Below are 115,343 nucleotides of genomic sequence, written 5' to 3' on the forward strand. Positions count from 1 at the left end.
TCCAATTATTCCTTGCAGGACAGGCACTTTCGCATATCTACACCCCGAAACTCACAACGTTTCACGAAAAATCCGGGCTAGAAACAGTTCGTTGTGCTCGCCGAGGTCCGGTGGCGGCTCGGCGACCGCAGCGTCGAACGAGGAGTAGCGGGCCGGGGTGCGGATCAGAGTGATTCGTTGACCCGTCTCGGGGTCGGGAGCGCCCACCTCCAACGCGAGCTCGTTCTCGGCGAATAGCGGCGTGTCGACGACTTCCTTCCAGGTGTGCGCCAGACACGCCATCAGCCCGCCTTCGTGCAGCAGTTCCACCCACTCGGCGGCGGTCTTGCTGGCCAGGGCCGCCTCCAGCTCCTCGGTCAGTTCCGGATAGTGCAGCGCCCGGGCGCGCTGATCGCTGAAGCGCTCGTCTTGCACAAGATCGGGGCGACCGATGATTTCACACAGCTTGGCCCAATGCTTGGGCACGTACGCACTGATCACCAGATAACCGTCGGCCGCCCGGAATGCGTCCGAGGGCTGGGTGGCGAACCCGACGCTCTTGCGTCGCTTCTCCTTGGGCGGGCCGGCGGGCTTTGGCTGGCTACTGCGCGGGCGATTGAGATGGATGGTCAGCTGATTGGCTTGCAGGCCCACCGCGACGTCGTACATGGCAACGCGGACGACGTCGGCCACGCCATGACGCTCGCGGTTGAGCAGCGCGGCCAGTACCGCCTGAGCCAGCACATGACCAGTGGCGTTGTCGACGAGCTGAAAGGGGATGATCTGCGGTTTGCCGTCCGGCGTGGGCATGCCGGTGCTCATTCCGGCCTCGGCGGCGACCATCAGATCTACGCCCGGTCGGCTGCCGTGCGGGCCGTTGCCGCCGTACGCCGACAGGCGTGCGTAGATCAGCTTGGGGTTGCGCGACTGCAAGGCGTCCGGCCCTAGGCCCAGTCGTTCCATGACGCCCGGGCGGAAGCCTTCCAGGACCACGTCGGCGGTCTCGGCCAGGCGCAGGATCTGCTGCTTGCCCTCGTCATTGGTCAGGTCCACCGACACAGATTTCTTGCCTCGGTTGTTCGGCAGAAAATAGGTGGCCAGCGGTGGGCGCCCGGGCAGCACCGAGGTGATGTGCCGGGCCGCCTCGCCGCTGGGGGCCTCGATCTTGATGACCTCGGCGCCCAGGTCGGCCAGCACCTGCCCAGCGAGCGGACCGGCCACGTTCTGGGTGAAGTCGAGGACGCGGAACCCGTCAAGTGGTTTGGCGGCGTTGCTGTTCGGCATCGACGAGCCTTTCGGAGTTAGTGCTGCGGTCCGCGATGACCGCAAACTGTTAGTCAGATTAACCAGAGGCGTTTGGCGAGGTTTTGGTCTGTCTTGCCTCTACCATCGTCGGGGTGGACATGCCGTCGCCCGTGGAGCTGTCGGCTGACACCTGTTGCCATGGACGCGGGCATGGACATGGACACGGCGACGAATGGCACCGGAACGTGCGGTGGGCGCGCCGGTTGGCCTGGATCAGCCTCACCATGCTCCTCGTCGAGGCGGTCTTGGGGCTGTGGCAAGGCCTGTCGGTCGGCTCCATCGCGTTGACCGGGTGGGCGCTGGGCGGCTTCGCCGAGGGGTTGGCCAGCGCCATGGTGTTGTGGCGATTCACCGGCGACCGCACGGTGTCGGCGACCGCCGAGCGGCACGCCCAACGCGGAGTCGCCGTGTCTTTCTGGCTGACCGCCCCGTACGTCGCCGCCGAATCGATCCATCATCTGGCCGACGCGCAGCGCGTCGAGACGTCGGTGGTCGGCATCCTGCTGACCTCCGTGGCGCTGGTCGCGATGCCGATGCTGGGCCGGGCCAATCACACGCTGGGCGCGCGACTGAGGTCGGGTGCAACCGAGGGCAGCGGCACCCAGAATTACCTTTGCGCGGCCCAGGCGGCGGGGGTATTGCTCACTCTCGCGCTCACTGCCGCCTGGCCCGGCGGTTGGTGGGTAGACCCCGCGATCGGGCTGGGCATCGCGTGTGTCGCGGTGTGGCAGGGCGTGCGAGCCTGGCGCGGCCAAGACTGCTGCTAGTTGTGGCTCCCGCGCCCTCTCTCGTGCCTGGTTGACTCTGCGCTGGGGGTGGTGGTTTCTCGTGTTTTGTCGCCCTGGGCGCAGTGTCAACGCCGGGCGCCCTCTGGCTCGTTTTGACTCTGCGCTGGGGGTGGTGGTTTCTCGTGTTTTGTCGCCCTGGGCGCAGTGTCAACGCCGGGCGCCCTCTGGTGCTCGTTTCCTGACCGCATACTCGGCGCGATCCACGCGGGCGATGTATCGTGAGCTCTTCGGTGACGTGGTCGTCGGATTGCAGCACCACGAGGGGCGCCGAGACTTCATGCCGAACAAGGTGCGTCGAGGAGCAACTTAGCGATGGATTTCGGGGGTTATCCGCCTGAGGTCAACTCGGCCCGAATGTACGCCGGTGCGGGGGCAGGGCCGATGTTGGCCGCGGCCGAGGCGTGGGCTGCGCTAGCCGCCGGACTGCAATCGGCGGCGAGTTCGTACCAATCGGCGGTAGCGGCATTGACCGCCGGTCCCTGGTTGGGGCCGTCGGCGGCGTCGATGAGCGCTGCGGCCGCGTCGTATGCGGCGTGGTTACGAGAAACCGCCGCACAAGCTGAAGAAACTGCCGCTCAGGCCAAGGCCGCGGCCGCCGCCTACCAAACCGCGTTTGCGGCGACGGTTCCGCCACCTGTCGTGGCGGCCAACCGCATTCAGCTGCAAACCCTGATCGCTACCAATGTGTTCGGAATAAACACCCAGGCGATCGCGGCCACGGAAGCACAGTACGCGGAGATGTGGGCCCAGGACGCGGCAGCGATGTATGGCTACGCAGCCTCCTCAGCCGCGGCGACGGCGCTGACGCCGTTCAACCAACCCCCGGTGACCACTGACCCGGGCGGCTTAGCAGAACAACAAGCCGCCACCGGTGAAGCCGGCATCGGCGGCGTCGCGCAAAGCACGGTCCAGCAGGCGTTCGCCGCGGTGCCCAATGCGCTACAGAGCGCGGCCGCGGCCCCGGCTGCAACAGCCCCGCTGGACGAATTGGAGTTGTTGGGCCTGCTGGCCGACCTGGCCACCCTCACGTTCGGCGTGACAGCGGGTATCGCCGCCCTCGGTGTGGGCATACCTTCCAACGTGGTCGGGTTGACCGCCTTTCCGATAGCCATCTACGGCACCCTGGTGGGTCTGCACACCGACGAGATCCTCAGCGGCTGGAACGGTGAGGAACCCTTTCCAGGCACGGGGTCGGTGCCGGTCAAGCCGTTCCCGGCGCCGCTGCTCAATTTGCCGCCGGGCACGCTGCCGCCGTCGAGGCCGTTGGCCAACATGGGTGAGGCGAACACCGTCGGGGCGTTGTCCGTGCCTCCGACGTGGACCATCGCAACCCCGGCGGTCCGCCCCGTCTCGTACACGCTGCCGGCGTTGAGTGAAGCCGCGGTGAAGGCCACCGCCGCTCCAGCGGCGGGAGCCAGCTCGGGCACCCTCAGTCAGATGGCACTGGCGGGCATGGCCGGAGGCGCCATGAGCGGATTCCTGGGCACCGGCGTGGGCCGCGGCGGCGGCAAGGCCAACAAAGCAGACGCGGCTGCTCGCGCCAGAACGGCCGCGGCAGCCGGTGGCAATGCGGTGGCAGGGAAAGACGGCGAGGCGCCCAGCGACAAGCCCGACAAGCCTCGGGCTGTGGTCACCGGAGTCGCAGCCGAGCTACGCGAATTCGCCAAGCTCCGCGACGAGGGAATCTTGACCGACGAGGAATACGCCGAGCAGAAGAACCGCCTGCTCGGTCGCTGAACCCTTGTCCGACGAAAGCAGCGGCAGATAAGAACATTAACAAGAGGTATGTGCAGCAGTGGATTTCGGGATCTATCCGCCGGAGGTCAACTCCGGTCGGATGTACACCGGTCCGGGAGCGGGGCCGATGCTGGCCGCTGCGCAGGCCTGGGACAGCTTGGCCGACGAGCTGCGTGTAACCATCGCCGGATATCAGTCGACAGTGTTCGAACTTACCGAAGGGGCTTGGTCGGGTCCGTCGTCCGCCGCGATGGGCGCGGCTGCCGGGTCATATGTGGAATGGCTGAGTGCCACCGCCGCGCGGGCCGAGCAGACGGCCGCCCAAGCATGGGCGGCGGTCGCCGCTTACGAGGCGGCGTTTGCGGCCACGGTGCCACCACCGGAGATCGCCGCCAACCGCAGCCTGCTGGCTGCGCTGGTGGCAACTAATTTTCTGGGACAGAACACACCGGCGATCGCGGCCACCGAGGCGCTTTACGCCGAGATGTGGGCGCAGGACAGCCTGGCGATGTACAACTACGCAGCTTCGTCCGCAGCCGCGGCCGTGCTGACTCCGTTTGCCTCTCCGCACCAGAACACCGACCCGGCCGCGACGGCCGGCCAAGCCGAAGCGATCAGCCAGATCGGCAACTTGGCCGGCACTGTGCACGATGTCATATCGATTGTGCCGCAAGCGTTGTCCGCAATGGCGGTACCGGCCGAGGCCGACTTGCTCAATATTGAACTGCTGGCCAGTATCGCCGCAATCGTCATCGTTCTTCCGACCGACATCGGGGCCACTTTCGGGCTCTTACCGGCAGAAATCATTTCCAATTTCGGGGATTTTCCTCTCGCCGCTTTCACCACTGTGTCGGGTGCCGGTGACGATCGCATGTTCAGCGCCTGGGACGGGATAGAGCCCTGGCCGGGTACCGGACCGGAACCCGTGGAGCCGTTTGTGGCGCCCCTGCTGGGGTTGCCTGCCGGCGGGCTGCCGGTGGCGACGATGTCAGCGGGCCTCGGCGCGGCGAACACGGTCGGAAGATTGACGGTGCCACCGACCTGGACCCAAGTCGCTGATGACGAGTCCGAGGTTCGCCCGACCGCGTTGACCACACCGCTGCCGAGCGCGGACGCGGCAGCCGCGCCGGCAGCCGAACTGGGCGCGGAGAATGCAAACACGTTGAACGAGACGGCAACCGCCGCAATGGCCACACAGGCGATGGCAGGCCCGCCTGCCGCGAACGTCGAGGCGAACGCCAGGCCGGCCTGGTTCACCCCTCGCGCCGAGGATGCACCGGCCGACGACGTCGAGGCCGTACCCGCGCCGCGGACCGTCATGACCGGCGTCGCCGCCGCGATCCGCGAACTCGCCGAACAGCGCGCCGCTGGGCTGCTGAGCGAACAGGACTACACCGAGCAGAAGAAAATGCTGCTCGAAATCGCGTTCGGCGCGTAGATCAGTCGGCAATTCTCACCGACTCATGCGCCGCGCTTGCGATCGCCACAGCTGATGGTGGCGACCCGCTTCGCCCGGCTGCGCCGCGCTTGCGATCGCCACAGCTGATGGTGGCGACCCGCTTCGCCCGGCTGCGCCGCGCTTGCGATCGCCACAGCTGATGGTGGCGACCCGCTTCGCCCGGCTGCGCCGCGCTTGCGATCGCCACAGCTGATGGTGGCGACCCGCTTCGCCCGGCTGCGCCGCGCTTGCGATCGCCACTAGTCGAGGCGGTACCGGATCAGCCGAGAACTGTTGGCTACCACGGCAACTGAGGATGCATTGTGCAGGATCGCGGCCAGCACCGGCGACAGCGCGCCGCCCGCTCCGATCAGTAGCCCGGCCGCATTGACGGCGATCGACATGCCGTAGTTCTCCCGGATGACGTCGACAGCCCGGGCGCCCAAATCGCGCACATCCAGCAGACGGTTCAGGTTGTCGTTGGCCAGCGCGACATCAGCGGTTTCGACGGCGACGTCCGTGCCGGCCAGGCCCATGGCGATCCCGATATCGGCGGCGGCCAGCGCCGGAGCGTCATTGATGCCATCGCCAACCATCCCGACGACGTAGCCGTCGTTCTGCAACTCCCGCACCACCTCGAGCTTGTCCTCGGGCATCACCTCGGCGCGCCATTCGTCGATCCCCAGCTCTTCGGCGACCACCTTGGCGATGTCGGGATGGTCGCCGGTGAGCATGATGATCCGGCGAACACCGTTGGCCCGCAGCTTCTTCAGCACCTCGGCGGCCTCGGGTCGCACCTCGTCGCGCAGGCTGATCAACCCCACCAGTTTGCCGTCCACCGTCAACAGCAGCGGCGTCTCGGCCTGGGCGCGCAGTTTGTCGACCCACTCCGACGCCCTCTTGGACACCCGAACCTTCTCGGCCCGCAACAGTCCGGGACTGCCCAGCAGCAGGGTCCGGCCGTCGGCCCAGGTCCGCATGCCCAGGCCCACCAACACCTCGCACTCCTCGTGCGGAGGGATGGTGATGTGGCGTTCCTCGGTCGAGCGGATGACGGCTTCGGCCAGCGGGTGACGAGAGTGGATCTCGGAACTGGCGGCATAGGCCAGCACCTGTTCGGGCTCCCAATCCTTGTGCAAGGAAACGATATTGGTGACCACGGGACGCCCGACGGTCAGCGTGCCGGTCTTGTCGAACACGATCGCGTCCACCCGGCCGGCCTGCTCGAGATGGGAACCGCCCTTGATCAGGATGCCGCGGCGCGCGCCGTTGCCGATCGCGGCGCTGATGGCCGTCGGCGTGGACAGCCCGACAGCGCACGGGCAGGCGATCAACAGCATGGTCATCGCGCGCCGGACGTCGCCGGTCACCAGCAAGGTCAGGCCCGACAGGATGAACGAGGTGGGCACGAAGCGGCGGGAGAAGGTCTCGCCGACCGTCTGGATCGGCGCCCGGTCGTGCTGCGCCTCCTCGACCCGAGCGATGATGCGCCCGATGGTGGTCTGCTTGCCGACCGCTTCGGCGCGCACCACCAGACGGCCCCGCTCCACCACCGAACCGGCATGTACGTGCTGGCCCACGGTGATGCTGACCGGCAGCGTCTCACCGGTGATCGCGGACTGGTTGACCACCGCCTCGCCCTCGACCACTTCGCCGTCGACCGGGATCGCGACGTGGTCGTGGACGACCACCTCGTCGCCGATCTGAACGGAGTCGGTGGCGATCTGGACCTCGGTGCCCGCGTCGTGGCCCTCGATCAGCCGGATCCACGTGGTGTCTTGGTTGCCGCGCAGCAACTCCGAAATCGCCCGGCGGGTCCGCCGCAGCGTCAGATCCTGCAGGTATTCGCCGATGTTGAGTAGCCACAGCACGGTGAGAGCGACGACGTTCTCCCGCAGGATCAGGCTGGCTATCGTCGCCGCCGAGACCAGTGCGTCAGTGCCGAGCTTCCGCGAGCCAACCGAGCGCAACGCGCCACGCAGGAAGGGGTAGCCGGTGAAGATCGTGACGCCGGTGGCCACCATGCGACCGCTGGGTCCGAGCAGCGGAGGTCGGGCGAACACGTAACGACGGACGCCCAACAGCGCCAGCGCCGCGCCCCCGATCACCATACGCAGCACGTCCGAGTTGCGGATCTCCGACGAATGCGGGGCGCGCGCCGGAATCAGCTCGGCGGCAACGTGGGCGGCGCGGCCGATGGCGGCCAGCACCGCCGCGCGGTCACAGCGCTTGGGCGAATACCAGACCACCACCGACCCGGTGCGCGGGTAGGCATGCACGACGCGCACACCGTTCTCCTTGGCGACGGCCTCCTCGACCGCCACCGCGCGCCGCGAGTCCGAGCGCACCCACGGCACCCGGACGCGCATCCGCCCGGCCGCGTCGGAAACCACCTCCAAGGTCGGATCGTCAGGATCGGCGACCTGGGGGACTAGCGCGAGGGACATATCAGTGATCGTGCTCGTGCACGCCGACGGCTGGGGTGGGCGCCTCCTCGCCGATGCGCTCGCGGGCCTCGGCCATCACGTCGGCGATCTTGAGCCGGGCCGACTCCGCGGCTTCCTCCGCCTTGCGGGTTCCGCGCAGACCCAGCTCCGCCGCCGTTACCGCGGTCTGGTGCAGCGGCGCCTTGGCCAGGCCCTTCTTCAATGCTTCGTACGCGGTCACCCCGACCAGGCCGGTGACCACCGTCGCTGCCGCCTTCCCTAACAGCGCCTGAAATGCCATCGCGCGAAACCTTCCTGCTGAGACCGAATTAACCCGACGCTAACATCGAAATATTGCGATATCAACATGGATCTCCCAGATTGGGCCGTCGGTAGCGGCCCGACGGGCGACCTCACAGGACGCGGGTGACCTTCTCGGTCTCGATCCGCCGCGGCAGCGCAGCCTGGTCCGGGTTGGCGACCTGCACCAGCGACCCGCCGACGGCCATGATCGCCAACAGCCCAGCCACCAAATCCTCGGGCGTGTCCCACGACGCGGTGGACAGGACGCGATCGCTCGCACCCAAACCCTGTGCCGTCGCGGATTCCCGAAGGTCGGCCAGCACCCGTTCCACCGTGCGGCCGGCCAGGGCCGGGCCCGGGTTGCTTTCGGGAACGATCTGGTCACCATGCACCCGCACGGCGGTCGCGTAGTCGGTGACGCCGATCGGCACGTCGGGCGCCGGCCGGCCGAACGGGTCCAGCGACAACACCGCGACCTCGCCGCCCGCCACCGCCTCGTCGGCTTCGTCCAGTCGCTCGGCGGTGCACAGCGCCAGATCCGCCGGTCCGGAAAGGACGACCTCGGCGCCGATCCACCACACGCCGAACAGCGCCGCGGCGGTCTGCCAATGTGCCGGCAACAGCACGGCGACCCTGCTGCCGGCCCCGGCGGCGAGTTCGTCGCGCAGCAGATTGCCCGTCTTGGCGGCCCAGTTGGCCAGCGTCACCGCGGACAACTCGATGCGCTCGCCCGTCCCATCGTCGTAGTAGGTGATGCGGGGACCGACGGGATCGGCGCGCAGCATCGGATCCAGGATCGCCGCGCTCAGGGTTGTGGCCGCGCTCAGTTGATGCACTCCGGGCTATCCGAGCCCGCGGTCAGGATCCGCGAGGCGGGGGGAGTGGCGCCGTCGGAAGACCCCTGGTTCGAGGCGCGGACGGGGGTCACGGTCCCGGTCCCGCTGAGTCCCGAACCCGGCCCGGTGTAGTCGTTGGACAGCACCACGCGCACCGACCCGGGCGGGATGGACGCGTCGGCGACGACGGGCAACCCGCCCAACTCCTTGGCCACCTGTTGGGCCCCCTTGTCGTCGGTCTTGGCGGCCCGGACTTGGCTGCCCTTCACGTGGGCGCCTTCGTTGTTGCCGACGTTCCCGGCGCCAAATCCCTTGGCGCTCAACACCCCTGACACTGCCGACGCGAGTCCGTTGATGTCGGTGTCGTTGAGCACGTCGGCGGTGGTCTTGTCGGGTGAGTAGGCGAGTTCCTCGGTCTTGCCCTCGTCCTGCTCGTGCAGCAGTCCGCCGACCCATTCCTGGACCTGACGCGCATCCACCCGCACCACGCTCTGCATGCCGTCGTCGCTCCAACCCGCGCCGTCGACCACCGGGATGGTGGCAAAGGCGACGTTGCCGCCGGCCAGCTTCTGGAGTTGGCCGATGAAGTCCATGATGTCCCACCCCGAGGACAGCACCACCGATCGCTGTACCGCCTGCTCGAGCCGGTGCAAAGTGGCGGGGCTGGACAGTGTCTGACCGGAGATGACCCGATGCGCCAAGGACGCCATCACCACCTGCTGACGAACCACCCGGTCCAGGTCGCCGCGCGGCAGGTCGTGGCGCTGGCGGACGAAGCTCAGTGCTTGCGGTCCGTCGAGTCGTTGCCGGCCGGCCGGGAAGTCTGCCCCGGACAGCGGCTCGAACACAGGCTCCTTGAGGCAGACGTCGACGCCGCCGAGGGCGTCGGTGATCAAGGCAAACCCGAGCAATCCGATCTCGGCATAGTGGTCGACGGTGACTCCGGTGAGCGCGGCCACCGTCTTGATCAGGGCCTCGCGGCCGGCTTCGGTCCCGGCGGCCGCGGCTTCCTCGGGCGATGCACCGGCCTGCACGAGCTTGACCCGCTTGGTCTCTCGCGTCTGGCCGTAGACGCCGTTGATCTTGGTCTTGCCCAGGCCCGGCGCCTGGACGTAGGAGTCGCGCGGTATCGAGATCGCCGTCGCAGACCGCCCGTTGTTCGGTATCCGGACCAGGATGATGGTGTCGGTGTTGGTGGCTTCCTCGTCGCCGGCCCGCAGCGTCGCCAGTTCTTCCGCGGTCAACGGATTTCCGTGTGCGTCGGTCCGGCTGTCCAGGCCCACCAGCAAGATATCGATGGCACCGTCCTGGGCGCCGCGTCCCAGCGACGGCGAAGACATGTGAAAGATGCCGTCCTCAAAGGACCGGACGCTGGTCCAGGCGACCCCGGTGCCAAGGACGATTACGACGGCCAGCGCGGTCGCGATCGCACGAGCCACACGTTGCACATGCATCACTGTAGGCTACTTGTGTCACAGCCAGATTCCGGTTAGCCGAGCCCGGCGTGCCAGACTCGACCCCATGACAGGCGGGTCGAGCAGGCTGGTGATCACCGGGGCCGGTGGGCAGCTGGGTAGCCATCTGAGGGCGCTGGCCGCCCGCGCCGGCCGCGCCTACACGGCCTTCACCTCGGCGGAGTGGGACATCACCGACCCCGACGCGGCCGCGCGCAACATTCAAGCTGGCGATGTGGTGGCCAATTGCGCGGCATACACCGACGTCGACGGCGCGGAAAGCGACGAAGCCGGTGCCTACGCGGTCAACGCGACGGGTCCGGAACACCTCGCGCGGGCCTGCGCCCGTGTCGGCGCACAGCTGATCCACGTCTCCACCGACTACGTGTTCAACGGTGACTTCGGCGGCGGCGAGCCACGCCCCTACGAGCCCGACGACCCAACCGGACCGCAGGGTGTCTATGCCGCGAGCAAGCTCGCCGGTGAGCAAGCCGTGTTGCAAGCGTTGCCGGACGCCGTGGTGGTGCGCACCGCCTGGGTCTACACCGGCGGGTCCGGCAAGGACTTCATCGCCGTGATGCGACGGTTGGCGGCCGGTGACGGCCCGATCAAGGTCGTCGACGACCAGACCGGAACGCCGACGTACGTCGCCGACCTGGCCGCCGGATTGTTGGAGCTGGCCGACTCCTGGCAAGAGAAAGACATCCGCGGACGGATCCTGCACGCCGCCAACGAGGGAGTGGTGTCCCGGTTCGAACAGGCCCGCGCGGTGTTCGAAGAATGCGGCGCAGATCCGCAGCGAGTGAACCCGTGCAGCACCGCGGAATTTCCTCGCCCGGCGGTGCGGCCGAGCTACTCCGCGCTGTCGAGCCGGTCCTGGGTTGCTGCGGGCCTGACGCCGTTACGGCCTTGGCGCAGCGCACTTGTCGCGGCGTTGCAGGCGGCTGGCAACGAGGCTTCGGCGGAACGAGCGATACCCTCGACGCGTGACTGACGTCCTGCCGGTTGTAGCGGTGACCTATTCGCCGGGCCCTCATCTGGAGCGGTTCCTGGCGTCGTTGTCGCTGGCCACCGAGCGTCCGGTCAGCGTGATCTTGGCCGACAACGGCTCCACCGACGGGACTCCGGAGGCCGCGGTGGAGCGCTACCCCAACGTGCAACTGCTGCGGACCGGGGCCAACCTCGGGTACGGGACCGCGGTGAATCGCACGATCGACCAACTCGCTCAGCTCACCCCGGCTGGGACCGGCCAGCAAGCCGAGTCCTGGGTCGACGACTTTGTGATCGTGGCCAACCCCGACGTGCAGTGGGGCCCGGGCAGCATCGACGCCCTGCTGGACGCCGCAGCGCGCTGGCCGCGCGCCGGGGCGCTGGGACCGCTGGTCCGTGACCCCGACGGGTCGGTGTACCCGTCGGCTCGTCACCTGCCCAGCCTGGTCCGCGGCAGCATGCACGCGGTCCTCGGGCCGTTCTGGCCGCGCAACCCCTGGACGGTGGCCTACCGTCAGGAACGGCTCGAACCCAGCGAACGGCCGGTGGGTTGGCTGTCCGGGGCGTGCCTGCTGGTGCGCCGCTCGGCGTTCGCCGAAATCGGCGGATTCGACGAGCGGTACTTCATGTACATGGAGGACGTCGACCTCGGCGACCGACTGGGCAGGGCCGGTTGGCTCAGCGTCTACGTGCCGTCGGCCGAAGTCCTGCACCACAAGGGGCACTCGACGGGCCGCGACCCGGCCACCCATCTGGCCGCGCATCACAAGAGCACCTACCTCTTCCTTGCCGACCGGCATCCGGGTTGGTGGCGCGCCCCATTGCGTTGGGCACTGCGCGGTACGCTCGCCGCGCGTTCTCGCCTGATGGTGCACAGCGCGCGTCGGGCACTGAAGCGGGATTCGCGAAGAGAACTGAAACTGGCGGAAGGGCGGCGCTGAGGTGGCTGACTCGTTGGATCCCTCCGAAGTCGACGCGGTGGTCCTGGTCGGCGGCAAAGGCACCAGGCTGCGCCCGTTGACCCTGTCGGCTCCCAAGCCAATGCTGCCCACCGCCGGGCTGCCGTTCCTCACCCATCTGCTGTCGAGGATCGCCGCGGCGGGCATCGAGCACGTGATCCTGGGCACCTCGTATCGGGCCGCGGTGTTCGAAGCCGAGTTCGGCGACGGCTCCAAGCTGGGCCTGCAAATCGACTACGTGACCGAAGAGAACCCGCTGGGGACCGGCGGCGGCATCGCCAATGTGGCGGGCAAGCTGCGCCACGACACCGTGCTGGTGTTCAACGGCGACGTGCTGTCGGGTGCCGACCTGGGCCAGTTGTTGCGGTTCCACAAAACGAACAAGGCCGACGTCACGCTGCACCTGGTGCGGGTCAGCGATCCGCGTGCGTTCGGTTGTGTACCCACCGACGATGAGGGCCGTGTCGTCGCCTTCCTGGAAAAGACCCAGGATCCGCCGACCGACCAGATCAACGCCGGCTGCTACGTCTTCGAGCGCAAGATCATCGACCGGATACCGCGGGGGCGCGAGGTTTCGGTGGAACGCGAGGTGTTCCCGGCGCTGCTGTCCGACCCTGAGGTCAAGGTGTGCGGCTACGTCGACGCCACCTATTGGCGGGACATGGGCACACCCGAGGACTTCGTGCGCGGTTCGTCGGACCTGGTGCGTGGGATCGCCCCGTCGCCGGCGCTGCAGGGCCAGCGCGGCGAGAAGCTGGTGCACGACGGGGCGGCGGTGGCCCCCGGCGCGGTGCTGATCGGCGGCACGGTGGTCGGGCGGGGCGCCGAGATCGGCCCCGGCGTCCGGCTCGACGGCGCGGTCATATTCGACGGCGTGAAGGTGGAGGCGGGCAGCGTGATCGAGCGCTCGATCATCGGCTTCGGTGCCCGCATCGGCCCACGGGCGCTGATCCGCGACGGGGTTATCGGCGACGGAGCTGACATCGGCGCGCGCTGCGAGTTGTTGCGCGGAGCCCGAGTGTGGCCGGGTGTGTCGATTCCCGACGGCGGCATCCGCTACTCATCCGACGTGTGAGCACCCGCTTGCCGGGCGCCCCAACCCGTTCGCCGAGCGTCACGCTGGCTCGGCGCTCGACGTCGGCCGTCGCGCTAACGTGACGCTCGGCGGGTGGCGTAGGCGACCAGACTCCTCAGCGCGTGATCGGCGCCGTCCGGCAGGGCGTCGGCCGGCCACCACTGCAGGTCATCGGACTCGTCGCTGATCGCGATTTGTGCGCCCGCCGGCGCATGCGCGACGAACTGCAGGTCGAGGTGGCGGGTCGGCACGCCCAACGAGCAGGTGACCGGGTGGACGTGCACGGCGGCCAGTTCGGGGTCGATGCGCAACCCGTCGATGCCGGATTCTTCGATGGCCTCGCGCAGTGCGGCGGCGACGATGTCGGTGTCCTCGTCGTCGCAGTGCCCGCCGAGCTGGACCCAGCGGCCCACCCGCGGATGCAGGGTGAGCAGCACGTTCCCGCCGGTGTGATCGAGCACGATCGTCGAGGCGGTGACGTGGCCGGGTACGCACTCGCGCTGGCAGGAGTCCTCGCGGGCGAGCACGAAGCTGAGCACCGCGTGCCGCAGCGAGTCCTGGCCCGGGTCTGGGGCCTGCCACCGGGTCAGGGTCGTGATCACCGACTGTCGGACGCTCACCGCGATCGACGCCTGGTCCGCCGATCGCGCAGCGTGCTCCACGCGTCCCGGCTCCTGCGCACGACTTCGGGCGCCAGGCCGAGCCCGTCGATCAGGACCCGGCGATCGACCACGTCCAGCGCCTTCTCGTTCTCGTTGGCCTTGAGCAGCAGATCGACATCGCGCGCGAGTTCGGCGTCGGCATATGTCGGTGCCGGAATGGGCAACTCCTCGGCCTCGCGGGGTTCCAGCTCCAAGATCCCACCCCCGTAACTGCGGCCCATGATCTCGGCGAATGCGAACGTCACGCTGTTGTGGAACACCGCGGCCAGCGCTGCCCCGTCGACCCCCGGAGCGAGCCGGACCCGGTGCACGGTGTCGGTGCTCGTCGCCGCGGTGGCGTTGACCACCAGCCTTGGCGCCAGGTGGATCTGGCGCAGCATGAACAGGTCGGGGACCCACAGCGACGGCGTCGTCCACCACGGCTTACGGATCGAGCACTTGTAGCCGGTGTGGACACCGGCCCGTTCGCCGGCTTCGATGTGTGCGACGACGGCCGGATCGACCGGGTCGCGCGGGGCGTCGAGCAGCCAGGTGCGGTGTCCGGAGGCGAGATCGCTTGCGCGGCAGTCAATGTCGTAGACCAGGCCGGACAGTTGCGCGCTGCGGGAGACGAGCGGGACGCAGTGCGCGGCCAGTCCGAGTTCGCGGGCTTGAGAATCGGTGAAGGTGAAGAAGCTGTTGCGGCCCGTCACGATGCCGACGTCCACGGCGGCAAGGCAGCTCAGCCGGGTCAGGCTGGTCGACCGCTTCAGCGATCGCAGCAGTTCGATCTGTCCGGGGTCCAGGAAATACTTGGTCCATTTCTCTTTGTCGTGCAGCAGCGCGGGTGCGGACCCCACGCGAAGATCCGCGGCCGCCAGCGCGTCGGCATCGGTGAGACGCACCGTGCGGATCTGCGCCGGACCCGCACCGACGACACCGCAGAACAGCACGACTTCTTGCAGGACGCCGTCGAATACCAACCGCTCGAACGTCAAAAGCGTGATCTCGCGGTAACGGCTCACGAGATACTCCCGCAGCTGCGCGGCGTAGCTGACCTGGAGCAACTCGGCGGGCAGCACCAGGCCGACACGCCCGCCGTCGCGTACCAGTGTCGTGCTTGCCACCACGAACGGGACCCACGCGTTGGTGAGCTTCGTGGCTTTCAAGCCTTCGCGCCGCATCAGCGCCAGGGCCGGTTCCCGCTGCGCCGGTGCCCAGTTTCCGAAGCGGATGTACGGGGGATTGCCGGCCACCCCGTCCCAGTCGCCGGCCCCGGCTTTGTCCAGCCAGGTGAATAGGCTGTCGGCGGCGACGGGGGCGAAGCGGCGCGACTTGTCCGCCTCCTCGGCGACGAACTCCACGCCGTGGGCCTGGCCGGTGAGCAGGGCCAGTTCGCGCAGGATCCGGCCATCACCGCAGGCGGGTTCCAGCAGCCTGGTGCCCGCCTCGCGGATCCACCGGGCCAGGAACCGGGCAACGGAAGGCGGGGTGTAATAGCCTCCGCGCACCTTGTCGGCCGATGCCGGTGCCTTGCCGGAGAACACGTCGACCAGTATTGACCGAACTTCGAGGAAATTCGGGAACCGGGCGCCTATCCGTGGCTAGGGCGCCCCGTTCGCCCCCGCCTTGCCGGTCATGCTGGCGAGGCCACCGAGGCCGCCCTTGCCGCCACCGGAACCACTGCCGCCGCTTCCGCCGTTGCCGGCAATCGATGGGGTGTAGCTGCCGTTCACAAACGTCCCGGCATTGCCGCCGTTACCGCCATCTGCGGGGCCGGTGCCCGCCCCGGCATTGCCGCCGGCTCCACCGTTACCCAGGAAGCCGAGGCCGTCGCCACCGTCGCCGCCGTCGCCGCCGGTGTGGAGGCCGGTACCTCCGCCGCCACCGGCACCGCCGGTGGCGAGGAACCCGAGGCCCGTGCCGCCCTTGCCGCCGGAGCCTCCGATGCCGAGGACGCCGGCACCGTCACCGCCGGCGCCACCCGCGCCACCAATTGCCTGCCCCCAGAACACGTTGGCCTGACCGGCGTGGCCGCCGGCGCCGCCGTCGCCATTAATCGTGGCGTAGCCGCCAACGCCGCCGTTGCCGCCATGGGCGTAGCCGAGGCCGACGAGGTTGATTGCGCCGGCGAGGCCGCCGCCGCCGCCGGCACCACCCGTGCCCGACGACGTGGAGCCGCCGAGACCGCCGACGCCGGCCTCGGCGTAACCGAACCCGACGAGGTGGACCGTCTCGGCGGCACCGCCGTTCCCGCCGTTGCCGCCGCTGACCTCGGCGCCTGAGCCCCCGCCGCCACCGTTACCGCCGATGGCTATGCCGAGCCCGGCGAGGCCGGAGACGACACCGCTTCCGGCGTTGCCGCCAGTGGCGCCCGCGGCACTGCCCGAACCACCCATACCACCGTCCCCGCCCTCGCCGCGGCCGAACAAGCCGAGGTAGCTGTCGGCGATGCCATCCCCCCCGGCCCCGCCGGCGCCTCCGATAATGCCGCTGCCCCCGGCGCCACCCTTACCGCCAACGCCTAGGAAGGCGGCGTTCCCGACACCCCCGTTGCCGCCGGCACCGCCGAAGCCGCTGATACCGTCACCGCCGTCGCCACCGTGACCGCCGTAGGCGACCAGTGAGGCGATCGTGGGACCGATGTGGCCTCCGCCGTTGCCGCCGACCCCGCCGCGGGGACCATCGCCGCCGGCGCCGCCGTTGCCCCCGACGCTGTAGACCAGGCCACCGTTGCCGCCGTTGCCACCGGCTCCGCCGTCTCCGGTCCAACCACTGCCCCCATTCCCGCCGTGACCGCCCATGCCGAACAGGGTGGCGCTGCCGCCGGCGCCGCCCGCCCCGCCATCGAGGAGGAGACCGGTGCCCCTGCCGCCGTGGCCGCCGTTGCCGCCATTACCCCACAACCAACCACCGTTGCCGCCGGCACCGCCCGCCCCGCCGTTGCCGCCGTTACCACCGTTTCCGCCATGGCCCAGCAGCCCCGCGGCCCCACCGGCACCGCCGGGTGCCTTGAGGACGCTGGCGCTACCGTTGCCGCCGTTGCCGCCGTTGCCGTAAAGCCACCCACCGGGTTTCCCAGGTGTACCAACCCCTTGCTCGTTGGTGATGCCGTCGGCGCCGTTGCCGATCAGCGGGCGTCCGGTCAGCGCCTCGAAGAATTGGTTGACCGGGTCGGTTGCCTGCGCCGCCGGTGCCGCCGACGGGTTGAGCAGGGAGTTCAGGGTGTGCTGGGCGTTGGCAACCTCGGCGTTGGCATAGGCGAACGCGCCCGACTGGAGGGTCTGCACGAACTGACTGTGAAATGCCACCGCTTGGCTGCTCAGTTCCTGATAAGCGGTGCCGTACTGAGCGAAGAGCGACGCAATCACCGCCGACACCTCGTCGGCACCCGCGGCCAGCAATGCGGTCGTGGGAGCGGCCGCCGCCGCGTTGGCGGAGCTGAGGGTCGAGCCGATGCTCGCAAGTTCGGACGCCGCCGCCGAAACTAACTCCGGCGCGGTGAACATAAATGACATGAAAACCTCCGTGAGTTCCATGGACGGCGGGAAGATAATTCGCCCGGGGCCTTGTCGTCGCGATCGTCGAACTGGTCTGGGGTTCGCGAGGATGCAGGATCCATTTACAGCAGAACTATCCCCTTTCAGCCCAATGCTGGGGTCTAGATTTCAGGGCGTGTGTCAACGTGGCTTGCATATCCGACGCATTTGACCGATCGAAGATTGAACGTGTGTTTCGATGGGGTCGGCGCTGGCGTCATTGGTCTTGGGTGTCGGACTAGGCGAGCTGGATGACGCCGCTAACGGTGCCCGGCGAGCTTTCAAGAATTATGTGAAGACCATGAAATGCGCTGGGCCTGCCGGTTGAGAGCACTCTGCTACCGAGAGCCAGACATGCTGCTTTCGCTGCGATTTGCAGAGAGGGTTCCGCTGGGATGACGGTCGATTTCAGCCTGCTCGGCGAGATCGAGGCTCGAGTCAACGGGCAGCGCCTGGAAATAGGCCATGCCCGTCAGCGGTGCGTCCTGGCCGCATTTCTGATTGACGTCAACCGCCCTATATCGGTCGACCAGCTGATCGATCGAGTGTGGTCCGACAAGCCGCCGCATAACGCAAGGAATTCGCTCGCGGGATATGTCTCCCGGCTGCGGAATTTGCTTGCCGACACCAATGACGCGGCAATTGCGCGGGAGCCGGGGGCATACGTCCTCAACACGGATCCGCTATCGGTGGTCGACGCAGTGGACCGCGCCCCGCTCGTGACCTTGACGGGCGTAGGCGGCGTTGGCAAAACGAGGCTCGCGCTCGAGGTCGCGAGGAACGAGCAGAAGCGCTTCGGCGACGGTGTGTGGATCTGCGAACTGGCACCACTGGAACACGGTGACGCCGTGGTGCACACCGTTGCGGCCAGTGTGTGGTTGCGGCAGCAGCCGGGCATGGACATCGAGGCGAGCGTCATCGAGTACCTGCGGGAGCGCGAGGTCTTGTTGGTGTTCGACAATTGCGAGCACGTGCTCGAGGCGGCTGCACGGTTGATCGACCGAATAGTGCGTCATTGCCCGCGGGTGTCGGTGCTGGCAACCAGCCGACAGCCGCTGGGTATCGACGGCGAGCGGATCATCGGCGTCCCGCCTCTCCAGGAAGAGGACGCGACCCGTCTGTTCGTCGAACGTGCCCGGGCCAGCCAACCGGACTTTGCTCTAGAGGACCAGCCGATGGCTGCGGTGATCGAGATCTGCCGCCGGGTTGATCGGCTGCCGCTGGGCGTCGAATTGGCGGCGGCACGAATGCGGGTGATTTCCGGCCCACTTCATAGCAAGCCGTAGCGTTCGTCGACGTCTGGCACCTGCTTATCTGCGAATGAGCAAGTCCTCGACGGATACAGGGTCGCGCGGACCAGAGGGCTCGGCGGCGTAACCAATTGCGATGGCGCCCAACGGCTCCCAGTCACCTGGCAACTCGAGTTCGGCGCGGACGAGGTCGGCGGCGAAGATCGTCGACCCGATCCAACAGCTGCCCAACCCCCGAACGGCCAGCGCCACCAGCAGAGCCTGCACCGCCGCTCCTACTGCGACGGTGAACATGGTGTGTTCGGCGTCGGTGCGGGCGGCGTCGGGGTAGCTGTGCGCGCCGTCGGGAACCAGGAAGGGAATGACGACTTCCGGTGCGTCGTAAAGGATTTGACCGCGCGCCACCCGCCGCTCCACCGAGTCGGCGGGCCGGCCGTCACCGGCGAGGTCGGCACGCCACTTGTCCTTCATCCGGTCCAGCAGCCGGACGCGGGTGGCGTTGGTCCGCAGCCACACAAAGCGCACCGGCCGGGTGTGATGGGGCGCGGGCGCGGTGAGCGCCTCGGCGACGGCCGCCTCGACGAGCTCCGCCGGCACCGGGTCGGCGCTGAACCTGCGTACCGACCGGCGTAACAGCTGGGCTTGTTGTCGACCGAGTTCGACGGCTTCGGCGGTGCCGAGCCAGAACAGGTCTTCCTCGCCGGGTCGCAGCAGTTGCCGAGCCGTCGAGCCGTCATCTGTGACCACTCGTTCCGAAAGCCCTCGCACGATCGCCACCGGCATCGCGGTCAGCTTGCCCTTGACCAGATCCGCTGCGGCGGCAACCTCGTCGGCGACCGCGATCTCGGTGACGATCAACTCGTTGCCGTGCGCGTCGACCGAGCCAGAGTAGTTGTGCAGAACGGAAATTCCAGCGGAGCCGATAGCGGCGTCGGTTTGGCCGTTGCGCCAGGCGCGGCCCATCGTGTCGGTGATGATCACTGCAACGGTGACACCGAGTCGCTCCCGCAACCGATTTCGCAACTCTGCGGCACTGGTGTCGGGATTGACTGGCAACAAGGCGATTTCGCCTCGGTCAACGTTGGAACCGTCCACCCCGGCGGCGGCCTGAACCAGGCCCAGTCGGTTCTCGGTGATCAAGGTCCGGCCCTTGCGCGCCAGCACGCGCACTGCCTCCTCCTCGACCAGCTTGCGGCGCAGCTGATCTCGCGCCTCCTCATCCGCCGGCGCTGGCACCAGTCGGCCCTCGCACTTGGAAACCACCTTGCTGGTGACCACCACAACGTCACCGTCGCGCAGCCACGGCGCGGCGGCGGCGACCGCGGCGCTCAGGTCGTCGCCGGGACGGAATTCGGGAAGGCCGGGGACGGGCAGGATCTCGACCGCCGCGGCGGTGCCGTGTTCAGTCACGCGGTCACGCCCGCCAAATCAAGCCCCGCGCGGACCATCTCTGCGGTCGCCGGCGGGTCGGTCATGAGCAGGGGGACATCCCGCACGGCGACACCGTCGATGTCCGCGGTGAACCCGGCCAAGTCGCCCTCGTGCACCAGCCAGCAATCCAGTACCCCGGTACCGCTACGCGCACCATAGTGTCGGCCGACGGCCTCCGCGGTGGAGTCCACCCCGATCACGGTGAGGCAGGCATCGGCCATGCCGCGCAACGGCTTTCCTCCGATGATCGGGGAGTAGCCAACGATGGGCGCCGTGGTCGAGCGCAGCGCGCCTCGAATACCCGGCACCGCCAGGATGGCGCCGATGCTGACCACCGGGTTGGACGGTGCCAGCATGACGACGTCGGCCTCGGCGATGGCCTCGACCGCTTCGGTTGCGGCGCTCGCCTTTTCGGCGCCGATGAAGGCGAAGCTGTGGGTGGGTACCTGGGCGCGGTAGCGCACCCACCACTCCTGGAAATGGATCGCACGCTGGGTGTTGTCAGCGGGATCGGTGATCACCACGTGGGTTTCACAACGGTCGTCGGTGGTGGGCACCAACCGCGCGCCAGGCTGCCAACGGTCGCACAACGCCGTCGTGATCTGCGACAGGGGATAGCCGGCGTTGAGCATCTGGGTGCGCACCAGATGGGTGGCTATGTCGCGGTCGCCGAGTTCGAACCAATCGGGTTGTACGCCGTAGCGTGCCAGTTCCTCCATGGCATGCCACGTTTCGTCACGGTGACCCCAGCCGCGCTGCGGGTCTACACCTCCACCCAAGGTGTACATGCAGGTGTCCAGGTCTGGGCAGACGCGCAGGCCGTGGATCCAGGCGTCGTCGCCGATATTGACCACCGCGGTTAGCTGGTGGTCGTTTTTTGCTCCCGGTGCGCCAAACTGCCCGAGGCCGAGCAACTGCTGCACGCCAAGCAGAAATCGGGCGCCCCCGACCCCACCGACCAAAACGGTGACCTTCACAGCGCACGACAGTACCGCGCGACAACTACGGGGCCGACGGGCTATGGTCAGTGACTGGAGTGGTCAATGTGACAGGGGGGACGGACATTTGACCACAAGTGTGACTAGTAGCACTCGACACGCCGCCGACCAAGCGTGACAGATGAGCAGAAATTTGGTCACGAGCTGATATGGAAATGCGGCCTAGCGCTTGACCGGAAAGGCCATCCCGTGTCTAATCACATCAGTGTCATTTCCCGGTTGGCCGGCCGGTTGCGGTGTCGCAGACCGAGATTCGATCACTTGTTCGAAGTATTGCTACACCAAAAAAGTGGTCAAGAATCACTCTCGACAAAAACGAGGAGGCGGAGGCATGTCCTATGAACACCTTCGGGGAGTAATGGGAAGCGCCGCGCACATAAGCACCGGTCCGGCGCAGACGCCAACTGCCCGACCGCATTTGAGTCTGGTACCCGTCGTTTCGGAGCCGTCCGCCGCGCTTGAGCCGGAGCCCTTGCCGGCCGTTGCCGACCAGTGGCAGGACCGCGCTCTGTGTGCCCAAACGGACCCGGAGGCGTTCTTCCCGGAGAAGGGCGGCTCCACCCGCGAGGCCAAGAAGATCTGCCTCGGGTGCGAGGTCCGCCACGAGTGCTTGGAATACGCGTTGGCTCACGACGAGCGCTTCGGCATCTGGGGAGGATTGTCGGAGCGGGAGCGTCGCCGCCTCAAGCGCGGCATCGTCTGACCTCACCTCAACGCGGCCGCAACCGTGGCCTCAGTCGTCGTCGATCGTCGGGTCGATGACCGAGGGTTCCACGTCCAGGTAGATGGCCACCTGGGCCACCAAGATTTCATGCAGTAATTCCGCGAGTTCGACGGTGTCTTTGGCACGTCGCTCAATTGGCTTGCGAAACAGCACAATTCGCGCCCGCGTGGCGTTGCCGCGGACGTCGACACCGGCCGGAATCAGGCGCGCCAGGGCGATCGGGCCGTCGGCGATGACTTCCGGTGGCCACTGCACGCTGTCCGGGTCCTTGGCAGAGATGCGGGGTATTTCGTCGACCGCGACATCAAGTTCGGACACGCGGTCGTGCCACCGCCGCTCGATGGGTTCATAGGCCTCGAGTACGGCCATGTCGAATCGTTCGGCGCGGCTGCGCCAACCCGGCACCGTCGGAGGCAGGAGTGGGCCGCGCAGATCGCGGCCCCGGCGGGTCGCCCGGCGAGACCGCGACCGCCGCGATGGCCGACCCCTTCCCGGGTAGCTGCGGAAATCGCCGCTGGAATGGCCCACAAGCGCCGATGGTAACGGTGATGGTAACGGTTGCGAATCGGCCCCGGATCGGATGCGCGTGTCCGGCGCTTGCGCGACCTTTCCGCACGATAGCCTTTCGAGCGTGAACGTACCCCGTCGCTGCTGCCGGCCCGGGTGTCCGCACTATGCGGTGGCAACGTTGACGTTCGTGTACTCGGACTCGACGGCGGTCGTCGGTCCGCTCGCTACCGCGCGGGAACCGCACTCCTGGGATCTGTGTGTCGGCCATGCCGGACGCATCACCGCTCCACGCGGGTGGGAACTCATGCGCCATGCCGGCCCCCTGCCGACTTATCCGCATCCGGAAGAGGACGACCTCGTCGCCCTCGCTGACGCCGTGCGTGAGGGCGGCCCAGCGTCGCGCTCGGCCGACGCCCCTTATGCCGGTTTCACGGGCGCTCACGGCGGCACGAACGGAATGCCGCTCAATGGCTTTTCGCCCCGGACCAACGCCGCACCTGGCGACCTCCGCCCGGGCGGAGCCCAGGCGACCGCGCCCAACGGCAGTGTGATCGCACCCCCCGAGCACCGGACCGGGCGTCGGCGCGGACACCTGCGAGTGTTGCCTGATCCTTCGGACTAGTCGCACTAGCGCTCAACGGCCCGCGAAAGGTCGATAGGCTGGCGGCCAAGAAGCGAAGAACGTCTAGGTCGTCAGGAGAGCGCGCATGCCGTGGCCCGCCGAGGCTGTCCACCGTGTCATCAAGGCGTATGACGTGCGTGGGTTGGTCGGCGAAGAGATCACCGACGAATTCGTCGCCGATGTCGGCGCCGCATTCGCGCGGTTGATGCGCGCCGAGGGTGCCGCGCAGGTTGTGATCGGTCACGACATGCGCGACAGTTCTCCCTCGTTGGCAGCTGCCTTCGCGACCGGAGTCACCGGGCAGGGGCTCGACGTGGTGCGCATCGGCCTGGCGTCGACCGATCAGCTGTACTTCGCCTCGGGATTGTTGAACTGCCCGGGTGCCATGTTCACCGCCAGCCACAACCCGGCGGCGTACAACGGCATCAAGTTGTGCCGGGCGGCCGCCCTGCCGGTCGGCGCGGACACCGGCCTCAACGCCATTCGCAACGACCTGATCGGCGACCCCGCCGGCCCCGCTGGTCAGCACGCCTACGACGGGCCCCCCGGCACCATCTCCGACCGCGACGTGCTGAGCGACTACGGGGCCTTCCTACGGTCACTGGTCGACACCTCCGAGTTGCGCCCGCTGCGGGTGGCAGTGGATGCCGGCAACGGCATGGCCGGGCACACCGCGCCCGCCGTGCTCGGCGCGATCGACTCGATTACCCTGCTGCCCTTGTACTTTGAGCTCGATGGGTCATTCCCCAACCATGAGGCCAACCCGCTCGACCCGGCGAACCTGCGGGATCTGCAGGCATTCGTCCAACAGACCGGCGCCGATATCGGCCTGGCCTTCGACGGAGACGCCGACCGCTGTTTCGTGGTCGACGAACGCGGTCTGCCCGTGTCGCCGTCGGCGGTGACAGCTCTGGTGGCCGCGCGCGAACTCGGCCGCGAGATCGGCGCCACGGTGATCCACAACGTCATAACGTCGCGCGCGGTGCCCGAGCTGGTGCTCGAGCGCGGCGGCACACCGCTGCGCTCGCGCGTCGGCCACTCCTACATCAAGGCGATGATGGCCGAGACCGGCGCGATCTTCGGCGGAGAGCATTCGGCGCACTATTATTTCCGCGACTTCTTTGGCGCCGACTCGGGGATGTTGGCCGCGTTGTATGTGCTGGCGGCCCTCGGCGAGCAGGACAACCGGCCGCTGTCCGAGCTGGCCTCCGACTACCAGCGCTACGAGTCTTCCGGTGAGATCAACTTCACCGTGGCCGACGCGGACGCCGCCGTGGACGGGGTGCTGAAGTCCTTCGGCGGCCGGATCCAGTCCATCGATCACCTGGATGGGGTCACGGTGGACCTGGGCGACGACAGCTGGTTCAACCTGCGTAGCTCCAACACCGAGCCGCTGCTGCGGCTCAACGTGGAGGGCCGTAGCGCTGAGGATGTCGACGCGGTGGTCAGTCAGGTCAGTGCGCAGATCGCTGCCGTCACTGCGGGCAAGGCGGGGGAGAAGGCAGAGTCGAAAACATGAGCGCCACCCAAGTGGTCGACCTCGAAGACACCGAGGGATTGCTGGCCGCCGACCGCGACGCGTTGCTGCGCGGGGCGTCGATGGCGGGTGCGCAGGTGCGGGCCGTTGCCGCGGCGGCCGCCGAAGGCGAACTGGACGCGCTGCGCGACTCGGTCGTGCGCAGCGTGATCTGGGTGTCCGGCCGGGGAACCGCCGCGACCGCCGGTGTCCTGCTGACCTCCACCCTCGGCGCCGTTGCGGCCCAGCCGATCGTGTTGGCCACCGAGGCGCCGCCCTGGATCGGGCCGCTCGACGTGTTGGTCGTCGCCGGCGACGACCCCGGTGATCCTGCGTTGGTCGGGGCGGCCGCGGTCGGAGTGCGCCGGGGAGCGCGGGTGGTCGTGGTCGCGCCGTACGAAGGTCCGCTGCGCGACTCCACGGCCGGCCGGGCCGCGGTGTTGCCGCCGCGCCTGTTGGTGCCCGACGAGTTCGGGTTGTGTCGTTACCTGGCCGCGGGTGTGGCCGTCTTGCAGGCCGTGGACTCTAAGCTGCGCATTGATCTCGCCGCGCTCGCCGACGAACTGGACGCCGAGACGCTGCGCAACAGCGCCGCCCGCGAGGTTTTCACCAACCCGGCCAAGAGTCTGGCCGCGCGGGTGTCCGACTACCGTGTCGCGCTGGCCGGGGACAGTGCGGCGACGGTGGCACTGGCTCGCCACGGCAGCTCGATGATGTTGCGGATCGCCAACGAGGTGGTCGGCGCGGCCGGGTTGGCGGACGCGGTGGTCGCGCTGCGTACCGGTTCGTCGGGTATTTCCGCCGAGCAAGCCCTGTTCCACGACGAAGAGCTCGACGGCCCGTTGCCGGAGCGGCTGCGCGTGCTGGTCTTGACGCTGGCCGGCGAGCGAACGGTGGTGGCAGCGCGGGTGGCCGGCCTGGACGCCGTGGATCTGATCACCGCGGAAGACGTGCCGGAGGTTCCCGACACACCGGGCGGACTGACAGCATCGTCCGGGTTCCCGACGCAGGGTGGTGCTGGGGGAGCGGAGCAGCAGCTGGCAGTATTGGCCGTTCGGTTGGAGATGGCGGCGGTTTACTTGCGATTGGTTCGGGGATAGATAGACAGTGGAATTACTACGCGGCGCGCTACGTACGTACGCCTGGGGATCGCGTACCGCTATCGCAGAGTTCACCGGACGGCCGGTGCCGGCCATTCATCCCGAAGCCGAACTCTGGTTCGGTGCGCACCCGGGTGACCCAGCCTGGTTGGAGACGCCCGAGGGGGAAACCTCGCTGCTGGACGCGCTTGTCGCCGACCCGGAGGGCCAACTCGGTACCACGGCCCGGGCCCGCTTCGGCGATGTGCTTCCGTTCTTGGTGAAGGTGCTGGCTGCCGACGAACCGCTGTCGCTGCAGGCCCATCCGAGCGCCGAGCAGGCGGTCGAGGGTTACCTGCGTGAGGAGCGTCTGGGTATTCCGGTGAACTCGCCTGTGCGCAACTACCGCGACACCAGCCACAAGCCGGAGTTGTTGGTGGCGCTGGAGCCGTTCGAAGCGTTGGCCGGCTTCCGTCAGGCCGCGCGCACCCGAGAGCTGTTGCAGGCGCTGGCCGTTTCCGATCTCGACCCGTTCATCGACCTGCTCACCGACGGCTCCGACGCCGACGGTCTGCGTGCGCTGTTCACCACCTGGATCACCGCTCCGCAGCCGGACATCGACGTGCTGATTCCGGCCGTGTTGGACGGCGCGATTCAGTACGTCAGCTCAGGCGCAACGGAATTCGCGGCCGAGGCCAAGACGGTGCTCGAGCTCGGTGAGCGGTATCCAGGTGACGCCGGCGTACTGGCCGCGCTGCTGCTCAACCGCATCACGCTGGCCCCCGGTGAGGCGATCTTCCTGCCGGCCGGCAACTTGCACACCTATCTGCGCGGGTTTGCAATCGAGGTAATGGCCAACTCCGACAACGTGTTACGCGGCGGACTCACCCCCAAGCACGTCGATGTGCCGGAGTTGTTGCGGGTGCTCGATTTCGCCCCTACCCCCGAGTCGGCGCTCCGGCCACCGGTGCACCGCGAGGGGCTGGCGCTGATCTACGAGACCCCGACCGACGAATTCGCGGTCGCCCTGCTGGAACTCGACGGCGAATCCCTCGGCCACCAGGTCGACGCGTCGGCACGCCACGAGGGGCCGCAGATTCTGTTGTGCGTCGAGGGTTCCACGATCGTGCATGCGAAGTCCGGCTCGCTCACGCTGGAACGCGGTGCGGCGGCGTGGGTGGCGGCCGATGACGGACCCATCCGGTTGACCGCGCACGAACCGGCCAAGTTGTTCAGGGCGACTGTAGGGCTCTGACGCCTCTGGCGGCTCCGCCGCCCCTGCGATGTTCGCGTTGCTCTTGCAACCAAAGCCGCATGTTGTGGACCACCGTGCGTCCGAATATCCGGGCGGGCGGCACCATGTACAGGCTGTCGAGCAGGCTGAACCGACGCAGAAACCATTCGGCGAGAACGGGATCCGCTTCGGCGGCCCCGAGGAACTGATCGAACAGGCTGCCCACAGATCGCCACCAGCGTGGCTCGGGATCGGCCTTGGCGTGGTGGAAGGTGACGTCGCCGATGGCGTTCATCATCCACACCGGGAAAGTGGTTTTGGCGGTGGTTCGGTTGAATTCGCGCGAAAGCTGAGCATCCGAACCCGCAGCCGCGGTGGATTCCAACGCCCGGCGCAAATGACCCGCTTGCAGCGACGTCATCGTCATGCCCTGCCCGAAGGTGGGATTGAAGCTCACGACCGCGTCGCCGAACGGGATGATCCCGGCTGGGAAGCGCTCAAGCTTGTGGTAGCGACGCCACTTGCTGGCCGGGAACGCGTGGAATGCGGGTCCGCCGATCGGTTCGGCGTGGCGGAGGGCCTTGCCGAAGTGGTCCGGCAGCAGCTCGTCGACGAGGGCGAGCATCTCCGGAAACGTCTGCGGCGGTTTGATATTCGCCACACCAAAGGTGGTCAGCAGCCAGGTGCCATCCTCGTAGGACAGCATGCCGATGCCGAGCGACTGGTCATGGGACGCTCCGTTCACCACGACCTTCTCTTGGATCAGCCCGTCGGGCATGCGAAACGCCTGGGAGGCGTACTTGACGCCGATACCCACCGTCGCCTCCTCGGCGGGCTGGTATCCCCATTCCTTGAGCCAGACCGGCAACCGGGTGCCGCGCCCCGCCGCGTCGACCACCAGATCGGCGGCGACGACGTCGGGATCCGCACCGGGTTCGGTCGGATCGATCAGCACGCCGGTCACGCGCTGCCTGGTCGGCTCGTAACGGGGCTCGAAGACCGAGCGCCGCACGATCTCGACGTTGTCGATGTCGAGGACGCGCCGCCGCAGTTGCCACTCCAGATGCGGCCGACTCGGCACATATGCGGTGAACTCGTCGCGCAGGGTGTGCCCGGTGCCCAACACGTGGCCCGCGGCACCCAGGTAGATGCAGTCCGGCCTGTTCTCCAGCTTCGCAACGCCCGCGGCCACCATGTCGTCGAGCAGACCGGGGAAGAGGTTCTCGAACTCTATTGCCCCGCGGGCCATCAGCATGTGCACATGCCGGCCCTGTGGAACTGCGGCGCGATGGCTCGGTTCGTTGGGCAGGTCGTCGCGCTCGAATACCGTCACCCGTGCATAGAAGTCCGACAGCACCCGGGCTGCGGACAATCCCGCAATGCTGGCGCCGATGACCACGGCATGGTCATGCTTGTCCTGTAAGTCCCCCACCATTTCCGGAGGGTACCCAGTAACCTGCGGTTCACAGCGTGGGAAAGACGAATAGGGGTGGGCACATGGCCGGTCGTTTGCGCATGAAGTCCGTTGAGCAATCGATCGCCGACACCGACGAACCTGGCACTCGCCTCCGGAAAGACCTCACCTGGTGGGACCTGGTGGTCTTCGGCGTCTCGGTGGTGATCGGCGCCGGCATCTTCACCGTCACCGCATCGACCACCGGGGATATCACCGGCCCCGCTATCTGGGTCTCGTTCCTCATCGCGGCGGCGACCTGTGCGCTGGCGGCCCTGTGCTACGCCGAATTCGCCTCGACCCTGCCGGTGGCGGGCAGCGCCTACACCTTCTCGTATGCCACCTTCGGCGAGTTCCTGGCCTGGGTGATCGGCTGGAATCTGGTGCTGGAGTTGGCCATCGGCGCCGCCGTCGTCGCCAAGGGGTGGTCGAGCTACCTGGGCACGGTATTCGGATTCGCCGGTGCCACTGCGCATTTCAAATCGTTCAACTTCGCGTGGAACCTCGACTGGGGTGCGCTGTTGATCATCACTCTGGTTGCGGTGCTGCTGGCGTTGGGCACCAAGTTGTCGTCGCGGTTTTCCGCGGTGGTCACCACCATCAAGGTGGCGGTGGTCATCCTGGTCGTGGTCGTGGGCGCGTTCTACATCAAGGCGTCAAACTACCGACCGTTCATTCCCGAACCCGAGTTCGGCGGCAGCGAGGGTGGCGGCCTCGACCAGTCGGTGTTGTCGATGCTGACCGGCGCCGGAAGCAGCCATTACGGCTGGTACGGCGTGTTGGCGGGCGCATCGATCGTGTTCTTCGCGTTCATCGGCTTCGACATCGTGGCCACCATGGCGGAGGAGACCAAAGACCCACAGCGCAACGTGCCCCGCGGCATCCTCGCCTCACTCGGCGTGGTCACCGTGCTGTACGTGGCGGTGTCGGTCGTGCTGTCCGGGATGGTGTCCTACACCCAACTCAAGACCGTCAACGGTCATTCGACCAACCTGGCCACCGCGTTCAAGGCGAACGGCATCGACTGGGCCAGCAACATCATCTCGATCGGCGCGCTGGCCGGGCTGACCACCGTGGTGATGGTGCTGATGCTGGGTCAGTGCCGGGTGCTGTTCGCCATGTCGCGCGACGGTTTGTTGCCGCGCTGGCTGGCCAAGACCGGCAAGCGGGGCACGCCGGTGCGCATCACCGTGCTGGTTGCGGTGGTAATCGCGGCGACGGCGTCGGTGTTCCCCATCGACAAGCTCGAGGAGATGGTCAACGTCGGCACGCTGTTCGCCTTCGTGCTGGTGTCGGCCGGCGTGATCGTGCTGCGCCGGACGAGGCCGGACCTGGAGCGCGGGTTCAAGGCGCCGTGGGTGCCGCTGCTGCCCATCGCCTCGGTGGCCGCCTGCCTGTGGCTGATGCTCAACCTGACCGCTCTGACCTGGGTCCGGTTCGCCATCTGGCTGGTGTTGGGAACCGCGATCTACGCGGGTTACGGGCGCCGGCACTCGGTGCTGGGGCGCCGGAATGCCGCCGCGGGCTCGACAACTTCGACAAAGGTGGACTCGGAGGACACTTCGTAGACACCGAATGAAAATTTGGCTACTTCGTGTACAAAATGCCTTTCCGTGTCTAGACAGGAGACGGGATAGTCGATATTGTCAACCTCCGAGAGTGGTGTGACTCACAAGGAGGTTTGGCATATGACCACACAGTTCAGATCGGACCCGTCGGAATTGCCGGCGGCAGAGTGGCGTGACAAGAAGCGCTACCTATGGCTGATGGGCCTGATCGCCCCCACGGCGTTGTTCGTGATGCTGCCCGTCGTCTGGGGTATCAATCAGCTCGAGTGGCATACCGCGGCGCAGTTGCCGCTGTGGATCGGGCCGTTCCTGGTCTACATCCTGTTGCCGCTGCTTGACCTGCGTTTCGGTCCCGACGGGCAGAACCCGCCCGACGAGGTGATGGAGCGCCTGGAGAACGACAAGTACTACCGCTACTGCACCTACATCTACATCCCGTTCCAGTACGCCAGCGTGATCCTGGGCGCATACCTGTTCACCGCGCCGAACCTCAGCTGGCTGGGCTTTGAGGGCGGTCTGGGCTGGCTGGGCAAGGTCGGTCTGGCGCTCTCGGTCGGCGTGCTCGGTGGCGTCGGCATCAACACCGCCCACGAGATGGGCCACAAGAAGGAGTCGCTGGAGCGCTGGCTGTCCAAGATCACCCTGGCGCAGACCTGCTACGGCCACTTCTACGTCGAGCACAACCGCGGCCACCACGTGCGCGTCTCCACCCCGGAGGACCCCGCGTCAGCCCGTTTCGGCGAGACGTTCTGGGAGTTCCTGCCCCGTACCGTGATCGGCAGCGCGCGGTCCGCGTTCCATCTCGAGGCACAGCGCATCCGTCGGTCTGGCCGCAGCCCGTGGGACCCGCGCACCTACCTGGGCAATGACGTGATCAACGCCCTCGCCATGTCGGTGGTGCTGTGGGGTGTGCTGATCGCCGTGTTCGGCGTCGGCCTGATCCCGTTCATCGTCATCCAGGCGATCTTCGGTTTCTGCCTGCTGGAAGCGGTCAACTACCTCGAGCACTACGGGCTGTTGCGGCAGAAGAACGCCAACGGCCGCTACGAGCGCTGCGCCCCGGTGCACAGCTGGAACTCCGACCACATCGTCACCAACCTGTTCCTGTACCACCTGCAGCGGCACAGCGACCACCACGCCAACCCCACCCGGCGTTACCAGACGCTGCGCAGCATGGAGGGCGCCCCCAACCTGCCCAGTGGGTACGCATCGATGATCTCGCTGACCTACTTCCCGCCGTTGTGGCGCAAGGTGATGGACCACCGGGTGCTCGAGCACTACGACGGCGACATCACCAAGGTCAATGTGCACCCCCGGTTGCGCAAGAAACTGCTGGCCAAGTACGGCGGGCAGGAAGGCGGCCAGGAGGCTGCCGCGTGACCCAGCAGACGAGCAATGCCTATCGGTGCCCCGTCTGCGACTACACCTACGACGAGGCCAAAGGCGATCCGAGAGAAGGTTTTCCAGCCGGCACGGGCTGGGAGGAGATTCCCGAAGACTGGACCTGTCCGGACTGCGCCGTCCGCGAAAAGCCAGATTTCGAAAGGATAGGAGGAAACAAGTGAGTGACTACAAACTCTTCCAATGCGTCCAGTGCGGCTTTGAATACGACGAGGCGCTGGGCTGGCCTGAGGACGGCATACCTCCCGGGACGCGTTGGGCCGACATCCCCGACGACTGGAGCTGCCCGGACTGCGGCGCGGGAAAAGCCGACTTCGTGATGGTGGAGGTGGCACGGAGTTGACCACTATTGTCGCGCCTGTGAAGCGCATTCCCTACGCCGAAGCGTCACGTGCCCTCCTGCGTGACTCGGTCTTGGACGCGATGCGAGATCTGCTTCTCACCCGGGACTGGTCCGCGATCACCTTGTCGGATGTTGCCCGGGCCGCGGGCATCAGCCGGCAGACCATCTACAACGAATTCGGCTCCCGCCAGGGTCTGGCGCAGGGCTACGCCTTGCGCCTGGCCGACCGACTGGTCGACGCGGTCCACGCCTCGCTGGAGGCCAACGTCGGGAACATCTACCAATCGTTCCTGCAGGGTTTCCGCACCTTCTTCACAGAGACGGCGGCGGATCCACTGGTGGTCTCGTTGCTGACCGGCGTCGCCAAGCCCGATCTGCTGCAACTGATCACGACCGACAGCGCGCCGATCATCAACCGCGCTTCGGAGCGGCTTGCGACGGCATTCACCCAAACCTGGGTCGCTACCAGCGACGACGACGCCAACGTGCTGTCGCGGGCGATCGTCCGGATCTCCCTGAGCTATGTGTCGATGCCACCGGAAGCCGACCACGACGTGGCGGCGGACCTGGCCCGTCTGCTCACTCCGTTTGCCGAGCGGCACGGGGTGAACATAGTTCAATAGAAATCGGGACAGTCCCCTGACCAGGGGGCCTACGGCCGGGCGGCTACAGTGGGCGGAGGACCAGACCTCGGCTAAAGTAGCCGCCCGGCCTTTTCATGAGCCCGGAGTGAGCCCCCTTGAGTAAGGAAAACACGCTATGACCACGCTCGAAAATTCGCTGACCGCAGATGTTCGGAATGGCATCGATTTCAAGATTGCCGATCTGTCGTTGGCGGACTTCGGTCGTAAGGAACTGCGGATCGCCGAGCACGAGATGCCGGGGCTGATGTCGCTGCGGCGCGAGTACGCCGACGTGCAGCCGCTGAAGGGCGCCAGGATCTCGGGTTCGCTGCACATGACCGTGCAGACCGCGGTGCTGATCGAGACCCTCGTCGCGCTCGGTGCTGAAGTCAGATGGGCGTCCTGCAACATCTTCTCCACCCAGGACCACGCGGCCGCGGCCGTCGTCGTCGGGCCGTACGGCACCCCCGAGGAGCCCACGGGCGTCCCGGTGTTCGCGTGGAAGGGCGAGACGCTCGAGGAGTACTGGTGGTGCGCCGAGCAGGCGCTCACCTGGCCGGACCCGGACAAGCCGGCCAACATGATCCTGGACGACGGCGGTGACGCCACCATGCTGGTGCTGCGCGGCATGCAGTACGAGAAGGCCGGCGTGGTGCCGCCCGCCGAGGACGACGACCCGGCCGAATGGAAGGTCTTCCTGAACCTGCTGCGCAAGCGCTTCGAGACCGACAAGGGCAAGTGGACCAAGATCGCCGGATCCGTCAAGGGCGTCACCGAGGAGACCACCACCGGCGTGCTGCGGTTGTACCAGTTCGCCGCCGCGGGTGACCTGGCCTTCCCGGCGATCAACGTCAACGACTCGGTCACCAAGTCCAAGTTCGACAACAAGTACGGCACCCGGCACTCGCTGATCGACGGCATCAACCGCGGCACCGACGCGCTGATCGGCGGCAAGAACGTCCTGATCTGCGGTTACGGTGACGTCGGCAAGGGCTGCGCGGAGGCCGCGAAGGGCCAGGGCGCGCGCGTGAGCGTCACCGAGATCGACCCGATCAACGCGTTGCAGGCCCTGATGGAGGGCTTCGACGTGGTGACGGTCGAGGACGCCATCGCCGATGCGGACATCGTGGTGACCGCCACCGGCAACAAGGACATCATCACGCTGGACCACATGAAGGCGATGAAGGACCACGCCATCCTGGGCAACATCGGTCACTTCGACAACGAGATCGACATCGCCGCGCTGGAGCGTTCCGGAGCTACCCGCACCAACATCAAGCCGCAGGTCGACCTGTGGACCTTCTCCGACACCGGCCGTTCGATCATCGTGCTGTCCGAGGGCCGGCTGCTGAATCTGGGCAACGCCACGGGACACCCGTCGTTCGTGATGAGCAACAGCTTCGCCAACCAGACGATCGCGCAGATCGAGTTGTGGACGAAGAACGACGAGTACGACAACGAGGTGTACCGGCTGCCCAAGCACCTCGACGAGAAGGTGGCCCGCATCCACGTCGAGGCGCTCGGCGGCAAGCTGACCAAGCTGACCAAGGACCAGGCCGAATACCTCGGTGTCGACGTCGAGGGTCCGTACAAGCCGGATCACTACCGCTACTGAGCCGGCCTTGCCGCCGAGCGTCACGCCAGCGCGGCGATCGGCGTCGAGTGTCACGCCAGCACGACGCTCGAACCCCTCGATAGGCTCGCCCGGTGCTGATCGCCATCGAAGGAGTCGACGGCTCGGGTAAGCGGACGTTGACCGAGGGGTTGAAGGCCGCCTTCGAGGCGGTCGGCAAGTCGGTTACGACGCTCGCGTTCCCGCGCTACGGCAGGTCCGTGACGGCTGACGTCGCCGCGGAGGCGCTGCATGGTGAGCACGGTGACCTCGCCTCGTCGGTGTATGCGATGGCGATGCTGTTCGCCCTGGACCGGGCCGGCGCGGTCGAAGAGATCGAGCGGCTACAGGGCGACTACGACGTGGTGATCCTGGACCGCTACGTCGCTTCCAACGCCGCCTACAGCGCCGCCCGTCTGCATCAGGACGCGGCCGGGGAGGCGGTGTCGTGGGTGCAGCGGATGGAATATCAACGGCTGGGTCTGCCCGCGCCGGACTGGCAGGTGCTGCTCGCGGTTCCGGTCGAGTTGGCCAAGCAACGCGCGCGCAGCCGCGCCGAAAGCGACCCGGGTCGGGCGCGCGACAGCTATGAGCGCGACGACGGACTGCAACTGCGCACCGGGGAGGTGTACCTGGAACTTGCCGACGCAGGGTGGGGCGGACGGTGGCTGGTGGTCGACGCGGACGTAGATCCGAAGGGTCTGGCGGCCCGATTGGCGGACGATTCGGGCGGTTAGATGCAAATTTGTTATGGATTTGCCCTTATCAACGAAGAAACGCCCACGGGATAGCCCAGGTTTGTCCCGAACTGATGACACCATGGACAGCATGAGGCAAAGGATTTTGGTCGTCGATGACGACGCTTCGCTCGCCGAGATGCTCACCATCGTGCTTCGTGGGGAGGGTTTCGACACTGCGGTCATCGGTGACGGTACCCAGGCCCTGACCGCGGTGCGCGAGTTGCGCCCCGATCTGGTGCTGTTGGATCTGATGTTGCCCGGCATGAACGGCATCGACGTGTGCCGAGTCCTGCGCGCCGATTCCGGTGTGCCCATCGTGATGCTGACCGCCAAGACCGACACCGTGGATGTGGTGCTGGGCCTGGAGTCGGGCGCGGACGACTACATCATGAAGCCGTTCAAGCCGAAGGAGCTGGTTGCCCGGATCCGGGCCCGGCTGCGCCGCAACGACGACGAACCGGCCGAGATGCTGTCGATCGCCGACGTCGACATCGACGTGCCGGCACACAAGGTCACCCGTAATGGCGAGCAGATCTCGCTGACGCCACTCGAGTTCGACCTGCTCGTCGCGTTGGCGCGCAAACCGCGCCAGGTGTTTACTCGTGATGTGCTGCTCGAACAGGTGTGGGGATACCGGCACCCGGCGGACACCCGCCTGGTGAACGTGCACGTCCAGCGTCTGCGGGCCAAGGTCGAGAAAGACCCCGAGAACCCGACTGTGGTTCTGACCGTTCGAGGAGTGGGATACAAGGCCGGACCTCCGTGATCTCCGCGGTTTCCGGCGTTAGTGCAGAAAGGCGCCGGTGATCTGGGGCTCGCGGCGACGAACACGCAGTCGTTGGGGGCGTTCCGGGCCCATGACGCGGGGTCTGGGTGCGTTAAGTCGCATCGTTAGTGTCGCGTGGCGCCGCTCGCTGCAATTGCGAGTCGTGGCGTTAACCCTCGGGATGTCGTTGGCGGTCATCCTTGCCCTCGGCTTCGTGCTGACCAGCCAGGTCACCAACCGGGTGCTCGACGTGAAAGTGCGGGCCGCGATCGACCAGATCGAGCGGGCGCGCAACACCGTCAGCGGCATCGTCAACGGTGAAGAAACCCGCTCGCTGGACAGCAGCCTGCAGCTCGCGCGCAACACCCTGACGTCCAAAACCGATCCCGCCTCCGGTGCCGGCTTGGCCGGTGCGTTCGACGCGGTGCTGATGGTGCCGGGTGACGGACCTCGCGCGGCGTCCAGCGCCGGGCCGGTCGACCAGGTCCCCAATGCGCTGCGCGGGTTCGTCAAGGCCGGGCAGGCCGCCTATCAGTACGCGACGGTGGAAACCGAGGGCTTCTCCGGGCCCGCGCTGATCGTCGGCAGCCCGACGTCGTCGCAGGTGGCCAACCTGGAGCTGTACCTGATCTTCCCGCTGGCCAACGAACAGGCCACCATCACGCTGGTGCGCGGCACGATGGCCACCGGCGGTCTGGTGTTGCTGGTGCTGCTGGCCGGTATCGCGCTGCTGGTGTCGCGTCAGGTGGTGAACCCGGTGCGCTCGGCGTCGCGGATCGCCGAGCGGTTCGCCGAGGGGCATCTGTCCGAGCGCATGCCGGTGCGCGGTGAAGACGACATGGCACGCCTCGCGGTGTCGTTCAACGACATGGCCGAGAGCCTGTCGCGGCAGATCACCCAGCTCGAGGAGTTCGGTAACCTGCAGCGCCGCTTCACCTCCGACGTCAGCCACGAACTGCGCACGCCGTTGACCACGGTGCGCATGGCAGCCGACCTGATCTATGACCACAGCGCCGACCTGGACCCGGCGCTACGTCGCTCCACCGAGTTGATGGTCAACGAGCTCGACCGGTTTGAGACGCTGCTCAACGACCTGCTGGAGATCTCCCGGCACGACGCCGGTGTGGCCGAATTGTCGGTCGAGGCAGTCGATTTGCGCACCACCGTCAAGAGCGCGCTGGGCAATGTGGGCCACCTGGCCGAGGACGCCAAGATCGAGTTGCAGGTCTTCATGCCCGAGGAAGAGGTGATCGCAGAGGTCGATCCGCGGCGGGTCGAGCGCATTCTGCGCAACCTGATCGCTAATGCCATCGACCATGCCGAGCACAAGCCGGTGCAGATCCGGATGGCTTACGACGAGGACACCGTCGCCGTCACCGTGCGCGACTTCGGCGTCGGGCTGCGGCCCGGCGAGGAAAAACTGGTATTCAGCCGATTCTGGCGTTCGGACCCGTCGCGGGTGCGTCGCTCCGGGGGCACCGGGCTGGGCCTGGCGATCAGTGTCGAGGACGCGCGGTTGCACCAGGGCCGGCTGGAGGCCTGGGGCGAGCCCGGCGAGGGCGCCTGCTTCCGGCTCACGCTGCCCCTGGTGCGCGGCCACAAGGTGACCACCAGCCCGTTGCCCATGAAACCGGTCCCAACACCCCCGCCGTCGGGTCCCCAGCAGGTGGTCTCGCCGTCGTCGCAACCCAGCGTGCAGGACCATGCGGAGCGTCAACGCCAGCGCGAGCACGCCGACTGGAGAGGATGATGACACGGCTACGGGCCATCTTGGCGTTGATGTCGACGGTGCTGCTGCTCGCCGGTTGTGCCAGCGTGCCCAGCGCGTCGGCCCCGCAAGCCATTGGCACCGTGGAGCGGCCCGCGCCGTCAAACCTGCCCAAGCCGACCCCCGGCATGGATCCCGATGTGCTGCTGCGCGAGTTCCTCAAAGCCACCGCCGACCCGGCCAACCGCCACCTCGCGGCACGCCAGTTCCTCACCCAGAAGGCCTCCAATTCCTGGGACGACGGCGGTAGCGCACTGCTGATCGACCACGTCGTGTTCGTCGAAACCCGTGGCGCGGAAAAGGTTACGGCGAACATGCGGGCGGACATCCTGGGCTCGCTGTCCGACATGGGGGTGTTCGAGACGGCCGAAGGTCAATTGCCGGACCCGGGACCGATCGAGTTGGTCAAGACCTCGGGCGGCTGGCGCATCGACCGCCTGCCCAACGGCGTCTTCCTGGACTGGCAGCAGTTCCAGGCCACCTACAAGCGCAACACCCTGTACTTCGCCGATCCCACCGGCAAGACCGTGGTGCCCGATCCGCGCTACGTCGCGGTGTCCGATCACGACCAGCTGGCCACCGAACTCGTCTCCAAATTGCTGGCCGGGCAACGTCCCGAGATGGCGCACACGGTGCGCAATCTGTTGTCGCCGCCGCTGCGGCTGCGGGGTCCGGTGACTCGGGCCGACGGGGGTAAGAGTGGCATTGGCAAGGGGTACGGCGGCGCGCGCATCGAACTCGAGAAGCTGACCACCACCGACCCCCACAGCAGGCAACTCCTTGCCGCACAGATCATTTGGACGTTGGCCCGGGCCGATATCAGGGGACCGTACGTCATCAACGCCGACGGCGCCCCGCTTGACGACAGGTTCGCACAGGGATGGAACACGTCCGACGTCGCGGCCACCGACCCCGGCGTTGCGGACGGCGCGGGAGCCGGGGTGCACGCGCTGGTCGGCGGGTCGCTGGTCGGCCTGGACGGGCAGCACATCGCCCCCGTGCCGGGAGCGTTTGGGCACATGGGAGACCAGACCGCCGCGGCACTGTCACGCAGCGGGCGGCAGGTGGCGTCGGTGGTGACGCTGCGCCGCGGCGCCCCGGACATGGCGGCGTCGTTGTGGATCGGCGACCTGGGCGGCGAGGCGGTGCAATCCGCCGACGGACACAATCTGTCGCGGCCCAGTTGGTCACTGGACGACGCGGTGTGGGTTGTCGTCGACACGAACAACGTGCTGCGCGCGATCCAGGAACCCGCATCGGGACAGCCCGCCCGGATCCCGGTGGATTCCACCGCGGTGACGGCCCGTTTCCCGGGAGCGATCAGCGAGCTGCAGCTGTCGCGCGACGGGACGCGTGCTGCGATGGTGATCGAGGGCCAGGTGATCCTCGCGGGGGTGGAGCAGACTCAGGCCGGCCAGTTCGCCTTGACCTATCCGCGCCGGCTGGGATTCGGGCTGGGAACATCGGTGGTGTCGCTGTACTGGCGGACCGGCGACGACATCGTGGTGACGCGAAACGATGCCACCCATCCGGTGTCCTACGTCAACCTCGACGGGGTCAATTCCGACGCTCCGTCGCGTAATCTGCAGATTCCGTTGTTCGCGATCGCGGCCAATCCGTCGACGGTGTATGTCGCGGGACCCCAAGGCGTGCTGATGTATTCGGCGTCGGCGGCCGAGGGCCAGCAGGGCTGGTTGGAGGTACCCGGGCTCATGGTGCCCGGAGCCGCGCCCGTGTTGCCGGGATAGCGCGGCGGGGTCACGCAGCGGATCACCGAACTTCCTGTTGCGAGCCGGCAGCGCCGGGCTACCCTCGCATTAAGGAGGCGCTTGGCATGTCGCCGAAGGTTCCCCGGCTGCGGTGGGATGACCCGTTGCGCGCGTTGGAATTTCTCGGGTCCTTGTGGTCGTCGAGCGGTTTGCAGTCGGTGAGCGACGGCGCCGCGCAGGCCGCCAAGGTTCCTTACCGCACGCTGTTCGTCACGCTGCAGCAGTTGCTCATCGGCACCGAAGTCACGGTCCGAATGGGCGACCGCGACGTGCAGCTGACGGTAACGGAGTTGACCTCGGAGCTGGACCCACAAGGTTTGGCCGTCGGTCAGCTCGGCGAGGTGCGAGTGGCGGCGTGCAACATCAGATGGGACAACCACCATCTGCAGCGTGCCGTCGCGGTGTTGCACAACGTCCACATTCGCCCGGGCATGCCACCGGTGGTGGTCGCGGCGCCGGTGGAACTGTCGTCGGCGGTGCCTGCCGCTACCTTCGAAGGAGCACTGCGGGTCGCGGCGCCGCATTTGCGGGGGGAGTTACGCGAGGACGGAACCGCACGCCTGCGCTGGGCCCGTCAACCCCGTTGGGGCGGCGTGGAAGTGGACGTCGACGTGGTGGGGAACAACTTGTGGTTGCGGCCGGTGGCGGTGGTCGTCGGGAAGCGGAACTGGACGTTGCCGGCCCGGTTGCCGGCCTACCAGGTGCCACTGCCTGAACTACCGCACGGCCTACTGATCACCGACGTCAGCCTCGGGTTGGACACCTTGCAGGTTTCCGGCGTTCTGCCGGAGTGGCGAACCGAGTTTCCGCTCAAGCACCTGGAAAACCTCATCACCCGGTTGAGCCAGGGCGCGCTCAGCTTCACTTGGCCGTCGTCACTCTGGGGCTAGTGGCGTTCTGGGGCTTGGGCGCGGGCGTTGGCGCGGGTTTTGAGTCTGCGTCCTGGGCGGGGAAGTGCGAGTAGCCCCCGCCCTGAGCGCAGTGTGAACGTTCGCGGGGGTCCGTTGGGTTTTGAGTCTGCGTCCTGGGCGGGGAAGTGCGAGTGGCCCCCGCCCTGAGCGCAGTGTCAACGTTCGCGGCGGTCGGCAGGGCACCGCAAGGGGCCAGAAAGCCCGTCAAGTCACCGTTCGACAACTCTGCAGTCACGACGTGGCAGGCACACAGTATCGGTTCTGCAACCAATTTCCGCTGGTCTAGAAAGGGATTCGGGTGCAGCGATACCGTTCCGCTTAACGAATGAATCGCGAAGGCGAGTGGATGAAGGAGCGGGCGTTGAAGATCTCGGATCGACGCAGCATTGGGTTGATAGTGGGCACTGGGTTGTGCGGCGCTGTGATGGCATGCGCTCCGTTGGCGACAGCTGCTCCGATGCCAACCGGTGGTCCGACGTGTGCATACGGCGCCGTAGGCCCGGCCATGGGGGCCGCGGGCCCACTCGGCGCTGCCGCAGCACCAGTGGTGCTGCCCGGGCCGGTGCCGGTGGTGCCTGTTGCGCCTGTACCGCCTGTGCCGGTCGTGCCGCCGGTGCCTGTTGTACCGGTCGCGCCGGCGGGCGCTGGGGCCGCTGGGGCCGGGGCCGCACCTGTTGGCGCGCCGATCACGGCTGCGGGTGGCAGTGGCAAGGGTGCGCCGACTAGTGGGCCGTCACTAGCCAGCGACCCGGTCGTGCTGCCAGGCCCGCCGCCCGAGGCGACGCCGCCCATTCCGGCCGTCTTGGCAGGAGCTTCGGGGGCGATGCCGGGCTGCGTCGGTGCCCCCGCGCCGCTGGCGCCGCACTAAGCAGCAAGGCACTAAGCAGCGAGGCGCTAAGCAACGGGGTCGGCTTTCTTGACTGGGTCCGCTTCCTTGATCGACTGATCGGTGGGAACTCCTTCCTTGACGATGATCGGGTCGCCGATGTTGACGGTGTCGAAATACCACTCGGCATCGGCGATGCCCAGGCTGATGCAGCCGTGGCTGACGTTCTCCGAACCCAGTGATCGGACTGCCCAAGGAGCCGAGTGCACGTAGAGCCCGCCATTGCTGAAACGGACCGCGTAGTCGACGTTGATTCGATAACCGTCAGGGTCGTTGACGGGGATGCCGACGGTGCTCGAATCCATGACCACCGAACGGTCCTTGGCCAGCACCCGGTACGTGCCCACCGGGGTCGGGAATTCCGGCCTCCCCATGGACGCCGGCATCACCCCGGACTCGCCGAAGTGCGGACGATGGTGTGGTGCCGGCAGGGGAGGAGGTGGTTGAGAGTCGTCTCCGTCGATGGTGACGGTGAACGTGTGATTTGAGATGTCTGCGACGCCAACGACTTTCGGGCCCGTCTTGAAGTCGGTGCGCATCCCGCCGACCGACAGTGCCACCGCACGGTGCGCTGGCCAGTAGCGGTTGGGCACCCACTGCACTACGTTGTTGTCGAGCCACTCGTAGCTGCCGGTCATCGCCGGGACGGAGTGGATGGCCAGTGAGCGCTCGGCCGCCTGGCGATTGGCGACGGAGCCGGAAAAGGTCACGATGACGGGATGGGCGACACCCACTACCGCGCCGCGCGCGGGTGCAACCGTGGCGATGGCCGGGTAGTCAGTCGCTGTACGAGACGCCGCCAGCACGACGTCGGCCCGGTCTGCGATCAGTGCTGACGCGACGCCGACCACGACTACTAGAGATCGAATCGTCGCCCGCATGACTTCCTCAACACCCTTTCAGTTCGTGATTTGACCGCGTCGATGGTTGAGCGTACGGGGGGTATCACGAATGAATGTCCAAGCGGGCCTTGGCATGTCGGTCAAGTTTTGGTCACGAGTCGGTCGCTGTTGATTGCGGTCAGGTGTCAGCCCGGCACACCAGAATGGCCATGTGCTCGATCTGATCCTGCCTTTGGAGTGCGGCGGCTGCGGCCTGCCGGGAACGCAATGGTGTGCGGCATGCGCCGCTGAACTCGTCGTCAGACCCGATCAGCCGCATCTGGTGAGCCCGCGAGCCGATCCGCAGGTGCCGGTGTTCGCGCTCGGCCGCTACGTGGGTGCCCGACGCCAGGCCCTGCTGGCGATGAAGGATCACGGGCGCGGTGACCTCGTGGCGCCGATGGCGCGTGCGCTGGCCGTCGGTGTGCACCGGCTGTTGTGCTGGGGCATGGTCGAGACCCCACTCACAATGGTCCCGGCACCGACTCGGCGATCGGCGGCCCGGCGGCGTGGCGGTGATCCCGTCACCAGGATGGCCGAGGCCGCCGTGGCCGGCTGCCCGGACATCGCCGTGGTCCGGGCATTGCGGATGAAGGCATTCGCGCGCGACTCCGTCGGGCTTGGCACCTCGGATCGCGAACGCAATATCGCGAACCGGGTTGTGCTGCGCACGAAACAGCGACCGCGCGACGAGGTCGTACTCGTCGACGACATCGTCACCACCGGCGCCACCGCGCGCGAATCAGTTCGGGTTCTGCTCAACGCCGGCGTGCGCGTCGCGGCGGTGCTGACCATCGCGGCGGCATGAAAGACATGAGTACGTGAAGAACCAGAAACACGTTGCCGATTTTGGTGGCACGGTCGGGCAAACTAGGGCTAACGTCGTGGAAAAGTGGCACCCGCAGCAGGAGGTGAGAATTCGACATCTTTGCTCCGGCGGGCAGCCTGCGGCGGTGGCCATCTTCAAACCGCAATCCGCTACACCCTCGTCGGAGCGTTTAACGAATTGCCCCGCACGCAGGGCGCGTGCGCACGAGAAAAGAAACGAGTTGTCACGTATGTCAAGATCTACCGCGGACTCCACTGAGGTTCTGGACACGGCTGACGAAGAAGCTCAACCGTTGTCACAGGCCGAGATCGTCTTCAAGGGCCGCAACGTCGAGATCCCCGACCACTTCCGCATCTACGTTTCGCAAAAGCTCGCCCGCTGCGAGCGATTTGACAAGACCATTTACTTGTTCGACGTCGAGCTCAACCACGAACGCAACCGTCGCCAACGCAAGTCGTGCCAGCGTGTGGAGATCACCGCTCGCGGGCGTGGGCCCGTCGTCCGGGGTGAGGCCTGCGCCGACAGCTTCTACGCCGCCCTCGAGGCGGCGGTCGACAAACTAGAGAATCGACTGCGCCGCGGCAAAGACCGCCGCAAAGTGCACTACGGCGACAAGACCCCGGTGTCGGTGGCCGAGGCCACCGCCTCGATACCCCCAGAGGTGGCGGAGAAGGCTTTCAACGGCACAGTCACCGAGACACACGAGCACGCAACCGAGGAATTCGTCGACGACCACGAGCCCGGCCGGATCGTTCGGGTCAAGGAGCACCCCGCCAAGGCGATGTCGGTCGACGACGCGCTATACGAGATGGAGCTCGTTGGTCACGACTTCTTTCTGTTCCTGGACAAGGAAACCGAGCGGGCGACCGTCGTCTACCGACGACACGGCTACGACTACGGCTTAATCCGACTGGCCTGATCCGCTCCGTCCTGACGATCAGGGGCCTTCGCCGCTTCGTCGCCTACGACAGAGGGCGCGACCCGCTGCGCCCGGCTTCGCCGCGCTGGCGATCGCGCCTACGATGGGGGTCGCTCACTAAAGAAGAAGACTCCTACCCATAAGGGATTTAGCTGTGCTGTCGAAGTTGCTGCGCCTTGGTGAAGGTCGCATGGTCAAGCGCCTCAGGAAGGTGGCCGACTACGTCAACACGTTGTCTGACGATGTCGAAAAGCTCACCGACGCTGAGCTGAGGGCCAAGACCGACGAGTTCAAGAAGCGCCTAGCCGACGGCGAGGAGCTTGAAGACCTGCTGCCGGAGGCGTTCGCGGTCGCCCGTGAGGCCGCCTGGCGGGTGCTTGACCAGCGGCCTTTCGATGTGCAGGTGATGGGTGCGGCGGCGCTGCACCTGGGCAATGTCGCCGAGATGAAGACCGGCGAGGGTAAGACACTGACCTGTGTGCTGCCCGCCTACCTCAATGCGCTGGCCGGCAAGGGCGTGCACGTCGTCACGGTCAACGACTACCTGGCCAAACGTGACAGCGAGTGGATGGGCCGCGTGCACCGCTTCCTCGGCCTGGAAGTGGGCGTCATCCTGGCACAGATGACGCCTGACCAGCGTCGCATCGCTTACAACGCCGACATCACCTATGGCACCAACAACGAGTTCGGCTTCGACTACCTGCGCGACAACATGGCGCATTCGCTAGACGACCTGGTGCAGCGCGGGCACAACTACGCGATCGTCGACGAGGTCGACTCGATCCTGATCGACGAAGCGCGGACCCCGCTGATCATCTCCGGCCCCGCCGACGGGGCATCGAACTGGTACACCGAGTTCGCCCGGATCGCGCCGCTGATGGAGAAGGACGTCCATTACGAGGTTGACCTGCGCAAACGCACGGTCGGCGTGCACGAGAAGGGCGTGGAGTTCGTCGAAGACCAGCTCGGCATCGACAACCTCTACGAGGCGGCCAACTCGCCGCTGGTCAGTTACCTCAACAACGCGCTGAAGGCCAAGGAGCTGTTCCACCGCGACAAGGACTACATCGTCCGCGATGGCGAGGTCCTCATCGTCGACGAGTTCACCGGTCGCGTGCTGATCGGTCGCCGCTACAACGAAGGCATGCACCAGGCCATCGAGGCCAAGGAACACGTCGAGATCAAGGCCGAGAACCAGACACTGGCCACCATCACGCTGCAGAACTACTTCCGCCTCTACGACAAGCTGGCCGGCATGACCGGTACGGCCCAGACCGAGGCGGCCGAGCTGCACGAGATCTACAAGCTGGGCGTGGTCAGCATCCCGACCAACAAGCCGATGATCCGCACCGACCACTCCGACCTGATCTACAAGACCGAGGAAGCCAAGTACATCGCGGTGGTCGACGACGTCGCCGAGCGCTACGAGAAGGGCCAGCCGGTCCTGATCGGCACCACCAGCGTGGACCGCTCGGAGTACCTGTCGCGCCAGTTCACCAAGCGGCGCATCCCGCACAACGTGCTCAACGCCAAGTACCACGAGCAAGAGGCCGGCATCATCGCCGTGGCGGGCCGCCGCGGCGCCGTCACTGTTGCGACCAACATGGCGGGCCGCGGCACCGACATCGTGCTGGGCGGCAACATCGACTTCCTTACCGACAAGCGGCTGCGCGAGCGCGGCCTGGATCCGGTGGAGACGCCCGAAGAATACGAACAGGCCTGGCACGAGGAGTTGCCGAAGGTCAAAGAGGAAGCCAGCAATGAGGCCGAGGAGGTCATCGAGGCCGGCGGTCTGTATGTGCTGGGTACCGAGCGGCACGAGTCGCGGCGCATCGACAACCAGCTGCGCGGTCGTTCCGGCCGGCAAGGTGACCCGGGGGAGTCGCGCTTCTACCTGTCGCTGGGCGACGAGCTCATGCGCCGCTTCAATGGCGCCGCGCTCGAGTCGCTGCTGACCCGGTTGAACCTGCCCGATGACGTGCCGATCGAAGCCAAGATGGTCACTCGGGCGATCAAGAGCGCCCAGACCCAGGTCGAGCAGCAGAACTTCGAGGTCAGAAAGAACGTCCTCAAGTACGACGAGGTGATGAACCAGCAGCGCAAGGTTGTCTACGCCGAGCGTCGCCGGATCCTGGAGGGCGAGAACCTCAAGGAACAGGCGCTCGACATGGTTCGCGACGTCATCACGGCGTATGTCGACGGGGCGACGGCCGAGGGGTATGCCGAGGATTGGGATCTGGAAGCGCTGTGGACGGCGCTCAAGACGCTGTATCCGGTCGGGATTTCCCATGAGGAACTGACCCACCGCGACGCCGACTCCGATCGCGACGACCTCACCCGGGATGAGTTGCTCGCGGCGCTGATCAAGGACGCCGAACGCGCGTACGCCGCGCGAGAAGCCGAACTCGAGGAGATCGCCGGCGAGGGTGCGATGCGCCAGCTGGAGCGCAACGTGCTGCTCAACGTGATCGACCGCAAGTGGCGTGAGCACCTCTACGAGATGGACTACCTCAAGGAGGGCATCGGGCTGCGGGCGATGGCGCAGCGCGACCCGTTGGTCGAGTACCAGCGCGAGGGCTACGACATGTTCATGGCGATGCTCGAGGGGATGAAGGAGGAATCCGTCGGCTTCCTGTTCAACGTCACGGTGGAAGCGGTTCCGCCCCCACAGGTGGAGGTCGCTCCCGTCGAGACTCCCGAAGGCCTTGCTGAATTGGCCGGGGAGGGTGCTCCCAAGGAGGAGACACCGCCGCGCGAAGAGGCTAAGACGTTGCGCGCCAAAGGAATTGACGATACCGAATCACCGGCTCTCACTTATTCCGGCCCGTCCGAGGACGGCTCGGCGCAGGTGCAGCGCAACGGCGGGGGAGCCGCCTCACGTGCCGGTGCACCGGCCGGGGGCAGTCGCCGCGAGCGGCGGGCGGCCGCACGGCAGCAGGGCCGTGGCCCCAAGCCACCGAAATCGGCGAAGAAGCGCTAAGTTGCGGCCGTTGACCGCTCAAATAGCTGAGTGTTTACGTCCACGGAGTTGGATGCCGGTCTCCGGTTGGTGAGAACGCTGCGGACGCCTATCAGAAAGCGCTTGGCGTACAGGACAACGTCGTTGTCGAGGCCCGCGCCTGCAGAGTGCCCAACGTGAGCGTTGGTCCTCCTTATCGCGATCCCGATTGGGCGACTCGCGACGCCGAGCGGTAGCGAAAGCGATGCTCGTAGTTGTCAGACCGTGATCGCTTGTGACCGTGCTGATTTGGGCCTGGTCTCCCCCAACCGTCATGTATTCTCAGTTCCCTGCCTCATTTGATGGGCAAGATCGTGTATGTAACGGCCGGTCTGTAGAAGCTTTGTTGACATTCCTTTGGCCACTCGGCTACCGGTGGAGCCGTCACAATGCCGTCGATCAGCATGTCCCGCTTCTCGTCGTCTTTGGTGTTCTCGGCCGTCAGGGCAAGCAGCGCTTGAAACGCAGCGTCAATGGGCTCAACAACATCATCGGATTCCACAGAGCGACACCCTAGACACGGGTACCGACATTCGCGGCGACGGCGTTGAGGGGTGCCCGGCTAGGTGTCTGCCGGGCTGGGCTGCAGGACAGTGTTGTTGGGCGTCATACGAGCTCTCGAGGGTTGGGCGGATTAGTCGGCCAATAGGGATAGCAGACGCAAGGACGCTCTTGATGATGACAATCCATTGCGCGGTTCATGACGGCCTGATCTACGCGGTGAATGGTACGGGCGCTGGCAAAGTCGTTCTGTCTGGTCACAAGTGCTGAGCGAAGTGAACGTAGACGCGAGATCGATGCCACACGCCTGGTCTCTTCGCGACGCTAGCCCCGTACACAGCTTCAACCGTCCATCGATCCATCACAGGAAAGGCCTCAGGAACCAGACAACACGATGTTGCGAAAGTCGCTCGATGTAGCAGTCGTACCCACGTCGGTGACGCTACTCAACCCAAACGACAGCTGAGGGCGATCCGCCCGCACAACATCTTGTCCCAAAAACAGAGGCTTTGGCTTAGGGTTACTCAATCAATCTCTGCCGGAAGGGATGACGTGGAAGGGACGCCATTCGGGCAGCATAAGTTAGCCGGTTCCCCCTCGTCCCGTGTTAGACGCGAAGTTTGGCGTCGATAACCGGATGCAAAACAGCCTCGCCGCGATCGATCGTGGCCTCATTTGAGGCAACCGCCCCATGCCGGCGGCTCCCGCGTTGACCCATGATCTGCGCCATGACCATGCGATTAGATGCCATCGACGTGAGCCAGCGGGCCGGCGCACGACAGATCCTGCAGAAGCTGTCACTGTCCATCGAGCCCGGCGAACTGGTCGCCATCGCAGGCGGCAGCGGTGCGGGCAAAACCACGCTGTTGAAAATCCTTGCGGGATTGCAGCCTCCGTCGGGCGGCGAGGTTTCACACCACCTGGCCGGCCGACGCGGCATCGGCTACGTGCCCCAGGACGACATCATTCACCTCGAAATGCCGCTGCGCCGCACGCTGCGCTACGCGGCTCGGCTTCGCCTGCCGGAAGGCACCTCGGTAGCTGAGGCGGACCGGGTCGTCGAGGAGACGATGAAAGATTTGGACCTGGCCGACCGAGCCGAGGTGCCGGTTCGTTCGCTGTCCGGCGGCCAGCGCAAGCGGGCCAGCATCGCCGTCGAATTGCTCACCCGTCCAAGCCTTTTCTTCCTCGACGAACCGACGTCCGGGCTCGATCCCGCTACTGCGGCCGACGTGATGCGATTGCTGCGGGGCCTGAGCGAGCGCGGCGTGACGGTCGTGCTCACGACGCATGAGCCGGCCGGCATCGACCGGTGCGACCGGGTGATCTTCCTGGCTCGCGACGGTCGACTCGCATTCAGCGGCAGCCCGGTCGATGCGCGGCGCTATTTTGGGGTGAACGACCTGACCGAGGTCTACGACATACTTGCCGACAGCCATCCTCCTGCGACGTGGGCGCCGCGCCTCCCGGCCCGGCCCGGGCCTGTTCCGACACCTGCGCCAGATATCAAGGGACCGAACCTTTTTCGGCAGTGGTGGCTGTTGACGCGCCGCAATGTCGATGTGCTGGGTCGCAACCGGCTGACACTGGCGGTGCTGCTCGGTTCACCGGTCCTGGTCACGGCGATGATGGCGACGCTGTTTCGCCGCGGCGCCTTCGAAGCGGGTGGCGGCGACGTGGGCCCGGCCCAGATCGTCTTCTGGATCGCGTTCGACGGCTTCTTCTTCGGCCTGACCTACGGGTTGCTGCAAATAGTCGGGGAGATCGAAGTGTTCCGGCGAGAACGCGTCGCCGGGCTCAGCGTGGGCGCCTATGTTGCCTCGAAGGTCGCCGCCCTGCTTCCGGTGCTGGCCGTGGTGAGTGCGGTGCTGCTGCTAGTGCTGCGGGGTCTGGGCCGGCTGCCTGCCGTCGGTTGGCACGTCTACGCGTGGATGTTTCTGACGATGCTCGTCGAGGCGACCTCAGCGCTGGCCCTGGGTCTGCTGGCTTCCGCCGCTGTGCACAACGCGGCTCAGGCCGCCCTGGCGCTGCCAATGCTGTGCTTCCCGCAGGTGTTGTTCGGCGGCGCCATTGTGCCCGTTGACAAGATGGCGGCTCCGGGACGGTTGCTGAGTCTCGGCCTGTCCAACCGGCACGCATTCCAAGCGCTGGGGCGTGATCTGCACCTCGCCCGCTTCACGAACACGCTGCCGGCGATGTCGGCCTACCGTGAGACGTTCAGCGGTGGCACCGGTGGGAGTCTCATCGCGCTCGGTTCGTTTGCCGTTGCGCTCACCCTGGCCACCGCGTGGGTGCTGGACCGGCGGTCCGCCGTCATGTCGCCCGGCTGAGCCGCCCCCGGCCGTCCGTTTCCAGCGCTGCAGTGCCGCGGAGCTGTTTGAACTAGGGTGCTTCCGAGGAGACGACACCGCCGGGGGAAGAGGTTCTGATGTTGCGCACCAGGGGAATTGACGACGACGAATCGCCTGCCCTCACCTATTCCGGCCCGTCCGAAGACGGTTGGGCGCAGGTGCAGCGCAACGGCGGGACGGCCACGAAGACTCCGGTCGGTGTGCCCGCCGGGGGCAGTCGCCGCGAGCGGCGGGCGGCCGCCGGCAGCAAGGCCGTGGCCCCAAGCCACCGAAGTCGGTGAAGAAGCGCTAGAAACGCCAGTATCGCGCCGGGAGAAATGCCGGGAAAAATGCCGGGGGAGATGAGGCAGCCGCCTCATGCGGCCGACCACCTGCCCAACGCACCATTTCCCCCATGAACACACCGGCAACCCCCCTCGAGGCCGTCACGGCCGTCCTGCAAAACCCCACCCTGCCCGCGGGTGATGACGAGCGGTTCGTCGGCTACGGCGTCATGGGCTTGCCGTTCGCCAACGGGCACTACCTCGCACTGCGGCACTTTCCGAAGGCCTCCTTCGCGCCCGCGTACAAGTCGGTCTGGCACCGCAGTCCAGACGGCATCTGGACGTTCTACGCCACCACGCCGGGTGCGCAAAGCTGCGCGCGCTACTTCAGTTCGGCGACGCCAAAAGACGCGGTCCAGTGCGACATCGAGGTCGAGTGGGTCAGTCCATGGTTGGTCTTCGTCAGGGTCGAAGGGCTGCTCGATTGGCAGATCGATATCCGGTCGACCTTGTCGACGCGCCTGATGACGGCGGTGGGTGGCCGGTTGCCCGCCGGAACCTGGACCAATCGTGTGGCTCTCGGTCTGTTGAGCGGCGCGGCCGGCCTGACGTTGCACGCCGGGCAACTGCGGCTCGCCGGCACCGCGCCCAACGGCCAGCGATTCATGATCGCTCCCCGACAGATGTGGGAGGTGGCCCACTCCCGCGCAATTGTGCGCGGCCGGGATCTCGGTCCGGTAGGTCCGCTGCCCAACCAAGCCAAACTCGCGAGCTTCAGGCCCCCACAACGCGGCCTGTTCGTGGTGGGGTCAGGGCATTTCGAGAACTTCGACGCGGATCGTCACGATGCCGTCGGTCGCACGATCGCAATCGACTGAACTAAACCGCCATGACTGTGCACAATATTTGCATGCCGTCCCGCGAGGAGACTGCCGCCGAGTTACCTACGCGAGCCGAGGTGCTCGCCGCGTTGTCCGTCGCCATCGACCTTGGTCTGGGTCAACCAGCCGAACACATGCTGCGCGCCGCCATGATCGCGACCAGGCTCGCCGATCGACTCGGATTGAGCAAGGAGCAGCGAGGCGACGCGTACTACACCACGCTGATCATGTGGATCGGGTGCCATGCCGACTCACACGAGCTCTCGCAGTGGTTCGGTGACGATATCGCCGTGCGCCACGACTCGTACATGGTCGACTTCACTGGGCTGCCCTATACGTGGTTCCTGTTGAGCAACATGGGTCGTGGACAGTCGTGGCTGCAACGGCTGAGCCTCATGGCGACGGTGATGACCAACGCGCGTGGTCAGCTGGCTCGAATGATCCACTCGCACTGCACATCTGCGGGTCTGCTGGCCGACCGACTCGGTCTGGGCCCGGGTGTGCGGACGGCGCTGAGGTTCGCGTTCGAACGATATGACGGCGACGGGCTGCCCACCCGGGCGCGCGGTGACGCGATCCCGATCCAGATGTACGTCGCTCAAGTCGCCGAACTGGCCGAGGTGCACCACCGCATGTACGGCGTCGAGGGTGCCAAGGCGATGGTGCGTGCCCGCCGAGGCGGACAGTTCGATCCCCACGTCGCCGACGCGTTTGTCGACCACGCCGAAGAGTTGCTGTCCGTACCTCCCATCGGCGACGTGTGGGCGGCGGCGTTGCAGGAGGCGCCGGATCGCCATGAGCGCCTCGATGATCAGATGTTGGACACGCTGCTCGTTGCGCTGGGCGACTTCGTCGACCTCAAGTGCCCGTTCACTCTGGGACACTCGCGGGCGGTTGCGCGGCTCGCAGCCGAGGCGGCGTCGGTCGCCGGTTTGGATGCCGATGCGGTGGCGCTGACCCGGCGCGCGGGCCATGTTCACGATCTGGGCCGCATCGGGGTATCGAATCAAGTCTGGTCGAAATCGGGTTCGTTGACCTCTGCCGAATTCGAGCGGGTTCGGCTGCACCCGTATTTCACGGTGCGGATCCTCAAGCAGGTGCCGGCGCTTCGGCAGCTGGCGGACGTGGCCGGCAATCACCACGAATGCGTGGACGGCTCGGGCTACCCACGCGGCCTGGACGGCACCGCGCTGGGCCTGCCGGACCGGATCCTGGCGGCCGCGGTCAGCTACCAATCCGCTTGTGAGCCAAGGCCATACCGCAAAGAGATGACCCCCGAGTCGGCCGCACGTCGGCTAAAAGGCCGGGTGCAGACCGGGGAGCTGGACCCGGCGGCCGTCGAGGCGGTGCTGCACGCGGCCGGACACCGTGCGCAGCGGCCGCAGGTCCGTCCCGACGGGCTCACCCCGCGAGAGGTCGAGGTGCTGTGCCTGGTCGCGCGCGGCGCGTCCAACAAAGAGATCGCCGCTGAGTTGGTGATCAGCGAGAAGACGGCCCGCAATCACGTGGAGCGGACCTACGCCAAGATCGGGGTGTCGAATCGCATCGGCGCCAGCATGTATGCGTTGCGGCACGGTCTGGCGAACGCCTGATCAACCCGCCAGAAGTAGTGACCTTGAGGCAAACGCCTCATGTGCCCGGCGGGCCGACGGCGAACACTGAAAGCATGAAGCGATATTTGATATTTGGATACGGCGCAATCAGTTACGCGGTCTTCCTCGTGGCCTTCCTCTATGCGATCGGCTTCGTCGGTGGCATCCTGGTACCGCGCGATGTGGACCATGGGCTCACCGCTTCGCTAGGTGAGGCAGTCGTGGTGAATGTGTTGCTACTCACCGCGTTTGCGCTACAACACAGTGTTATGGCCCGGCCCGGGTTCAAACGGTGGTGGACCCGGTTCGTCCCTCCGTCCATCGAGCGCAGCACCTATGTGTGGCTGGCCAGCGCAGTGCTGCTGTTGCTGTACTGGCAGTGGCGAACGATGACGGCGATCATCTGGGATGTCCACCAGCCGGTTGCCCGCTTCGTGATGTGGGCGATGTTCTGGCTGGGCTGGGCCATGGTCTTCAGCGCGACCTTCATGATCAACCATTTCGAGCTTTTCGGCCTGCAGCAGGTGTATCGGGCCTGGCGCGGAAAGCCCAACCCCGACCAAGGCTTTCGCACGGTGCTGCTCTATCGGCTGGTGCGCCACCCGCTCATGCTTGGCTTCATCATCGCGTTTTGGGCCACGCCGACGATGACCGCGGGGCACCTGCTGTTCGCGGTCGCCACCACCGGATACATCCTGATTGCCTTGCAGTTGGAGGAGCATGATCTGGAGGAGGCATTGGGAGATACGTACCGCGACTATCGCCGCAATGTGCCGAAGCTGGTTCCGGTGCCGCACCGTCGCCACCACGCCAAGCTCACCTAACTCGCCGAACAGGCGCAAAAGCCCAGAGACACAAGCGGTTTCGGGAGCCTTTGCGTCTGCTCGGCCTGTCTGTTCGGTCTGGGCCTAGCTCTCCACCAACTTGGCGATGCGCTCCAAGGTGGCCCGCATGCCATCCGCGGTCTGCTGAGGTATCGAACCGCGGGTGATCAACCACGGCTGTTTGTCCTCCGACACATCCCAGGTCTCGCGGACCAGCGTGCTCTCCTGGTCGTCGCCCACCGGGCTCAGTTCGTAGCGCCAGATGCGACCGCCGATCAGACCAGCCGCCCCGGTCGTCTTCCAGGCGATGCGTCGATTCGGTTCGAACTCAACCACCGTGTTGGTCGTGCGGTACGGGACGAACAACGTCTCAGGGCGACCCCGCATCGCCATGCCGAACTTCGACCCTCTGGACAGCGGCACCGACTCGGCGGTGGAGTGGTTCACCGACTCCGAGCCGTCGAACGTGGAGTGCTTTCCCGCGTCCGCCAGCAACGCAAAGATTTTCTCCGGGGACGCGTTGATGACGCGCTCGACGCTTACCGTTTTGCCTTCCATGGACCAACACTACCGCCGGTCCGCGTGCCGTCGACGTCGGCGAAGGGCAGTCGACCGGCAGGCCAGCTGGACAGGTCGACTCGCTAGGAACGGACTGTTCTACATCCGACGAACCTGGCAAACTCGATGAGCGGTCGCCGGCCTCGCCGGCCTCGCCGGCTGGAAAGTGCAGGTGAAGTGAGCGGGCCCAAGGTCATCGACTACCGGGCATTGGAACGCGAGCGTGTCGAGGCGTCGCGGCGACGCTGGCGCTCGCTGTGCGGCTGGTCTTCTGCATTGGAGCGCCGCGCCGCGTCGGCGGGTCATCTCGACTGCGTGGTCGACGTGGTCGCCGTCACCGGGCTGGCCGAGCCGACCGGGGGATCCGAGGCGATGAAAAGCCAGTGCGACAAGCTGGAGCAGGCACTCGCTCGGGCGGCGAGCGAACTGGAACGGCGTCAACTCGCCGAACGCGCTCAGCAGGTGATGGCCGGCATGCGGGACATCCTGGCCGACGTCGAGCGGCGCGAGCGCGCGGCGACCGAGGCGGCTGCGGCCCGGCGGGCAGCCCACCCGGCCGCGCCCCTCGAACACTCCACCCCCCGGGTCGACTACGCAGACAAGGTTGCCGCAAAACTGGCGTCGCTCAAGGTCCCGTCCGCGGAGCTGGAACGTGCCGCCCGCGAAGTACTGGCCACTGTCGATCAGGCCCGCGCCCGGGTGCTCTACGCCGACTTGGCGGCGCGCATCGAGGAAGCCAACCGACGGGCCGAGCGGATCGAGGCCCAGCGCACCGAGATCGCCGAGCTGCGTGCCCATCTCAACGACCTACCCGATCCGGATCCGGTGAGCGTGCTGCTCGACCAGGCGGCCATCGGCGCGGACCGGGGCGACGACGTGCACATGCTGCTGACCCAGGCCCGCGGCGCAATCACACACCAACTGGACCGCGTTGCTGCGCAAGCGAATCGCGAGTTCGTCCGGCAAGCGGTGGTCGAATCGCTCACCGAGCTTGGCTATGACGTCCTGGACGTGGCGGTGCAGACCCCGCAGACCCTGGTGGTGCGGCAAAGCGGTACCCACGGAGTGCGGGCTGAGATCGGCGACGGTGAGATCGGTCTGCGCGCGGTGCGGTTCGGTCCGGCGGATGCGGTCGCAGACCGTGACGCCGAGGAAGAGTTCTGCCGCAGGGTACCTGGCCTTCTAGGAGCGATGTCGCGTCGCGGGCTGTCGACGGGCATCAGGGAACAAAAGCTGCCCGGGCTGTTCGCACCGGAAGCGATCAGCTTGCGCAAGAAGGCAACTCAATCGAGCTCCCGGCTGGACGAGCAGCACACGACACACCAGAGAGGCACGCGTTGACCCTCGAACACCCAACCTGGCTGCGCGAACTCGACATTGCCTTGCCGGCGAACCCACAGGTCCTGGTCACCGGAAACCTGCGCGACATTGTCTTGATCCCGCGCGGGGGCGCCGCGGCACCCCGACAGGCCTCGGTGGTCGACGCGATCCTGCTGGAACTCGAGGCGGCCGGACACCGCAACATCATCGTTTACGACCCCGTCGACGGCGCGGACGCGGCGCGAGACGACGGTGAGGTGGCCTCGGGGCTCATCGCCACCGTCACGCGGGGTTACGCCGACGACGCAACTGGCCCTGAGTTGTTGTCTGCGCTGATGCGCGCGGTGGTGACTTCCGAGCGGCCGTGTGTACTGATCCTGGCCAATGCTTCCCGGCTGGCGCCCGCGGGCAACTTTTCCGGTGACGGCATACATGCCCTGCTTGCCACCGCCGAGAAGTTGATGCTGACCGCGCAGGCGCATCCGGTGCCCGGCCGGCATCGCGCACCGCTCTACAACACGGTGGTCTGGCTGCTGGACCGGGAGGGCGATCTGCCGTACTGGCTGGCGTCCTCGGAACTGGCCCGGGTGATCTCGGTTCCGCAGCCCACAATGGAGCACCGGGTCGCGCTGGCCCGCTCGCTGGTGCTCTCACTGCCGCAGCCGCCCGAGCCGAGCAGCCCCGAACTGGCCGACATTGTTGACCGCTTCGCCGCCCAGACCGACGGCCTTACGTTGCGCTCGATGACGGAGATCAGCCGTCTCGCGCAGGACCGGCAGATCCCGGCCGACGACATCGGCGACGCGGTCCGCACCTTCCGACACGGGGTGCCCGACAACCCGTGGCAGTCCGCTGATTTGCGACGACGGATCCGCGACGGCGCGACATCATTGGGGACGAAGGTGCTCGGTCAACCGGCGGCTATCCGCAAGGCCGTCGACATCCTGATCCGCTCTTGCATGGGCTTGACCGGCGCCGAGTCGAGAAGCTCCACCACCCGACCGCAGGGCGTTCTGTTCTTCGCCGGACCGACCGGCGTCGGCAAGACCGAGTTGGCCAAGTCGATCGCCGAATTGGTGTTCGGCCAAAAGGATTCCTTCGTCCGGTTCGACATGAGCGAGTTCCGCGCCGACCACAACGAGGCCCGCCTCATCGGTGCCCCGCCGGGCTACGAGGGGTTCAGTGGCGGCGGTGAGCTGACCAATGCCATTCGGCAGCAGCCGTTCCGGCTGATCCTCTTCGACGAGATCGAGAAGGCGCATCCGCGAATTCTGGACAAGTTCCTGCAGATCCTCGACGACGGCCGACTCACCGACGGCACCGGCGCCACGGTCTTTTTCAGCGAGGCGCTGATCGTGTTCACCTCCAATCTCGGTGTCTACGAACACGACGACGCCGGCAATCGCATACCGGTCGTCGATCCGGGTGCCCCGTACGAAGAGGTGGAACGCAAGATCCGGACGGCGGTGCAGGAGCACTTCAAAACCGAGATAGGTCGGCCCGAAATCCTCAACCGGATCGGTGACAACATCGTCGTATTCGACTTCATCTCGCCCGATGTCGCCGGACAGTTGGTTCCGATGTTCACCGGCAACGTGGTCGATAGGATCCGTGACGACCTCGGTATCGACGTGACGGTGAGTGACGACGTGCGACGCACCCTGGTCGATGAGGCGTTGGTCCAGCTTGAGTTCGGCGGCCGCGGTGTGCGCAACGCGGTCGAGTCGACGTTCACGAACCCGTTGGCGCGAGCGTTGTTCGAGCAGGGTTCCGGCACGACGGCGACGACAGTGACCCGGCTGAAGCGCTCCGGGGACGGCTGGACCGCGGTGCTGGCGTGACTGCCATGTTGTTGTCTCGACTGCATCATCCGGTGCGCAACCTGGGATTCGGCGTGCGCGCGGGCATCTGGTTCCAGGGCTGCACCCTGTACTGCCGGGGCTGCGTCTCACGTGACACCTGGGCGTTCGACGGGTCCCGGCGCTGCGACGTCGAGGCCGTCCTTGCGTGGTTGGACGGGCTGGGCGCGCTGGACGGGATCACCATCTCCGGTGGCGAACCCACCGACCAGCCCGCAGCACTACGGACCTTGTTGGAGGCCTTGAAGGATCGCGACGACGACACCGACGTGCTGATGTTCTCCGGCCGTACTTATGAACGCCTGCGGGTGGACGTTCCGTGGTTGTGGGACGGTCTGGTGGACCTCCTCATCAGCGATCCTTTCGAGCAGGATCGGGTCGACGACGTCGCGCTGCGCGGCTCGACCAATCAGCGGGTGCATCGCTTGACGGACCTGGGGCAGCGGCGGTACCCGGAGGAGGATTTCGAGCAACGGTACTCCGCTCAGCGACAACAGATCTCGGTCAACGTCGATGAGCAGTCCGTGTGGATGGTGGGAATTCCCAAGCCAGGGGACCTGGCCCGGGTCCGTGATTCGCTGGAGGCACGCGGGGTAAGCGTGGGGAGAACGTCGTGGCTGAGTTGACCGACCCCGTCACCTGCAAGTGCGGCCGCGACTGGGACCGTGCGCTGTATTCGCAATGTGCCGATTGCACACGGAATCTGTGGGACGACGCCAACCTTGTTGGCTCGCAGTCGGCCCACGCGGACCCGCCGGACCCTGCGCGTGCGGCCGCCCCGGGCACCGTGCTGGAGATCGCCCGGCCGAGCCCGGGGATCGACCTGTTGGTCTGCGGTCGGCGGCTCACCGTCGAGTCGGGCCGCACGCTGCTGTTGGGCCGCGACGACGACCTCGAGACGGAGAGTGTGTTCCGCACGGCCATGAACGTGTCGCGTCGTCATGCTCTGCTGCGGTATCAAGGCGGTCGGCTGTACGTCACCGACACCGATTCCAGCAATGGGACTTTCGTCAATGACCAGAGGTTGCCGGCCGAAACCGAGTACGAACTGCGTCCGGGTCAGACCTTGCGGCTGGGCTCCAGCGTCCAGGTAGAGATCAGGTGGCCGGTGAGCGCGATCAGGGATGAGCCCGGTGGCTGACGAGACGTTCATCGAGGGTGTTAGGTCGCAGCGGGCCCCGGCGACGCACATCGAGGGTGACCAGGCCGGGCGGGCCGAATATCAACCACTGCCACCCTCGTTGGCCGCCCAGGGGCACCGCGTCATACGTGAACTCGGCGCCGGTTCGGAAGCGCGAGTTTGGTTGTGTACCAACGGCAACGGCGTCGAAGTAGCCGTCAAGGTGTACTTCCGGGCGCCGGACTACAAGTTCGAATTGAACTCGAGCAAGTACCGGCGACACTTCTCTCGGGAGTGGGCCGTCGAGGTGTTGCAGCGCGGCAGCGACCCGGTGGCCGGTGCCGAGATGCACTACGAGGTCATGGAGTACTGCGCGGACGGCACCCTCGAGGAGTTCGTCGCCGCCCGAGGCAATTCCGACCAGATCGCGACTCAGATACTGGCCCGGTTGGCCTTCTGCCTCAAGGGCTTACAGGGACCCAATGCACAGGTCGTGCACGGCGACCTCAAACCCCGCAACGTGCTGGTTCGCAACGTGGCCGCCGTTGACCTGGTGCTCAGCGACTTCGGGTTGACCTTCGACCTCGACCAGCGCTCCCATCTGAGCAACTTTGGGCATGGCACCACCGCCTACAACGCTCCGGAGGTCATGCGGGTCAAGGGCGCTCCCGCTGACTGGTGGAGCCTGGGCATGGTGATGTACACGGTGCTGGTCGGGCGAGGGTACTACCAGCTGGACGACGGACGTTGGCTCAATCAGCGGGCGATCGAAACGGACCTGCTCGCGCGTGAGGTCTCCTTGAACGCGATCGACGGTCTGGCGATGTCCGCCGAGCGTCGCCAGCGCTGGAAGCTGTTGCTGGCGGGCCTGCTGACGCGGGACTTCGACCTGCGCTGGGGGGCCGCGCAGGTTGAAGCCTGGCTCGCGGGACAAAGTCCCGCGGTGCATCGTCCGCTGGACGGGTCACTGCCCGAGTCCGGCCATTCGCGGCCCGTGCAGCCATTCCCGTTCGCGAACGTGGGAGAGTTCACCTCACCGGCGGCACTTGGGGCGGCGATGGCGGAACGCCCTGAGGAGGCCGCCCGGATGCTCAGCGGCAAGGGCATCAACAGGCTGCTCGCCTGGCTCACCAAAGAGGTGTGCACCGGCGACGACTATTCCGAACTGGCCCAACACAACTGGGACGCCGAGGCGAAAGTCGTCTACTTCGTCGCACGCCTGGCGCCGACGGCGCCCCTGACGTTTCGGGGACATGCGGTGACGGCCCCCAGCGACCTGGTGCGGTTGGCGCAGAGCGGCGACACCGAGGTCGTCGGCGCGCTGTTCGACGCCCGGTTGCTGGGCGGCATCGCCGACGATGGGGCCCGTTCCGGTTATCGGATGATCGACGTGAACTGGCACGACGTAGTCGGCCGGGCGCGCGACGCCGCGGCCCTGCGAGGAGTCCCGTTCACCCGGCAGGTGCGTCGGCAGGTCCGCCAAGTCGCGTTGTCGATCACCGCAATCGCCGATTTCGGAAGCGTGCATCGCTACGTCGCCGACGTCATGGCGCGGGTCAGTGCGCCGCAGTTCGCCGCGGCCCGGGAGGTGGACTGGTTCGTCCGGTTGTGCTCCGACGCCGAGGCCGTGCCAGGCTCGTCCAACGACGCACTGGCGCTGGCCCTGTTGATCGACGCGACTGCGGACATCGCAGGTGAGCGGGGTCAACACGGCCGCGACGATCAGGCTGAAGAGGCACGTCGTCAGACGTCGACCGCCGCGTCACGGCTCGGGCTGGACCTCAAGGCGACCATCGCGGCGGTGGCTTTGGCCGCGACGGTTCGGGTGCCGGTCCTGATCGGGCAATTCGTCATGACCAAGACGTTCGTCCTCAAGCCGGATCCCAATGTCTACGAGGCGTCCGCCCGCGGCATCCGCGATCACTATCTCGCGTTCTACCTTGCCGGCCTGATCCCGATCGCGCTGATGTTGGGGGTCTTCTTGGTTGCCCGTCGGGCGTGGGCGGGCCGGCGCGTGGCGGTCGCCGGCGGCATCGCCTTATTGATCGGGACCCTGGTGATCCTGCTGCCCGCGGCGATGTCGAAATGGCATGAGGCCGAGGGTAAGGCGGTCGCCAAGCTGCGTCAGACGCCGTTTCCGTTCGCGCAAGAGCATTACAGCTGCGCGAGTTGGACGTTCGACGCCGAGAACGGCACCCACGACGCCGAACTGTGGCAGGTCCACCTGGGACAGTTCGCGGACAGCCCCGGCCAGGGGTGTAATCGGGCCAACGTCTACCGCGGCTGGCAGTTCGTCGGCGCCTACGACCTGCCCGACGGCGACACCTTCACCGGCGAGATCGTCGTCGACACTCCCGACTGGACTGAACCAGAGCGTGCCACCTCCTCGACGAGCTTCGCGTCGCACCACAGCCCGACCGACCGGCGAGCCCGGATGAATCCCATCGACACATATGTCAACCTGCCGACGACGAATGGCCGCGTGCTCGACTTCAGCCTCGATGGTGCCGGCCAGAACGGGTTTCACCTGCGCTAGTTCGGACCGACAGCGGGCGCCCGTCGCAAGCATCGGGACCCAGCAGCCGTCAGCCAATGTGCAGGGCGACCACCAGCCACCGCCCTGAGCCCGAACTGGTGGCCGCCACCCGTTCCACCCGGCAGGCGATCGCGTGAACCCGGTCTCCGCGGCTGAAAGTGCCGAAAACCTCGGCGGCGTTTTCCGGGCCGCCCGGGCCGCCCGGCCGGCCCCAACCTTCACACGTCGCCGGTTGTAGCCGCATCCGGCGCAGCACCGCCGTACCCTCCTGGCCTGCCGCGGCAGCGGCCACCGCGCGGCTGAGCGACAGCACCGAGTCGACCAGGCTGGCTGTCAGCAGCGGGCGCAACTGAGACACCGGGCGGCGCCGGTCCAGCACTTCCAGTACCCGCCGCAGGGCTGCGTCGGAGAAGGCCGCCGCCTGCCGCATCGCGGGCGACAGGGGCACGGCCGCCGCAGGCGAGATAGGCGCTGCCACCGATCGCGTCCCGTTGCCCTGGCTCCCGACCGTTCGGTGAGTGATATGCGGAGTGGTCGGGCGCACCGGCGCATGCGATGATTGCCGGCACCGCGGGACATCTCGCGTCGGGGGTTCGTAGTCGACGACGGGCATGACCGCGAAGGCAGCACGACGGGGTGGGCCGGCGATGGGAATCAGGCTCAATGGGCACTCTCCAACTCGCTTCACACGAATGACAGGAGCCTGCTGGAGAGTGGGCAGACGACAATCTGCCGGCCATCATCGCACAAAGGGAGCTGGCGCGTACTCACACCGCTGTGCCATGACACGGGGGACATAGGGGGGCGAATTGACAAGGAGGACAACGCCGTAATGGTGACCCGGCTGTCCGACGCGGACGCGTCCTTCTACCGCCTGGAAAACACCGCCACACCGATGTATGTCGGATCTCTGTCTATCCTGCGCAAACCGCGCTCCGGCCTCAGCTACGACACCTTGCTGGCCACCATCGAGCAGCGGCTGCCCCAGATTCCGCGCTACCGACAAAAGGTGCGGGAGGTCAACGCCGTCCCGTTCGCCCGGCCGGTGTGGGTAGACGATCCGGAATTCGACATCACCTACCACGTCAGGCGGTCGGCGCTGCCTTCGCCGGGCAGCGACGAGCAATTGCATGAATTGATCGCCCGACTGGCCGCACGACCGTTGGACAAGTCGCGCCCGCTATGGGAGATGTACCTCGTCGAGGGACTGGCGAACAACCGCATCGCCCTCTACACCAAGTCGCATCAGGCGCTGATCAACGGCATGAGTGCGCTCGAGATCGGGCACGTCATCGCCGACCGAACCCGCAAGCCGCCGCCGTTTCCCGAAGACATTTGGATACCGGGGCGCGACCCGGGCAACACCCGCCTGATCCTGGGGGCCATCGGCGACTGGATCGTGGGCCCGGGTGCGCAGTTGCAGGCCGTCGGGTCCGCGCTCGCCGGGTTGGCAACCAGCTACAGCGAACTCGTCGACACCGGCCGGCGCTTCTTCGACGTGGTCCGCACGGTCGCGCGCGGCACGGCACCGAGCAGCCCGCTCAACGCCACCGTGTCGCGCAATCGGCGGTTCACCGTCGCGAAGGGAAAACTCGACGACTATCGAGCGGTGCGGGCCCGCTACGACTGCGATGTCAACGACGTGGTGCTGGCGGTGATCGCCGGCGCGCTGAGTAACTGGCTGATGTCTCGCGGCGAAACCGTGGCTCAGACGACGACGGTACGGGCGATGGCGCCGCTGTCGGTGTACGAAGACCAACTCGACTCGACCGGTCCAGGCCAGCCGATCAGCCAGGTGACGCCGTTCCTGGTCGACCTACCGGTGGGCGAGGGCAACGCGGTGGTGCGGCTTTCCCAGATCGCCCACGCCACCGAGTCGAATCCGACGGCGTCCAGCCTGGTCGATGCGCGGACCATCGTGACGCTGTCCGGGTTTGCGCCACCTACCTTGCACGCCATGGGAATTCGCGTTGCCACCACCTTTTCGGCGCGGCTGTTCAACCTGCTGATCACCAATGCCCCCGGCGCCCAATCGCAGATGTATATCGCCGGCACCAAGCTGCTGGAGACCTACGCCGTCCCGCCGCTGCTGCACAACCAGGCGCTGGCCATCAGCGTGACGTCCTACAACGGCATGCTGTACTACGGCATCAACGCCGACCGCGATGCGATGAGCGACGTCGACATGTTGCCCGGCCTGTTGAACCAGGCGTTGGAAGAGCTTTTGGAAGCTTCTCGGTAACATCCGTGGGTGTGAGCACCGAGGGCAACGGCGCATCGGCGAAGTCGAAGAAGAAAAAGAAGATCGCCGACGACGTCTACGAAGCCGAATTGTTCCGGCTGCAAACGGAATTCGTGAAGCTGCAGGAGTGGGTGCGGCACACCGGCGCGCGGTTGGTCGTCTTGTTCGAAGGACGCGACGCGGCGGGCAAGGGCGGAGCGATCAAACGGATCACCGAGTACCTCAGCCCGCGGGTCGCCCACATCGCCGCGTTGCCGGTGCCGACGGATCGCGAGCGCGGCCAGTGGTACTACCAGCGTTACATCGCGCACCTGCCCGCCAAGGGCGAAATCGTGCTCTTCGACCGGTCTTGGTACAACCGGGCCGGGATCGAAAAGGTCATGGGTTTTTGCACCCCGCAGGAGTACGTGTTGTTCCTGCGGCAGACGCCGATCTTCGAGCAGATGCTGATCGATGACGGAATCATCTTGCGAAAGTATTGGTTTTCGGTCTCCGAGGCCGAGCAGTTGCGTAGGTTCAAGGCCCGGCAAAACGACCCTGTCCGACAATGGAAGCTCAGCCCGATGGACCTCGAGTCGGTGTATCGGTGGGACGACTATTCACGTGCGAAGGACGAAATGATGGTGCATACCGACACGCCCAACAGTCCTTGGTACATAGTGGAATCCGATATCAAGAAGCACGCGCGCCTGAACATGATGGCCCATCTGCTCTCCACCATCGACTATCACGAGGTGGAAAAGCCGCAGGTCCACTTGCCCGATCGGCCGGTTGGAAGCACCGAATACCGGCGACCACCCCGCGAGTTGTCCACCTATGTCGACGACTACGCGGCCACCTTGATCAAGCCCCGGGCATGACGCAGGTCTACATCCCAGCCACGCTGGCCATGCTGCAAAAGCTCGTCGCCGACGGTTCGTTGTGGCCCGTCAACGGCACCGCTTTCGCGGTGACGCCGAGCTTGCGCGAGTCCTATGCCCAGGGCGACGACGATGAGCTCGCCGAGGTCGCGCTGCGCGAGGCGGCGCTGGCGTCCTTGCGCCTGCTTGCCGTCGAGCCCAGCGACTCTACGCTGCCGCCCCGGCGGGCCGTGCTCGCCGCGGACGTCGACGACGTCAAGCACCGGCCGGACCTGGACGACGCCGCGGTCCGACTCTCCGCGCCGGTGTCCATTGCGCAGGTGATCGCGGCGTACGTCGACAATGCCGCCGCCGAGCCCGCCGTCACCGCTGCGATCGCCGTCATTGATGACGCCGACCTTGGGGACGAGGACGCCGAGCTGATCGTCGGCGACGCCGAGGACCACGATTTGGCCTGGTACGCGACGCAGGAACTGCCTTTTCTGCTTGATCTGCTCTGAACTGGGTATGCCGGACTTGCCGGACCACCCTAGCGATCTAACCGTAACTTACGGTACCGTAGCCTCGACTGGATCGGCTGCATCGGAGCAGGAGCTACTTGTTGAGTAAGAAATTTGCTTCGGTTACCGCCAACGTCGTCGAAACCACGCGGCCGACTGTCGCTGGGGCCGACAAGCACCCCGGCTGGCACGCGCTGCGCAAAATCGCTGCGCGCATCACCACGCCGCTGTTGCCCGACGACTATCTGCACCTGGCCAATCCGCTGTGGTCCGCGCGGGAATTGCGGGGCCGGGTCGTCGCGGTTCACCGGGAGACCGAGGACTCGGCCACGCTGGTCATCAAACCGGGCTGGGGCTTCAGTTTCGACTACCAGCCCGGGCAGTACATCGGCATCGGGCTGTTGGTCGACGGGCGCTGGCGCTGGCGCTCGTATTCATTGACGTCACCCGCTGCGGAGTCATCGGGCTCGTCCCGCGCCCGGGGTGGTCGTCCGCGCACGGTGACCATCACGGTGAAGGCCATGCCCGAGGGTTTTCTGTCCACGCATCTGGTGGCCGGGGTTGCGCCCGGCACCATCGTGCGGCTGGCCGCGCCGCAGGGCAATTTCGTGTTGCCCGACCCGGCGCCCGATTCGATCCTGTTCCTCACCGCCGGCTCCGGGATCACCCCGGTGATGTCGATGCTGCGAACGTTGGTGCGCCGCAAGCAAATTACCGACATTGCCCATGTGCATTCGGCGCCGACCCAAGCCGACGTGATGTTCGGCGCCGAACTGGCCGAGCTGGCCCAGGACCACCCGGGTTACCGCTTGACCGTGCGCGAGACGCGCACGGCGGGCCGACTTGACCTGTCCCGCCTCGGTGACGAGGTGCCGGACTGGCGCGAACGTCAGACCTGGGCCTGCGGGCCGGAAGGCATGCTCAACCAAGCCGAAAAGCTTTGGAACGCGGCCGGAATCGGTGATCGGTTGCACTTGGAGCGGTTCGCCGTGGCCAAGGCCGCACCCGCCGGCGTGGGTGGGACGGTGACGTTCGCGCGTAGCGGCAAGACGGTAACCGCCGACGCCGCGACGTCGGTGATGGACGCCGGCGAGTCCGCCGGTGTGCAGATGCCCTTCGGTTGTCGAATGGGTATTTGTCAATCGTGTGTGGTCGGTCTGGTCGAGGGTCACGTGCGTGACCTGCGGACGGGCGTGGAACACGAACCGGGGACCCGAATTCAGACCTGCATATCGGCCGCTTCCGGCGACTGCGTGGTCGACATTTAGGGTTACCCATAGGTAACCTACGAGGACGTAGGTTACGATAGCGTAGGTCGTCGCACGACAACCGCGGGCGCAGGGAGATAAACACGATGGCGATCACAGACGTCGACGTATTCGCCCATCTGACGGATGCCGATATCGAAAGCCTGGCCTTTGAATTGGACGCTATCCGCCAGGACGTCGAAGACTCTCTTGGCGAACGCGACGCCCGCTACATCCGCCGCACCATTGCCGCACAGCGCGCCTTGGACGTATGTGGACGGTTGCTGCTGACCGCCAGTTCGCGACGTTCGGCCTGGTGGGCAGGCACGGTGACGCTGGGCGTGGCCAAGATCATCGAGAACATGGAGATCGGCCACAACGTCATGCACGGCCAGTGGGACTGGATGAATGACCCCGAGATCCATTCGTCGACGTGGGAATGGGACATGAGTGGGTCGGCCAAGCACTGGCGATACACCCACAACTTCGTGCACCACAAGTACACCAACATCCTGGGCATGGACGACGACGTCGGCTACGGCCTGCTGCGCGTCACCCGCGATCAGCCTTGGAAGCGCTTCAACCTTTTCAATCTGGTCTATAACACGTTGTTGGCCTTGCTCTTTGAGTGGGGCGTGGGCCTGCAGCACGTGGAGATCGGCAAGATCGTCAAGAAGCGGATGGACCACGAGGACGCCCGGCAACGCATCGACGAATTCCTTGCCAAGGCGGGCCGCCAGGTGGTGAAGGACTATGTCGCGTTCCCGGCGTTGACCTCGTTGTCGCCCGGCGCGACCTACCGGTCCACGTTGACAGCCAATGCGACGGCCAATGTGATCCGCAACGTCTGGTCCAACGCCGTCATCTTTTGCGGCCATTTTCCCGACGGTGCCGAGAAATTCACCAAGACAGACATGATCGGCGAGACCAAGGGCCAGTGGTACCTGCGCCAGATGCTCGGCAGTGCCAACTTCGAAGCCGGCCCGGCGCTGCGGTTCATGAGCGGCAACCTGTGTCACCAAATCGAGCATCACCTGTATCCCGACCTGCCGAGCAACCGGCTGCACGAGATCTCGGTGCGGGTCCGCCAGGTTTGCGACAAGTACGACTTGCCTTACACCACAGGCAATTTCCTGCTGCAGTACGCGAAGACGTGGCGCACGCTGGCCAAACTGTCGTTGCCCAACAAGTACCTGCGCGACAACGCCGACGATGCGCCTGAGACTCGCAGCGAGCGGATGTTCGCCCAACTAGAAGCCGATTTCGCCGGTCCCGACCCGGCCACCGGTCGTCGGCGTGGCCTCAAGACGGCGATCGCCACCGTGCGTGGCTGGCGGCGTGACAAGAAGGCCGCGAAGCGGCGCCGCGCGGGTTCAGACGACGACTTGGCGGCCTAGTTCTTCGGCGGCTCGGCGACCTTCGCGGCGACCTTGGCGAATATTCAACCCTGAGAACACCTTCGCGCGGGGATGCATACTGAAACGTGTGCAGGTATTCGCTGGGCAGCAGGTGTCCCACTGGGACTTCCCCAGGAATACCGGCAGCGTCGCACTGATGATGGAATTCGGCCGCCAGCATGGGCTGACGGTCGCGGACGTGCTCGAGGGATCCGGCCTGTCCGAGGCCGACCTGCACGATCCCGACCGGATGATCTTCGGGCGTCAGGAGCTGGCGGTCGCGACCAACCTGGTCAACCTGCTCGGTGACCAGTTCGGGCCGGCTGACCTGGGCGTCCGGGTGGGTCGCAGTTATCACGTCGGTTCGTTCGGCATCTTCGGTTTCGCCTGCCTGACCAGTTCGACCCTGGGCGACGCCGTCCGGTTCGCTGCGCGGTTCTATGAACTGAGCTACGGCTTCTGCCTGCCAACGGTCACGCTGGAAGACTCGGTCGCGGCGTTGCGTCTCGACCTGCCCGACCTGACCGGTCCCGTCGCCGATTTCCTGGTGCGACGGGACATGGCGGCGATCGCCCAGGTCATGGCGGAGCTGGTGGGCCACCCCGTTACTTTCGCCCGCATCGAATTTGCAAGTCCCGCACCGGTTTCCGGCGACAGCGAGGCTCACGAGATGTTTGGCGTGACACCGCGTTACGACGCGCCCGCCAACGTGGCCGGATTGCCCGCCGACCTGCTGGGCGACCGGCTACCGCAAGCCAGCGAGCTGAGTGTGGCCATCTGCGAGCAGCAGTGCCAGGCCCTGCTGGAACGGCGGCGGCAGCGCACCGGCGTGGCCCGCCAAGTCCGGGATCGGCTGGCGTCGATCGACGGCAAGCCCCACACGATCACCAGCGTCGCCCGGCAGCTGGCGATGAGCGAACGCACGCTGCGGCGTCGGCTGGCCGAGGAGAACACCAGCTTCCGGGACTTGGTCGAGGAGGTGCACCGCGTGCTCGCGGAGGAGCTGCTGGCCACCGGCGCGCTATCGGTGGAGGACGTCGCGCTGCGGTTGGGGTACGCCGAGGCGACGAGTTTCATCGCCGCCTTCAGACGGTGGACGGGCACGACCCCGGCTCGCTATCAGCGTTCGGTGGCGCCGCGCGCCCGCTCGCTCGCTGTCTGAGCGGCCGCCCTGCCATCGTGGCCGAAATTATGGATTTGGCGTCCGTAATGTGCTGTGGCTGCCGCGTTACCCCTCATAACTTGGGGTTATGAGCTCGAATACTCGTCCCCGCGTACTGGTGATCGGTGCCGGCTTCGGTGGGCTGGCCGCCGCCTACGAGCTGTCGAAGGACGGCCTGGCCGACGTGACGGTGCTGGAGAAGGCCGACGACATCGGCGGCGTGTGGCGGGACAACACCTACCCCGGTGCCGCTTGCGATGTTCCGTCGAACCTGTACTCCTACTCGTTCGCCCGAAAGAACGACTGGAAGCGCAGGTACGCCGAGCAGCCCGACATCCTGAGCTACATCAACGACACGGCCGACCGGTTCGGCCTGCGGGGCTTAATCCGTACCGGGGTGGAGGTCACCTCCGCGGAGTACGACGACAGCACCGTCACGTGGCGGGTGACCACTTCGAACGGCGACACCTACGAGGCCGACGTTCTGATACCCGCGGTGGGGCAGCTGTCGCGGCCGGCATTCCCTGGGATTCCGGGGCTGGACTCGTTCTCGGGGCCGTCCTTCCATTCGGCTGAGTGGCGCCACGACGTCGACCTCACCGGCAAGTGCATCGCGGTGATCGGCACCGGGGCATCGGCGATCCAATTCGTCCCCCGCATCCGGGAGACGGCCGGCCACGTGACCGTCTTCCAGCGATCCGCGCCGTATGTGATCCCGAAGCCGGACCGTGCCTACACCCCGGCACACCACGGCGCATTCCAGCGTGTGCCCGGATTCGCGGCCGCCATGCGCGGCGTGATCTGGGAGCTCAGCGAGTTCATGGGCTTAGCCCTGGTCAAGGCCGCCCCGCTGGCCCGGGTGCTGAAGGGCCTTGCGGCGGCAAATCTTAAGCACCACATCAAGGATCCGGTGCTGCGGGCCAAGCTCACACCCGACTACCCCATCGGCTGCAAACGCGTGCTGTTCAGCAACGACTGGTACCCGGCGTTGGCGTGCGACAACGTCGACGTCGAGACCGAACACATCGTCGAGGTGACGCCGACCGGCGTGCGCACCGCCGACGGCCGGCTGCACGAAGTGGACGTGATCATCTACGGCACCGGGTTCAAGGCCACCGAGTTCCTCGCCCCGATGACGGTCACCGGCCGCAACGGACTGGACCTGCAGGCCGAATGGGCCGATGGTGCGCGCGCCCATCTCGGCATCGCGGTACCCGGGTTCCCGAACATGTTCCTGATCTACGGCCCGAACACGAATCTCGGCAGTAGCTCGATCATCTTGATGATGGAGCAGCAGGCTGGCTACATCCGCCAGATCGTCGAGGAGTTGGCCCGCCGCGGCACCGGCCGGGCATTCGAGGTGTGGCGCTCCGTGGCGGAGATGTACGACGCGGAGATCCAGTCCCGCTTGGAGCGCGGGGTCTGGAGCCAGTGCAGCTCTTGGTACCGGACCGCTTCGGGTCGGGTAACCACGAACTGGCCCGGCTTGGTCCACGAGTATCAGCGCCGCACCCGCGCGGCTATCCTTGACGACTACCTGGAGGTTCTGCCGAAATTTCAGCCGGAAGAGGTTGGTGCGTGAACTCTGATGGCCGGTTCGATTACGACGTGCTCGTCATCGGATCCGGTTTCGGCGGCAGCGTCACCGCGCTGCGTCTCAGCGAAAAGGGTTATCGCGTAGGCGTTCTCGAGGCGGGCCGACGGTTCCGCGATCAGGACTTCGCCAAGAACAACTGGCACATCCGCGACTACCTCTTCAAGCCCTCCATCGGCTGTTACGGCATCCAGCGCATCGACCTGCTCTCCGACGCCGTCGTGCTCAGCGGCGCGGGTGTGGGCGGCGGCTCGCTGGTTTATGCGAACACGCTCTACCAACCCGGCGACTCCTTCTACGCCGACCCGCGCTGGAGCGGGATCACCGATTGGAAGGACGAACTCGCACCCTGGTACGACCAGGCCACTCGGATGCTCGGCGTCGAAACCTACCCGCGCACAACGCCTTCGGACAAGGTGATGTTGCAGATCGCCACCGATCTCGGCGTCGCGGACTCGTTCCACGCCACCCGCGTCGGCGTGTGTTTCAGCGATGTGGACGGAAACCTGGCCAAACCGGGCGCGCCGGTGGGCGACCCGTACTTCGGTGGTGCCGGACCGGACCGCAACGCTTGCCGGCACTGCGGCGAGTGCATGACGGGATGTCGGCACAACGCCAAGAACACGCTGGTCAAGAACTACCTGTACCTCGCCGAGCGACTCGGCGCGGAGGTTCATCCGCTGACCACCGTCGTCGACGTCCAGCCACGTGCCAACGGTGGGTACGACGTCGTCACCCGTCGTACCGGCGGCAAATTCCGTCGGCGTCGGCGCACGTTCACCGCCGAACAGGTGGTCTTCTCGGCGGCCGCGCTCGGCACCCAGCGGTTGCTGCACAAGCTGCGCGACCGGGGCAGCCTGCCACACATTTCGCCCAAGCTCGGCGAACTTTCGCGGACCAACTCAGAGGCCATCCTCGCCGTGCGGGCTCGCGGCGACGAGGTCGACTATTCCGAGGGCGTGGCCATCACCTCGTCGATCCACCCGGACGGCCACACCCATGTGGAGCCGTGCCGGTACGGTCACGACTCCAATCTGATGGGGTTGCTGGGGACGGTTCTGGTCGACGGCGTGGCGGGCGCCGGAAAACGACGCGGCCGATGGCGGGCCGGAGTGAAAGAGCTTGTGCGACAACGACGAGACCTGCCCCGTTTGCTGAACCCCAGGCACTGGTCGGAGCAGACCATCCCGTTGCTGGTGATGCAGACCCACGACAACTCGCTCACCACCTTCACCCGGCGCTGGCTGTTCGGCCGGCGCATGGTGACACGCCAAGGCGTCGGCGAGCCGAACCCGACGTGGATTCCGGTCGGCCACAAGGTCGCCCGTCTCGCGGCCGATCACCTGGACGGGATCGCCGGCGGCGCCTGGGCAGACCTGGCTGACATCCCCATGACGGGACACTTCATCGGTGGCTGCGTGATCGGCGAAACCGCGGACGACGGCGTGGTCGACGCGTATCACCGGATGCACGGATACCCCGGTCTGCACGTGATCGACGGCTCCACCATCACCGCGAACCTGGGCGTGAACCCGTCGCTCACCATCACCGCCTTGGCCGAGCGCGCCACGTCGCTGTGGCCCAACAAGGGTGAGCCGGACCCGCGCCCCCCGCTCGGCTCCGGCTATGTCCGCATCCCTCCAGTGCCTCCCCGGAACCCCGCGGTGCCGGCGAGCGCGCCCGGCGCCCTGCGCGGCGACCGGGACTACGCTCTATGACGTGCTCGCAGCTTTTGGTTTCGAATCCCTCGGTGTTGTCGTCGGCGACATGTTCTTCGTCGACCCCTCCCCGATGACCGGCCAGGAAACACCGGAACGGGGAGTCAGACTCGAACTCCGCCTCGTCGACCGGGACGAGCCCCAGGGGTCGATCTACGCGGGAATCCCCATCGGCTTCGGACGCCCGGTGTGGCGGGTGGATCTCTTCGAATCCACCGAAAGCCCACCCGGGACCCTGGACCGCGCGCATCACCACCCCCGGTTCGACGGTTGGGAGCCCGGGCGCCGGCATTTCGTCCCGGAGCTGTCCGCGGACCCGGTCTCCTGGTTGGCCAACGAGTTGGCCGACCCGGCCGCGGTGCTGGCTCGGGCCGGTGTCGACCCCGACGGGGTTCCCGCGGCCGACCTGACGGGGCTTGCCGCGGCGGCACCGGAGATCGTCGCGACCGTGAAACGGATGCTGGACGGCGTGTGGAATGGTGAATTGGCGCCGATGCCCGCCGAGCCGGTCGCCGCCGCCCGCACCGGTTGGCTCTGAGTCCTCCCGCATGACTCCTGTCGTCATCGAATGCGCCATCAACGGTTTGACCTCGAAGGCGACCAATCCCCATGTGCCGGTTGAACCTTCGGAGATCAGCGCGGATGCGCTGGCCTGCATGGCGGCGGGCGCGGCGATCATCCACAATCACATCGACCTGCCCGGCGCCAGCGTGCAGCAGGCCGCCGAGCGCTACCTCGAAGCCTGGCGACCGATCCTCGCCGCCCGGCCGGACGCCCTGCTGTACCCCACGATCCACTTCGACGAGAGTTATTCAATCTCGTACGAACACCTCATCCCGCTCGCCGCGGCCGGGATGCGCGTAGGCCTCACCGATCCCGGGTCGGTAAACCTCGGCGGCTCCGGCACCGACGGCGTGCCGGTGGGAGATTTCGTCTACCGCAACTCGTTTCAAACGATTGACCGGGCCTTCGACATCTGCCGTCAGGCGAAGCTGGGCCCCAGTCTGGCGATCTATGAGCCCGGTTTCCTGCGTGCCACGCTGGCCTGGTGGCGGGCCGGCAAGTTACCGCAGGGGGCGATGGTCAAGTTGTACTTCTCCACCGAGAACGGGTATTTGGGCGCGCCGTTCGGTCTGCCCCCAACGGAACGCGCTCTCGATGCCTACCTGGAATTGCTTGACGGATGTGACATTCCGTGGGCCGTCTCCGTCGTCGGCGGGGACCTCTGCGCCAGTCCGATGGCCCGGCTGGCGCTCGAACGCGGCGGACACCTGCACTTGGGACTGGAGTTCTATCGCGGCAACCGCACGCCGACCAATGTTGAGTTGGTGGCCGAGGCTGTCAGTCTCTGTCAGAGCATGGGCCGCGAGGTGGCGACGCCCGAGCAGGCGGCGCAGATCCTCGGGCTGCCTTAACTCTCGGTCACCTTGGCGGCCAGCGCCGCCAGCTTTGCGTCGAGTTTTTCTGCGGCGGCGAGCAATTCGGGGTTGTCTTCGACCACCATCAGCGACGAGGGTTTGACGTAGGTGAGGCTGCTGCCGGTGGGCTCGTCGAGGACCAAGAGTTCGACAGGGGCGAACAGGCCCGCGGTGACGTCGTTGCGGAGCATCGTTATCGCGATCAGCGGGTTGCCGAGCATGACGCGCAGCACCTTGCGGTCGATACCGGCCTTGGTGATCCACGCGCCGTGGTCGATCAGGGCGAACAGCATGAATCCGCTTGGTCCGACGTAGGTTTGGAGCTGCTGCTCAAGGGACTCCCAGCTGAGCGCCGGTTGTTGGACCTTGTCGAACGGCACTGGGCGTTCGCCGATGTCGGCAAGCAACGCGGCCACGAGTTCGTCGTAGCTCTGGGTGCTCTCGTAACGCACTCGCACGCCCTGGAATCGGGTTTCAGACGTGGACATAGTCGGCCTCCTGGATTTCGACGTGGATCTGTGCGGCGGGCGTGCGGTCGACCCGCAGGCTCAGCAGTTCAGGACGGCTGTAGTGGCCGGCGGCATCCATCAGCACCTTGCGGGTATCGATCAAAGACAGGTCGAGGTCGGCGATCACCGCGCCCTCGCCTGAGCGCAGTGGCTCACCAAGAAGCTCGCCTTGGGGGGTGATGATCGCGGTGAAATGGCCACCCGAGATGGGTCCGACCGGACTGCCGGTATCGGCCATGATCTGTGCCTGTTGGTCGGCGTCGAGCCATGCCGTGGCGTTGACGACGAAGGCGCCCGCCTCCAAGGCATGGTTGCGCACGCTGATCTCGGTTTGTTGGGCGAACAGGTCACCGCCGAACGAGCCTGGCCACATCGCCGAGTGAATCTGCTCGCCGTCACCGATCAGGGCGTAACGGGCCAGCGGGTTGAAGTGTTCGAAGCACGCCAACTGCCCAATCCGGCCGACCGCGCTGTCGACCGCCCGCAATCCGCTGCCGTCGCCCTGCCCCCAGATCGCCTTTTCGTGGTAGGTCGGTGTGATCTTGCGACGGCGCTGAACCAATGTGCCGTCGGCGTCGAACAACAACTGCGTGTTGTACAGCGAACCGCCGTCGCGTTCGGTAACGCCGATGGAAACCACCATGTTGGCGGCTCTGGCTGCGGCGCCGATTGCATCGACCTCCGGCGACGGCATCGTCACCGCCTGATCCATCAATCGCAGATGCTGCGAGCGCATTTCGAAGGGACGCTGGACGAAGGAAAAGTACGGGTAGTAGGGGATCACCGTCTCGGGGAAGGTGGCGAACTGGACTCCTTGTTCGCCCAGGTCTGCGATCTTGGCGACCACCTTTGCCACGGTGCCTTCCCGGCTGTACAGCACCGGACTCAGTTGTACTGCGGCAGCTCGAACAGTAGTCACAGCAATGCCTTTCGCGCGTCATAGAACATGGATCGGTTTTCGTTGATGAAGTCTTCTACCGTGGCCAGTGGGCGTTGAATGATCGTCGGGGCCGCATCGCTTACCCCGGCCAGGCGCCCCTCTCGCTGGTCGATCGTCACCGCCTCGAAGTGCCGCAGCTTGGCCGTGTCGTCCGGGATTCCGAGCAGATCGAGAAACGTTGTGGCGGTGACACGTTCGTACGGAAGATTCCTGGCGAGCACGCGGGAGACCTCGGCGGCGAGTTCCTGGTGGCTGTACTCGACCGGCCCGGTCAACGTGTAAGTGTGCCCGCCGTGCTGCTCGGGATCGGAAAGGATGGTCGCGGCGGTGAGGGCGATGTCTCGTGCGGCGATCGGGGCGAAGCGGCTGTCGGCGTCGTAGGGCAAGACGTAGCGGCCGCATCGGATCAACCCGGCGATGTAGGTCAGCCATTCCATGAAGAACGTGACCCGCAAAGTGGTTGTCGGCACTGCTGACCAGTCGAAGATCTGCTCGGCGAGCCAATGGTTTTGCGTCGCCTTGCTGTGCGCCTGTGGTCGCGACTGAATGTGCGACATGTTGACGATCAGTTCCAGGTTGTGCTCCCTGGCTGCCTGGGCGAACATGACCGCGGCTTCGACGAGTCCCTCGCCGACCGGGAAATTGAAGTAGGCGCGCTGTACGCCGTCCAGGGCCGCGCGGACATCGCGAAGATTGAGCAGATCGCCGAACACGACTTCGGCACCGCTATCGCGAAGGCGTTGGGCGCGAGCGTCGTCCCGGCGGACCATCGCCCTGACCTGAAGCCCGCGCTCGAGTAGGTATTCGACCATGGGGCGTCCGGTATCGCCGTTGGCGGTCGTCACCAGAATCCGTGTCATCGCATGCCTCTCCGTCCTGCGTTGGGCCGGGAACTGGGCGCCGCGGGGGCGCCCAGTCTCGATCGTCGTCAGCCGAGGCGCTCGATGATGGTGGCGTTGGCCATGCCGCCGCCCTCGCACATGGTCTGCAGGCCGTACCGCCCGCCGCGTTGCTCGAGCGCGTTGACCAATGTGGTCATGATGCGCGCGCCACTCGCTCCCAACGGGTGCCCGATCGCGATGGCCCCGCCGTTGACATTGGTCTTGGCCAGGTCAGCACCGACGTCGTGTGCCCACGCCAGGACAACCGGGGCGAAGGCCTCGTTCACCTCGAACAGGTCGATGTCGGCCAGGGTGAGCCCGGCGCGTTGCAGCACCTTCTCGGTGGCCGGAATGACGCCGGTCAGCATGTAGAGCGGGTCGGATCCGACCGCGGTCGCGGTGTGGATGCGGGCCAGCGGGCGCAGGCCGTGCTGCCTGGCGTACTCGCTGCTGGTGATCATCACCGCGGCGCTGCCGTCGGACAACGGTGACGAGTTGCCCGGCGTGATGTGCCAGTTGATCTGGGGGAAGCGCGCCGCGGCTGCCTCGCTGTAGAACGCCGGCTTGAGATTGGCCAGCGTTTCGACCGTCGTGCCCGGCCGGACGATCTCGTCGGTGGTCAAGCCGGCGATGGGGATCAGCTCGTTGTCGAACAGCCCTTCCTTGGTGGCCCGGGCCGCCTTCTCGTGGCTGGCGGCGGAGAACTCGTCGAGCTGGGCGCGCGAGAAGCCCCACTTGGCCGCGATCAGTTCGGCGCTGATCCCCTGCGGTACCAGGCCGTCCGGGTAGCGCCGGGCCATGTCCGCACCGAACGGGTTGCTGCCCGGCAGCACCGAGCTACCCATCGGGACTCGGCTCATCGATTCCACGCCACCGGCGATGACCACGTCGTAGGCGCCGGCGATCACGCCTTGGGTGGCGAAGCTGATGGCCTGCTGGCTGCTGCCGCACTGCCGGTCCACGGTGGTTCCGGGGACCGACTCCGGGAAACCCGCCCCCAACAGGGCGTTTCGGGCGATGTTCACCGCCTGGTCGCCGACCTGGGTCACGGCGCCGGCGATGACGTCGTCGATCTGTACCGGGTCAACGCCGGTGCGGGCCACCACTTCGCGCAGGCTGTGCGCCAGCAGGTCGGCGGGCAGCACGTCGTGCAGCGCGCCGTTGGCCTTGCCTTTGCCGATGGGGGTGCGGACAGCGCCGACGATCACGGCGTCACGGGACATAACTCCTCCTTGAGTCGCAAGCTGAGTATTCAGCTCTATACCTAGGTAAACACCTGGGTATACTAAAAACAACCCAGATCGGAGGTGATCTACGTGACAATGCTGCAGGGGCGGCTGGCGGACCGGGATGCGTGGTCGGCGGTGGGGGAGTGTGCGATCGAGAAGACGATGACGGTGGTCGGCACCAAATCCGCCATGCTCATCATGCGCGAGGCCTACTACGGCACCACCCGGTTCGACGACTTCGCTCGCCGCGTGGGCATCACCAAGGCGGCGACGTCGGCGCGGCTGGCCGAACTCGTCGACCTGGGCCTGTTGACCCGTCGGCCCTATCAGGAGCCGGGGCAGCGCAGCCGCGACGAGTATGTGCTCACCGAGGCCGGCATCGACTTCATGCCGGTGGTCTGGTCGATGTTCCAGTGGGGGCAGCGCCATCTGCCGGGCCGCCATCGGCTGCGGCTCACCCATCTGGGTTGCGGTTCCGATGCCGAAGTTGAAATGCGGTGTACCGAAGGGCATTTAGTGCCGCCGGGGGAGCTCGGCATGCGACTGGTCAAGGCTTGACCGCCCAGCGCCCAGCGCCCAGCGTCCAGCGTCCAGCGTCCAGCGCGACCGTGCGCAAAATGCCGGCCGCGACGGCGTGTCGCTGTACCGACACGCACGCTCGCCGGGGGGTTAAGCCTCTCTGAGGGTGGCGAGCAGTCGGCGGGCTGCGGCGACGCGGCGCTGCGCGGTGCCGGTGAGCGTGTCCAGCGCGCACTCGGGGTCGGCCGGCGGCCCCATATGCCCGCAGCCGCGCGGGCAGTCCTCGACCGCCTCAGCCAGGTCGGAGAACGCCATCAGCACGTCGTCGGGCTCGATGTGCGCCAAACCGAAGGAACGGATGCCCGGGGTGTCGATCACCCAGCCGCCCCCTTCCAGGGGCAGAGCGACCGACTGCGTGGAGGTATGTCGCCCCCGCCCGATCTCGGTGACCTCACCGACCGCGCGATCGGCCGCGGGGACAAGGCGATTCACCAGTGTCGACTTGCCAACCCCGGAATGGCCGAGCAACACGGTGATCTTGTTACGCAGCAGATCCGCCACCGAGAGCAGCGGATCTTCGACACCGGCCGTGACCACGTTCAGGTCCAGATCGACGAATTGCTTGGCGAACGGCTCGGGCGGGGCGAGGTCTGTCTTGGTCAGGCACAGGATCGGCCTCAGGCCACCCGCGTAGGCGGCTATCAGCGCGCGGTCCACCAATCCGGTCCGAGGCGGCGGATCCGCCAACGCCACCACGATCAGCAGTTGATCGGCGTTGGCGACGACCACTCGTTCGGTGGGATCGGTGTCATCGGCGGTGCGCCGCAACACCGTTCGCCGTTCGCCGCGTCGCACGATGCGGGCCAGGGTGTCGGGCCGCCCGGACAGATCGCCGACGAGGTCGACCTCGTCGCCGACGACGATCGGGGTCCGGCCGAGTTCGCGCGCCCGCATCGCGGTGACCCGGCGGTCGGGCTGGCCACCGAGCACGCAGCCCCAGCGGCCGCGGTCAACGCTCACCACCATGGCCTTTACCGCGTCGGCATGTCGCGGACGAGTCTTGGTCCGGGGGCGTGAACCTCGGCCGGAGCGGACCTTGACGTCGGACTCGTCGTAGTCGCCGGGTCTCAAGTGTCGGAGCCTCGCACCATGTCGGCCCACAGCTGTGGGAACTCGGGCAAGGTCTTGGTGGTGGCGCCGATGTCGTCGACTTCGACGCCAGGCACCCGCAACCCGACGATCGCCCCGGCCATCGCCATCCGATGATCGGCGTAGGCTCGCCAGACTCCGGACCGCAGTGGGGTCGCGGTGATGACCAGTCCGTCGGGCGTTTCCTCGCACGTGCCGCCCAGGCGGTTGATTTCGGTGCTGAGGGCGGCGAGCCGGTCCGTTTCGTGGCCGCGTAGGTGCGCGATGCCGGTGAGGTGAGACACCGATCCCGGAGCGGCGAGGGCCGCTAGCGCCGCCACCGTCGGCGTCAACTCACCGACGTCGCGAAGGTCGACATCGAAGCCGCCGTACTGTTCCGAGCCCTGCACCTCCAACGACGAATCAGGCTGCGTTACAACGGCCTTCAGGGTTTGCAAGACGTTCAGGATATGGTCGGCCGGTTGGACGCTGACCGTCGGCCATCCGGTGATCCGGACGGTGCCGCCCGTGACGACGGCGGCGGCCAGGAATGCCACCGCGTTGGTCAGGTCCGGCTCGACCTGCCAGTGGCGTGCCTGCACCACGCCGGGCCGCACCCGCCATCGGTTGGGCGCCGAGTCGTCGACATCGACACCGGCCTGTCGCAGCATGGTCACCGTCATCGCAATGTGTGGTGCCGACGGCAGCGACGAACCGGTGTGCTCGACGGTCAGTCCGTCGGTGAACGACGCGGCCGACAGCAGCAGGCCCGACACGAACTGCGACGACGCCGACGCGTCGATGGCTGCCGTGCCGCCGGCGACAGATCCGCTCCCTGCCACCCGGAACGGCAGACCGGTCCCGTCGACCGGGACGCCGAGCCCACGCAGCGCGTCCAGCAGTGGCGCAATGGGCCGGGCCCGGGCTTGTTCGTCGCCGTCGAACGTGACTGGGACGGCGCTCAGTGCGGCCAGCGGCGGGACGAAACGCAGCACCGTGCCGGCCAGCCCACAATCCACCCGGGCCTCGGGTTGCGGTTCGATTCGGCCGCTGACCTCGAGTTCGGTGCCTTCGCCGTCGACGCGCAGGCCCAGCGTCTTCAGCGCGCCGATCATCAGGTCGGTGTCGCGGCTGCGCAGCGCGCCGGAGATGGTCGAGCTGCCCGAACCCTGCGCGGCGGCCAGCGCCGCCAGGATCAGCGTCCGGTTGGTCTGCGATTTCGAGCCCGGGACGGTGACGGTTGCATGCACCGGGGACCGTACGGCTGGGGCCGGCCAGGACGCGATGCTCACCGCTTCATCCTGCCGTGTCGGCGGGCGTCATGGGTATTGGGCACCATGGGAACCATGTGCGGAAGATTCGCGGTCACCACAGACCCGGCGCAGTTGGCCGAGAAGATCAAGGCAATCGACGAAGCGACCGGGGCCTCGGCCGATGCGGCGGCACCCAAGTTCAACGTGGCGCCTACCAACGACATCGCCGTCGTCGTCAGCCGTCACAGCGAGCCCGACGACGAGCCCACGAGACGGCTGCGGGTCATGCGCTGGGGACTGCTGCCCCCCTGGGTCAAGGCCGGCCCCGACGGGGCGCCGGACACCAAAGGCCCGTTGTTGATCAACGCCCGGGCGGACAAGGTCGCCACCTCGCCGGCGTTCCGTAGCTCGGCGAAGAACAAGCGCTGCCTGGTGCCGATGGACGGTTGGTACGAGTGGCGGGGCAGCCTGGAGGCGCCGAAGGGGAAGAAGGGGCCCAAGACGCCGTTTTTCATGCACCGCGAGGACGGGGGTTTGGTGTGCATGGCCGGGCTCTGGTCGGTGTGGAAGCCGGCCAAAGATGCCGCGCCGCTGCTGAGCTGCACGATCATCACCACCGATGCGGTGGGCGAGCTGGCCCAGGTTCATGATCGGATGCCGCTGATGCTGTCCGAAGAGGAATGGGACGCCTGGCTGAACCCCGACGCCCCCCTGGATCCCGAACTGCTGGCGCGACCGCCCGACGTGAGCGGCATCGAAATACGCCAGGTCTCGACGCTGGTCAACAACGTCCGCAACAACGGACCTGAACTGCTTGAGCCCGCCGAGCCGGAACCCGAGCAGATCACTCTGCTCTAGCTATTGGCTGTCCCAACAGCTGACGTTCCCTCCGGCGGTAACCGGGGGTTGTCCGCCGTCGCCGGCACTCGACAGCCTCAGCTGGTAATCACCGACGTAGCGCAATTCTTCGTTCGACGAGCGGGTGGTCTGGATGACGAGCTGGACCGAGGCGAAGGGGTCGTCGCCTTGCGTCTCGCGGTAGATCAGCAGCTTGAGAGCGCTGTCTTGCCACCATTGCTGCAGGAGATCCGAGCTGTCCAGCGTGAACTGCTGCAACGACTTCGGCGTGCGCGGAAGCTTGGACCGGAACTCGCCGCTGACCGCATGAATCTTGGGAATCGAATGCGAGTACACCCCGTCGAAGTCCAGCTTCAGATTGTTGTCGTCGACGCGGCAGGCCAGGCCGCCCGTCGCGTGGGCGGTGCCCGGTGCGAGCCCGAATCCCAGCACCAACCCCAACGCCACATACGCACATCTACCTGTCATCGCGGCAATGACGGCCTGCATCCGGCTCTCCTTTTCAGCTCGGTCGTATCATCGTCGTCACTTTGGCCCGGATCGAACAATGCGACTTAGCATGCGTGAGTGACGTCGTACACCTACACCTTCGAGGACATCCGGGACCGCCCGGTCGCGGTGATCGGTGCCGGAACCTTGGGCCGTCGCATCGCATTGATGTTCGCCAGCCGAGGCGGTACCGTGCGAATCTATGCGCGCCGGGCCGAACAGCGCGCCGAGGCGATCCAGTACGTGGCAGACACTCTGCCAAAAGTGGTTCAGGACAGAGGGTTTGGCGAGGTCGGCACCGTGACCGGGACGGACTCGCTCGAAGAGGCACTGGACGGCGCGTGGCTGGCCGTCGAGTCCGTCTCGGAGAAGCTTGAGGTCAAGGTTCCGCTGTGGGGTGAAATTGACCGGGCGGCACCACCGGACACCATTTTCGCCACCAACTCGTCGTCGTTCCCGTCCCGGTTGATGGCCGAAAACGTCCGTGACAAAACACGTTTGTGCAACACGCACTTCTACATGCCACCGCAGATCAACGCCTTGGACTTGATGTCGGACGGCCAGACCGACCGCGGTCTGCTCGACACCCTGTTGGCTGTGTTGCCGGAATTCGGCGTGCATCCCTTCGAAGCCCGCAAAGAATGCACCGGCTTCATCTTCAACCGGATCTGGGCTGCCATAAAACGCGAATCGCTGGCCGTGGTCGCCGAGGGGGTGGCTCGCCCCGAGGACGTCGACGGCATGTTCAAGGTCAATTGGGGAGTTCCGGCTGGTCCGTTCCAGATGATGGATATGGTCGGTTTGGATGTGGTGCTCGACGTCGAAAACCATTACGCCCAAGAGTTTCCGCACCTTCCCAGGAGCGTGCGGGAACTGCTGCAGTCCTACGTGGACGCAGGGAAACTCGGCATCAAGACCGGCGAGGGCTTCTACAACTACACGCAGTCCTGAGCCGCGGTATCAACCGTTACTGAGGACCAGGCGCCAGTTGCCAAACGTCTGAGGATCCGGAACACACCAGAAGTTGTTCCAATTAAACGGCGGTGTCGAGGCTTTCACGGCCGGACCGGCATCCTGACAAGCTTGTCGACTCGGGTAGCTACCCTCGGTCTGGAATGTGTCGGCGTGACCGATGCCCACACCGGTCATCAACCCCGCAGATGCGAGCACACCCGCGGCGGCAACTGTGAACGTCAATCGCTTCATATCCATCCAATCTCCATGCGGTGATCCGCCTCGGCGGACAGCCTTAAGCTAACTCCCGTCGGGCGACTACATTGCCGTTTTCGCCGGATAGCTACGCTTTGTTACAGCGGACCGGCGCTACATTCACGCCGCGCGAGTCGGGTCGCGTAGACGTTCAGAAAGTCCCGCGCCGTCACCCAACCGAATCCACCGACGTCCCCGGGCTGGCACGATAACTTCTGCAGAGGACCCGGCCGGGTTCACCGCGCGGATCAACGAATTGGGGATGACCGAATGAACACCGTCAGCTTCGATTTCACCGGCAGCAATGTCCTGGTGACAGGCGGGACCAGGGGTATCGGCCATGCCATCGCCAACGGCTTCGTCACGGCCGGGGCTGATGTGGTGATCACCGGAACCCGTTCCAGCGCTGAGGATTACGACGACGACCTCAGCGCATTCACTTACCGACAGTGCCGGATTCAAGATCCCGACTCGGTCGATGCGTTGGTCACTTCGCTTGGTGATCTGGACATCCTGATCAACAATGCCGGCGGGGCCTATCCCGCCGGTGACGAATACGACCCGGACGGCTACGCCGCGTCGGTGCAGCAGAACATGCTCGGTCCCATGCGACTGAGCATGCGGTGCTATGAGCGGCTCAAGTCGAGCACGGCCGCCGGTGGTTCTTCGGTGATCAATATCGTCTCGATGGCCGCTTTTCGCTCTGCGGTCTTCGTACCCGGTTACGCCTCGTCAAAGATGGGCTTGCTCGCTTTGACGATGAATCTTGCCCGCAGGTGGGCAGCCGACGGAATACGGGTGAACGCCATCGCGCCAGGACTGATCGACACTCGACTGACGCGGCCCGCCTTGGACATCAAGCAGATCGTGGACGTCGAAATCGGATTTCACACACCGCTCGGCAGGCCCGGAACCCCCCAAGACTGCGTCGGAACGGCCCTGTTCCTGTGCACCGACGCCGCGTCCTACATCACCGGCACCACCGTCGCCGTCGACGGCGGATATCTGACGGTCTGACCGCGAGCAGACGCTAAATCCCCCGTAATGCCTTGCTTACGAGGGATTTTGCGTCTGCTCGCGTTAGTGGTGATGGGGTCTCACGAGGCTTCGACCGGTCGGCGCTGCGGCAGTCGGTGCGACTGAAGTGATTCAGTCTTGGGCTCAGTGATCTTGTGTACCAAGGTGATCAGCGCCGGGAGGATGATCGGGAACATGATCAATACGATCATTCCGGCAATGGTCAAGTAGGGCATCATGATTCACTAGCTCTTTTCGCTGCGGTGGGATGGTGGCGGCGCGACCTTGCGCTTGCGATGAAACGTACTTATGAGCCCGCAGTTTGCGGATGTGACGAGACGACCAAATTGGGCAGCGCTCTCGTGTTGCGGGAACAAAAACCAGCGTTCCCCCAACATCGATGAGATGAATGTGTGCGGCTGACATGTGGCGCACAATGTCCAGTTATGGACCCCGAACAGGTTGTGCTGGCCGAACTGAAGGCGTGGGAGAGGCGCGACGTCGACGCGATCGTGAGCTGTTTCAGTCCCGATGCGACGTGGTCCGATCCGAATGGAACATTCCGCGGTTCTGCCGAGATTCGCAAAGCGGTCGAAGAGTATGTGGGCCGGATGGAGCACGCCGAGATGGAGGTCGTCAACATCGCCGTCACCGGCAACGTCGTGTTGACCGAACGGGTAGATCGGTTCGTCTACGACGGCAACAACATTGCCCAGCCCTTGATGGGTGCCTTTGAGGTGGCGGACGGCAAGATCAACGCCTGGCGCGACTACTACAACATGCCGCGCTGAGACCTACACAGCGATGTCCCATATGACGGCGTCGGTCAACCGGATCAGATCATGCGGAGCCACCGCGACATCCCAATGGCGTCGGCCGGCGCTGCACAGCACCCGTTCCCACCGCAACGCCGAACTGTCCACCACCGTCCGCAGTCTCTTTCGCTGCCCGAATGGTGAGATGCCGCCGACCACGTAGCCCGTACTACGTTCGGCGGCGGCCGGTTCGGCCATGCTGGCCTTCGCCACGCCCAGCGCCGCGGCGGCCGCCTTCAGCGACAGCTTCGAAGGCACCGGAATCACCGCCACCGCCAGTTCGCGGGGCAGCGCGACGATGAGGGTCTTGAACACCTGCTCGGGCGCAATGCCGGTGCCGTTCGACAGATCGCCGATGACCTCGAAGTGCAAGACCTCATGCGGCACACCGGCTTTGACTAGCGCGGCAAGGCCCGGCGTCGCGGTCACGATGCCGCTGCCACACGGTGAGCCGCGCGCACCCCCGAGCCGATCCCGGTCCGCTCCTGGGCCGCGTCGGCCAATACCTCAGGCGACGCGATCACCAACGACGACATGATGGACCTCCTGACGCTCTGAAAAAGGCTGATCTACCAGGGAAGACTGTGCGGCAGGTAAAACGCCTCCGGGTCATGCGCCCGGGGAGCAGGCCAGCGGCTGGCCCGACATGCTCTCCGCGGCCACGTGACCCTGCATAGTCCAGGAACACTACATTGCCATTTCTCACCTTGAGCCCAGGTAGGTGCCGCAGTACGGGCGATGGAGGTCGTCGAGCGCCCAGGGTCTCTGGCGTCACCGCCATCCGCGTATCAGGCAGGTGGTTGCGGCGCAGGCGGTGGCGTCGACCATTGCCGCGGCCGAACCGGCGGGCTCGGCGGACGCCTCCGACTGGTGGGTGACAAACACGTAAGCGGTCGCGCAGCTCGCTGTGATCACGAACACGTTTTCCTGCAGGCTATTCCGGGTTCGTTGACGGGGTGGTGGAAATGGCTTTCGCTGCAACCATTTTGCGCTTCCGTCAACTACGGCCTGCACCAGCGCTTTTGAGTCGATTCGTTTGAAAGTCAAAGAGCAGCAGTCCCTTAAGAATGTGACCACCAATGCATGCTTGGTGTTTCGCGGCTAGTGGCGACGGGTAACCCGTTCATCACCGAACAATAAACGGGAGGAAATTGCGATGAATCTGAAGCGACTGTTCAGCCGTGGAGTGGTTGTCGGTGGCATCGGCTTGACCGCAGCCGGCCTCGGAATGGGCGTGGCGTCCGCGGATCCATTTGTTCCGGCGCCGCCGATACCGGACGTGAATGTGCCGGACGTCAACGTGCCGCCGGTCAACGTGCCGCCGGTGAACGTGCCTCCGGTCAACGTGCCCGATGTGAACGTCCCGCCGGTCAACGTGCCGCCGGTCAACGTGCCGCCGGTGAACGTGCCTCCGGTCAACGTGCCCGATGTGAACGTGCCGCCGGTCAACGTGCCGCCGGTCAACGTGCCCGATGTGAACGTGCCACCGGTCAACGTGCCCGACGTGAACGTGCCGCCGGTCAACGTGCCGCCGGTCAACGTGCCGGACGTGAATGTCCCGCCGGTCAACGTGCCCGATGTGAACGTCCCGCCGGTCAACGTGCCGCCGGTCCACCTGCCAGGAATCTAGATCAGGTAACGCATAACAGGCCAAAAGTCACCACGCTGGAGTCGTCCGGCGTGGTGGCTTTGGCCATTTCAAACCGATGAAATTTGTTGGCGCCAAAGGGTTCTGACGTGACTAGCGCGAACACTGTCGATCTCTGCACGCGCCCGGCCAGCGTGCCTGCGGAGCGGGGGGCGCCCCTGCGCTTGTCTCCCGGGCGGGGGTGCGTCAGCTACGGCTGCTTGTACCCCGGGGGGTTCACACCGTCCACCCAGAAGTCGACGCCGAGCTCACCGCCGGGCACGCAGTCATACACCGACAGGTCGGTCACGCCGTTCTCGACGAGCACGTCCTCGCACAACAGGGTGTTGCCGGTGTACTCCCTCGACGGCTTGTTGAGGATGATGTAGGCCGAGTCGGCGTACACCTCGGGCTTGCGAGCCTTGGCCATCGCCTCGTCGCCGCCGAGCAGGTTCTGCACCGCCGCGGTGGCCACCAGGGTGCGCGGCCACAGCGTGTTCGAGGCGACCCCCTCCTCCCGCAACTCCTCGGCGATACCGAGCGCGCACAGCGTCATCCCGAACTTGGCCATCATGTACGCCGTCGGCTTCAGCCACTGCTTGTCCAGCAGCACCGGGGGAGACAGCGTCAGAATGTGCGGGTTCTCCCGGCCGATCAGGTGCGGGATGGCCGCATGCGACACCGCGTAGGTGCCACGCACCTGGATGCCGTTCATCAAGTCGAAGCGCTTCATCGGCACGTCCTTGATGGACCCGAGGTTGATGGCCGAGGCGTTGTTGACGACGATGTCGATGCCGCCGAACTGCTCGACGGTCTTGGCTATCGCGGACTCCACCGACTCCGGATCACGGACGTCGCCGACGATCGGCAGGGCCTGTCCGCCCGCCTCTTCGAGCTCCTTGGCGGCGGTGTACACCGTTCCCGGCAACTTGGGGTGCGGCTCGGCCGTCTTGGCGATCAGGGCGATGTTGGCACCGTCTTGAGCGGCGCGTTTGGCGATTGCCAGACCGATACCGCGACTGGCTCCGGAGATGAACATGGTCTTGCCGTTGAGGGACATGGCGACACCCTAACGTCCGGCTCCACGGCTCCTGTGAGGCCCCTGGTAACACCACGGAAATAGCGGGCCGACCGGCGCTGTTGACTGGAGCGGTTTCTACTGTCGGTTGCAGCCTCTAGATTGGGGAACGGAGTCCGATGTCAGCGGCAACGAGCCTGTTGGGTGAGCAGCGGTTGGCGTCTTACGACACCGCAACTGAAGGGACCCAATTAATCATCATGGCCGATATAGATGGCTTGACCGGGCCGGAGGTTGGCGAGTCCGCGCCGCATGTCGAAACCGACGCGGAACTGACCGAGCGCTTCGAACGAGACGCCATTCCGCTGCTGGACCAGCTTTACGGGGGCGCGCTGCGCATGACACGCAACCCGGCCGACGCAGAGGACCTACTGCAGGAAACGATGGTCAAGGCCTACGCGGGGTTCCGTTCGTTCCGGGAAGGCACCAACCTCAAGGCGTGGCTGTACCGCATCCTGACCAACACCTACATCAACAGCTACCGCAAGAAGCAGCGGCAGCCTTCGGAGTATCCGACCGAGGAAATCACCGATTGGCAGCTGGCGTCCAATGCCGAGCATTCCTCGACGGGGTTGCGCTCAGCCGAAGTCGAAGCCCTCGAAGCATTGCCGGATACCGAGATCAAAGAGGCGCTGCAGGCGCTCCCAGAAGAATTTCGTATGGCGGTTTATTACGCCGACGTCGAAGGTTTCCCCTATAAAGAAATCGCGGAAATCATGGATACCCCGATCGGGACCGTGATGTCGCGGCTGCACCGTGGCCGCCGTCAGCTGCGTGATCTGCTTGCTGACGTGGCCAAGGAGCGCGGTTTCAACCGTGGTAAGCATGCGCACGAGGAGGTGTCGTCATGAGTGAGCTGTCAGGCCCGACCGATCCGTGCTCGCTGGGCGACGACTCGCACGACTATCTGGGCTGCGCCGAAGTGATCGCCGAGGTCTGGACCTTGCTGGACGGCGAGTGCACACCTGAGACACGCGCCAAGCTGCGCAAGCACCTCGAGGCCTGCCCGGGATGCCTGAAGCATTACGGGCTCGAGGAACGAATCAAGACACTGATCGCGACCAAGTGCCAAGGGGAGCGGGCCCCCGAGGGCCTACGCGAGCGCCTCCGGCTGGAAATCCGACGGACCACGATCATCCGTGGCGGGCAAGAACGGCTCTAGAGCGGCTTGAGCAGCGGCTTTAGGCGTTGGGACGCTTGCCGTGGTTGGCCTTGCTGTACTTGCGATCACGCTTCTTACGGCCGCGCTTGGCCATGTCAGAACCTCCGTAGTCCGTCAGGGCTTGGTACGAGTAGGGCCGCGAATCGCGCCCAGTTGGTACCCAGTGTCTCATGAAACCGGTCAAGGGCCGTCGCTAGCCCGCGCGGCGCAGCCCCAAGCGGCCTTATGGTTCGATATACATGACCCTGATGGACCAGCAGTCAACATGCGGACGGCCGAAACGAGTGGGGTGAAGATGGCCGAGGATGTGCGCGCCGAGATCGTGGCGAGCGTGCTCGAAGTCGTTGTCAGCGAAGGCGACCAGATCGGCAAAGGCGACGTTGTGGTGCTGCTGGAGTCGATGAAGATGGAGATACCCGTCCTCGCCGAGGTCGGAGGCACCGTCAGCAAAGTGAGCGTGTCGGTGGGCGACGTGATCCAGGCCGGCGACCTCATCGCGGTGATCAGCTAGCACCTGAGCAATGTCCACTCTCGGTGATCTGCTCGCCGAACACACGGTGTTGCCGGGCAGCGCGGTCGACCACCTGCACGCCGTGGTGGGGGAGTGGCAGCTGCTGGCCGACCTGTCCTTCGCCGATTACCTGATGTGGGTGCGCCGCGACGACGACGTGCTCGTGTGCGTGGCCCAGTGCCGACCGAACACCGCTCCGACGGTCCTGCAGCGGGACGCGGTGGGCACTGTCGTCACCGCCGATCACTTGCCCCTGGTTGCCGAGACCTTCGTCACCGGCAGGGTTCTGGCGACCGGCGACGCCGAGCAGTCGGAGCAACTGCCCGGCCCGAACATCGCGGCCTCCCCGGTCCGCTACCGCGACCAGGTGGTGGCGGTGCTCACCCAGCACCAAACCGAACTGGCGGCCGAACGCTCGTCGGGCCACCTGGAAACCGCCTACCACGAATGCGCCATCGACCTGCTGCACATGGTGGCCGAGGGCACCTTTCCCGACGTCAAGGACGTGGCGATGTCGCGTTCCACGCCGCGGGCGGGTGACGGCTTCATCCGGCTGGATGTCAACGGCGTCGTGGCGTACGCCAGTCCCAACGCGCTGTCGGCCTACCACCGGATGGGCTTGACCAGCGACTTGGAGGGCCACAACCTGATCAGGGTCACCCGGCCGCTGATCTCCGACCCGTTCGAGGCGCAGGAACTGGCAGAGCATGTACTCGACCTCCTGGCCGGCGGGGCCAGTGTGCGCATGGAGGTCGACGCCGGCGGCGCCACCGTGCTGCTGCGGACGCTGCCGCTGGTCCGCAAGGGGGAAAGTGCCGGTGCCGCGATCCTGATCCGCGACGTCACCGAGGTGAAACGCCGGGACCGCGCGCTGATCTCCAAAGACGCCACGATCCGGGAAATCCACCACCGAGTGAAGAACAACCTACAAACGGTGGCCGCGCTGCTACGGCTGCAGGCCAGGCGGACCGCCAACGCCGAAGGCCGGGAAGCCCTGATCGAATCGGTACGCCGGGTGTCGTCGATCGCGCTGGTCCACGATGCGCTGTCGATGTCGGTGGACGAGCAGGTGAACCTCGACGAGGTCATCGACCGGATCCTGCCGATGATGAACGACGTGGCCTCGGTAGATCGGCCGATCCGCATCAACCGGGTCGGCGATTTGGGAGTGCTGGACTCCGACCGGGCGACGGCGCTGATCATGGTCATCACCGAACTGGTGCAAAACGCGATCGAGCACGCGTTCGACCCCGCCGATCAAGGGTCGGTGACCATTCGGGCGGAGCGCTCAGCGCGCTGGCTCGACGTGGTGGTACACGACGACGGACGCGGCCTGCCCGAAGGGTTCAGCCTGGAAAAGTCGGACAGCTTAGGTCTGCAGATCGTCCGGACGCTGGTATCCGCCGAGTTGGACGGGTCGTTGGGAATGCGGGAAAGCGCCGATCGCGGCACCGATGTGGTGCTGCGCGTACCGATTGGACGGCGGGCCCGATTGGTGGTGTAGGCGCAACAATACGGCCCCGACTTCGTTCGCCGGGGCCGTAAAGTCGCGTATCGAGTCGTCAGACTCCGCTGCGGGCCTTCGTCCGGGCATTGCGGCGCTTGAGCGCACGCCGCTCGTCTTCGCTCATTCCTCCCCAGACGCCCGAGTCCTGGCCGGTATTGAGGGCCCAACCAAGGCATTCCGTGGTCACCGGGCACCGATTACAGACCAGTTTCGCGTCAGCGATCTGTGCGAGCGCCGGGCCACTGTTCCCTACCGGGAAGAACAGCTCCGGATCCTCGTCACGACAGACCGCCCTATGGCGCCAATCCATTAGTCACTACTCCTCACTAAGTGCGCAGCAAGGCGCACGGCGTTTTCTTGGCTAGTTAACGCGTGCGCAAGAAAGGTTCCGTACCCCTCGGATATTTCTGCATGCAACCTTTTGATCGTTTCACAGGCTCACTAGATGTCAATAGCGTTACGCGAGCTCGTGGGCTATCTCACTTCGGCAGTCTCTTACCGAAGCCCTTAGTCCGTTGTACTACACTGCTGTACGAATTGCGCCCAACATTTCCGTCGCGAGCATGTCACATCTTTGATCACCGCAGGTCAGACAGCTTTTTGTGAGGGCGGCGCAACCACCGGAAGTATGTCGCGGACCTCGCGGAAGGTCATGGTTTCGCGCAGGCCGAGGTATTCTCCGTCGAACTGGACGGCGGCCGGCTCCCGCATGCGTGTGACGCGCACGTAACTCACGTCGTCATCGCGGATCAGTTGCTTGGCCTCCAGCTTGGGCCGCTTGGCCATGAGCTGGCGGAGCAATCTGATCGTCGGAATCAGCTTCATGCTGGTGAGTGCGAACAGGCCGAGGCCGGTCTCAAAGCTGCAACCCGGGTTGGTGACCATCGGCCGGTTGCTGCTGTAGGTCCACACGTTCGTGTTGCACACCCAGGCGAAATGCACGCCCGGAATGGGCTCGCGCTCGGGGAGCTCCAAGATGAGGTTCGGCTCGCGGCGGCTGAACCGCACCGAGACCGGCGTCGCAATCCGCCAGTAGTTCAACGGCGTGACCTTGACGCCCTGACGTCGCTTCTCTTCGACCGCGGCGACCACCTCCGCGTCGACGCCGACGCCGGCGTTGACGATCGCCCAGACCTCGCCGCAGTCGATCAGGCCGATGCGGCGCCAGTTCCCGGTGCGCTCGTGCACGTCGAGCAGTTGGATCAGCTGGTTGCTGGCCGCGGCGGGGTCTGTCGGTATTCCCAACGCCCTGGCCAGCACATTCGCTGAGCCGCCGGGGATGATTCCGACCGCGGGCACGTTTGCGCGCAGCTGGTCGGGTGCCGCCTGGTCGGGGCGGCCGAGCATGCCGTTGACCACCGCGCTGACCGTCCCGTCGCCACCGTGCACGACGACGAGGTCGTAGCCGTCGGCGGCGGCGACCTTGCCGAGTTCGAAGGCGTGGCCGGAGTACGCGGTCTGCTCGACGGTGAGTTCTACGCGGCTTTCCAGGGCGTGCGCCACAAGTTCACGAGCTGCGGGCGTGATGCTGGTGGCAATGGGGTTGACGATCAACATGGCACGCATGAGGCAAGAGCTTAGGGGGCGTAACGACCTGGCCCGGACAGCGACTGCGCAATGTCGGCGCCGACTACGCTGACGCTGTGAACGCTGCAGCCCCGACCACCGTGCGCCGCGCAGGCTGGATCGTCGTAGGGCAAGGCGCCGCGGCACTGGTGATGGCCGCCGCGTTGGTGGTGCGCAGCATCGCTGGAGCGGACCAGCACGTCGTCAACGGACTCGGCACCGCCCTGTGGTTTGTGCTGATTGGGGGAGGGGTGCTGGCAGGCGGGTGCGCCCTGCTGGCCGGCAAGCGCTGGGGCCGCGGCTTGGGTGTGTTCACTCAACTGTTGCTGCTGCCGGTGGCGTGGTACCTGGCCGTCGGATCGCATCGCCCGCTCTACGGAGTCCCGCTGGCGCTCGTGTCGCTGGCCGCACTTGTGTTGCTGTTCAGCCCGCCGTCGCTGCGTTGGGCGGCCGGCGATGATCAGCGCGGCCCGGCGAGCGCGGCCAGTTCGGGGCCGGATAAGCGATAGGTGGTCCACTCGGACTGGGGTCGTGCGCCAACCCCGTCGTAGAGCGCGATGGCATCGACGTTCCAGTTCAGCACCGCCCACGACAGCCGCGTGTAACCTTTGTCGACGCATTCGCCGGCCAGCGTCGCCAGGAGTCGACGGGCCAGACCGCGGCGTCGGAACGCCGGTCGCACGTAGAGGTCCTCCAGGAAAATGCCCGGGACGCCGTCCCAGGTGGAAAAGCTCAGAAACCACAGCGCCATCGCGGCGACGTTGCCGTCAACGTCGGCGACATGCCCGAATACGGTGGGATTTTCACCGAAAAGTGCTGCGGCAATTTGTGGTTCGGTGACGGTGCATTGTTCGGGTGCCCGTTCGAACGCCGCGAGTTCGTGAATCATGGCCACGATGTCGGCGGTGTCTTTCGGAGCGGCGCGGCGGATGCTGTCAGTCACTTCTTCACTCCCAGCGCGTTCAGTATGGTGGCGAACTTCGTTGTGGTTTCATCCACTTCGTCATCGGGATCGGATTCTGCGACGATGCCGCCACCGGCGCGGGCCAGCGCGGTGCGGCGATCCGCGGACAACTGTGCGCAGCGGATCGACACCACCCAGCGGCCGTCGCCGCGCGCGTCGCACCAACCCACGGCGCCGGCATAGAAGCCGCGGTCACCTTCCAGCTCCGCGATGAGCTCGACGGCGTCCTTGGTGGGGACTCCGCCGACTGCGGGAGTGGGGTGCAGCGCTAGTGCCAGATCTATTGCTGTCGTTGATGTTTCGCGCAGTACGCCGCTGATCGGGGTGCACAGGTGCCACACGGCCGCCGTGCGGCTCAGCTGTGGTTCGGGCGCGATGGTCAGCTCGCGGCACAGCGGCTCCAGCGCCGCACGCATGGTCTCGATGACCAACTGGTGCTCGTGGCGGTTCTTTGCCGAACCGGCCAACGCGGCCCCGTTGGCGGCGTCGCGGTCGGGGTCGTCGGCGCGCGGGGCGGAGCCGGCAAAGGGTTGGCACACCACCCGATCGCCGAACCGCGCGACCAGAAGTTCCGGGCTGGCGCCCACCAGCGCCGCCCCCCGGTAGTCTGCACCGGCCGGGGTCAGGTCGACGAGGTAGCCGTAAGCCGTCGGATCGGCCTGAGTCAGCCGACGCAGGATGATGCGGGTGTCCAGCGGGGCATCGGCGGACAGTGGTAAGGCCCGTGCCAGCACCACCTTGCGTAACGAGTTGTCCGCTGCTGCAAGGTGATCCCTAGCGCGGCCAATCCGCTCGCGGTACTCGGCCCGCGGCGGGACGGAAGAGCCCACCCGCACCGCCGGCAACGGTCCGGTCGGCCAGTCGGGCGGCCTCTCGGATCGGCGGACTGTCCGCGGCGTGATCAGCGCCGCCGGCCGCGCCACGTCGAAAGGCAACGCGCCTAACAGCATTGGTGCGTCGCCGGAACGCAGCGCTGCCTGCGCCGCCCGCACGTCGCTGAATTGCGCCGTGACTCCGTCGGCAACTAACGTCCCCCCGGGCCCGCTCAGTACGAACGGCGGTTCGCTGGGCCAATTGCTCGAATTCACAAGTCCAGATGCCCCTGCAGCCCGAGTGCGATCAGCTGGCGCACCCCGTGCTCGAACCCGCAGACCGCGATCGATGCGGTGACCATGCCGAAGCGGCTGCCCTCGCGGATGGGTAGCTCGAGCCAGCGGGCGATCACCGCGCGGGAGAAGTGCCCATGGCTGACGAACAGCACGTCGCGGGATTCCATGTGCTCGAGCGCCAGCGCGATGGCGAGGTCGGCGCGGTCGCTGACCTGTTCGGGGGTCTCGCCTTCCGGGCAACCCCGCGTCCAGACCAGCCAACCCGGTTCGGATTCGCGGATTTGCGCCGTCGTCAGCCCTTCGTAGGAGCCGTAGTCCCATTCGGCGAGCAGCGGAGAGACCTCATCGACCGTGAGGTCGGCCAGTTCGGCGGTGACCAGAGCCCGTTTACGAGGGCTGCTGATCACCAGTGGGTCCGAGAGCCCGAGCTCCCGAATGGCCCGTCCGGCCAGCTGGGCCTGCATGCGACCGGCTTCGGTCAGGTCGATGTCGGTTCGGCCCGTGTGTTGGCCCGATTTCGACCATTTGGTTTCACCATGGCGCATCAGCAGCAGTCGGTGGTTGTGCAGGCCCATGCCGAGATTGTGCCCGAGACACGCCAAGGCCATGCGGGGCCTGCTGCCCCGACCGGAATGAGCGATACGTGTCAGGATGGCCTTGTGACAGAAATGCGGGTACTGGCTGTGGCCAACCAGAAGGGTGGGGTGGCCAAGACGACCACGGTCGCCTCGCTGGGCGCGGCAATGGTGGACAAGGGACGGCGAGTGCTGCTGGTCGACCTGGATCCGCAGGGCTGCTTGACCTTCTCGCTTGGCCAGGATCCGGACAAGCTGGCGGTCTCGGTGCATGAGGTGTTGCTCGGTGAGGTCGAACCGAACGCCGCGCTGGTGTCGACGGTAGAGGGAATGACGCTGTTGCCGGCCAACATCGACCTGGCCGGTGCGGAGGCGATGCTCTTGATGCGGGCCGGCCGCGAGTATGCGCTCAAGCGGGCGCTGGCCAAGCTGGCCGACGACTTCGACGTGGTGATCATCGACTGCCCGCCGTCGTTGGGCGTGCTCACGCTCAACGGGTTGACCGCCGCCGACGAGGTGATCGTGCCGCTGCAGTGCGAGACGCTGGCCCACCGCGGGGTGGGGCAGTTCCTGCGCACGGTCGCCGATGTCCAGCAGATCACGAATCCGAAGCTGCGGTTGCTGGGCGCGCTGCCGACCCTCTACGACTCGCGAACCACGCACACACGCGATGTGCTGCTCGACGTCGCGGACCGATACCAGCTGCCGGTGCTGGCGCCGCCGATCCCCCGCACGGTGCGCTTTGCCGAAGCCAGCGCGTCGGGGGCTTCGGTGCTGTCAGGCCGCAAGAACAAAGGCGCGATCGCCTACCAGGAGTTGGCGCAGGCGCTGCTCAAGCACTGGAAGTCCGGCAAGCCGCTGCCGACGTTCGAAGTCGAGGTCTAGTTCTCCGGCGAGCAGACGCTAAGTCGTACGAAAACCGCACAATTTGTATGAGTTCGCGTCTGCTCGCCGGAGAAAGTGTCAGCCGAGTACGACGACGGTGTCGCCGCGCTGTTCGATCACCTTGGCGCCCGAGACGATCGGGACGACCGGTGCGTCGCTGGGCGGTCGGTCCACCGGAATCGTGCGCAGGTATTCGCCGTTGACCGGGTCATACACGCCGAGACCACCCGTGATCGGAACCAGCAGCTGACTGGCCATCATCACGCCAGGTCCGAGCACACTCACCGTCTCACCCGCGGCGATCGTGTAGCGCTCGGTGAGGTTGGTCGCATCGAAGACGATCACCTGGTCGCCGGTCCACCACGTCACGACGCTGCCGGACTGCGACACCACGGCGGCGGACGACGGCGGTTTGGACAACGACTTGGTCGACACGACGGCCCCGGTCTGGTCGACCACGTCGACCCTGGGTTGCGGTGCCGGCAGGTACACGGCGGTGTAGGTCTGCGACATGACGAGCACCCGGGCGCCCGAACCGGGCCTTACCCCAGGTTCGGGCACTGCGTGCTGTTCGGGTTCGTCTTCTTCCTTGCCCGCGCGCAGCAGCAGCAGCTTCAAGTCCTGGTTGTCGCACGACTCGAGCACCGATACCCCCGACGGGCCGGCCGCTGCCGATTCCAGGACGCATCCCGAGTTCAGGCCGCGGTTCACCGGTTTCACCCGCGCGTCGGTCTCGCCGTAGGACAGCATCCGCACCATGTCGGAGCGCCATTGCTCCAGCCGGGTGTTGCCCGCCGACAACACCGTTGAGCCGTCGGAGGAAAGGCGCACGTGATCGTCGGCGTAGCTGCTACGGGCGGGCCCGCGGCGACCGGTCGATCCGTCGATCGTGCTGACCTGGCCGCAGCCGCGGCCGTCGCGATACACGGCGACGGCATAGTGGTAAACCCAGCTCACTCCGCACAAATCGGTGTCACGGGCGTAACTCCACAGCGATTCACCGGTGGTCGGGTCGCGACCTTCCACCTGGCGGCCGTTGGCGGTGACCACCGTGCCGCCCACCGCCACCGGCACGCGGGTGCCGGGGCTGGGCGCGGTCCACAGTTGCGTGAGTGACTCGGGGACCTCGCGCGCCGGCGTCGGGTTGGTTGCCGGAACGGCGGCGGGCCTGCTGATCGTGGCGCGGGCGTCGCTGGTCCACCAGATCAGCGCCGCTACCACGACCACGACAACCACGATCGCCGCGGCGGCAATGATGTCGCCCTTGGTGCGGCGTTCGGGTTTGACCATGCGGGAGCGCGGCCTCTAGCGCGGTTAGTGGGCCGACTCAGCTGGCCGACACGGCGGCATCGGCGGGCTTGCGGCGGCGACGGCGACGGCGGGCGGTCCCGGAACCGCCGGACGGCGACTCGGGTCCAGCGCACGTCCCGGCCTCAGCGGGAGTTTCGCTGACCGTGGTGCCCGTCGGGTGCCCGGTAATCGGCTTCCCGCCGCGGGTGCGCCGACGACGGCTACCGCTTCGGGCGCGCGGCGGCTTCTGCTCGACGCCCTCCGACTCCCGCGTTTCCCGTGTCTCACGACGGGTGGACGACGTCTTGTGGGGCTTGCCGATCGAACCCCCGGCGTCGGTCGGGATGTCGAGTTCGGCGTAGAGGTGCGGCGAGCTGGAATAGGTTTCCGCCGGGTCAGGCGAACCCAGACCCAGCGCCTTGTCGATCATCATCCAGCGGGGCAGTTCGTCCCAGTCCACCAGCGTGACCGCAACGCCCGTGCGGCCGGCCCGGCCGGTGCGGCCGATCCGGTGGACGTACATCTTCTCGTCTTCGGGGCACTGGTAGTTGATGACGTGAGTGACGTCGTCGATGTCGATTCCACGAGCGGCCACGTCGGTGGCGACCAGTACGTCGATTTCCCTGGACCGGAACGCCTTCAGCGCCTTCTCGCGCGCAATCTGTCCCAGGTCGCCGTGCACTGCGCCCACCTTGAAACCGCGCTCGTTCAGCTCGTCGGCAACCTTCTGAGCGGTGCGCTTGGTGCGGGTGAAGATCATCGTCGCGCCCCGGTCGCGGACCTGCAGCACCCGGCTGACCAACTCCACCTTGTCCAGCGCGTGCGCCCGGTAGACGAACTGCTGGGTGGTGTCGTGGACGGCCAGCGAATGCGGCGCCTCGGCCCGGATGTGGGTGGGCTGAACCATGAAGGTGCGGGCCAGCGTGATGATCGGGTCCGGCATTGTCGCGGAGAACAGCATCGACTGGCGGTCCGCTGGTATCTGACGCAGGATGCGCTCGATGTCGGGCAGGAAGCCCAGGTCGAGCATTTCGTCAGCCTCGTCGAGGACCAGCACGGACAGGCCGCCGAGTTGCAGGTGACCCTGCTGGCTCAGGTCGAGCAGCCGTCCGGGAGTGCCCACCACGACGTCGACGCCCTTGTGCAAAGCGTCGACCTGCGGCTCATAGGCACGTCCGCCGTAGATGGCGACCACCGACAGGGGGCGTTCGCCGTTTTCGCCCGCCTTCAGGTTCTTGGCCGCCAGGGTCAGGTCGCCGGTCACCTGGATGCACAGCTCGCGGGTCGGTACGACGACCAGCGCCCGAGGAGCACCCGTGAGCGGCCTGGTCGCGGTGTTAGAGGTGATGCGTTCCAGCAGCGGCACGCCGAACGCGAAAGTCTTGCCCATTCCGGTGCGGGCCTGGCCGATGACGTCTTCGCCGGCCAGTGCCAGCGGCAGGGTGAGTTCTTGGATGGCAAAGGGCGACTCGATGCCCTTTTCGGCCAGAGCACGGACTATTTCGTCGCGGACGCCAAGCTCGGCAAATGTTTTCGGGGTGGTTTCTGTTGTGCTTTTAAGTGCGGTCATACGCTGGTGAAGAGCCTCTCGGTGAGCTGTCGTTCTGTGTCGGTTTTTTCTCTATCGCGGTCCACGCGCGCACGAGTTCCGACTCCGACTGTCTCGCCGAGCCACCGGCCCGCCGCCCGATCTGAGCGGGGCCAGTCATGTGCACGCACATTTCGCTGGCAGCGACTCCAGGATTCAATAATGAAGACAACTGCACGAAAATTGCAGCCACTGCCAATACCCATCATAACGGGTTGTCCAGCGGGCTCCCCCGGCTATTTACCGTGCCTATTAGAGTGTGCCCATGCCTTCGCCCTCTTCCGCCGACCAGGTGGCCGACTCGTCCGGGCCCCGGCTGCCGGCGGATCATCCCGGCATCAACGAGTTTTTCGCGTTGCTGGCGTATGGCGAGGTGTCGGCCTTCTACCGGCTGACCGAAGAGGCGCGCATGGCACCGGACCTGCGCGGACGGATCTCGATGGCCAGTATCGCCGCCGCCGAGATGGGGCATTACGAGTTGCTGCGCGATGCGCTGGAAAAGCGCGGGGTGGATGTGGTGCCGGCGATGTCGAAGTACGTGTCGGCTTTGGAGAATTACCACCGTTTGACGATGCCCAGTACGTGGCTGGAAGCGTTGGTAAAGACCTACGTCGCTGACGCCTTGGCCGCCGACCTGTATTTGGAGATCGCCGACGGTTTGCCGGACGAGGTCGCCGACGTTGTGCGCGCGGCGTTGGCGGAGACGGAACATTCGCAGTTCGTCGTCGCCGAGGTGCGCGCCGCGGTGACCTCCAGCGGTAAACAGCGCAGCCGGTTGGCGCTGTGGGCCCGTCGGCTGCTGGGCGAGGCGATCACGCAGGCCCAGTTTGTGCTGGCCGACCACGACGAGCTCGTCGACTTGGTGATGGCCGGGACGGGTGGCCTTGGTCAGCTCGGGTCCTTCTTCGACCGTCTGCAGCAGACGCACGACCAACGGATGCGTGAACTCGGGCTGAGCTAGCCCTCAAGCTACTTTGTGCAGGTCGCGAGCATCCCGTCGCTGCTGGACGCAACGACCAGTTGCCCCTGGGCATTGGTGATCGTGCAGCTGAGGTGCCCCCCGAGGCTGGTCGCGATCACCGACTCGACCTGCACGCCCGGGTTGAGGACCACAACCTTGGTCCATGGCAGCGCGACGTTGACCTCGGTCTGGGGGAAGCCCTTTTCGTCGGTGTAGATGACCGTCACCAGGTCGAAGAGCTGCTTGGTTCCGGTCACGCTGTAGACGACGGTGCGGGGAGTCAGCGCCGCGCCCGGGGGCGTGGCAGTGCGCGGCAATGTCGGCGCGGCGGTGGGCGGTACCCCGGGCAGGCTCGCGGTCGGGGGTGTCGTCTGAGGTGTCAACGTAACGACCGTCTCCGGCGGCAGGGACGGGATATTGGCGCTGGGCGGGCTGCTGGGTGTCGTCAAAGCCGGGGCGCTTGACGGCAGCGTGGTCCGCGTCGCGGTGGAAACCGGCGGCCGGCTGGGGATCACGGTGGCCTTTGTCGTCGCGCTGTCCCCGCTGTTGATGATGACGGCGGTCGCGATGGCGCCGACGGCGATCACCCCGCCGAGGAGCGCCGTGACCGGGCGCCACCGACGGTCGGCCGGCCAGGCGAGCTCGGCGTAGCTGTAATCGGCTTCGTCATCGTGGTAGCCGTCATCGCCGTAGCCCTGGTCGGCTCCGTTGTCGTAATAGCTCTCGTCGTCCGGGTAGTCCTGGACGTCGTCATGGAGCGTGCGCGTGGTGGTACTGATGGTGCCAATGTTATTGATGAGGCATTGGCAAAGCGGCCGACGAGAGCGGAGTTGGCCAACACTAGACCGACCCTAGGCCGAATTGTGATGGTTCCGGATAGTGCGCGTTGCCGTCTGCGTCAGGCAGCCTTAGCGGCCGTCAGCGGCGTCTACTAGCCTGCTGCTGACACGCTGCGATGGAATACCAACGGAAGGGGGCCCCCGTGGAGGTCAAGATCGGTATCACGGACAGTCCGCGCGAGCTGGTGTTTTCCAGTGCGCAGTCGCCCGCAGAGGTCGAGGAAACGGTCAGCGAGGCACTGGCCGGCGGCTCGAGCCTGTTGAGTCTCACCGATGAGCGCGGCCGGCGCTACCTGGTCAACACCGCCAAGATCGCGTACGTGGAAATCGGGCCTGCCGATGCCCGCCGAGTCGGCTTCGGGATCGGAACCGACATCATCGCCAAGGCATAACCGCTGCTCGCGGCGCCTGGCGGGGTCAGTTGCGGGCAAGCGGCACGTGGGAAAGCCCGCCCCAAGCGAACTGCACGGTGCCCTCGACGGCGTCCGATTTTGAAATCGGGCGATCGGAATCCAACCAGTACCTAGCGGCGTCGACGCTCATGCCCACTAGGCCGACCGCGATCATGCGGGCGCGGTGTGGGTCCAGGCCGGAGTCCTCGGCGATCAAGGCGAACACCGCATCGATGCAGGATTCGGTGGCGACGCGCACTTGGGCGGCCACCTCCGGCTCGGTGACGTAGTCGTTCTCGAAGATCAGCCGATATCCCTGGCTGTCGTGCTCGATGAAATCGAAGAACGCCTGGACGGCCGCGTGCAGTCGGCCTCGGTTGTCGGTGGTCGTACGCAATGCGTCCTGCACACCGGTGACCAAGTTGTCCACGTGCCGGGACAACACCGCCAGGTAAAGTTCCAGCTTGCTCGAAAAATGTTGGTACAGAACGGGTTTGCTTACACCAGCCCGGTCGGCGATCTCGTCCATGCCCGCCGCGTGATAGCCGCGGTCGACAAAGACGTCGCTGGCCACGACCAGCAACTGGCCCCGGCGCTCGTCGCGGGGCAACCGGTTGCCGCGTCGATTCGCGGGTGCGGCCTCGGACGGCCGCTCGCGGTCGTTCGATCTCACGGCACGACGCGCCGCCTTAGTGAGATCGCTCATTGGTCCTCATCTGATTCCATCGTCCGCCACCCGTCCCGTCCCCGTGGCGGCATCGTTGTCGCAACGACATTACTACCTGCGCCGTCTCCCCGACTGATCGGCGCATTCGGGCGCGCCAGGAACGCAGTCAAGCCAGGTTGTGCGATCCTGGGGAAATGACGTCCCCGCGGCCTGTGCGCGGCACTGGCCGAGTGCCGGTGCTGCGCGACGAGTGGCGTGAGCCCCTGCGTGCCCAGCGTGACCCGCTGGCGCAGTCGGCGGGACGGCCCCGGACCCAGCGCGACAGGCCACGCCAATGGCGCAAGCAGACCTGGCTGGGCAGGTTTGTCTCGACCTACGGCTGGCGCGCATATGCACTGCCGGTGTTGGCAGTGATCACCGTGATGGTGATTTATCAAACGCTGACCGGAGCCAACGGTCCGAAAGAGGCGGCCGCGCAGACTCCGCAACAACCACCCGAAATCGGTGTGGTGGGCACATCGATCTTGGACACCCCGCCGCGGGGGCTCGTTGCGTTCGACGCCAACCTGCCGGCCGGGACGCTGCCCGACGGCGGCCTGTTCACCGAGGCGGGCGACAAGAGCTACCGGGTGGTTCCCGGCTCGACGCCGCAAGTCGGTCAGGGCACCGCCAAGGTGTTCAGGTACACCGTCGAGATCGAAAACGGTCTGGACCCGACGATGTACGGCGGGGACAACGCGTTCGCCCAGATGGTCGACCAGACGTTGGCGAATCCCAAAGGCTGGACCCACAATCCCCAGTTCGCCTTCATCCGGATCGACAGCGGCAAGCCGGACTTCCGGATTTCGCTGGTGTCGCCGGTGAGTGTGCGGGAAGGCTGCGGCTACGAGTTCCGCCTCGAAACTTCTTGCTACAACCCGTCGTTCGGTGCCGATCGGCAATCACGGGTGTTTGTCAACGAGGCTCGCTGGGTGCGCGGGGCGGTTCCGTTCGAAGGCGACGTTGGCTCGTACCGGCAGTACGTGGTCAACCACGAGGTGGGCCACGCGATCGGCTATGTGCGCCACGAACCGTGCGACCAGGAGGGTGGCCTCGCCCCGGTGATGATGCAGCAAACGTTCTCGACGGCCAATGACGACGGTGCCAAGTTCGACCCCGATGAGGTCAAGCCAGATGGCAAGACCTGCCGGTTCAACCCGTGGCCGTACCCGATCGCCTGAGCCTCGCGCACATAGTCGATTCTTGGGTGTCGAACGTCACATTGGAGTGGCGCTCGACGCCTAGCGTTGCGCCAGCGTGACGCTCGGTGCGGCGGCGGGAAGAGTGTCGGGGCTGTTTGCCGTTGATTGAGCCAGCTGCTGTGATGGTGAGAGCAGTTAGATGAAGCCGAGGAGATGCTTTCGGTGTCGAGTTCGCTGCCGCCGCTGGTCGCGCCCGCACCCGCGCTGACCAGGGAAGAGGTGGCACGCTACAGCCGCCATCTGATCATTCCCGACCTGGGTATTGACGGGCAGAAGCGGCTGAAGAACGCGCGGGTGCTGGTCATCGGCGCCGGCGGGCTGGGGTCGCCGACGTTGCTGTACCTGGCCGCCGCCGGAGTTGGCACCCTCGGCATCGTCGATTTCGACGTCGTCGACGAGTCGAATCTGCATCGTCAGATCATTCACGGCACGGCCGACGTCGGGCGCCCCAAAGCGCAGTCGGCCCGCGATTCGATCGCGGCGATCAATCCGTTTGTCGACGTGCGGCTGCACGAGTTCCGGCTGGGAACCGACAATGCCGTCGACCTGTTCAAGCAGTACGACCTGATCCTGGACGGCGCCGACAACTTCGCCACCAGGTACCTGGTCAACGACGCCGCGGTGCTGGCCGGCAAGCCGTACGTGTGGGGATCGATCTACCGGTTCGAGGGTCAGGTGTCGGTGTTCTGGGAAGACGCTCCCAATGGCCGCGGCTTGAACTATCGCGACCTTTACCCGGAGCCGCCGCCCCCCGGCATGGTGCCGTCGTGCGCCGAAGGCGGGGTGTTGGGCATCATCTGCGCGTCGATCGCGTCGGTGATGGGCACCGAGGCGATCAAGCTGATCACCGGGCTGGGGGAGTCGTTGCTCGGCCGGTTGATGATCTACGACGCGCTGGAGATGAGCTACCGGACCATAAAGATCCGCAAGGACCCGGCGACGCCGAAAATCACCGAATTGGTCGACTATGAACACTTCTGCGGCCTGGCGACCGGCGACGCGACCGACGACGCCGACGACGCCGCCAACTCGACAATCACGCCGTCCGAATTGCGTGCGTTGCTGGACTCGGGTAGCAAGCTGGCCCTGATCGATGTCCGTGAACAGGCGGAGTTTGACATCGTGCATATCGATGGCGCACAGCTGATTCCGAAGTCTTTGATCACATCCGGAGAGGGCCTGTCGCAGCTGCCGCAGGACCGAAAAGCGGTGTTGTACTGCAAGAGCGGCGTGCGCTCGGCCGAGGCGCTGGCCGCGGTGAAGAAGGCCGGTTTCTCCGATGCGCTTCACCTGCAGGGTGGAATCATGGCGTGGGCCAAGGAGATTCAGCCCGACATGGTCATGTACTAAAGGCAACCCGGCTAGCTGCAGCAGTTCGGATCCAGCGCGGTGCACAACGCCTGCAGCGATTCGCGTCGCACCCGGTGAAAGACGTTCATGCCTCGTCGTTCTGATGCCACCAGCCCGGCCTTGCGCAACTGGGTCAGGTGGTGACTGACCGTCGACTCGGTCAACCCGAGCGCGGCGGCCAACTCTCCGGGCGATTCCTCCCCGGTTGCCGAGCCGAATAGCAACGACACGATCTTGACCCGGGTGGGGTCTGCGAGCGCGCGCAGGCGCAGTGCGACTTCCAGCGCGTCGGCGTCGCTCATCGGACCCGCGGCCACGGGGGCGCAGCACACCGGCGCGGTCGTGTCGATCAGCGGTAGGGCTCTGGGCATGACACCATCCTGCCAGAGAGTTTGACATATATCAAAAAGGTGGCACCCTGAAGACGGGACTATTTCGATATATGTCTCATAACCTCGAAAGGAGCGATCCCATGTCTCGTGTCCAACTCGCCCTGAACGTGGACGACCTCGACGCAGCAATCACCTTCTACAGCAAGCTCTTCGGCGTGGAGCCGGCGAAGGTCAAGCCTGGCTACGCGAACTTTGCGATCGCTGACCCGCCGCTCAAGCTTGTCCTGCTGGAGAACCAAGGGTCCGGCGGCGGTCTCAATCACCTTGGCGTCGAGGTGGCCTCCAGCGAGGCGGTGCGCGCCGAGACCGCCCGCCTCGTCGAGGAGGGTCTGGTCACCGCAGAGGAGACCAACACCACCTGTTGCTATGCCACTCAGGACAAGGTGTGGGCCACCGGGCCGAGTGGCGAGAACTGGGAGATCTACACAGTGCTGGCCGATTCCGAGGTCTTCGGTACCGGTGGTGACCACTCGGCCGAGGACACCGCGGCCCCCTGTTGCAGCGGGACCCGCTGACTAGCGCGCGCCTAAGCCGGCCCGTTGACCCCGGGCAGGCCAAAGATCTTCCCGGCGGCGCCACCGATGCCGCCGGGTTGGCCGAGGACGCCGGCACCGCCGTTCCCGCCGTTGCCGAACAGCTGGGCGCTTCCGCCGTTGCCGCCAATGCCCGTGACGGGGCTAGGCGGCAGGGCGGGGGCCGCACCGGCATTGCCGCCGACGCCCGCATCGCCCCATAGCAGTTCCGGTGCCGGCGGTCCCGCCGTTGCCGCCCGTGGGCCCGAGCCCCTCCCGCCGGCACCGCCGTGGCCGAACAGCCCGCCATTGCCTCCGGCGCCGCCGAAGCCGGCAAATTGGCTGGTGCCCGCGATATGGGTGCTCAAGTTATCTGTAGGAACATTGCCGCCGTTGCCGCTGTTGCCGCCTGTCCCGCCATTGCCACCGTAACCGGGTGGAGGTGATGCCCCGCCAAGTCGCTTGCCGCCGCGGTCAGATACTCAGGAACAGCGCTCACCCATGACATCGCGGACCTCCGAACGACAATTTCGAAAGGTCCGGTAGTAGTACGTGACCTAACAACAAATTTGCTGCACCGCTGATGCTAGCCGGGCCGGGCCGGGCCGGAGCATTTCGTTTTGTGAACATCAGGTCAGCGCAAATTACACATCCCAGTTCGGTGCTGCGCCCACGCCGCCACCGCCACCAGCCGCCGCCCAGATCGACGGTGGGTCATCGCCGGGGTGGTCGGCCTCGGCCGGGCTGGCCGAGTGGCGGGGTGATAATTGCACCAACGCTCGAAGCAACGGACGATCGTGCCCGCAACACCCCGAGCGTCACATCGCGGAAGCTATCTAGGGCTCTACTAGGCTGACCGATGTGACCGTCGAGCCACCGCCCGAACATGTGCTGACGGCGTTCGGTTTGACCGGCGTGCAGCCCGTCTCATTAGGTGCCAATTGGGAAGGCGGTTGGCGATGCGGCGAGGTCGTGCTGTCGCTCGTGGCCGACCATGCCCGGGCCGCCTGGTCCGCCAGGGTGCGCGAGACATTGTTCGTCGACGGCGTGCGGCTGGCGCGGCCGGTTCGCTCCACGGACGGCCGGTACGTGGTTTCCGGCTGGCGGGCAGACACCTTCGTCGCCGGCACTCCGGAAGCGCGCCACGATGAAGTCGTCTCGGCCGCCGTGCGTCTGCACGAGGCCACCGGCAAGCTGGAGCGCCCCCGATTCTTGACCCAGGGCCCGACCACGCCGTGGGCGGACGTCGATGTGTTCATCGCCGCCGACCGCGCCGCGTGGGAAGAACGGCCGCTGCAGTCGATCCCGCCGGGGGCGCGGACGGCCCCAGCGACGGCAGACACCGAGCGTTCGATCGAACTCATCAATCAGCTGGCAACGCTGCGCAAGCCGACCCGCAGCCCCAACCAGCTGGTGCATGGAGACCTGTACGGGACAGTCCTTTTCGTCGGTAGCGCCCCGCCCGGCATCACCGACATCACGCCGTATTGGCGTCCCGCCTCCTGGGCGGCCGGCGTCGTGGTCGTCGATGCGTTGTCCTGGGGCGACGCCGACGACGGTCTCATCGAACGGTGGAGCGCGCTGCCCGAGTGGCCGCAGATGTTGTTGCGGGCCTTGATGTTTCGCCTAGCAGTGCATGCGCTGCACCCGCGATCCACCGCCGAGGCGTTCCCGGGGCTGGCCCGCACCGCGGCGTTGGTGCGAATGGTTCTCTAGGGCTTGTCCGTGGGGAATTCGTAGCGTACTTCGCTCAGCGCAACCTTGCCGTCGACGGCCAAAACTCCTTCTGCCCGCAGCAGTTCCAATTGCCGGGAGGTCAGGTGTCGTGCCGGCCGTCCCGAGGCTGTGATTACCCGGTGCCAGGGCAGGTCTGAAGAGTCGGTCCGCATTATCCAGCCAACGATCCGTGGGCTGGAAAGTCCTGCGACGGCGGCGATGTCACCGTAGGTCGAAACCTTGCCCGGCGGAATGGCCGCGACCAGCGAGCGCACCAGCTCCACCTGTTCGTCAGTGATCTGCGCCATGTCAGCGTTCCTTCAGATAGCCCCGGATCAGCGTTGCGACGTCGGCGGGCTTGGCCTGCGGGATCATGTGGCCGCATTCGAAATCCAGCAGTTCGAAATCGGTTCCCAGCCGCTGTCGAAGGGCCGCCACCAGCTCGTCGCTGACGTACTGCGGGTCGGACTTCGCGGCGCGCACCAGCGTGGTTGCCGTTCCCTTCGGTGGCAACGCAGGATCGCGGGCCAATTCACTCCAATAGCACACCATCGCGCCGAGATTCATCCGCCAAGTGCAGCGCCCGTTCGGCAACATGACGAGGTGCTCGTCCAGCTCGGCGTCGAGGACTGCCGGGTCCACGTCCGACCAAGCGCCGAAAGCCTTTTCGGCCCGGGCCTCGGCCGCGTCGGTGTAATCCGGATAAGAAATCATCGCATCGACGACTTCGCGCACTCGGTCACCGTCCAACCCAACTGCCGGGTCCAACAGGACCAGGGCAGCAACCAGGTCGGGACGGGAGGCGGCGAACTGCAAGGCGATAGCCCCGCCGAACGAGTGTCCCACCACCACGACCGGACCATCGCCCTGGTCATCGACCAAGGCGGCCAAGGCCGCGACATTGGCGTCGATGCTCCACGGTGCGGCCCATGACGAGCGCCCGTGGCCAATTAGATCCGGTGCGGCTACGGAGATTTCGGGCAAGTAGCCGGCAAGCAGCTCCCATGCCCGGCCGTGCTCCGTCACGCCGTGGATCGGCAGCACTTGTACTGGGCCGGCCGGGCCGAAGTGGTGTATGTGCAGGTCGGCGGTCACCCGTCGATAATGCCAGCACTGGTGGCGCATTCTGGTAATCGCTATTTTGGCAGTGAATGGTCCATAACGCCGGCTCCGTGGAACGCACCGCAGCACCTGCAAATGACTGAGACTGCTAACGGCGCGCTTTATGGTCTGGCGATGCATTGCAGGTTGCTCTGGGAGGGCTAGTTGGGACGGACGTCGTTCGGTAGGTACCAGCTGATCGAGGTGCTGGGCCGGGGCGGCATGGGCGAGGTGTGGCGCGCTCATGACACCGTCACCGATCGAATTGTCGCGCTCAAGATCCTGCCCGCTCAACTTTCCCACGACCACGTGTTCCAACAGCGGTTCCGTCGCGAAGCGCATGCGGCCGCGCGGTTGAGCAATCCGCATCTCATCCCGATCCACACCTATGGGGAAATCAACGGACGTCTTTACGTGGACATGCGCTTGATCGAGGGGCGCGACCTACAGGAGGAGTTGAGCCGCGGGCCGCTGCCGCCGGAGCGGGCGGTGAGCATCATCGACCAGATCGCCAAGGCATTACATAGTGCGCACACCGCCGGACTGCTGCACCGGGATGTCAAACCGTCCAACATCTTGCTCGACAATGACGACTTCGCTTACTTGATCGATTTCGGAATTGCACGTGCGACAGGCGAACTGGCTTTAACGGCGGCCGGCGACGTGGTCGGCACCTCGCACTACATGGCCCCGGAGCGGTTCGGTGGCACACGAATCGACACCCGGGCGGACATCTACTCGCTGGCCTGTGTGCTCTACGTGTCCTTGGCCGCCCAGCACCCCTTTCCGGGTGACACCCTTGAGGAACAAATCACCGGCCACCTCAAGTTGCCGCCGCCGCGTCCGACGACCACGAACCCCGGGCTGCCGGCGGGCTTTGACACGGTCATCGCCAAAGGCATGGCCAAGAATCCCGATGATCGATACGACACCGCAGCCGAGCTGGCCCGGGCCGCGCACAATGCTCTCCACACGCCGCCACGCCAGACGCCCTTCCGGGCGCCCTCGGGCTCTTACGGCCGCGGCAGCAACCCCGCGCGTCCGGATATCTACGTCCCCTCCCGCCCTGACGTCCGTGTCCAACCGCCGGCCCCGCCGCCGCGGACGCCGCCGCCAGCCCCGGCGCGTCCGTACAGCCCGCCGACCATGCCCCGCCCGCTGCCGCCGGTGTACCCGTCCCCGAGGCAAGAACCCCCCGTTGCCCGCGCGCCCGAGGTGCCACAGCAGCCAGCGCTGCCGCCCCCGCAGCCACCGTCACGGCCGAACTCGCGGCCCTGGTGGCGCCGTAAGGCCGTGGCCATCCCGGCTGCAGTCCTGATCGCGGTTGCTGCGACGGTGACGGCGGTGGTCACCGTGAGCGGTTCGGGCGCAGAAACAAAGCAACCGAAGCAGGTGACGTTGCCGTTCACCGACCTGCGCCAGCCGCAAGGTCTGTCGGTAGACGGCGGCGGTACCGTCTACGTCGCCGACACCGAACACAACCGGATTCTGGCCCTGCCCGCAGGTTCCTCCACGCCGATCGAACTTCCGTTCAAAGGGCTGCATTTCCCGACGGGTGTCACCGCCGACAACACCGGCACGGTCTACGTCAATGACGCGGGCAACAAACGCGTTGTGGTGCTACCTTCCAGATCAAAGGACCAACGTGATCTTCCCTTCACCGACCTGGAGAATCCGACCGGGTTGTCGGTGGATAAGAGTGGCACGGTGTACGTCGCGGATACGGCGAAAAATCGTGTGGTGGCCCTGCTGCCCGGATCGAACAACCAGTTCGTGCTGCCGTTCACCGACCTCAAAGAGCCGACCGGCCTGGTGGTGAACAACGGCGGCACCGTTTACGTGGCCGACGGCGGTCATAACCGGGTCTTGGCGTTACCGCCCGACTCGAAAGTGCAAGAGACCCTTCCGTTTAAGGGTCTGAAGCAACCCGGCGGTGTCACCGTGGACAGGGACGGCACGGTGTACGTCAACGACATGGGGAACAACCGCACACTCAAACTGCCAGCGGGTGCCACAGAGCAGATCGAGCTGCATTTCCGCGGACTCGACACCCCGTGGGGTCTGGCCGTCGCCAACAACGGCACTGTCTATGTCGGCGACCGCAACAGCCAGATCGTGGCGCTGCAGCAATAGCGCACTTGATGTCTTTGTCGGACACCGGTATTCGTCGGGCCTATCGGCGGTGCGGTGAAGCCGATAGTATTCCGCGTACAACTTTCCAGGAGCGTCCATGGGCAGGATCGAGCGTGGCTGGGCATTGACCAAGCAGAGCTGGAGGGTGCTCAAGAGCGACCCCTCGCTCGCGGTATTCCCGGTACTTTCAACCATTTTCGGAACATTGGCGGTGGTCACGATCGGGGGATCGGCACTGTTGGCCCGAGGCGCGTTGGAGGGCCGCCCCCTGGATCAGCGTGATCCCGTTCTCTATGTGGCCGGCCTGGCAATCGCGTACGTGTCGACGTTTGTCGCCATCTTCTTCAACGTGGCGCTCGCCGCCTGCGCGGTGCGCTCGATGCGCGGCGAGGACACCAAGATCAGCGAAGGCATCGCGGCCGCCGCCGGTCGCATCGGTCCCATCCTCGGCTGGACCTTCGTCGCGACCACGGTCGGGTTGATCCTGAAAGCGCTCGAGAAGCGTTTCGGCGTGCTCGGTGATATCGCGGTGTGGCTGGCCGGCGCGGCCTGGTCCGTCGCAACATTTTTCGTCATCCCCGTGGTCGCGCTCGAAGGCGCCGGGCCCATCCAGTCACTGAAACGCTCGGCGACGGTCGTGAAGACGCGATGGGGTGAGGGTGCGACGGGAGCGGCCGCCATCGGAGTGGTGACTTTCCTGTCCGTTCTGGGGATCGCGGTTGTCGGTGCTGGCGTCGGTGGAGCCCTTGTCGCGGTCCGGTTGTGGCCGCTCGGCGTCGTGGTGCTGGCCGCTGCGGTCCTGGGCATCATCGTCGTTTCGTTCCTGTCGAGCGCGCTGAGCCAGATCTTCCGCGTCGCCGTCTATCAGTACGCCGTCGACGGTCGCGCGCCGGGCGGATTCGACCACAATCTGCTGCAGCACGCATTCGTGCGGCAGTAGTCGGGCCAACTTGTCGTACCCCCGTGATTGCATGCCGCTATGTCATTCACGTGGGGTGCGGAAGCGCAGGCCGTTCTGGCGTCGGGCGCGCGCGGCGTGGTGCGTGTCCTGGGTGGTCCGGGGACCGGTAAGAGCAGCCTGTTGATCGACGCCGCGGTTGCGCACATCAGCGACGGCGTCGATCCCGAATCGGTTCTGCTGCTCAGCGGCTTGGGTCGGCTCGGAACACGGGCCCGCAGCACATTGACGACGAAGTTGCTGGGTGCGCACGGCAGCGGTCGCGCTCTCGCGGCGGTCCGTGAACCGCTGGTGCGAAGCGTGCACAGCTACGCCTACGCCGTCCTGCGGCGCGCTGCCGAACGCACCGGTGACGCGCCGCCGCGGCTGATCACCAGCGCCGAGCAGGATGCCATCATCCGCGAACTGCTGGCCGGTGACCTCGAAGACGGGCCCGCGGCCGGGACGGCGTGGCCGGCACATCTGCTGCCCGCGTTGAGCACCGCGGGGTTCGCCGCAGAGTTACGAAACCTCCTGGCGCGCTGCGCCGAACGCGGCGTCGACCCTCAGGAGCTGCAGCGGCTGGGGCGACGGTCCGGCCGCCCCGAATGGACCGCCGCCGGCCAATTCGCCCAGCAGTACGAGCAGGTGATGCTGCTTCGCGCAGCGGTGGGCACGGCGACTCCCAACGCGAGCGCACCGGCGCTGGGCGCCGCAGAACTGGTCGGCGCCGCCCTGGAGGCTTTCGCCGTCGACCCGGAGCTGCTGGCGGCCGAACGTGCCCGCATCCGTGTCCTGTTGGTCGACGACGCCCAGCAGCTCGACCCGCAGGCGGCGCGCCTGGTCCGGGTGCTCGCGGCCGGGGCGGAGCTGGCGCTCATCGCCGGCGATCCGAACCAGGCGGTGTTCGGGTTCCGCGGCGGCGAGCACGGAGGATTGCTCAGCGACGAGACCCCAGCGGTGACCTTGACCGGGTCGTATCGGTGTGCTCCCGCCGTTGCGCAGGTTGTCAGTGGCATCGCCCGACGCCTGCCGGGCAGCAGCGCGGGAAGGCAGATTGAGGGCACCACAAGCGATTCCGGATTGGTGCAGGTGAGTCTGGCGACGTCCGCGCACGCGGAGGCTGCGCTGATTGCCGACACACTACGGCGGGCGCATCTCGTTGACGGCATTCCCTGGTCGCAGATGGCGGTGATCGTCCGGTCCGTGCCGCGGGCCGCTTCGCGGCTGCCGCGGGCGTTGGCCGCTGCGGGTGTCCCGGTGGCGATTCCGGCGATCGGCGGATCGTTGGCGGAGGAACCGGCGGTGCGGGCACTGCTCACCGTCTTGGCGGCCACCGCGGACGGGTTGTCCGGAGAACAAGCGTTGGCTCTGGTTACCGGGCCGATCGGCCGGGTCGACCCGGTCTCACTGCGCCAGCTGCGCAGGACACTGCAACGCGCCCAGCCAGCCCCTCCAACAGGGAAGTTCGGCGATCTGCTGGCCGAGACGCTGAGTGGCGACTCGCCCGTGTCCGGTCCGCAGGCAGCTGCACTGCGCCGGGTGCGCGCCGTGCTGGCCGCGGCCGACCGTTGTCACCGCGAGGGGAATGACCCGCGCTACACGCTGTGGGCGGCCTGGCATCGGTCAGGTCTGCAACGCCGTTGGCTGACGGCGAGCGAGCGCGGCGGATCGGCCGGGGCACAGGCCACTCGGGATCTGGAAACGGTGACCGCGCTGTTCGACATCACCGACCAGTACGTGTCCCGCACGTCGGGTGCGTCGCTGCGCGGGCTCATCGAACACGTCGGCTCATTGCAGCTCCCCAACCCCAACCGCGAGCCGGAATCGCCGACAGAGCAGGTCCAAGTACTCAGCGCACACGCCGCCCTGGGGCATGAGTGGGACCTGGTGATCCTCGCCGGCCTGCAAGAGGGTTTGTGGCCCAACACGATTCCGCGCGGTGGCGTACTGGCCACCCAACGGCTGCTCGACCAGCTTGACGGGCTCACCGAGGACGCCTCGGTGCGGGCGCCGGTGCTGGCCGAGGAGCGGCGTCTGCTGGTTGCGGCTTTGGGCCGGGCCCGGCGTCGGGTGCTGGTGACTGCCGTCGACAGCGAAACCGGCGGCGGCGCCCAAGAGGGCGAGTTGCCCTCGGCGTTCTTCTTCGAAATCGCCGCGCTGGCCGGGTGTGACACCGAACCCGCTGCGGTGCAAGCCGTGTCGGCTCCGCGCGTATTGTCCACCGCCGCGATGGTGGGTCGGTTGCGCAGTGTGGTGTGTGCACCGGCAGGTGCGGTGGATGACGCCACCCGCGCTTGTGCCGCAGCGCAGTTGGCGCGGTTGGCCAAAGCCGGCGTGCCGGGTGCGGATCCGGCCGGGTGGCACGGCCTGATTCCGGTCAGCACCAGCGCCCCGCTGTGCGGTGCCACCGACACCGTCACCCTGACACCCTCGACGTTGCAGACACTCAGCGACTGCCCGTTGCGCTGGCTCGCCGAACGGCACGGTGGCGCGGATGCCCGCGAAATGCGTTCCGCCATAGGGTCGCTGGTGCACGCGCTGATCGCCGAACCGAACAAGGGTGAATCTCAGCTGCTGACCGAGCTGGAAAGAGCCTGGCAACATTTGCCTTTCGACGCGAAGTGGCATTCGAACAACGAGCTTGCACGGCACCGCGCGATGATCCAGGCCTTCGTCGAGTGGCGGGCGCAAACCCGCGGCGAGCTGACCGAAGTGGGCGTCGAGGTCGACGTCGACGGAATACTCCCGGCACCCGAAGGTGATGGTCGGCAGGTACGGCTGCGTGGACGCGTCGACCGCCTCGAACGCGACGCCGCCGGCCGGCTCGTGATCGTCGACGTCAAGACCGGCAAGTCGCCGGTGACCAAGGACGACGCGCAACAGCACGCTCAGCTGGCGATGTATCAGCTGGCGGTCGCCGAAGGTCTGGTCCCCGCCGGCGACGAGCCCGGCGGCGCGCGCCTGGTCTATCCCGCACGGAATGGGGCGAGTGGCGTAGCTCAGCGTGAGCAGGATCCGCTGACCCCAGCCGCGCGCGAGGAATGGCGAAACCGCGTGCGGCAGGCGGCGGAAGCGACGGCCGGCCCGCAATTCATCGCCCGGCGCAACGAGGGGTGCTCGCACTGCCCAGTCCGGCCGAACTGCCCGGCCTACCCGGACGGGTCACCGCAGTGAGCACTCCGACGAGCAAGGCGGCCACCCGTTACAGCCCCAGCGAATTGGCCTCGGCCCTAGGGCTTTTCCCGCCGACCGACGAGCAGGCCGCGGTCATCGCCGCGCCGCCAGGGCCGTTGGTCGTCATCGCGGGCGCCGGTGCCGGCAAGACCGAGACCATGGCCGCGCGGGTGGTGTGGCTGATCGCCAACGGCTACGCCGAACCCGGGCAGGTGCTGGGGCTGACCTTCACCCGCAAGGCCGCCGGCCAGCTGCTGCGCCGCGTCCGATCCCGGCTGGCCAGGCTGGCGGGCATCGGCTTGGGGCCGGTGCGTCCCGCGGACTGCGAATCGTCGGGCTCCCCGGTGGTCAGCACCTACCACGCCTTCGCCGGATCACTGATCCGCGATTACGGCCTGCTGCTGCCCGTGGAACCCGATACTCGCCTGCTAAGCGAAACCGAGCTGTGGCAGCTGGCGTTCGACGTGGTCAACGGATACGACGGCGAGCTTCGTACCGACAAGACCCCCACCGCGGTGACCTCGTTGGTGTTGCGGTTGTGGGGCCAGCTTGCTGAGCACCTGGTGGACACCACTCAGCTGCGCGATACGCACATCGAATTGGAACGGCTCATCCACACTCTCCCGGCGGGCCCGTACCAGCGCGACCGCGGCCCCAGCCAATGGCTGCTGAAGCTGCTGGCCACTCAGACCGAGCGCGCCGAACTCGTGCCGCTGCTGGACGCACTGCACTGGCGGATGCGCGCGGAGAAGGTGATGGACTTCAGTGCGCAAATGGCGTCGGCCGCGCGGTTGGCGGCGACTTTCCCGCAGGTGGGTCAGGACCTGCGCAACCGCTACCGGGTGGTGTTGCTCGACGAATACCAAGACACCGGGCACTCCCAACGCGTTGCGTTGTCGGCCCTGTTCGGCGGCGGCGTTGACGACGGCCTGGCGCTGACCGCAGTCGGTGACCCGATTCAATCGATCTACGGCTGGCGTGGTGCCTCGGCGACGAACCTGCCGCGATTCACCACCGATTTCCCGCTCTCCGACGGCACCCCGGCGCCCACCTTGGAGCTTCGCACCAGCTGGCGTAACCCGCCGCGAACGCTGACCGTCGCCAACGCCATCTCCGCCGAGGCGCGACGTCGTTCCGTCGCGGTGCGTGAGCTGCGCGCCCGCCCAGACGCCTCGCCGGGGACCGTTCGCTGCGCATTGTTACCTGATGTGCAGGCCGAACGGGAGTGGATAGCCGATCATCTGCAAGCCGAGTACCGGCGCGCCACGGCCGATGGCGCCAGCCCGCCCACCGCCGCGGTGCTGGTGCGCCGCAATGCCGACGCGGCACCCATCGCCGATGCGCTGCAAGCCCGCGGGATCCCGGTCGAGGTCGTGGGGCTGGCCGGCTTGTTGTCCATCCCCGAGGTTGCCGAGGTCGTTGCCATGCTGCGGTTGGTCGCGGACCCGACGGCCGGTGCTGCGGCCATGCGGGTGCTGACGGGTCCGCGTTGGCGGCTCGGCGCCAGCGACCTCGCGGCGCTGTGGCGGCGCGCACGGGCGTTGATCGGGACGCCGGCGGTAACCGAATCCGCCACTCCCGAGTCGATAGCGATGGCGGCCGGAGCCGACGCCGACACCGCGTGTCTGGCCGACGCCATCTTCGACCCGGGGCCCCCAGACGAATATTCCGACGCCGGATACCAGCGTATCGGCGCGCTGGCCGCTGAGCTGACCGCCTTGCGGGGCCATCTGGACCACTCGCTGCCAGACCTGGTCGCCGAGGTACGCCGGACGCTCGGCGTCGACTGCGAAGTCCGTGCCCGGACGGCGGTGTCGGGGGAATGGGCGGGTGCCGAACACCTCGATGCGTTCGCCGATGTCGTCGCGAGCTACGCCGAGCGGACGATGTCCAGCGGCTCAACCCACGAGCCCACGGTCGCCGGCCTGCTTGCCTATCTGGACGTTGCCGCGGTAGTCGAGAACGGCTTGCCCCCTGCCGAATTGGCGGTCGCCCGCGACCGGGTACAGGTGCTGACCGTGCACGCTGCGAAGGGTTTGGAGTGGCAGGTGGTGGCGGTCGCACACTTGTCCGGTGGGACCTTTCCGTCGACCGCGTCGCGAAGCAGCTGGCTGACCGACCCCGGCGAGCTACCGCCGCTACTGCGGGGCGATCGTGCCTCGGTGGGTGCTTTGGGCATCCCGGTACTGGACACCTCGACCGTCACAAACCGAAAACAACTGTCGGACAAGATTTCTGAGCATCGTGGTCATCTCGATCAACGGCGCATCGACGAGGAACGCCGGCTGCTGTATGTGGCGGTTACCCGGGCCGAGGACACTCTGCTGGTGTCCGGTCACCATTGGGGCTCCACCGGTATGAAGCCACGCGGGCCATCGGCATTCCTGTGCGAGCTCAAAGACATCATCGACCGCTCGACCGCTGCCGGTGACCCGTGCGGGGTGGTGGAACAGTGGGCGCCTGAGCCGGCCGAGGGGGAGCGAAACCCGTTGCACGACAATGTTGTCGAAGCGGTGTGGCCGGTAGACCCGTTGGCGGCTCGCCGCGATGATGTCGAGCGCGGAGCCCGCCTGGTGTTGGAAGCGATGGCGGCAGATTCGCCCGAGGTGGGCGGTGAGCACGCCGACAGCGAGGGATGGATCGCCGACGTCGATGCGCTCCTGGCTGAGCGTGCGCGCGCAGCCCAACCGCCAACCGTCACGCTGCCGAGCCAGTTGTCGGTCAGCGGCCTGGTGGAGTTGGCCCGGGACCCCGCCTCGGCGCGGCGCCTCGTCCATCGGCTGCCCACCCGCCCGGACCCACACGCGTTGTTGGGCAATGCATTCCACTCCTGGGTTCAGCAGTTCTACGGTGCCGAATTGCTGTTCGACCTGGGTGATCTGCCAGGTGCTGCCGACGCGGAAGTCGGGGACAACGAGGAATTGGCCGCATTGCAGACCGCGTTCGCCGAATCGCCCTGGGCGGCCCGCACG

Annotated in this window: 111 protein-coding genes and 1 pseudogene (1 of these 112 running past the window's edge); 68 read left to right on the forward strand and 44 right to left on the reverse strand. The window is 66.4% G+C overall.

The features are described from left to right. Window positions 1–51: 51 nt before the first annotated feature. On the reverse strand, window positions 52–1,263 hold the full coding sequence (locus BST27_RS00685; RefSeq protein WP_069422355.1) for a CoA transferase: 1,212 nt from the start codon (window positions 1,261–1,263) through the stop codon (window positions 52–54). 119 nt (window positions 1,264–1,382) lie between these two features. On the opposite strand from BST27_RS00685, the gene BST27_RS00690 reads away from it, so the two are divergent. The 3 genes from BST27_RS00690 to BST27_RS34390 all read left to right on the forward strand — a co-directional run bounded on the left by BST27_RS00690 (window position 1,383) and on the right by BST27_RS34390 (window position 5,247). Next, window positions 1,383–2,051 (forward strand): cation diffusion facilitator family transporter, encoded by a 669-nt coding sequence (locus BST27_RS00690; RefSeq protein ID WP_139804958.1) that lies wholly within the window; start codon window positions 1,383–1,385, stop codon window positions 2,049–2,051. 333 nt (window positions 2,052–2,384) lie between these two features. Beyond that, window positions 2,385–3,809 (forward strand): PPE family protein, SVP subgroup, encoded by a 1,425-nt coding sequence (locus tag BST27_RS00695; RefSeq protein ID WP_069422354.1) that lies wholly within the window; start codon window positions 2,385–2,387, stop codon window positions 3,807–3,809. A 58-nt stretch (window positions 3,810–3,867) separates the two neighbouring features. Next, on the forward strand, window positions 3,868–5,247 hold the full coding sequence (locus tag BST27_RS34390; protein ID WP_069422353.1) for a PPE family protein: 1,380 nt from the start codon (window positions 3,868–3,870) through the stop codon (window positions 5,245–5,247). A 260-nt stretch (window positions 5,248–5,507) separates the two neighbouring features. On the opposite strand, the gene ctpC is transcribed toward BST27_RS34390, so the two are convergent. From ctpC to BST27_RS00725, 4 genes are all read right to left on the reverse strand, one after another. Next, complete coding sequence (gene ctpC, locus BST27_RS00710) at window positions 5,508–7,694, reverse strand: manganese-exporting P-type ATPase CtpC (protein WP_069422352.1); 2,187 nt, start codon at window positions 7,692–7,694, stop codon at window positions 5,508–5,510. Between the two features lies 1 nt (window position 7,695). Next, window positions 7,696–7,974, reverse strand: coding sequence for a DUF1490 family protein (locus tag BST27_RS00715; RefSeq protein WP_069422351.1), 279 nt, complete (start codon window positions 7,972–7,974; stop codon window positions 7,696–7,698). Between the two features lie 112 nt (window positions 7,975–8,086). After that, on the reverse strand, window positions 8,087–8,812 hold the full coding sequence (locus BST27_RS00720) for a TIGR03089 family protein (protein ID WP_372515518.1): 726 nt from the start codon (window positions 8,810–8,812) through the stop codon (window positions 8,087–8,089). Continuing rightward, entirely contained in the window at window positions 8,800–10,266 is a 1,467-nt protein-coding gene (locus BST27_RS00725) for an LCP family protein (protein WP_069422350.1), read from the reverse strand. Before BST27_RS00725 ends, BST27_RS00720 begins: the two co-directional genes overlap by 13 nt. Window positions 10,267–10,333: 67 nt before the next feature. On the opposite strand from BST27_RS00725, the gene rfbD reads away from it, so the two are divergent. From rfbD to manB, 3 genes are read left to right on the forward strand one after another with little or no spacing between them, the layout of a single operon-like run. After that, window positions 10,334–11,260: a dTDP-4-dehydrorhamnose reductase gene (rfbD, locus tag BST27_RS00730; RefSeq protein WP_069422349.1), complete on the forward strand. Its 927-nt coding sequence runs from the start codon at window positions 10,334–10,336 to the stop codon at window positions 11,258–11,260. Then, window positions 11,253–12,197: a glycosyltransferase family 2 protein gene (locus BST27_RS00735; protein ID WP_069422348.1), complete on the forward strand. Its 945-nt coding sequence runs from the start codon at window positions 11,253–11,255 to the stop codon at window positions 12,195–12,197. The genes rfbD and BST27_RS00735 overlap by 8 nt, the downstream gene beginning before the upstream one ends. Window positions 12,198–12,210: 13 nt before the next feature. Continuing rightward, complete coding sequence (gene manB / locus BST27_RS00740) at window positions 12,211–13,290, forward strand: mannose-1-phosphate guanylyltransferase (RefSeq protein ID WP_069422357.1); 1,080 nt, start codon at window positions 12,211–12,213, stop codon at window positions 13,288–13,290. A gap of 74 nt (window positions 13,291–13,364) precedes the next feature. Here the strand turns inward: manB and BST27_RS00745 are convergent, their stop codons facing one another. Genes BST27_RS00745 through BST27_RS34395 form a run of 3 tightly spaced genes read right to left on the reverse strand, consistent with a single transcriptional unit; the run spans window position 13,365 to window position 17,449 of the window. Continuing rightward, window positions 13,365–13,910: an NUDIX hydrolase gene (locus BST27_RS00745; RefSeq protein WP_069422356.1), complete on the reverse strand. Its 546-nt coding sequence runs from the start codon at window positions 13,908–13,910 to the stop codon at window positions 13,365–13,367. After that, entirely contained in the window at window positions 13,907–15,478 is a 1,572-nt protein-coding gene (locus BST27_RS00750) for an Eco57I restriction-modification methylase domain-containing protein (RefSeq protein ID WP_372515519.1), read from the reverse strand. Before BST27_RS00750 ends, BST27_RS00745 begins: the two co-directional genes overlap by 4 nt. 57 nt (window positions 15,479–15,535) lie before the next feature. After that, complete coding sequence (locus BST27_RS34395; protein WP_139804948.1) at window positions 15,536–17,449, reverse strand: PE family protein; 1,914 nt, start codon at window positions 17,447–17,449, stop codon at window positions 15,536–15,538. 416 nt (window positions 17,450–17,865) lie between these two features. Between BST27_RS34395 and BST27_RS00765 the strand changes: the two genes are divergently transcribed. Further along, on the forward strand, window positions 17,866–18,756 hold the full coding sequence (locus BST27_RS00765; RefSeq protein ID WP_079219563.1) for an ATP-binding protein: 891 nt from the start codon (window positions 17,866–17,868) through the stop codon (window positions 18,754–18,756). A gap of 24 nt (window positions 18,757–18,780) precedes the next feature. Here BST27_RS00765 and BST27_RS00770 read toward each other — a convergent pair whose 3' ends face one another. Together BST27_RS00770 and cofD are read right to left on the reverse strand one after the other, a co-directional pair. Then, the gene (locus tag BST27_RS00770) at window positions 18,781–20,130 is read right to left on the reverse strand and encodes a coenzyme F420-0:L-glutamate ligase (RefSeq protein ID WP_069418968.1); all 1,350 of its coding nucleotides are present in this window, start codon (window positions 20,128–20,130) and stop codon (window positions 18,781–18,783) included. Beyond that, complete coding sequence (cofD, locus tag BST27_RS00775) at window positions 20,127–21,128, reverse strand: 2-phospho-L-lactate transferase (protein ID WP_069418969.1); 1,002 nt, start codon at window positions 21,126–21,128, stop codon at window positions 20,127–20,129. The genes BST27_RS00770 and cofD overlap by 4 nt, the downstream gene beginning before the upstream one ends. A 379-nt stretch (window positions 21,129–21,507) precedes the next feature. Here cofD and BST27_RS00785 point away from each other — a divergent pair, with 379 nt between their 5' ends. Further along, a complete protein-coding gene (locus BST27_RS00785) occupies window positions 21,508–21,852 on the forward strand; it encodes a WhiB family transcriptional regulator (protein ID WP_069418970.1) in 345 nt (114 codons plus the stop codon). A 30-nt stretch (window positions 21,853–21,882) separates the two neighbouring features. On the opposite strand, the gene BST27_RS00790 is transcribed toward BST27_RS00785, so the two are convergent. Beyond that, window positions 21,883–22,305, reverse strand: a complete 423-nt coding sequence (locus BST27_RS00790) for a metallopeptidase family protein (protein WP_069419069.1) — start codon at window positions 22,303–22,305, stop codon at window positions 21,883–21,885. 199 nt (window positions 22,306–22,504) lie between these two features. Between BST27_RS00790 and BST27_RS00795 the strand changes: the two genes are divergently transcribed. The 4 genes from BST27_RS00795 (at window position 22,505) to manA (ending at window position 26,855) form a co-directional block, all read left to right on the forward strand. Further along, on the forward strand, window positions 22,505–23,005 hold the full coding sequence (locus tag BST27_RS00795) for a DUF3499 domain-containing protein (protein ID WP_197518103.1): 501 nt from the start codon (window positions 22,505–22,507) through the stop codon (window positions 23,003–23,005). Between the two features lie 85 nt (window positions 23,006–23,090). Then, window positions 23,091–24,524, forward strand: coding sequence for a phosphomannomutase/phosphoglucomutase (locus BST27_RS00800; RefSeq protein WP_069418972.1), 1,434 nt, complete (start codon window positions 23,091–23,093; stop codon window positions 24,522–24,524). Further along, window positions 24,521–25,621 (forward strand): TobH protein, encoded by a 1,101-nt coding sequence (locus BST27_RS00805; RefSeq protein ID WP_069418973.1) that lies wholly within the window; start codon window positions 24,521–24,523, stop codon window positions 25,619–25,621. The genes BST27_RS00800 and BST27_RS00805 overlap by 4 nt, the downstream gene beginning before the upstream one ends. Before the next feature lie 7 nt (window positions 25,622–25,628). Beyond that, a complete protein-coding gene (gene manA / locus BST27_RS00810) occupies window positions 25,629–26,855 on the forward strand; it encodes a mannose-6-phosphate isomerase, class I (protein WP_069418974.1) in 1,227 nt (408 codons plus the stop codon). On the opposite strand, the gene BST27_RS00815 is transcribed toward manA, so the two are convergent. Continuing rightward, a complete protein-coding gene (locus tag BST27_RS00815; RefSeq protein ID WP_139804959.1) occupies window positions 26,833–28,233 on the reverse strand; it encodes an FAD-dependent oxidoreductase in 1,401 nt (466 codons plus the stop codon). The two genes, manA and BST27_RS00815, sit on opposite strands and share 23 nt — an antisense overlap. Window positions 28,234–28,331: 98 nt before the next feature. On the opposite strand from BST27_RS00815, the gene BST27_RS00820 reads away from it, so the two are divergent. The 11 genes from BST27_RS00820 to BST27_RS00870 all read left to right on the forward strand — a co-directional run bounded on the left by BST27_RS00820 (window position 28,332) and on the right by BST27_RS00870 (window position 39,767). Next, a complete protein-coding gene (locus tag BST27_RS00820) occupies window positions 28,332–29,855 on the forward strand; it encodes an amino acid permease (protein ID WP_069418976.1) in 1,524 nt (507 codons plus the stop codon). A 120-nt stretch (window positions 29,856–29,975) separates the two neighbouring features. Beyond that, window positions 29,976–31,235 carry an alkane 1-monooxygenase gene (locus BST27_RS00825; protein ID WP_069418977.1) on the forward strand — a complete coding sequence of 420 codons (1,260 nt, stop codon included), beginning with the start codon at window positions 29,976–29,978 and terminating at the stop codon, window positions 31,233–31,235. After that, the gene (locus BST27_RS00830) at window positions 31,232–31,420 is read left to right on the forward strand and encodes a rubredoxin (protein ID WP_079219561.1); all 189 of its coding nucleotides are present in this window, start codon (window positions 31,232–31,234) and stop codon (window positions 31,418–31,420) included. The genes BST27_RS00825 and BST27_RS00830 overlap by 4 nt, the downstream gene beginning before the upstream one ends. Next, window positions 31,417–31,599: a rubredoxin gene (locus BST27_RS00835; RefSeq protein ID WP_069418978.1), complete on the forward strand. Its 183-nt coding sequence runs from the start codon at window positions 31,417–31,419 to the stop codon at window positions 31,597–31,599. The genes BST27_RS00830 and BST27_RS00835 overlap by 4 nt, the downstream gene beginning before the upstream one ends. A 17-nt stretch (window positions 31,600–31,616) precedes the next feature. Continuing rightward, a complete protein-coding gene (alkX, locus tag BST27_RS00840) occupies window positions 31,617–32,222 on the forward strand; it encodes a TetR family transcriptional regulator AlkX (protein WP_069418979.1) in 606 nt (201 codons plus the stop codon). A 136-nt stretch (window positions 32,223–32,358) separates the two neighbouring features. Continuing rightward, on the forward strand, window positions 32,359–33,837 hold the full coding sequence (ahcY, locus tag BST27_RS00845) for an adenosylhomocysteinase (RefSeq protein WP_069418980.1): 1,479 nt from the start codon (window positions 32,359–32,361) through the stop codon (window positions 33,835–33,837). 92 nt (window positions 33,838–33,929) lie between these two features. Further along, window positions 33,930–34,571: a dTMP kinase gene (locus tag BST27_RS00850; RefSeq protein ID WP_069418981.1), complete on the forward strand. Its 642-nt coding sequence runs from the start codon at window positions 33,930–33,932 to the stop codon at window positions 34,569–34,571. An 82-nt stretch (window positions 34,572–34,653) separates the two neighbouring features. Continuing rightward, complete coding sequence (gene mtrA / locus BST27_RS00855) at window positions 34,654–35,340, forward strand: two-component system response regulator MtrA (RefSeq protein ID WP_069418982.1); 687 nt, start codon at window positions 34,654–34,656, stop codon at window positions 35,338–35,340. Between the two features lie 37 nt (window positions 35,341–35,377). Then, window positions 35,378–37,090, forward strand: coding sequence for an MtrAB system histidine kinase MtrB (gene mtrB / locus BST27_RS00860; protein ID WP_069418983.1), 1,713 nt, complete (start codon window positions 35,378–35,380; stop codon window positions 37,088–37,090). Then, complete coding sequence (gene lpqB, locus BST27_RS00865; RefSeq protein ID WP_170062252.1) at window positions 37,090–38,856, forward strand: MtrAB system accessory lipoprotein LpqB; 1,767 nt, start codon at window positions 37,090–37,092, stop codon at window positions 38,854–38,856. Before mtrB ends, lpqB begins: the two co-directional genes overlap by 1 nt. 86 nt (window positions 38,857–38,942) lie before the next feature. Beyond that, window positions 38,943–39,767 carry a hypothetical protein gene (locus tag BST27_RS00870; RefSeq protein WP_069418985.1) on the forward strand — a complete coding sequence of 275 codons (825 nt, stop codon included), beginning with the start codon at window positions 38,943–38,945 and terminating at the stop codon, window positions 39,765–39,767. 915 nt (window positions 39,768–40,682) lie between these two features. On the opposite strand, the gene BST27_RS00880 is transcribed toward BST27_RS00870, so the two are convergent. Further along, a complete protein-coding gene (locus BST27_RS00880; protein WP_079219560.1) occupies window positions 40,683–41,555 on the reverse strand; it encodes a L,D-transpeptidase in 873 nt (290 codons plus the stop codon). A 172-nt stretch (window positions 41,556–41,727) separates the two neighbouring features. Here BST27_RS00880 and BST27_RS00885 point away from each other — a divergent pair, with 172 nt between their 5' ends. The 3 genes from BST27_RS00885 to secA all read left to right on the forward strand — a co-directional run bounded on the left by BST27_RS00885 (window position 41,728) and on the right by secA (window position 46,283). Next, entirely contained in the window at window positions 41,728–42,363 is a 636-nt protein-coding gene (locus BST27_RS00885; RefSeq protein WP_069418986.1) for a ComF family protein, read from the forward strand. Window positions 42,364–42,613: 250 nt separating this feature from the next. After that, complete coding sequence (hpf, locus tag BST27_RS00890; RefSeq protein ID WP_069418987.1) at window positions 42,614–43,303, forward strand: ribosome hibernation-promoting factor, HPF/YfiA family; 690 nt, start codon at window positions 42,614–42,616, stop codon at window positions 43,301–43,303. A 154-nt stretch (window positions 43,304–43,457) separates the two neighbouring features. Then, on the forward strand, window positions 43,458–46,283 hold the full coding sequence (gene secA / locus BST27_RS00895; RefSeq protein WP_069418988.1) for a preprotein translocase subunit SecA: 2,826 nt from the start codon (window positions 43,458–43,460) through the stop codon (window positions 46,281–46,283). Window positions 46,284–46,596: 313 nt separating this feature from the next. On the opposite strand, the gene BST27_RS00900 is transcribed toward secA, so the two are convergent. Continuing rightward, a complete protein-coding gene (locus BST27_RS00900; RefSeq protein WP_069418989.1) occupies window positions 46,597–46,803 on the reverse strand; it encodes a hypothetical protein in 207 nt (68 codons plus the stop codon). Between the two features lie 727 nt (window positions 46,804–47,530). On the opposite strand from BST27_RS00900, the gene BST27_RS00905 reads away from it, so the two are divergent. The 5 genes and pseudogenes from BST27_RS00905 (at window position 47,531) to mddA (ending at window position 52,713) form a co-directional block, all read left to right on the forward strand. Beyond that, the gene (locus BST27_RS00905) at window positions 47,531–49,132 is read left to right on the forward strand and encodes an ABC transporter ATP-binding protein (protein ID WP_069418990.1); all 1,602 of its coding nucleotides are present in this window, start codon (window positions 47,531–47,533) and stop codon (window positions 49,130–49,132) included. Between the two features lie 101 nt (window positions 49,133–49,233). Continuing rightward, window positions 49,234–49,445, forward strand: a pseudogene (locus BST27_RS00910) (hypothetical protein); the annotation flags it as partial. A gap of 102 nt (window positions 49,446–49,547) precedes the next feature. Further along, complete coding sequence (locus BST27_RS00915) at window positions 49,548–50,294, forward strand: hypothetical protein (RefSeq protein ID WP_069418992.1); 747 nt, start codon at window positions 49,548–49,550, stop codon at window positions 50,292–50,294. A 32-nt stretch (window positions 50,295–50,326) separates the two neighbouring features. Next, complete coding sequence (locus BST27_RS00920; RefSeq protein WP_069419070.1) at window positions 50,327–51,889, forward strand: HD domain-containing phosphohydrolase; 1,563 nt, start codon at window positions 50,327–50,329, stop codon at window positions 51,887–51,889. A gap of 74 nt (window positions 51,890–51,963) precedes the next feature. Then, window positions 51,964–52,713: a methanethiol S-methyltransferase gene (gene mddA / locus BST27_RS00925; protein WP_069418993.1), complete on the forward strand. Its 750-nt coding sequence runs from the start codon at window positions 51,964–51,966 to the stop codon at window positions 52,711–52,713. Between the two features lie 84 nt (window positions 52,714–52,797). On the opposite strand, the gene BST27_RS00930 is transcribed toward mddA, so the two are convergent. After that, entirely contained in the window at window positions 52,798–53,271 is a 474-nt protein-coding gene (locus BST27_RS00930; protein ID WP_069418994.1) for an SRPBCC family protein, read from the reverse strand. A 177-nt stretch (window positions 53,272–53,448) separates the two neighbouring features. On the opposite strand from BST27_RS00930, the gene BST27_RS00935 reads away from it, so the two are divergent. From BST27_RS00935 to BST27_RS00955, 5 genes are read left to right on the forward strand one after another with little or no spacing between them, the layout of a single operon-like run. Next, entirely contained in the window at window positions 53,449–54,612 is a 1,164-nt protein-coding gene (locus BST27_RS00935) for a hypothetical protein (RefSeq protein WP_069418995.1), read from the forward strand. Further along, a complete protein-coding gene (locus BST27_RS00940) occupies window positions 54,609–56,432 on the forward strand; it encodes an AAA family ATPase (RefSeq protein ID WP_069418996.1) in 1,824 nt (607 codons plus the stop codon). The genes BST27_RS00935 and BST27_RS00940 overlap by 4 nt, the downstream gene beginning before the upstream one ends. A gap of 5 nt (window positions 56,433–56,437) precedes the next feature. Continuing rightward, on the forward strand, window positions 56,438–57,076 hold the full coding sequence (locus BST27_RS00945) for a 4Fe-4S single cluster domain-containing protein (protein ID WP_069418997.1): 639 nt from the start codon (window positions 56,438–56,440) through the stop codon (window positions 57,074–57,076). Further along, window positions 57,064–57,591: an FHA domain-containing protein gene (locus BST27_RS00950; protein WP_069418998.1), complete on the forward strand. Its 528-nt coding sequence runs from the start codon at window positions 57,064–57,066 to the stop codon at window positions 57,589–57,591. The genes BST27_RS00945 and BST27_RS00950 overlap by 13 nt, the downstream gene beginning before the upstream one ends. Then, window positions 57,584–60,106 carry a protein kinase domain-containing protein gene (locus BST27_RS00955; RefSeq protein ID WP_170062253.1) on the forward strand — a complete coding sequence of 841 codons (2,523 nt, stop codon included), beginning with the start codon at window positions 57,584–57,586 and terminating at the stop codon, window positions 60,104–60,106. The genes BST27_RS00950 and BST27_RS00955 overlap by 8 nt, the downstream gene beginning before the upstream one ends. A gap of 49 nt (window positions 60,107–60,155) precedes the next feature. On the opposite strand, the gene BST27_RS00960 is transcribed toward BST27_RS00955, so the two are convergent. Next, entirely contained in the window at window positions 60,156–60,770 is a 615-nt protein-coding gene (locus BST27_RS00960) for an Rv3235 family protein (RefSeq protein WP_372515490.1), read from the reverse strand. A 168-nt stretch (window positions 60,771–60,938) separates the two neighbouring features. On the opposite strand from BST27_RS00960, the gene BST27_RS00965 reads away from it, so the two are divergent. The 10 genes from BST27_RS00965 (at window position 60,939) to BST27_RS01010 (ending at window position 72,241) form a co-directional block, all read left to right on the forward strand. Continuing rightward, on the forward strand, window positions 60,939–62,348 hold the full coding sequence (locus BST27_RS00965) for a WS/DGAT/MGAT family O-acyltransferase (protein WP_069419001.1): 1,410 nt from the start codon (window positions 60,939–60,941) through the stop codon (window positions 62,346–62,348). Between the two features lie 11 nt (window positions 62,349–62,359). Further along, on the forward strand, window positions 62,360–63,208 hold the full coding sequence (gene ppk2, locus BST27_RS00970; protein WP_069419002.1) for a polyphosphate kinase 2: 849 nt from the start codon (window positions 62,360–62,362) through the stop codon (window positions 63,206–63,208). After that, window positions 63,205–63,708, forward strand: a complete 504-nt coding sequence (locus BST27_RS00975; RefSeq protein ID WP_069419003.1) for a DUF6912 family protein — start codon at window positions 63,205–63,207, stop codon at window positions 63,706–63,708. Before ppk2 ends, BST27_RS00975 begins: the two co-directional genes overlap by 4 nt. A 101-nt stretch (window positions 63,709–63,809) precedes the next feature. Then, window positions 63,810–64,976 carry a ferredoxin reductase gene (locus tag BST27_RS00980; protein ID WP_069419071.1) on the forward strand — a complete coding sequence of 389 codons (1,167 nt, stop codon included), beginning with the start codon at window positions 63,810–63,812 and terminating at the stop codon, window positions 64,974–64,976. A gap of 86 nt (window positions 64,977–65,062) precedes the next feature. After that, complete coding sequence (locus BST27_RS00985; RefSeq protein ID WP_069419004.1) at window positions 65,063–66,352, forward strand: fatty acid desaturase family protein; 1,290 nt, start codon at window positions 65,063–65,065, stop codon at window positions 66,350–66,352. An 88-nt stretch (window positions 66,353–66,440) separates the two neighbouring features. Continuing rightward, window positions 66,441–67,514 (forward strand): AraC family transcriptional regulator, encoded by a 1,074-nt coding sequence (locus BST27_RS00990; RefSeq protein WP_069419005.1) that lies wholly within the window; start codon window positions 66,441–66,443, stop codon window positions 67,512–67,514. Window positions 67,515–67,602: 88 nt separating this feature from the next. Then, window positions 67,603–69,096 carry a flavin-containing monooxygenase gene (locus BST27_RS00995; protein ID WP_069419006.1) on the forward strand — a complete coding sequence of 498 codons (1,494 nt, stop codon included), beginning with the start codon at window positions 67,603–67,605 and terminating at the stop codon, window positions 69,094–69,096. Further along, entirely contained in the window at window positions 69,093–70,826 is a 1,734-nt protein-coding gene (locus BST27_RS01000) for a GMC oxidoreductase (RefSeq protein WP_069419007.1), read from the forward strand. The genes BST27_RS00995 and BST27_RS01000 overlap by 4 nt, the downstream gene beginning before the upstream one ends. A gap of 1 nt (window position 70,827) precedes the next feature. Beyond that, a complete protein-coding gene (locus BST27_RS01005; RefSeq protein ID WP_069419008.1) occupies window positions 70,828–71,364 on the forward strand; it encodes a hypothetical protein in 537 nt (178 codons plus the stop codon). Between the two features lie 10 nt (window positions 71,365–71,374). Beyond that, the gene (locus BST27_RS01010; protein ID WP_069419009.1) at window positions 71,375–72,241 is read left to right on the forward strand and encodes a beta-keto acid cleavage family enzyme; all 867 of its coding nucleotides are present in this window, start codon (window positions 71,375–71,377) and stop codon (window positions 72,239–72,241) included. Here BST27_RS01010 and BST27_RS01015 read toward each other — a convergent pair. The 4 genes from BST27_RS01015 to BST27_RS01030 form a co-directional block, all read right to left on the reverse strand. After that, window positions 72,238–72,732 (reverse strand): DUF302 domain-containing protein, encoded by a 495-nt coding sequence (locus tag BST27_RS01015; protein WP_069419010.1) that lies wholly within the window; start codon window positions 72,730–72,732, stop codon window positions 72,238–72,240. The two genes, BST27_RS01010 and BST27_RS01015, sit on opposite strands and share 4 nt — an antisense overlap. Next, window positions 72,719–73,672, reverse strand: coding sequence for a carbon-nitrogen hydrolase family protein (locus tag BST27_RS01020; protein WP_079219557.1), 954 nt, complete (start codon window positions 73,670–73,672; stop codon window positions 72,719–72,721). Before BST27_RS01020 ends, BST27_RS01015 begins: the two co-directional genes overlap by 14 nt. Further along, window positions 73,669–74,553 (reverse strand): NmrA family NAD(P)-binding protein, encoded by an 885-nt coding sequence (locus BST27_RS01025; protein WP_069419011.1) that lies wholly within the window; start codon window positions 74,551–74,553, stop codon window positions 73,669–73,671. Before BST27_RS01025 ends, BST27_RS01020 begins: the two co-directional genes overlap by 4 nt. A 68-nt stretch (window positions 74,554–74,621) precedes the next feature. After that, entirely contained in the window at window positions 74,622–75,797 is a 1,176-nt protein-coding gene (locus BST27_RS01030; protein ID WP_069419012.1) for a thiolase family protein, read from the reverse strand. A 93-nt stretch (window positions 75,798–75,890) separates the two neighbouring features. Between BST27_RS01030 and BST27_RS01035 the strand changes: the two genes are divergently transcribed. Further along, the gene (locus tag BST27_RS01035; RefSeq protein ID WP_069419073.1) at window positions 75,891–76,361 is read left to right on the forward strand and encodes a winged helix-turn-helix transcriptional regulator; all 471 of its coding nucleotides are present in this window, start codon (window positions 75,891–75,893) and stop codon (window positions 76,359–76,361) included. A 111-nt stretch (window positions 76,362–76,472) separates the two neighbouring features. Here the strand turns inward: BST27_RS01035 and rsgA are convergent, their stop codons facing one another. Next, window positions 76,473–77,453, reverse strand: a complete 981-nt coding sequence (gene rsgA / locus BST27_RS01040; RefSeq protein ID WP_069419013.1) for a ribosome small subunit-dependent GTPase A — start codon at window positions 77,451–77,453, stop codon at window positions 76,473–76,475. Further along, window positions 77,450–78,736, reverse strand: coding sequence for a 3-phosphoshikimate 1-carboxyvinyltransferase (gene aroA / locus BST27_RS01045; RefSeq protein ID WP_079219565.1), 1,287 nt, complete (start codon window positions 78,734–78,736; stop codon window positions 77,450–77,452). The genes rsgA and aroA overlap by 4 nt, the downstream gene beginning before the upstream one ends. Window positions 78,737–78,796: 60 nt before the next feature. On the opposite strand from aroA, the gene BST27_RS01050 reads away from it, so the two are divergent. Beyond that, window positions 78,797–79,561 carry an SOS response-associated peptidase gene (locus BST27_RS01050; protein ID WP_069419074.1) on the forward strand — a complete coding sequence of 255 codons (765 nt, stop codon included), beginning with the start codon at window positions 78,797–78,799 and terminating at the stop codon, window positions 79,559–79,561. Here the strand turns inward: BST27_RS01050 and BST27_RS01055 are convergent, their stop codons facing one another. Then, window positions 79,562–80,050: a hypothetical protein gene (locus tag BST27_RS01055; protein WP_139804951.1), complete on the reverse strand. Its 489-nt coding sequence runs from the start codon at window positions 80,048–80,050 to the stop codon at window positions 79,562–79,564. A gap of 78 nt (window positions 80,051–80,128) precedes the next feature. Here BST27_RS01055 and BST27_RS01060 point away from each other — a divergent pair, with 78 nt between their 5' ends. After that, entirely contained in the window at window positions 80,129–81,001 is an 873-nt protein-coding gene (locus BST27_RS01060) for a 3-hydroxyacyl-CoA dehydrogenase family protein (protein ID WP_069419016.1), read from the forward strand. 9 nt (window positions 81,002–81,010) lie between these two features. Here the strand turns inward: BST27_RS01060 and BST27_RS01065 are convergent, their stop codons facing one another. Next, window positions 81,011–81,262: a hypothetical protein gene (locus BST27_RS01065; protein WP_069419017.1), complete on the reverse strand. Its 252-nt coding sequence runs from the start codon at window positions 81,260–81,262 to the stop codon at window positions 81,011–81,013. Window positions 81,263–81,529: 267 nt separating this feature from the next. On the opposite strand from BST27_RS01065, the gene BST27_RS01070 reads away from it, so the two are divergent. Continuing rightward, complete coding sequence (locus tag BST27_RS01070) at window positions 81,530–82,276, forward strand: SDR family NAD(P)-dependent oxidoreductase (protein WP_069419018.1); 747 nt, start codon at window positions 81,530–81,532, stop codon at window positions 82,274–82,276. An 80-nt stretch (window positions 82,277–82,356) separates the two neighbouring features. Here the strand turns inward: BST27_RS01070 and BST27_RS34400 are convergent, their stop codons facing one another. Then, entirely contained in the window at window positions 82,357–82,488 is a 132-nt protein-coding gene (locus BST27_RS34400; protein ID WP_264000437.1) for a hypothetical protein, read from the reverse strand. A 234-nt stretch (window positions 82,489–82,722) separates the two neighbouring features. Here BST27_RS34400 and BST27_RS01075 point away from each other — a divergent pair, with 234 nt between their 5' ends. Further along, on the forward strand, window positions 82,723–83,067 hold the full coding sequence (locus BST27_RS01075; RefSeq protein WP_069419019.1) for a nuclear transport factor 2 family protein: 345 nt from the start codon (window positions 82,723–82,725) through the stop codon (window positions 83,065–83,067). Between the two features lie 3 nt (window positions 83,068–83,070). On the opposite strand, the gene BST27_RS01080 is transcribed toward BST27_RS01075, so the two are convergent. The 3 genes from BST27_RS01080 to BST27_RS33080 form a co-directional block, all read right to left on the reverse strand. After that, window positions 83,071–83,520: a YbaK/EbsC family protein gene (locus BST27_RS01080; RefSeq protein ID WP_232007253.1), complete on the reverse strand. Its 450-nt coding sequence runs from the start codon at window positions 83,518–83,520 to the stop codon at window positions 83,071–83,073. After that, complete coding sequence (locus BST27_RS01085) at window positions 83,517–83,627, reverse strand: PE domain-containing protein (RefSeq protein WP_079219556.1); 111 nt, start codon at window positions 83,625–83,627, stop codon at window positions 83,517–83,519. Before BST27_RS01085 ends, BST27_RS01080 begins: the two co-directional genes overlap by 4 nt. Before the next feature lie 235 nt (window positions 83,628–83,862). Continuing rightward, window positions 83,863–84,012: a hypothetical protein gene (locus BST27_RS33080; protein ID WP_156789263.1), complete on the reverse strand. Its 150-nt coding sequence runs from the start codon at window positions 84,010–84,012 to the stop codon at window positions 83,863–83,865. Window positions 84,013–84,247: 235 nt separating this feature from the next. Between BST27_RS33080 and BST27_RS01095 the strand changes: the two genes are divergently transcribed. Next, complete coding sequence (locus BST27_RS01095) at window positions 84,248–84,721, forward strand: hypothetical protein (protein ID WP_069419022.1); 474 nt, start codon at window positions 84,248–84,250, stop codon at window positions 84,719–84,721. 208 nt (window positions 84,722–84,929) lie between these two features. On the opposite strand, the gene BST27_RS01100 is transcribed toward BST27_RS01095, so the two are convergent. Next, a complete protein-coding gene (locus BST27_RS01100; RefSeq protein WP_069419023.1) occupies window positions 84,930–85,778 on the reverse strand; it encodes an SDR family oxidoreductase in 849 nt (282 codons plus the stop codon). A 218-nt stretch (window positions 85,779–85,996) separates the two neighbouring features. Between BST27_RS01100 and BST27_RS01105 the strand changes: the two genes are divergently transcribed. Beyond that, on the forward strand, window positions 85,997–86,647 hold the full coding sequence (locus BST27_RS01105) for a sigma-70 family RNA polymerase sigma factor (protein WP_170062257.1): 651 nt from the start codon (window positions 85,997–85,999) through the stop codon (window positions 86,645–86,647). Continuing rightward, a complete protein-coding gene (gene rsrA, locus BST27_RS01110) occupies window positions 86,644–86,958 on the forward strand; it encodes a mycothiol system anti-sigma-R factor (protein WP_069419025.1) in 315 nt (104 codons plus the stop codon). Before BST27_RS01105 ends, rsrA begins: the two co-directional genes overlap by 4 nt. A gap of 19 nt (window positions 86,959–86,977) precedes the next feature. Here the strand turns inward: rsrA and BST27_RS34930 are convergent, their stop codons facing one another. Continuing rightward, window positions 86,978–87,052, reverse strand: coding sequence for a 50S ribosomal protein bL37 (locus tag BST27_RS34930; protein ID WP_089025046.1), 75 nt, complete (start codon window positions 87,050–87,052; stop codon window positions 86,978–86,980). A gap of 201 nt (window positions 87,053–87,253) precedes the next feature. On the opposite strand from BST27_RS34930, the gene BST27_RS01115 reads away from it, so the two are divergent. Both BST27_RS01115 and BST27_RS01120 read left to right on the forward strand, forming a co-directional pair. Next, window positions 87,254–87,469 (forward strand): biotin/lipoyl-binding carrier protein, encoded by a 216-nt coding sequence (locus tag BST27_RS01115; RefSeq protein ID WP_069419075.1) that lies wholly within the window; start codon window positions 87,254–87,256, stop codon window positions 87,467–87,469. A 10-nt stretch (window positions 87,470–87,479) separates the two neighbouring features. Beyond that, window positions 87,480–88,973 (forward strand): sensor histidine kinase, encoded by a 1,494-nt coding sequence (locus tag BST27_RS01120; RefSeq protein WP_069419026.1) that lies wholly within the window; start codon window positions 87,480–87,482, stop codon window positions 88,971–88,973. Window positions 88,974–89,031: 58 nt separating this feature from the next. Here the strand turns inward: BST27_RS01120 and whiB1 are convergent, their stop codons facing one another. Further along, on the reverse strand, window positions 89,032–89,286 hold the full coding sequence (gene whiB1, locus BST27_RS01125; RefSeq protein ID WP_036353357.1) for a transcriptional regulator WhiB1: 255 nt from the start codon (window positions 89,284–89,286) through the stop codon (window positions 89,032–89,034). 278 nt (window positions 89,287–89,564) lie between these two features. Further along, complete coding sequence (locus BST27_RS01130; protein WP_069419027.1) at window positions 89,565–90,542, reverse strand: diacylglycerol/lipid kinase family protein; 978 nt, start codon at window positions 90,540–90,542, stop codon at window positions 89,565–89,567. A gap of 77 nt (window positions 90,543–90,619) precedes the next feature. Between BST27_RS01130 and BST27_RS01135 the strand changes: the two genes are divergently transcribed. Further along, entirely contained in the window at window positions 90,620–91,051 is a 432-nt protein-coding gene (locus tag BST27_RS01135; RefSeq protein ID WP_069419028.1) for a hypothetical protein, read from the forward strand. Here BST27_RS01135 and BST27_RS01140 read toward each other — a convergent pair. From BST27_RS01140 to BST27_RS01150, 3 genes are read right to left on the reverse strand one after another with little or no spacing between them, the layout of a single operon-like run. Then, window positions 91,003–91,485, reverse strand: coding sequence for a GNAT family N-acetyltransferase (locus BST27_RS01140; protein WP_069419029.1), 483 nt, complete (start codon window positions 91,483–91,485; stop codon window positions 91,003–91,005). The two genes, BST27_RS01135 and BST27_RS01140, sit on opposite strands and share 49 nt — an antisense overlap. Further along, on the reverse strand, window positions 91,482–92,594 hold the full coding sequence (locus BST27_RS01145) for an isochorismate synthase (protein WP_069419030.1): 1,113 nt from the start codon (window positions 92,592–92,594) through the stop codon (window positions 91,482–91,484). Before BST27_RS01145 ends, BST27_RS01140 begins: the two co-directional genes overlap by 4 nt. Then, window positions 92,591–93,190, reverse strand: coding sequence for an acid phosphatase (locus BST27_RS01150; protein ID WP_069419076.1), 600 nt, complete (start codon window positions 93,188–93,190; stop codon window positions 92,591–92,593). Before BST27_RS01150 ends, BST27_RS01145 begins: the two co-directional genes overlap by 4 nt. Window positions 93,191–93,274: 84 nt before the next feature. Between BST27_RS01150 and BST27_RS01155 the strand changes: the two genes are divergently transcribed. Beyond that, window positions 93,275–94,075: a ParA family protein gene (locus BST27_RS01155; RefSeq protein WP_139804952.1), complete on the forward strand. Its 801-nt coding sequence runs from the start codon at window positions 93,275–93,277 to the stop codon at window positions 94,073–94,075. Window positions 94,076–94,153: 78 nt separating this feature from the next. Here the strand turns inward: BST27_RS01155 and BST27_RS01160 are convergent, their stop codons facing one another. Beyond that, window positions 94,154–95,365: an Rv3212 family protein gene (locus BST27_RS01160; protein ID WP_069419032.1), complete on the reverse strand. Its 1,212-nt coding sequence runs from the start codon at window positions 95,363–95,365 to the stop codon at window positions 94,154–94,156. A gap of 37 nt (window positions 95,366–95,402) precedes the next feature. Beyond that, complete coding sequence (locus BST27_RS01165; protein WP_069419033.1) at window positions 95,403–96,935, reverse strand: DEAD/DEAH box helicase; 1,533 nt, start codon at window positions 96,933–96,935, stop codon at window positions 95,403–95,405. Between the two features lie 283 nt (window positions 96,936–97,218). On the opposite strand from BST27_RS01165, the gene BST27_RS01170 reads away from it, so the two are divergent. Further along, window positions 97,219–97,914 (forward strand): ferritin-like fold-containing protein, encoded by a 696-nt coding sequence (locus tag BST27_RS01170; RefSeq protein ID WP_069419034.1) that lies wholly within the window; start codon window positions 97,219–97,221, stop codon window positions 97,912–97,914. A gap of 8 nt (window positions 97,915–97,922) precedes the next feature. On the opposite strand, the gene BST27_RS01175 is transcribed toward BST27_RS01170, so the two are convergent. After that, window positions 97,923–98,693 (reverse strand): MmpS family transport accessory protein, encoded by a 771-nt coding sequence (locus BST27_RS01175; protein WP_079219555.1) that lies wholly within the window; start codon window positions 98,691–98,693, stop codon window positions 97,923–97,925. Between the two features lie 203 nt (window positions 98,694–98,896). Between BST27_RS01175 and BST27_RS01180 the strand changes: the two genes are divergently transcribed. Beyond that, a complete protein-coding gene (locus tag BST27_RS01180) occupies window positions 98,897–99,145 on the forward strand; it encodes a DUF3107 domain-containing protein (protein WP_139804954.1) in 249 nt (82 codons plus the stop codon). Between the two features lie 25 nt (window positions 99,146–99,170). Here the strand turns inward: BST27_RS01180 and fasR are convergent, their stop codons facing one another. Further along, window positions 99,171–99,851, reverse strand: a complete 681-nt coding sequence (gene fasR / locus BST27_RS01185) for an HTH-type transcriptional activator FasR (RefSeq protein ID WP_069419036.1) — start codon at window positions 99,849–99,851, stop codon at window positions 99,171–99,173. A gap of 155 nt (window positions 99,852–100,006) precedes the next feature. Here fasR and BST27_RS01190 point away from each other — a divergent pair, with 155 nt between their 5' ends. Beyond that, complete coding sequence (locus BST27_RS01190) at window positions 100,007–101,032, forward strand: DUF3152 domain-containing protein (RefSeq protein ID WP_069419037.1); 1,026 nt, start codon at window positions 100,007–100,009, stop codon at window positions 101,030–101,032. Window positions 101,033–101,215: 183 nt separating this feature from the next. After that, window positions 101,216–102,403, forward strand: coding sequence for an adenylyltransferase/sulfurtransferase MoeZ (gene moeZ, locus BST27_RS01195; protein ID WP_139804955.1), 1,188 nt, complete (start codon window positions 101,216–101,218; stop codon window positions 102,401–102,403). An 11-nt stretch (window positions 102,404–102,414) separates the two neighbouring features. On the opposite strand, the gene BST27_RS01200 is transcribed toward moeZ, so the two are convergent. Beyond that, window positions 102,415–102,774 (reverse strand): Rv2640c family ArsR-like transcriptional regulator, encoded by a 360-nt coding sequence (locus BST27_RS01200; RefSeq protein ID WP_069419039.1) that lies wholly within the window; start codon window positions 102,772–102,774, stop codon window positions 102,415–102,417. A 101-nt stretch (window positions 102,775–102,875) separates the two neighbouring features. Here BST27_RS01200 and BST27_RS01205 point away from each other — a divergent pair, with 101 nt between their 5' ends. Beyond that, entirely contained in the window at window positions 102,876–103,310 is a 435-nt protein-coding gene (locus BST27_RS01205; protein WP_069419040.1) for an ArsI/CadI family heavy metal resistance metalloenzyme, read from the forward strand. An 11-nt stretch (window positions 103,311–103,321) separates the two neighbouring features. Here BST27_RS01205 and BST27_RS01210 read toward each other — a convergent pair whose 3' ends face one another. Continuing rightward, the gene (locus tag BST27_RS01210; RefSeq protein ID WP_069419041.1) at window positions 103,322–103,675 is read right to left on the reverse strand and encodes a hypothetical protein; all 354 of its coding nucleotides are present in this window, start codon (window positions 103,673–103,675) and stop codon (window positions 103,322–103,324) included. Between the two features lie 276 nt (window positions 103,676–103,951). Further along, the gene (locus BST27_RS34405; RefSeq protein WP_264000439.1) at window positions 103,952–104,080 is read right to left on the reverse strand and encodes a hypothetical protein; all 129 of its coding nucleotides are present in this window, start codon (window positions 104,078–104,080) and stop codon (window positions 103,952–103,954) included. Window positions 104,081–104,168: 88 nt separating this feature from the next. Here BST27_RS34405 and BST27_RS01215 point away from each other — a divergent pair, with 88 nt between their 5' ends. Beyond that, complete coding sequence (locus tag BST27_RS01215) at window positions 104,169–105,023, forward strand: TIGR02569 family protein (RefSeq protein ID WP_069419042.1); 855 nt, start codon at window positions 104,169–104,171, stop codon at window positions 105,021–105,023. On the opposite strand, the gene BST27_RS01220 is transcribed toward BST27_RS01215, so the two are convergent. Together BST27_RS01220 and BST27_RS01225 are read right to left on the reverse strand one after the other, a co-directional pair. Continuing rightward, window positions 105,020–105,331 carry an MGMT family protein gene (locus BST27_RS01220; RefSeq protein WP_069419043.1) on the reverse strand — a complete coding sequence of 104 codons (312 nt, stop codon included), beginning with the start codon at window positions 105,329–105,331 and terminating at the stop codon, window positions 105,020–105,022. The two genes, BST27_RS01215 and BST27_RS01220, sit on opposite strands and share 4 nt — an antisense overlap. 1 nt (window position 105,332) lies before the next feature. Beyond that, window positions 105,333–106,118 carry an alpha/beta fold hydrolase gene (locus tag BST27_RS01225; protein WP_069419044.1) on the reverse strand — a complete coding sequence of 262 codons (786 nt, stop codon included), beginning with the start codon at window positions 106,116–106,118 and terminating at the stop codon, window positions 105,333–105,335. Between the two features lie 171 nt (window positions 106,119–106,289). Between BST27_RS01225 and BST27_RS01230 the strand changes: the two genes are divergently transcribed. The 4 genes from BST27_RS01230 to BST27_RS01245 all read left to right on the forward strand — a co-directional run. Continuing rightward, window positions 106,290–108,257, forward strand: a complete 1,968-nt coding sequence (locus tag BST27_RS01230; RefSeq protein ID WP_069419045.1) for a serine/threonine-protein kinase PknD — start codon at window positions 106,290–106,292, stop codon at window positions 108,255–108,257. Between the two features lie 97 nt (window positions 108,258–108,354). Next, window positions 108,355–109,197, forward strand: coding sequence for a DUF6159 family protein (locus BST27_RS01235; protein WP_069419046.1), 843 nt, complete (start codon window positions 108,355–108,357; stop codon window positions 109,195–109,197). A gap of 39 nt (window positions 109,198–109,236) precedes the next feature. Continuing rightward, the gene (locus tag BST27_RS01240) at window positions 109,237–112,371 is read left to right on the forward strand and encodes an ATP-dependent helicase (RefSeq protein ID WP_069419047.1); all 3,135 of its coding nucleotides are present in this window, start codon (window positions 109,237–109,239) and stop codon (window positions 112,369–112,371) included. Further along, window positions 112,368–115,343 carry the 5' portion of an ATP-dependent helicase gene (locus BST27_RS01245; protein ID WP_069419078.1) on the forward strand. It continues 336 nt past the right edge of the window, so only the first 2,976 of its 3,312 coding nucleotides appear in the window; it begins with the start codon at window positions 112,368–112,370; its stop codon lies beyond the right edge, outside the window. Before BST27_RS01240 ends, BST27_RS01245 begins: the two co-directional genes overlap by 4 nt.

Source organism: Mycobacterium intermedium, assembly GCF_002086275.1.
Taxonomy (GTDB): domain Bacteria; phylum Actinomycetota; class Actinomycetes; order Mycobacteriales; family Mycobacteriaceae; genus Mycobacterium; species Mycobacterium intermedium.

Bases quoted from the DNA above. Each gene is read 5' to 3' on its own strand.
- BST27_RS00695 (WP_069422354.1), top strand. From the start codon at position 2,385: ATGGATTTCGGGGGTTATCCGCCTGAGGTCAACTCGGCCCGAATGTAC.
- BST27_RS00805 (WP_069418973.1), top strand. From the start codon at position 24,521: ATGAGCGCCACCCAAGTGGTCGACCTCGAAGACACCGAGGGATTGCTG.
- ctpC (WP_069422352.1), bottom strand. From the start codon at position 7,694: ATGTCCCTCGCGCTAGTCCCCCAGGTCGCCGATCCTGACGATCCGACC.
- BST27_RS01190 (WP_069419037.1), top strand. From the start codon at position 100,007: ATGACGTCCCCGCGGCCTGTGCGCGGCACTGGCCGAGTGCCGGTGCTG.
- BST27_RS00870 (WP_069418985.1), top strand. From the start codon at position 38,943: ATGTCGCCGAAGGTTCCCCGGCTGCGGTGGGATGACCCGTTGCGCGCG.
- BST27_RS01115 (WP_069419075.1), top strand. From the start codon at position 87,254: ATGGCCGAGGATGTGCGCGCCGAGATCGTGGCGAGCGTGCTCGAAGTC.
- mddA (WP_069418993.1), top strand. From the start codon at position 51,964: ATGAAGCGATATTTGATATTTGGATACGGCGCAATCAGTTACGCGGTC.
- lpqB (WP_170062252.1), top strand. From the start codon at position 37,090: ATGACACGGCTACGGGCCATCTTGGCGTTGATGTCGACGGTGCTGCTG.
- BST27_RS01200 (WP_069419039.1), bottom strand. From the start codon at position 102,774: ATGCCCAGAGCCCTACCGCTGATCGACACGACCGCGCCGGTGTGCTGC.
- BST27_RS00915 (WP_069418992.1), top strand. From the start codon at position 49,548: ATGAACACACCGGCAACCCCCCTCGAGGCCGTCACGGCCGTCCTGCAA.
- BST27_RS00820 (WP_069418976.1), top strand. From the start codon at position 28,332: ATGGCCGGTCGTTTGCGCATGAAGTCCGTTGAGCAATCGATCGCCGAC.
- BST27_RS00920 (WP_069419070.1), top strand. From the start codon at position 50,327: ATGCCGTCCCGCGAGGAGACTGCCGCCGAGTTACCTACGCGAGCCGAG.
- BST27_RS00985 (WP_069419004.1), top strand. From the start codon at position 65,063: ATGGCGATCACAGACGTCGACGTATTCGCCCATCTGACGGATGCCGAT.
- BST27_RS00685 (WP_069422355.1), bottom strand. From the start codon at position 1,263: ATGCCGAACAGCAACGCCGCCAAACCACTTGACGGGTTCCGCGTCCTC.
- BST27_RS01105 (WP_170062257.1), top strand. From the start codon at position 85,997: ATGGCCGATATAGATGGCTTGACCGGGCCGGAGGTTGGCGAGTCCGCG.
- BST27_RS00825 (WP_069418977.1), top strand. From the start codon at position 29,976: ATGACCACACAGTTCAGATCGGACCCGTCGGAATTGCCGGCGGCAGAG.
- BST27_RS34395 (WP_139804948.1), bottom strand. From the start codon at position 17,449: ATGTCATTTATGTTCACCGCGCCGGAGTTAGTTTCGGCGGCGGCGTCC.
- BST27_RS01025 (WP_069419011.1), bottom strand. From the start codon at position 74,553: ATGACACGGATTCTGGTGACGACCGCCAACGGCGATACCGGACGCCCC.
- BST27_RS01130 (WP_069419027.1), bottom strand. From the start codon at position 90,542: ATGCGTGCCATGTTGATCGTCAACCCCATTGCCACCAGCATCACGCCC.
- BST27_RS01205 (WP_069419040.1), top strand. From the start codon at position 102,876: ATGTCTCGTGTCCAACTCGCCCTGAACGTGGACGACCTCGACGCAGCA.
- BST27_RS01165 (WP_069419033.1), bottom strand. From the start codon at position 96,935: ATGACCGCACTTAAAAGCACAACAGAAACCACCCCGAAAACATTTGCC.
- hpf (WP_069418987.1), top strand. From the start codon at position 42,614: ATGTCAAGATCTACCGCGGACTCCACTGAGGTTCTGGACACGGCTGAC.
- BST27_RS00785 (WP_069418970.1), top strand. From the start codon at position 21,508: ATGGGAAGCGCCGCGCACATAAGCACCGGTCCGGCGCAGACGCCAACT.
- whiB1 (WP_036353357.1), bottom strand. From the start codon at position 89,286: ATGGATTGGCGCCATAGGGCGGTCTGTCGTGACGAGGATCCGGAGCTG.
- BST27_RS00975 (WP_069419003.1), top strand. From the start codon at position 63,205: ATGACGCAGGTCTACATCCCAGCCACGCTGGCCATGCTGCAAAAGCTC.
- BST27_RS01170 (WP_069419034.1), top strand. From the start codon at position 97,219: ATGCCTTCGCCCTCTTCCGCCGACCAGGTGGCCGACTCGTCCGGGCCC.
- BST27_RS01065 (WP_069419017.1), bottom strand. From the start codon at position 81,262: ATGGATATGAAGCGATTGACGTTCACAGTTGCCGCCGCGGGTGTGCTC.
- BST27_RS01010 (WP_069419009.1), top strand. From the start codon at position 71,375: ATGACTCCTGTCGTCATCGAATGCGCCATCAACGGTTTGACCTCGAAG.
- fasR (WP_069419036.1), bottom strand. From the start codon at position 99,851: ATGAGCGATCTCACTAAGGCGGCGCGTCGTGCCGTGAGATCGAACGAC.
- BST27_RS00905 (WP_069418990.1), top strand. From the start codon at position 47,531: ATGACCATGCGATTAGATGCCATCGACGTGAGCCAGCGGGCCGGCGCA.
- BST27_RS01030 (WP_069419012.1), bottom strand. From the start codon at position 75,797: ATGTCCCGTGACGCCGTGATCGTCGGCGCTGTCCGCACCCCCATCGGC.
- BST27_RS01120 (WP_069419026.1), top strand. From the start codon at position 87,480: ATGTCCACTCTCGGTGATCTGCTCGCCGAACACACGGTGTTGCCGGGC.
- ahcY (WP_069418980.1), top strand. From the start codon at position 32,359: ATGACCACGCTCGAAAATTCGCTGACCGCAGATGTTCGGAATGGCATC.
- BST27_RS00800 (WP_069418972.1), top strand. From the start codon at position 23,091: ATGCCGTGGCCCGCCGAGGCTGTCCACCGTGTCATCAAGGCGTATGAC.
- BST27_RS01160 (WP_069419032.1), bottom strand. From the start codon at position 95,365: ATGGTCAAACCCGAACGCCGCACCAAGGGCGACATCATTGCCGCCGCG.
- BST27_RS01050 (WP_069419074.1), top strand. From the start codon at position 78,797: ATGTGCGGAAGATTCGCGGTCACCACAGACCCGGCGCAGTTGGCCGAG.
- BST27_RS00765 (WP_079219563.1), top strand. From the start codon at position 17,866: ATGACGGTCGATTTCAGCCTGCTCGGCGAGATCGAGGCTCGAGTCAAC.
- mtrA (WP_069418982.1), top strand. From the start codon at position 34,654: ATGGACAGCATGAGGCAAAGGATTTTGGTCGTCGATGACGACGCTTCG.
- BST27_RS01095 (WP_069419022.1), top strand. From the start codon at position 84,248: ATGAATCTGAAGCGACTGTTCAGCCGTGGAGTGGTTGTCGGTGGCATC.
- BST27_RS01070 (WP_069419018.1), top strand. From the start codon at position 81,530: ATGAACACCGTCAGCTTCGATTTCACCGGCAGCAATGTCCTGGTGACA.
- BST27_RS00965 (WP_069419001.1), top strand. From the start codon at position 60,939: ATGGTGACCCGGCTGTCCGACGCGGACGCGTCCTTCTACCGCCTGGAA.
- BST27_RS34400 (WP_264000437.1), bottom strand. From the start codon at position 82,488: ATGATCGTATTGATCATGTTCCCGATCATCCTCCCGGCGCTGATCACC.
- BST27_RS01220 (WP_069419043.1), bottom strand. From the start codon at position 105,331: ATGGCGCAGATCACTGACGAACAGGTGGAGCTGGTGCGCTCGCTGGTC.
- BST27_RS01240 (WP_069419047.1), top strand. From the start codon at position 109,237: ATGTCATTCACGTGGGGTGCGGAAGCGCAGGCCGTTCTGGCGTCGGGC.
- BST27_RS00930 (WP_069418994.1), bottom strand. From the start codon at position 53,271: ATGGAAGGCAAAACGGTAAGCGTCGAGCGCGTCATCAACGCGTCCCCG.
- BST27_RS01085 (WP_079219556.1), bottom strand. From the start codon at position 83,627: ATGTCGTCGTTGGTGATCGCGTCGCCTGAGGTATTGGCCGACGCGGCC.
- BST27_RS00690 (WP_139804958.1), top strand. From the start codon at position 1,383: ATGCCGTCGCCCGTGGAGCTGTCGGCTGACACCTGTTGCCATGGACGC.
- BST27_RS01015 (WP_069419010.1), bottom strand. From the start codon at position 72,732: ATGTCCACGTCTGAAACCCGATTCCAGGGCGTGCGAGTGCGTTACGAG.
- rfbD (WP_069422349.1), top strand. From the start codon at position 10,334: ATGACAGGCGGGTCGAGCAGGCTGGTGATCACCGGGGCCGGTGGGCAG.
- BST27_RS01075 (WP_069419019.1), top strand. From the start codon at position 82,723: ATGGACCCCGAACAGGTTGTGCTGGCCGAACTGAAGGCGTGGGAGAGG.
- BST27_RS00725 (WP_069422350.1), bottom strand. From the start codon at position 10,266: ATGCATGTGCAACGTGTGGCTCGTGCGATCGCGACCGCGCTGGCCGTC.
- BST27_RS00715 (WP_069422351.1), bottom strand. From the start codon at position 7,974: ATGGCATTTCAGGCGCTGTTAGGGAAGGCGGCAGCGACGGTGGTCACC.
- BST27_RS01235 (WP_069419046.1), top strand. From the start codon at position 108,355: ATGGGCAGGATCGAGCGTGGCTGGGCATTGACCAAGCAGAGCTGGAGG.
- BST27_RS01055 (WP_139804951.1), bottom strand. From the start codon at position 80,050: ATGCAGGCCGTCATTGCCGCGATGACAGGTAGATGTGCGTATGTGGCG.
- BST27_RS00945 (WP_069418997.1), top strand. From the start codon at position 56,438: ATGTTGTTGTCTCGACTGCATCATCCGGTGCGCAACCTGGGATTCGGC.
- rsrA (WP_069419025.1), top strand. From the start codon at position 86,644: ATGAGTGAGCTGTCAGGCCCGACCGATCCGTGCTCGCTGGGCGACGAC.
- BST27_RS00995 (WP_069419006.1), top strand. From the start codon at position 67,603: ATGAGCTCGAATACTCGTCCCCGCGTACTGGTGATCGGTGCCGGCTTC.
- BST27_RS01150 (WP_069419076.1), bottom strand. From the start codon at position 93,190: ATGGGCCTGCACAACCACCGACTGCTGCTGATGCGCCATGGTGAAACC.
- BST27_RS01100 (WP_069419023.1), bottom strand. From the start codon at position 85,778: ATGTCCCTCAACGGCAAGACCATGTTCATCTCCGGAGCCAGTCGCGGT.
- BST27_RS00880 (WP_079219560.1), bottom strand. From the start codon at position 41,555: ATGCGGGCGACGATTCGATCTCTAGTAGTCGTGGTCGGCGTCGCGTCA.